The sequence below is a fragment of the Candidatus Psyllophila symbiotica genome, from assembly GCF_029910555.1.
Lineage (GTDB): Bacteria > Pseudomonadota > Gammaproteobacteria > Enterobacterales > Enterobacteriaceae_A.
In genome coordinates, this window is sequence record NZ_CP092142.1 from 1 (window position 1) to 115,343 (window position 115,343).

Consider the following 115,343-nt stretch of genomic DNA (forward strand, 5'->3'; position numbering starts at 1 on the left):
ATGAAAAATCAAGTCCTTGCACGTAAATGGAGACCTAAATTTTTTAAAGATGTTATTGGACAAGAACATGTGATAATATCTTTAATAAATAGTTTTTTATTAAAACGTATACATCATGCATATATATTTTACGGAATAAGAGGTGTAGGTAAAACAACTATTGCAAGATTATTAGCAAAAAGTTTAAATTGTATAAATGGTATTTCATATAAACCATGTGGTTTTTGTAATAATTGTAAACAAATAGATAATAATAATTTTCCAGATCTTATAGAAATTGATGCTGCCTCTAAAACTAAAGTAGAAGACACAAGAGATTTATTAAGTAATATATATTATACGCCTATTCAAGGAAATTTTAAAATTTATATTATTGACGAATTTCATATGCTTTCTAGTAATAGCTTTAATGCTTTATTAAAAACTTTAGAAGAACCTCCAAAGCATATTAAATTTTTCTTAGCAACTACTAATATAAATAAAATACCTAAAACAATTTTATCACGTTGTTTTAAATTTCATCTTAAATCAATTAAAAAAAAAAAAATTTATTTTCAATTAATTAAAATTCTTGAATCTGAAAAAATAAAATTTGATTTTAATTCATTAAAAATTTTATCATACGCCGCAAACGGAAGTATGAGAGATGCACTTACTTTAAGTGATCAAGCTATTGTTATTGGAAATGGAGTAATAGAATTTAATAAAGTAAATAATATGTTGGGATATTTTGACAATAAATATTCTATACATATATTAGAATTACTTATTTATAATGATAGTAAAAAAATTATGAAAATAATTTCACAATTGTCTTTAAATAATATAAACTGGGATTATTTATTAGTAGAAATTTTAACATTATTACATAATTTATCTATTATGAAATTATTAAATAATAAAAATATTGATGATAAATATATTAATATTAAATATCGTTTATATAAATTATCTAAAATATTATCACAAAAAGATATACAAGAATATTATAAAATTTTTATAAATGGACGAAAAGAATTATTATATTCACCTAATAAAAAAATAGGTATTGAAATTACTTTACTTCGTGCATTATTAATTATTAAAAAAAATATTTCAAAACGAAAAAAAATATTGTTTTTAAATTATAAAAAAAAAAATTTTTATATAAATAATATTATTAAAATTACATGTAGAAATATTTTATATAAAATTAATTGTATTTTAAACAATAATAAAATGAAAAAATTATCTATTAATATTAAATCTTTTAATAAAAAAAATTTATTAATTAATATAATTGATTTTAATATTAAAACAATGTTATTTAATAACATAATAAATAATTATTTTAATAATAAATATTACAATAATATTTATAATAATTATAAAAAAAAAATAGATAATATTTTAATTAAAACTAAAATAAAAATAAAATTTATAGTTTTAAGTTTTAAATATATTAATGATAAAAAACTTTTAAATTATAAAAAAAATTTAAATGATGAAATAAAAGATACATTTAAAAATTTAATTAAAATTAAATTTACAAAATATAATATTAATAATAATTATATCAATTTTAAAAATAAAATATATAAAGAAAAATATTTATTATTAATTAGTAAAATCAAAAAAAATGAAAATGTTAAAAAATTAAAATTTTTATTTAATATTAAAATTTAAAATTATTTTAATTATTTAAGAAATTATTTTTTTTTTTAATTGATTTATAATTAATTTATAATTTTTTTCTTTAAATATAGCTGAACCAATTACAAAAATATTAGCACCTAAGTTTGAAATTTTTGAAATATTACTTATGTTTATACCACCATCAATAGATAAATCAATATTATAACCACTTTTATCAATTATTTTTTTAGTATCTTTAATTTTATTAAAAGTATTATTTATAAATAATTGTCCACCAAAACCAGGATTAACAGACATTAATACTATCATATCAATTTTATTTATACTATATTTTAAATAACTTAATGGAGTTGTGGGATTAAAAACTAAACCTACTTTACAACCGCAATCTTTAATTATTTGTATTGTTTTATCTATATGTTCAGAAGTTTCAGGATGAAAAGATATTATATTTGCTCCAGAATTTGCAAATTCAGGAATTATTCTATCAACTGGTTTAATCATTAAATGAACATCTATAGGAGCAGTAATACCATAATTTCTTAATGATTTGCATATTATAGGACCAAATGTTAAATTTTCAACATAATGATTATCCATAATATCAAAATGTAACATATCAGCTCCTGATTCTAAGACTGTTTTAGTATCTTCGCCCAATCTTGAAAAATCAGCCGATAAAATAGATGTTGAAATTTTTTTTTTTTTCATTTTAAATACTCCATAAATAAATAATTATAAATAATATTATATATTTAAAATAATATTAATGTAATATTTTATTATTTATTATTAATAATTTTAAATATGTTCTATTTTTAAAATTTTATATTTAATTTCTTTTAATGGTGTTTTAATAAATACTATATCATTTATTTTGCTACCAATTAAATTACTAGCTATAGGTGAATTAACAGAAATTAATTTTTTTTTAATATTAGATTCATAATCACAAACAATACGATATGTTATTTTTTTTTTTTTATTTAAATTTAAAATAGTAATTGTTGAACCAAATAAAACTGTACCGTTATTAGGTATTTTAGTTATATCTATTATTTTGGCGAATGATAATTTTAATTCAAATTGTTTTATTTTATTTTCAATAAAACTTTGTTGTTCTTTTGCTGAATGATACTCAGAATTTTCTTTTAAATCACCATGTGCTCTTGCTTCAATAATTTCTTTTATAATTTTAGGTCTTACTATATTTATTAAATAATTAAGTTTTTTTTTTAATTTTTTAAAACCTACATTTGTCATTAATATATTTTTCATATATTTAGTATAAAAAATTAATAAATTAATAAAATATTTATAATAAAATTTATTAAAAATTAAATATATTTTAAATATATATTTTATTAAAATGTTTATATATAAATTTACAGGATATAATTATATGTATAATTTTTTAATATTAATTTTTATAATAATTTCTATTATTATTAATATTTTAATTATATTTAAAAGTAAAAAAAAAAATATATATTTTAAAAAAAAAAAAATTTCTGAAAAAAGAAATATAAATAAATTAATATTATTTTTAATAGCTTTATTTTTTATAATAAATTTAATAATAATAAATATTAATATAAAAAATTTAAGAAAAAACAAATTATTTGAAAAAAATGAAAATATTATCGTAAGTAATAATATAAATAAATAAAATTAATTAACTATTTTATTATATTTAAAAAATATTTATAAATTTTAAAATATTCAAAAAAAAAAAAAAAATGATATGTTTATTAAAACAAAAGTAGAAATATTTAAAAAAAAAAATATATATTATAATAAAATTGAAAAATTTTTATATCTAATTAATAAATGTGATAAAAAAAATGTTAATAATATTAATAATAATAACAATATTATATATTTCAAAAAACATAAATTTAATACTATTATATTTGAGAATATTTCATTATTAAAATTATCAAATATAATAAATTTTAAATATGATACATTAATATATAAATTAATAAAATTAAAAGTAATAATGTTAAATGAATATTTAATTATAAAAAAAAATTTGCATTATATTTTAAAATTTTTAAGTAATAAAATAATTATATATAATAAATATTTTATTATTAAAAAAAATATTAAAAATTTTTTTAAAAAAAGATCACCAATTATTACAATAATGGGTCATGTTAATCATGGTAAAACAACATTATTAGATTATATAAGATCAACTAAATTAGTTTCTCAGGAATTAGGTAAAATTACACAACATATTGGTATATATAATATTAAAACAAAATATGGCTTTATAACTTTTTTCGACACACCAGGTCATGAAGCATTTACTTCTATGAGAAAAAGAGGAATTAAAAATAGTGATATTATAGTTTTAGTAATTGCCGCAAATGATGGGATTATGCCACAAACAATAGAAATAATAAAATATTCACAAAAATTAAATATACCTTTAATAATAGCAATAAACAAAATCGATAAAATAGATAAAATAAATATAAATATAAATATTAATAATATTAAAAATGAATTATCTCAATATAAAATTATATCAGAAGAATGGGGCGGTGAAATTCAATTTGTTAATATTTCAGCTAAAATTGGAACAGGAGTTGATAATTTAATAAATGCAATTTTACTCCAAACAGAAATATTAGAATTGAAAGAAAAAAAAAAAGCATTATCTAAAGGTATTATTATAGAATCTTATTTTGATAAAAGTAATGGTTTAGTTGTTACAATGTTATTAAAACAAGGTATTTTAAAAAAAAACGATATTATTATATATAATTCAGAATATAACAGTATAAAATCAATATTTAATATTTTTGGAAAAAAAAAAAAATTAATAAAATCATCTATACCTATTGAAATAACTGGTTTTAATAATATTCCAAAAATTGGAGATAAAGTTTTATTTTTAAATAATGATAATATATATAAAGATATATTAAATACTGAAAAACAATTAAATAATAAAAATGAAATTAAAAATATATTTAAATATAATATTAGTAATTTAAATAAAATAAATATTATATTAAAATCAGATGCTTTAGGTTATTGTGAAGTAATTAGTAATGAATTATTAAAATTATCTAATGAAAAAATAAAAATAAATATTATTAGTTTAGGTGTTGGTAATATTTCAGAAAATGATTCAATATTAGCTTTAAATAATAACGCAATTATATTAGGGTTTAACGTATATATAGAGTATTCTGTAAATAAAATGATTAATTTTGAAAATTTAGATATTCGTTATTATTCTGTAATATATAAATTAATAAATGATATTAAAAAAGAAATTAATTTATTAACATTTAAAAATAATAATAAAAAAATTGGTTTAGCTAATATATTAAATGTATTTAAATTTGAAAAACTAGGTTTAATTGCTGGTTGTTTAATAACTCAAGGATTAATTAAATATAAAAGTAAAATTAAAATTATACGTAATAATAAAATTATTTATATAGGAAAAATTGATTCATTAAAATATTTTAAAAAAAATGTTAAAGAAGTTAATAATGGTATGGAATGTGGAATTTATATTAAAAATTTTAACAATTTTAAAATTAAAGATAAAATTGAAATATTTTAATTAAATGATTTAAATATTTATATAAATATTAAAATTATTTAATATTATTTAAAATAATATTATGATTAAAAAAATACGTATTCTTAAAATTGAACAACAAATATATAAAAAAATCTCAATAATATTAAAACAAAATATTAAAAATTCAAATAAATTTATATTTACAGTAACAAATGTAATATTATCTTCTAATTTTATGTATGCTAAAATTTATATTACAATATTAAATTGTATTTTAAATAATAATATAAAATTAACAGAAAAAAAACAAATTAAAGAATTAACAAATAAATCTAAATATATACGTTATTTATTAGGAAAATTTTTAAATTTAAAATTCATACCTAATTTAATTTTTTTATATGATAATTCATATAAAAATAATATGTATATATCTTCATTAATTAAAAAATAATAAATTAAAAATATTGTTAAAATTTATTAAGATATATAATGAATATTATTAAAAAACTAAATAATACTAATTATTTAGAATATCAAATAAATATATTTAATAAAAAAATTGAAAAATTAAAAAAACATTTTATATTAAATAAAAAAGATAAACATAGTCGTATAGGTTTGTTAAAAATAATAATACAAAAAAAAAAATTATTAAAATATTTAAAATATAATAACTTTAAAAAATATAAAATAATAAATAAAAATTTAATTATTTAATAATTATAAAAAAATTATTATAATATTTATTTTATTAAATTAAATATTAATTAACATATTAATTAATAAGGATAATAATTTTTTGATTAAATTTCATACGTTAGAATTTAAATATGGTCAAAATCATATTAAATTCATAACAAATTTAGTAGCAAAACAAGCTAATGCTTCTGTTATTGTAGATATTGATGGTACTGTAGTTTTAGTTACTGTTGTAGGAAATAAAATTATTAAAAACGAACAAAATTTTTTATTATTAACAGTTAATTATCAAGAAAGATTATATGCTGCAGGTAAAATACCTGGTGGTTTTTTTAAACGCGAAGGAAGATCTAATGAAAGCGAAATTATAATTTCACGTTTAATTGATAGACCAATTAGACCTTTATTTCCTAAAAATTTTATTAATGAAATTCAAATAATAGCAACAGTTATATCATTAAATCCTCAAATTAATCCAGATATTGTTGCAATTATAGGTGCTTCAGTAACTTTAGCAATATCCGATATACCCTTTTTAGAACCAATTGGAGCAGCAAGAGTAGGTTATATTAATAATAAATATATATTAAATCCAACAATTAAACAACTAAAACAAAGTAATTTAAATTTAATAGTTTCAGGTACTGCAAAAGCAATTTTGATGGTTGAATCAGAATCTAATTTAATAAATGAAGATATATTATTAAATGCAATTATTTATGGTCACAAAAAACAACAAATTATAATTAATAATATTAATAAATTTGTTAAAATAACTGGGAAAAAAAAAATAATTTATAATTACAATAAAATCAATGAATATTTAAATAATAAAATATTAAATTTATCTAAAAAATTTTTAATTGAAGCATATAATATAATTAATAAAACAGAACGTAATTTAAAACTTAATGAAATAAAAGAAAATATTTTAAATAAATTAATTAATGAAAATGAAATAATTAAAATTAATGAAATTGAAAATATATATAAAAATATAGAAAAACAAATTTTACGTGAAAAAATAATATATACAAATAAAAGGATTGATGGTCGAAAATATGATGAAATACGTGATTTAGATATTCGAGTTAATTTTTTACCTCGTACACATGGCTCAGCTTTATTTACAAGAGGTGATACACAAGCTTTAGTAACTGTAACGTTAGGTACTACAAAAGACGCGCAAACTTTAGATGAATTAAAATATAATAAAATTGACAATTTTATATTTCATTATAATTTTCCTTCTTATTCAACAGGAGAAATAGGTATATTATTGTTACCAAAAAGAAGAGAAATAGGACATGGACGTTTAGCAAAAAAATCAATATTACCTGTAATACCTAATACTAAAACTTTTCCATATACAATACGTGTTGTTTCAGAAATTACTGAATCTAATGGTTCTTCTTCTATGGCTTCTGTATGTGGTGCTTCTTTAGCACTTATGGATGCAGGTGTACCAATTAAATTACCAATTGCCGGTATTGCTATGGGATTAATAAAAATTAAAAATAAATTTATAATTTTGACCGATATTATAGGAGAAGAAGATTATTTAGGTGATATGGATTTTAAAGTTTCAGGTAGTTATACTGGAATAACTTCTTTACAAATAGATATGAAAATAAAAGGTATTACTAAAGAAATTATAAATAAAACTTTAAATAAAGCAAAAATCGCAAGATTATATATTTTAAATAAAATGTCTAAAATAATTAATAAACCTAGAAGTGAAATTTCTAAATTTGCTCCTAAAATTAATATTATTAAAATTAAACAAAATAAAATTAAAGATATAATTGGTAAAGGTGGCTCTGTTATACGTGCTATTACTGAAGAAACTGGCGCTGTTATTGAAATAGAAGACAATGGTATAATTAAAATTTATTCTGATAGTTCAAAAAAAATAAATTTTGCAATAAATAAAATTAATAAAATAATAGCAGAAATTGAAGTAGGTCAAATTTATAAAGGTAAAGTAACACGTATTGTTAATTTTGGTGCTTTTTTATTAATTAATGATAATAAAGAAGGATTAGTTCATATTTCTCAAATTGCAAATAAAAAAATTAATAAAGTTTCTGATTATTTAAAAATATCACAGGAAATTTTTGTAAAAGTTATTGAAATAGATAATCAAGGAAGAATACGTTTAAGTATAAAAGATGCTATAATTAAAAAATAATTTTTTTATTAATATTATATAATGAATAATATTTTAAATGTATACTCATTTAAAAATTATAAATTTAATAATATTATTTTATTATATAAATTTATAATTATATTTGAATTATTTATTTATTATAAAATTTATAATTTCATTACATAAAAATTTAATATTTTTATTTTTTAAACATGAAATAGTATAATATTTATCTTCCCAATTTATTTTTTTAATAATATTATTAATAATACTATGGATTTTTTTATTTTCAACAAGATCTATTTTATTAAAAATTAACCAACAAGATTTTTTAAGTAATTCTTTATTATACAAATTTAATTCATTTATAATAATTTTAATATCCTTAATAATACCTAATTTATTAAGAAATTTAATATCTATAATTAATAATAATAATTTGCAATATTTTATATGTTTTAAAAATTTATGACCTAATCCATGTCCCTTTGATGAATTTTTAGTTATACCTGGAATATCAACAATTATAAAGGTTTTTTTTTCAATATATACTACACCTAATTGAGGAATAATTGTTGTGAATGGATATATATCTATTTTAGGTTTTGCTGATGTTATTATATTAATAAGTGTTGATTTACCTACATTAGGTAATCCTATTAAACCAACGTCAGCTATTAATAATAATTCTAAATTTATAAATTTTTTTTCACCTAATGTTCCATTTGTTTTTTTATATGGTGTTCGATTTGTTGAAGATTTAAAATGATTATTACCCCAACCTTTAATTCCACCTTTAGCTAATAAAATTGTTTGTTTATCTGTAATCATTTTACCGATAATTTTTTTATTAATTTTATTTTTAATAATTGTGCCAATAGGTACATAAATTAATAAATTTTTACCTTTTTTACCAGTACATAATTTTGATTTTCCTTGTTTACCATTTTCAGCTTGAAATATTTTTTTAAAATTTAAATGCATAAGTGTATTTAAATTTTTATCAGCACATATGTAAACATCACCACCATTACCTCCGTCACCTCCGTTAGGACCGCCATATGGAATATATTTTTCATGTCTAAAACTAATACAACCATCACCGCCTTTTCCAGCAATTACGCAAATATTTATTTCATCTATAAATTTCATAATTTCTTTAAAGTTAAAATTAAAATTAAAATAATTAATGTTTATATAAATAACTGTTAAATAATAATAAATAATTTATTAAATTAAATATTAAATAGTATTTATTTTGAAACAATAAATTGTTTTAATAATTTATTTTTATTTTTATTTAAATTTAATAAAATATTTAATTTTTTAATAATTATTATTTCAGGTGCATTATTTAAAAATTTTTTATTATTTAATTTAAATTTAATTTTTAAAATTTCGTTATTTTTTAAAATAATTTCATTTTTAATATAATTTAATTCAATAATTTTATTTATAAATTTAAAAGGAAACAAAATTTCAGTTTTATCTATTATTTTAATAAAACAATGAGGTTTTTTTTGTTTTTTAGATAATATTTTAATATTTTTAAGGTTTGCTATTTTTTTAATAATATTTTTATTTTCATTAATTCTACGTTTAATATTTTTATTAGTATTCCAAAATAATATATCTATTTTTTTTTTAATAAACATTTTTGATTTTATATTTCTTATAGATATAATAATATTTTTAATCCATTTAAAATCTTCTAGATCTTTTTTATTATAAATATTATTATTAAATTTTGGAAAAGATTCTAACATTATAGTATCATTAATATTATTAATATTATTAATTTTTTTTTTAATTTCTTTCCAAATATTTTCAGTAATAAAAGGAATTATTGGATGTGCAATTTTTAATATTTTTTCAAAAACATAAAATAAAGTGTAATAATTACTTTTTTTTTCTATTAAACTGCCGTATTTTAAAATTATTTTAGAAAATTCTATATACCAATTACAAAATTCATACCAAATAAATTTATACAAAATATTTACAGCAATATAAAAATTATAATTATTTAATGATTCACAAAAATCTTTAATCATAATATTTAATTTAATTTGAATACAACGATCTATTAAAATAAAATTATTAATATTATTATAAATATTACTAATATTAAGATTTTTATTGTATTTTTTATAATAAATCATTATAAATTTATATGCATTTACTAATTTATTATAAAAATTATGACTTTTTTCTAATTGTTTAAAATTTAAATATATAGATCTGTTAGTATTTGATATATTTGTTAAAAAAAATCTTAAAACATCTGAACCATAAGGAATAATATTATTTGGAAATTGTTTTTTAGTAAATTCAGTAATTTTATCGATTTTTTTTATATCTATAATATTTTTTAATCTTTTTTTTAAAAGTTCTTTGAAAGAAATACCTTCAATAATATCTATAGGATCAATAGTATTACACATTGATTTTGACATTTTTTTCCCCTCAATATCACATATTAATCCAGTTATATAAATAAATTTAAATGGAACTTGAGGTTTATTTAAGTTATCTTTTAAAAAAAACATTGTTAACATAATCATTCTTGCTATCCAAAAAAAAATAATATCATAACCACTAAAAATTATATTTGTTGGATGAAAATATAAAAACTCTCTTTTTTTTTTAGGCCAACCTAAAGAAACAAATGTCCATAAGCTTGATGAAAACCAAGTATCTAAAACATCATTATCTTGTTTTAATACAATATTCTTATTTATTTTATTTTTTTTACGTATTTCATTTTCATTATTTCCAACGTAAATTTTACCATTTTTGTCATACCACGCAGGTATTCGATGCCCCCACCATAATTGACGTGATATACACCAATCTTGAATATTTTTCATCCATCCTAAATACATATTTTCGTATTTTTTATTTAAAAAAACAATTTTTTTTTTTTTTATTACTGTTATAGCATTATTAGCTAAAATATTACTTTTTAAAAACCACTGATTTGTTAACATAGGTTCAATTATAACATCTTGTCTATCACTATATGGTACATTAATTTTACAATTTTCAATTTTATTTAAAAATCCTAATAATTTTAAATTTAAAATTATTAATTTTCTAGCTTTAAGTATACTTAAATTTCTAAATTTTTTAGGGATAAAATTAAAATAATTACTATTTTTTTTTTTAATTTTAATTTTTTTTAATTTTTCTTTAATTTTCCCATTAAAATTTAAAATATTTAATATGTCTAATTTATTTTTTTTTGCAATTTCATAATCATTAAAATCATGACCTGGAGTTATTTTAATACATCCAGAACCTTTTTTAATATCGACAATTTTATCAGATATAATAGGTATACAACGATTAACAAATGGTACAATAGCTTTTTTACCTATTAAATTTTTATATCTTTTATCTAATGGATTTACACCTATTCCAGTATCACCTAAAATTGTTTCAGGTCTAGTAGTTGATACAACTATATATGGATAACCATTTAAAGTTTTAAAATTATTTTGTAAAGGATATTTAAAATACCATAAATAACTTTTAGACTTTTTGTATTTTATTTCTAAATCAGATATTACTGTATTTAATTTATTATTCCAATTAACTAATTTTTTGCCTTTATAAATTATTTTTTTATTATATAAATTTATAAAAATTTTTTTAACAGCATTACTAAAAATATTATTCATAGTAAATATTTCATTACTCCAATCAACAGATATTCCTAAACGACGTATTTGATTGTTAATAATATTTACAATTTTTTTCTTCCATAACCAAGTTTTTTTAATTAAAAACTTTTTACTTTTTTTGGTTTTTATTTTTTTTAATATCATAATCTGAGTTGCAATTCCAGCGTGATCAGTACCTACTTTTAATAAAACATTTTTACCTTTCATTCTATTATATCTAGCTGTAATATCTATAATTGTTTGTTGCAATGCATGTCCTATATGTAAATTACCTGTAATATTTGGAGGAGGAATAATAATACTAAAGTTTTTTTTAAAAATATTTTTTTGAGGTTTAAAATATCCTTTTTTTTCCCAAGTCTTATAAGTTTTTTTTTCTATTTTTTTAAAATTATTTAAAATATTTGTTTTATTTTTAAACATTTTTAATATAATTTATAATTTTAAATTTATTAATTATCAATTTTATATATATTTTAAAATTTTATATTTATTATTAATTTAATATATTTAAAAATTTTTAATTAGATACTATAACCATAGCTGGTCTTAATAAACGATTATGCAAAATATAACCATTTTGCATAACATTAATAACTAAATTAGATTTAAATTTATTTGATTTAATTGAACTTATAATTTGATGTTTATTAGGATTAAAAGGAACATTAATTTTATTAATAATTTTAATACCATATTTATTAATTAAATTAATTATAGATTTTAATGTTAATTCAATACCTTGGATCATTATAGTTAATTTATTATTATCTTTATCTAATAATTGTATAGATCTTTCTAAATTATCTATAATAGGTAATAAATCTTTAGAAAAATTTTCTAAAGCAAATTTATATGTTTTTTCAATATTAATTGAAGATCTTTTTTTAATATTCTCAATTTCAGCTTTATAACGTAAAAAATTATCATATTCTTTTTTTTTAGAATTTTCAATATATAATTCTAATTCATTAATACGTTTAATATTTAAATTGTTATTTTCATTAATATTACATTGATTATTATTATTATTATTATCATTATTATTATCATTATTATTATTAACAATATTATTAGTATCGCTAATTTTTAATTCTGAAATATTTTTATTTTTTTTTTTATCAATATCATCCATTAAAACCTCCTATAATATATTTTATTAATTTAATTATTTTAAAATAAATAATTTATAAAATATTTTATAAATATTAATTATTATTTATTTTAAATTTTTAAATATATTTTTATAAAATATATTAAATAAAATTAATTATTTCAAATTAATAAAATATGCTTAAAAAAAAAATATATCCATGGCATAATTCAATTTATAAAAAAATAATTATGTATTATAAAAATAATGTAATAAATAAATCAATTTTTATATATAGTTTAAAAGGAAATGGTACTAATGTTTTATTAAAAAATGTAAGTGCATGGTTAATTTGTAAAAAAAAAAAACTTAATAATTGTGGATTATGCAATGATTGTAATTTATTTAAAACTGGTAATCATCCAGATTATTATATTATTAAAAATAATAAAAAAAATATTGATATTAATTATATAAATGAATTATTTAATTATATTTCAATAAAATCACAAGAAAATAGTTTTAAAATTATATATTTACCGAAAATCGAGTTATTTACTAAATTAGCAATTTATAAATTAATAAAATTATTAAAAACAAATAAAAAAAAAATATTTTTTATAATAAAATGCAATAAACTTACTAATTTAATTTTAAATTTAAAAAAAATTTGTTTTAATTTAAATTTAAATCCACCTAAAGAAAAAATTAGTTTAAAATGGTTAAAACAAAAAAATAATAATAATAATAATATTAATGAAATAAAAACTGCTTTATATTTAAATAATTATGCGCCATTATCAGCAAATAAAATGTTATCTTCAAATATATGGCAATTAAGAAAAAATTTATACAATTTAATATATAATGAATTAATTAATAAAAATGAATTATTTTTATTTGAAATATTAGAATTAGACAATTTAGAATTATATATATATTGGATATATACATTAATAACCGATATAATAAAATTAAAATATAATTGTAAATATTATATTATAAATAAAGATCAAGAAAAAATAATTATTAAGTTATCTAATATAATTAATTTAGATAATTTATTTTTTTTTATTAAAAAATTAAATAAATTACAATATAAAATTAAAAATATTAAAAATATTAATATAAAAATTTTATTAATAGAACAATTTATATATTTTAAAAAAATAATAAATTTTTTGAAATAAATTAAAAAAGATATTTATTAATTTATAAATATTAATATTTAAATAATAAAAATATTTAAATATAAATAAAATATTTATAAATAAATGTTATTTATTTAAAAATATATAATAAATTATTAAAATAAAAATAAATATAAAATTAATTAATATTAAAAATTAAAAATTGTAAAAATAAAAAAAATATAATAATTATAATTTTAATTTAAATATATAAAATTTTGGAAAAAATAAATTTATATAAATATTTATTAAAAAATAAAATAAACTAATTAAAATATATTATTTTAAATTTATATTATAGTTTTAAAAAAATTTTATCAAATTATAAAAAATTTAAATTTAAATTTAAAATTCTTTAATAATAGAAAAAATAATAAAATTTACTTAAATATTTATAAAAATGTAACAAAATTAAATTATAAAATTTAATAAATTTTTATAAATACAATTAATATTATTTAAAATTATTCTAAAATTTCAAATAATAAAAATTTATTAAATTTTATTAAAATAATAATAAATTTAAAATATATTAAAAAACACTTTTATTAAAATAATATATAAATTTTCAATAAATTTAATATTTAATAAATTAACAAAATATTAAAATTATTAAAATTTAGATTATATTTAATTTATTTATTACAATTAAAAATAAAAATTTAAATAAATATTATTATAAATATTTTAAAACATAATTTAAAAATCATAAAATATATACAACATTTTTAATTTTGACATAATTACTTTTAAAATATGATTATATTAATATTTTTATTCCAAAAATAAAAAATATTAAAATAAATTTAAATTTTTTAAATACATTTAAAATGATTTATATATTATTTAATAAATTTTAATTTTATAGTTTTAAAAATATTGAAAAATTAATAATTATAGAAATTTATAAATATTAAAAAATTAATTTTTAAAATCAAATAAATTTTTAATAAATATACATTTAAAATAATATTTATTAGAAAAATATCTATTAATAAATTAAATAAAATATAAAATAATTAAAAATTAATATACTAAATATATTAAAATAAAAGTATTTTTATTAAAAATAACTAAAAATTTAAATAATAATTTAAATAGTAATTTTATTAGTAATAATTTTTTAAAATATATTTTTATAATATTTATCAAATAAATAATTATAATTTCATAAAAATCAAAACATTAAAAATAAAACCAAGATATTAAAATATAATTTAATAAAAATGCAATTAAAATACTAATAGTTAAAATATTAAAAATTAATAAAAATACAATCGATAAAATAACTAAAATAAATAATTATTAAATATTTTTAGTATGTAGTATTTTAAAAAATTAAAAATAATACATAAATTATTAAATATGAAAATTAAATTCATTGACTAAACTAATAATTTAAAAATAATATATTAGTACATCTAATTTTATAAAATTAATAATATGTTTTAATTATATAAATTATCAAAAAATAATAAAGATATTTATAATCAAAAGTAAAATAATATCAAAATTTAGTTTTTTAAAAATTTAAATAACTAATTTAGAATTAATTTTAAATTATTCAAAAAAACTATTAATACTTTAAAATTATATATTTCATACAAATAATTTGGATTTTATTGATATTTTATATAATACAAATAAATGTATATATATTTTAATTCTTAAGTAAATGAAATTTTATTTTAAAATATAAATAAAATTTTAACAATAAAATTTATAATTTAAAATATAAAAGTAATTAATATAATAATTATAATAAATAAGTAATTTAATAATTTATTTTAATTATATTAATAATAATATTTTAAAATTAAATAAAATTTAATTAAATATGTTTTATTTTATAAATATATATTAACTATAGATAAATTTATATAATTTATTAATAAAATAAAAACAATACTTAATAAATATAATAATTTAATTTATTTAAATAATTATATAATAACTTTATTTATTAAAATTAAATTTATAAAAAATTATTAGTAAATATGTTATATATCAAAAAAAAATAAAAATTTAAAATAATAAATAATTTAAACAAATTATAAAAATAAAAAAAATAAATAAAAGACTTTAAAATAATTTTATTATAAAAATATAAATAATAAATTAATAATCAATTAAATTAAAAATTTTATTTATAAAATTAATTTTAATAATAAATAAAAATAAACAATTAATTTTAAAATTTAATTTTTTAAAATTTATAAATAAATAATTTTAAATTATGAAAAATTTAATAAAATAAAAAAAATAAATTTATTGTTGTAAAATAATTATTTAATAAAAACAAAAATATATTAGTTTATTTAATAAAATATATTCTTTATTTAATTTTTACTATATAATATTTAGTTTATTTATATATTATTACTAAAATTAAAAATAATATATATATTATTTTCATTAATACTAATTATTTATTTCTATAAATTTGTTTATTTATTAATTATTTAAATAATAAATTAAATTTAAATATTTATTTATCTGGTAAGACAATATAGTAATTAATAAAATATAAAAACATAATTTAATTATAAAAAATAAAATTTAAAATAATTAAATAATATAAATAATATAAATAATATAATTAAAATTATTTAAACCCTGATATTACCCAGGGTTTAAATAATTTTAATTTTAATTTTAATTATAATCAAAAAATTATTTACATCATATTACTTAAATTATTATTCATACCTGTATGAGAATTTAAATTTAATTTATCTTCTTTAGGTAATTCAGTGATCATGCATTCTGTTGTTATCATTAAACCAGCAATTGATGAAGCATATTGTAAAGCCGATCTTGTTACTTTAGTGGGATCTAATATTCCCATATTTATAAGATCTCCATATTTTTCAGAAGAAGCATTATATCCATAATTTCCTTTACCTATTTTAACATTATTAGCAATAACAGACGCTTCTTCACCAGCATTTATTACAATTTGTCTTAAAGGAGATTCCATAGCACGTATCGCAACTTTAATTCCAACATTTTGATCTTCATTATCACCTTTTAAATTAATTATTTTATTAGCTGCTCTTATTAATGCAACTCCTCCACCAGCAACAACGCCTTCTTCAACTGCAGCTCTAGTAGCATTTAAAGCATCTTCAACTCTAGCTTTTTTTTCTTTCATTTCAACTTCAGTTGCTGCTCCAACTTTAATAACTGCAACACCACCAGCTAATTTAGCTACACTTTCTTGTAATTTTTCTTTATCATAATCTGAAGAAGATTCTTTAATTTGTTTCCTTATTTGAGAAATACGTTTTTTAATCAAAATTTTATCACCAATTCCATCAATTATTATAGTATTATCTTTATTAATAATAATTCTTTTAGCTTGACCTAAATCTTGTAATTTTGTTTTTTCTAAATCCATACCAATTTCTTCAGAAATTAATGTACCAGCTGTTAAAATTGCTATATCTTGTAACATAGCTTTACGACGATCACCAAAACCAGGGGCTTTTACTGCAGCAACTTTAACAATACCACGTATTGTATTTACTACTAAAGTCGCTAAAGCTTCACCTTCAATGTCTTCAGCAATAATTAATAAAGATTTTCCAGATTTAGCAACAGCTTCTAAAATAGGTAAAATTTCACGAATATTTGATATTTTTTTATCAACTAATAATATAAATGGATTACTTAATTCTACAGAACCATTTTCTTGTTTATTAATAAAATAAGGAGAAAGATAACCTCTATCAAATTGCATACCTTCCACTACATCTAATTCATCTTTTAATCCTGTACCTTCTTCAACTGTTATTACACCTTCTTTACCTACTCTTTCCATTGCTTCTGCTATAAGTTTACCTACTTTTTCATCTGAATTTGCAGATATAGTACCTACTTGAGCTATTGATTTAAAATCAGAACAAGACACAGATAATTCTTTTAACGCATCAACAGCAAATGAAACAGCTTTATCAATACCTCTTTTTAAATCCATAGGATTCATACCTGCTGCAACAGCTTTTAAACCTTCATTTATAATAGATTGTGCTATTACTGTTGCAGTTGTTGTACCATCACCTGCTGCATCATTTGCTTTTGAAGCAACTTCTTTTACCATCTGAGCACCCATATTTTCAAATTTATCTTTTAATTCAATTTCTTTAGCTACAGATACACCATCTTTAGTAATAGAAGGAGCCCCAAAAAGTTTATCTAATATTACATTACGACCTTTAGGTCCCAATGTTACTTTAACAGCATCTGCTAATAAATTTACCCCATTTTGCATTTTTAAACGAGCATCATTTCCAAATTTTATTTCTTTAGCTGACATAAAAACTCCTTAATATTTTATATAATTTAAATTTATTTTAATTTTCAATAACTGCTAAAATATCATTTTCAGACATAATCAATACTTCTTCGTTATTTATTTTTTCAGATTTTATATTATATCCATCATTAAATATAATAATATCACCTATTTTAACATCTAATGGTCTAATTATACCATTACTCAAAATTTTTCCTTTACCTACAGCTAATACTTCACCTCTTGTTGATTTACCTATTGTTGAACTAGTAAGAACAATACCACCAGCAGATTTCATTTCTAATTCTTTGCGTTTAACTATAATACGATCATACAAAGGTCTAATTTTCATAAATTACTCCTACAATTAAATATAAAAATATAGTAAATTTTTATTAAATTAATATATACTTATAAAATAATATATTAATTTAACTATAATATAATTCTATAATAATAATTTTATTTGTCAAATAATTATAAAAATATTTTAAATAAATATATAGTTTTAAAAATAAGTTAATTAAAATTAAATTTTTTAAGCCAAATTAATATAATAGAAATTGCAACTGGTGTTATACCTGAAATATTAATTGCTTCTTTTATAGTTTTAGGTTGATATCTATTTAATTTTAAAATTACTTCATTTGATAAATTTTTAATTTTATTATAATTAAATTTTAAAGGTAAAAAAGTTTCGTTTTTTTTTTTTTGATTTTTAATATATTTTTTTTGTTGAATAATATATCCTTCATATTTTATATATATTTCAATTTGTTTATAAATTTGTTTATATAAAAAAGAAGGTGAAAATTTTTTGATAGAAGTTAATTTATTATATGTTATTTTAGGAATACGTAATAAATTATAGCCATTTTTTTTAAAATATTTTAATTTATTATTTATTTTATTAATATTTATGTATATATATTGTAATCTTTTTTTTTCTTTTTCTATAATATTAATTTTTTTACAAAAAATTTTCCATCTAATATCATTAATTAAACCAATTTCTCTACCTTTAGGGGTTAAACGTAAATCAGCATTATCCTCTTGTAATTGTAAACGATATTCAGCTCTTGAAGTAAAAATTCTATAAGGTTCATTTGTGCCTAAATTAATTAAATCATCAATTAAAACACCAATATAAGCTTCATTTCTTTTTAAAATAAATTTATTTTTACCAAATATATATAAACCAGAATTTATACCAGCTATTAAACCTTGAGCAGCAGCTTCTTCATAACCAGTTGTCCCATTTATTTGACCAGCAAAAAATAATCCATTAATATATTTACTTTCTAATGTTTTTTTTAAATCTTTAGGATCTAAAAAATCATATTCTACAGCATAGCCTGGTTTAGTAATTACTGATTTTTCTAAGCCTTTTATTGTACGTAGAATTTTTAATTGAATATTAAAAGGTAAATTCGTTGATATTCCATTAGGATAAAATTCTGTACTCAAAATTCCTTCAGGTTCTAAAAAAATTTGATGAGATATTTTTTTATTAAATCTCATAACTTTATCTTCTATTGAAGGGCAATAACGAGGACCAGAACCATTTATAATTCCATTATAAGATGGACTATATTTAATATATTTTCTAATTATATCATGAGTTTTTTTATTAGTATAAGTAATATAACAATTAATTTGTTTAGGTAAATATTTAATATTATCTAAAAAAGAAAATTTAGGTACAGGAATATCACCGTATTGTTTTTTAAGAATTTTAAAATTAATAGTATTATAATTAATACGAGGTGGCGTTCCAGTTTTTAAACGTTTAATTTTTACAGGTAATTCATTTAAAAATAATGATAAGGGATTTGAAGAAAAATTACCAATACGTCCACCTTTGTAATTATTTAAACCAATATACATTTTACCATTTAAAAAAGTACCTGTACATATAATAACTGATTTAGAATAAAATTTTAAATTCATTTTTGTAATAACACCAACAACATATTTATTTTTAATAATTATTTTTTTAACTGAACTTTGAAAAATTTTAATATTACTTTCATTATTTAATGCATTAAAAATTGATTTTTTATATAAAATTCTATCTATTTGAGCGCGAGTAGAACGTACTGCATATCCTTTACTTGAATTTAATATTTTAAATTGAATACCAGAGAGATCTGCAGTTTTTGCCATTAAACCCCCGAGAGCATCAATTTCTTTAACTAAATGACTTTTACCAATACCACCAATAGATGGATTACATGATAATTCTCCTAAAGTATTTATATCATGTGTTATTAATAAAATTTTACAACCCATACGAGCAGAAGCCATTGAAGCTTCAATACCAGCATGTCCTCCTCCAATAATAATAATATCAAAATATTTAGAATAAATCATTTTATTAACAATTAAAATATTAAATAAATTAGTATTAAATTTATAAAATTAATATATAAAATAAAATAAGTATTAAATTTTAATAGATTATCAATATTAGATAATATATATATTGATTTTTATTATTTAAAATATAAAATTAACATAATGGAGCGGTAGTTCAGCTGGTTAGAATATCTGCTTGTCACGTAGAAGGTCGCGGGTTCAAATCCCGTCCGTTCCGTTTAATTTTAAATAAAAATAATTTATAATATGAACAAAAATATTAAATTAAACAAAATTCAACTTAAAATTGATAAATTATATATAAATCGTGCTTTTCAATTATCATATTTAGGAAATTTTTCTAGCATGCCAAACCCAAGTGTTGGATGTATAATTGTTAAAAAAAACAAAATAATTGGCGAAGGTATTCATATGTTTTCAGGTGGTCCGCATGCTGAAATTAATGCATTAAGAGATACAATTAAAAAAGTTATAAATTCAACAATTTATGTAACACTTGAACCTTGTATTTATTATGGATTAACACCACCATGTGTTAAAGCTATAATTTATTCAGGTATAAAACGTGTTGTAATTGCTGTAAAAGACCCTAACCCTAAAATTTTAGGTAATAGTTTTAAAATTTTAAAAAACGCTGGATTACAAGTTTCTTATATATCAATAAATTTTAAAAATAAAAATAATATAGGGTTTTTTAAAAGAATGATAACTGGTTTACCGTATATTAAATTAAAATACGGTATTTCATTGGATGGCAGAACTGCTTTATTATCTGGTGTAAGTAAATGGATAACATCTATTGATTCAAGGATTAATGTTCAAAAATTAAGAAGTCAATGCTCTGCTATACTTAGTACTAGTAATACAATATTATTTGATAATCCATCGTTTAAAATACATTTAAAATATATAAATAAATTATTTAATAATTTATATCCATTTAAAAATTTAAGACAACCATTAATTATTATAATAGATAGTAAAAATAAAATAAAACCTAAACACAAAATAATTAAAGAAAAAAGAGAAGTTTTGTTAATACGGTTTAAAAAAGATAAAAAAAAATGGCCAAATAATGTACATCAAATAATTTTTAAAAAAAAAAAAAAAATAAATTTAAAATTTTTAATGTCATATTTAGGAAAAATAAAAATAAATAATATTTTAGTAGAAGCAGGTTCTAAATTATCAGGTTTATTATTAAAATTAAAATTAATTGATGAATTAATTTTATATATTTCTCCTAAAATTTTAGGAAATAAAAGCTTAGGTTTATTTAATTTACCTAATTTTAAAAAAATATTAAATAAAAATGATTTTATTTTCAAAAATATTAAAAAAATAAATAATGATTTAAAAATAATATTAAAAAAAAATTTTTAAATTTATTAATTTAAATAATAAATAGGTATAAAAATATATGAAAATTATTAATAGTACATTTAATACTTCTAATAGTACTATTGCAATTGTAATATCTCGTTTTAACGAATTTATAAATAAATCTTTGTTAAAAGGTTCTATAGATATTTTAAAAAGAATAGGTAAAATTTCTGATAATAATATTACTATTGTTTGGGTTCCAGGGGCTTATGAAATACCTTTAATTACTCAATTATTAGCTAATTCAAAAAAATATAAAGCAATTATAACTTTAGGAACAATTATTAAAGGAGAGACTAAACATTTTGAATATATTTCAAATTCAATTATTTCAAATATTAGCAATATAATATTAAAAACTGAAATACCAATTATTTTAGGAATATTAACAACTAATAATATTGAACAAGCTATAAATAGATCTGGTTGTAAATCAGGTAACAAAGGTATAGATGCGGCACTTAATGCTTTAGAAATGATAAATATTATAAATAATATTAAAAATAAAAATATATAATTTATTAATTTTATAAAATAATATTTAAATTAAAAATATTATTATAATTTAATATGTATTTTATAAATTTTATATTTGATTATATTTATAATATATTAATTAATATAATATTTTAATAATAATTTAAATTAAATTTAAATAGCGAGAGACGGGGATCGAACCCGTGACCTCAACCTTGGCAAGGTTGCATTCTACCACTAAACTACTCCCGCGAAAATTTAAAATATATTTAAATATAATATAAATATTATAAATTTCGAATTTAAAAATTTAATTGAATTGTTATTTAATAATTTAAAATATATAGGACTATTAAAGTCCTACATTTATAATTATAATTTATCTAAATGTTCATTTAAATATTTAATAACTCCATTAGTAGAAGGTACAATACTAGGTTTACCTTTTATCCATTGTGCTGGACAAACATCTCCATATTTTTCATGAAATTGTAAAGCATCAATAGTTCTTATAATTTCATCTACATTTCTACCTATAGGTAAATCGTTAACAATTTGAGTTCTTATAATTCTATTTTTATCAATTAAAAATGATGCTCTTAAGGCAAAACCAAATTCTGGATGTTCAATACCATATGATTTTTGAATTTCTCTCTTTACATCAGCTATCATAATATATTTAACTTTACTTATTCCTCCTTTATTAATTGGAGTATTTCTCCAAGCTTTATGTACATATTCAGAATCAAAAGATACTCCGATTAATTCAACATTTCTTTTTTGAAATTCATAAAAACGTTTATTAAATGCTATTAATTCAGAAGGGCAAACAAAAGTAAAATCCATAGGCCAGAAAAATAATAAAATATATTTATTATTAATATAATTTTTAAAATTGAAATTTTTGATAATTTTACCATTACTTAAAACAGCAGATGCTGTAAAATCAGGTGCTTTACAAGTAACTAATGTCATTTTTATTTCCTTTTAAAATAATTTATTAATTTAAAATATAATATATTATTAAATTTATTATAAAATTTTTTTACCTTTATAAAATTTTTTATATGTAATATGATGTCTAATATGTAATTCACCTGTTATTATATCAGTAGATAAAATTTTATAATTTATTTTTTTGTGTGATCTTCTTTTTCCTCTTTTAGAACGTGATATTTTATGTTTTGGAACAGCCATCTTAATTTCCTTTATAAATTTTAAAAATAAAATATTAAATATTAATTTAATTTAATTTAATTCATTAATTAAATTATATACATAAAATTTAAATTTTTTTTTTTTTATTTATTTATTTTTTTTTAAATAATAACACAAATCATAATCAATATTAGAAAATACTTTAATTTTTTTTTTAATATAAGGATGTTTAAAACAAATATTTATAGAATGAAGAAAAAGTCTATTTAATTTGGAATTCAAAATTTTATTATCTAATTTTTTAATACCATATATTTTATCAAATATAATAGGATTATTAATATATAATAAATGTAACCTAATTTGGTGTGTTCTACCAGTAATTGGGTAAATTTTAATTAAAGAATTAAAATTATAATTTTTAATAAATTCAAAAAAAGAAATAGAAAATTTACCATAATTATTAATTGTTGATATTATTTTATTATTTATAGTTAATGTTTTTTTAATATTTAATTTAATATTTTTAATTTTTTTATTCCATTTTCCATGAACTAATGCTAAATATACTTTTTTAATATTTTTAGACTTTAATTCTTTATTTAAAAAAATTAAAGATTTTTTAGATTTAGCTAATAATAAAATTCCAGAAGTTTCTTTGTCTAATCTATGTACAAGTTCTATAAAATTTTTTTCACCTCTTAAAATTCTTATACTTTCAATTAAACCACATTTTATTCCACTTCCACCATGAACAGATATACCAGATGGTTTTTTAATTACTAAAATATAATTATCTTCATATATTATATTTTTTTCTAAATTATTTAAATAAAATAATGTTTTTTTAATATTTTTTTTTTCTTTTATACGTATTATATCATTTAATTTTAATCTATAAGAAAAATTAACACGTTTTTTATTTATTCTTATACTACCTTTTCTTATAATTTTATATATATCATTTTTAGATATATTTTTAAATTTATTTATTAAATAATTATCTATTCTTTGATTAATTTTTTCGTTTATTTTAATAAATTTTATTTCTTCTTTATTCAATATAATTCCAAAAATAAATATTTAAATAAATTAAAATTTATTAAATATAATTTTAAATAATATTTTATTATAATAAATATTTATTAATAAATTATATTAATAAATATTAAAATTAACTATATAATTTATTATTTATTGAGTTTTAAATGTCTAGAGTATGTCAAATAACTAAAAAAAAACCTATGACAGGAAATAATAGATCTCATTCAATGAACGCAACGAAAAAAAAATTTTACTTAAATTTACATAATCATAAATTTTGGGATAATATAAAAAAAAAATATTTAATTTTAAAAATATCTAAAAAGGGGTTAAAAATGATTAATAAAAAAGGGTTAAATTTTTTTATAAAATAAAAAATAAAAAATAAAAAATAAAAATAAAAAATATTAGGAATAATATATGGCTAAAAGTATTAGAGAGAAAATAAAATTATTATCCTCTTATGGAACAGGTCATTTTTATACTATTACTAAAAATAAAAAAAAAAAAAAAAAAAAATATAAAAAATATGATCCTATAATTAGAAAACATATTTTATATAAAGAATATAAAATATAATTTAAAATAAAGCCCGTAATAACGGGCTTTATTTAAAATTATATTTTATAATGTTGTAACGTTAATTGCAGAAGGGCCTTTTTGTCCTTCTTGAATTTCAAATTCAATATTTTGTCCTTCAGCAAGTGTTTTAAAGCCACTACCTTGTATAGCAGAAAAATGAACAAAAACATCTTTACTTCCATCAGAAGGTGTAATAAATCCAAAACCTTTTGATTCATTAAACCACTTTACTTGACCTCTCATTTTTGCCATTTAAAAATATTTCCTTAATCACTTAAAATAAATTATTTTAAAGTTAAATTTATAAAAACAAATTATTAATTAAAATTTAATAATTTTATAATTTATAAATATAAATATAAATATAAATATAAATATAAATATAAATATAAATATAAATATAAATATAAATATAAATATAAATATTGAGTGATGAAGGAATCGAACCTTCGACCATCTCCGTGTAAAGGAGAAGCTCTACCATCTGAGCTAATCACCCATTTTAAATATTATAAATATATATTTTAAAAAGTCAACTATTTAAAATAATTATTATTTAATTATTTTTATTGATTATTTAATATTAATTAAATATAAAAATAAAATAAATTTAGTAAATATATTAATTTGTATTATAATAAAATTAAATAAAATATTTTAATTTAATAAATTATTTTAAAATATTTATTTTAACAATTTTTTAAATTTATAAAATTAATAATATGATAATAAAACCTAGATTTAGAAAATCTTTTTGTATTACTTCACATCCAATAGGATGTGAATACAATGTATATAACCAAATTTATTATGTTAAAAAAAGAAATCTCTTTTTAAAAGAAGGACCTAAAAAAGTATTAATAATAGGATCGTCTTCTGGTTTTGGATTAGCATCAAATATAGTAACTACTTTTGGTTTTGAAGCAAAAACTATAGGAGTATTTCATGGTGAAAAAAATTATTTTCAAAATTATTCAAATGAAGGTTGGTATAATATTGCAGCTTTAAATAAATTTTCAAAAATTTTAGGTTTATATTCTAAAAATATAAATTGCGACGCTTTTTCTAATGAATGTAAAAATAAAGTAATTAAATTAATTAAAAAAGAATTAGGTAAAATCGATCTAGTAATTTATTCTATATATTCAAAATCATGTAAATCAATTAATAACAAAACAATTAACGCTGTAATAAAACCAATCGATAAAAAATATAAAAATAAAAGCATTAATGTAAATAAAAATAAAATAATAAAATCTACAATAAAACCTGCTAGTAAAAAAGAAATAATAGATACATTATCAGTTATGGGTGGTTTAGATTGGGAATTATGGATGACAGCATTAAAAGAATCAAATGTTTTAGAAAATGGTGTTTTAACAATAGCGTATTCTTATATTAGTAGTGATATAATATCACCAATATATAGAGATGGAACAATAGGTTTAGCTAAATATGATTTTGATCGTTCAGCTAAAAATATCCATAAAAATTTAAGAAAATTAAACGGTAATGTTAATGTTGTAATTTTAAAACCAACAATTACTAAAAGTACTTATTTAAATCCATATATGAATTTATATATTTCAATTCTCTATAAAATAATGAAAAAAAAAAATTTACATGAAGATTGTATAAGTCAAATTTTTCGTTTAATGTCAACATGTTTATATAATAAATATTATGAAACCGATAAATATAATAGAATACGTATGGATACATGGGAAAAAAGAACAGATATACAAAAAGAATGCAAAAAAATATGGAGAAATGTTAATACATATAATTTAAAACAAAAAACAGATTATTTTAATTGTAAAAGAGATTTTTTACGTTTATTTGGGTTTTATTTTTCAGAAGTAAATTATAAAATTAATATTAATACTGATATTGATATTGATATAATATAAATAAAAATTAATAATTAAGTATATTTTATAAACATATAGAATTATGTTAAAAGAATATTAATATAAAATATTGTAGAGTTTTAAAATTACTATATTTTATTTTTTTTTTTAAAAAAAATATCTATGGTGAGATAGCCAAGAGGTTGAAGGCGCTCCTCTGCTAAGGGAGTATACATTATAAAAGTATCCGGGGTTCGAATCCCCGTCTCACCGTAGTTGCATCTGTAGCTCAGTTGGATAGAGTACTTGGCTACGAACCGAGCGGTCGGAGGTTCAAATCCTTCCAGATGCAAATTTAATAAGTTTTTAAAAATATTAATATTTTAATAATTTTTATTTAATAATACAATATTAACAATTTCAATAAAAATAATAAAATGAATAAATTTTTAAATTTTAAAATAAATAAAACTGCTATTAATAAAATAAATTCTATAATTACAAAACATAAAAAAAAATTAAGAATTTTTATAAAAGGAGGAGGATGTGGGGGAATAAAATACAATTTTATTTTAACAAATATTAAAAAAAAAAATGATATATGTATTATTAAAAAAAACATTACAATAGTTATTGATCCAATAAGTTTTCAATATTTAAATGGAAGTTATTTATTTTATTATTATTATTTAGAAGAAGCAAAATTTATTATCAAAAATTCAAATATAAAAACAACATGTAATTGTGGTTCTTCTATTAATTTTAAGAATTTTTAAATAAAACAATTAATAAAATTTATTTATTTTATTTTATTTTAATTTTTGGACGAATAAATTTATTAATTATATTAACTATTAAAAATAAAAATGTTTTATTATATCCTTGTATTTTAATTTGATGCATTTTATATAATGTAATATATAAAAAACGAGCTAATTTACCTTTAATTATTATTTTTTTATTTATTATATTTAAAACTAAATATCCTATTGTATTAAATTCTGACAATGATATTAAAGTTCCATAATCAATATACTTAAAAACACTCATTGATGTTTTATTTAAAATAGATATAATATTTTTACAACATATTTTAACCATTTGATGCGCAGATTGAGCACATGCTGGAATAAATTTATTATTTATTTTTAAAGATGAACAATCTCCTATAGCAAAAATATTATTATCTAAAGTAGTTTGTAAAGTAGATTTTATTATTAATTGATTAATACTATTAATTTCTAATCCTTTTATATGTTTAATAAAATCAGGTACTTTTATTCCAGCAGTCCAAATTATTAAATCAGCATTAATATAAAAATTTGTTTTAGTTTTTAATCCATGTTCATATATATTTGTAACTAAAGTATTAACTAAGATATTAATATTTATTTTTTTTAATATATTATATACATAAATAGAAATTTTATTAGGTAATAATGATAAAATTTTAGATCCAGCTTCAATAATTGTAATGTTTATTTTTTTATTATCAAAATAATTATAACCATATTTTTTAAGTTCTTTAATTAAATTTACTATTTCAGCAGATAATTCTATACCTGTAGCACCACCACCTATAATAACTATATTTATTTTAATTAAATTTTTAATATCATAGATTTTATCATTATTAAAAGTTAATAAAATATTAAATAATTTTTTATGTAATAACATTGCGTGTTTAATATTATCTAAAAAAAAACATTTTTTTTTAATTCCTGGTATATTAAAATCATTAGATATACTTCCTATAGCAATAATAAGAATATTATAATTTAATTTCTTAATTTTTTTTTTTTTATTTTCTAAATTATTTAAATATTCATATGTTATAAATTTTTTATATCTATTAATATTTATTAAAGTTCCTAGTTTAAAATTATAATTATTATCTTTAGCATGATCTAAAAAATTTATTGTATTTATATTTGCGTCTAAATAACCTGATGCAATTTCATGTAATATAGGTTTCCAAACATGAAATAAATTTTTATCTATAAGTGTTATATTTTTATATCCTATTTTTTTTCCTAAAAGCTTAATTAACTCTAAACCACTAATACCGCCACCTATTATCACTATTTTTTTATTTTTGTTCATTTTAAAATCCTTTTTATATAATATATTTTAATTAATATTTAAAATATAATTTATTTAATATTTTTAAAAACTAATTTTAAATATTAATATTAATATTAATATTAATACAATATATATTATTTTAATATTATTTTAAAAAATAATTTACTTTTAAAAATAAATAATGAAATATACCTTTCAACCATCTATTATAAAAAGAAACAGAAAACATGGATTTAGAATAAAAATGTCAAAAAAGAATGGACGTAAAATTTTATTAAGAAGACGTAATAAAGGTAGAAAAAAATTAATTTCTTTTAAATAATTTAAAATGATAAATTTTTATAATATAAAAAAAATAAAATTATTAAATATAAATAATTTAATATTTAATTTTAAAAAGTCAATAAAATATAATAATAAATATTTTACAGTTATTAAAAATACTAATAATTTAGAATATGCTAGATTAGGTTTAATTATTAGCAAAAAACATATTAAGTATTCTCATGATAGAAATAGATTTAAACGTATTGCAAAAGAAAGTTTTCGTTATAATCAATATTTATTACCATTATTAGATTATATTATTATTTCTAAAAATAAATTACATGAATTAAATAATTATAAATTTACTATTAATTTAGAAAAAATTTGGAATTTTAAATATTATTAAATTTATTAAAATTAGATTTATTTATAAAAATTTAAATTTATAATATTTTAATATTACAAAATTTTAAATATATATTGAGAAATTAATTTTGAATATAAAACGTAAATTTTTTTTAATAATTTTATTTTTAAGTTTTTTATTTACATTTATATTATTTAAAAGTAATAAAAATTCAAAACATTATTTTAATAAAAATCAAAATATTAATAATAAAAGTAATACTATTAATTTAAACTATAACGAAATTATTAAAAACAAAACCAAAAAGTATAAAAAAATAAAAATTAAAACTGATTTACTATATTTAATTATTAATACTAATGGCGGTATTATAGAAGAAGCTAAATTACTCAAATATAAAAATAATTTAAGTTCACTTAAACCAATTGAACTTTTAAAAACAACAAATTCTTTTATTTATCAAATAAATAATAATTTAATTAAAAAAGAGTATTTATTTAATAATACAAATAAAATAATATTACCTAAATTTAGAGTAGAAAAAAATTATTATTCAATAAATAATAATAAAAATTATATTTCAATACCTATGTATTACAAAGATGATAATAATAATATTTTTATTAAAACTTTAATATTAAAAAATAAAAGTTATGTAATTAAAATAATTAATACTTTTATTAATAATAATATAACACCAATTAAATTAAGTTCATTCGGGCAAATTAAACAAACAATAAATCTACCTATAAATAATAAAAAAAATAATGATATTAACAAAAATTTTAGAGGTATAGCATATTCATCAAATATTGAAAAATATAAAAAAATATCTTTTAAAGATAATATTAATTTAAATATAACTACTAAAAGTGGTTGGATTGCAATGTTACAAAAATATTTTACAACAGCAATAATTCCAATTAGTAAAACAAATAACATTTTTTATTCAGAAAAAACCAATAACAATATTTGTACAATTGGATTTCAATCAAATCCAATAATTATCAAACCATTTCAAAGTCATAATTTTAAAATATCTTTATGGATTGGCCCTAAATTACAAAGTGATATGGAAAAATTATCACCATATTTAAGTTCAACAATAGATTATGGATTTTTATGGTTCATATCAAAACCCTTATTTAAAATACTAAAATTTATACATTTTTTCTTTGGAAATTGGGGATTTTCAATAATATTAATAACATTGTTTTTACGTTTTATTATGTATCCAATATCAAAATTTCAATATATTTATTTAAAAAAAATAATTTTATTACAACCTAAAATTAAAAAAATAAAAGAAATTAATAAACATAATAAAGAAAAATTAAATGAAGAAATATTAAAATTATATAAAATTGAAAAAGTTAATCCTTTATTAGGTTTAATACCTATTTTAATACAAACTCCGATATTTTTATCATTATACAATATATTAATAGAATCTATTGAATTAAGACATTCAAAATTTATTTTTTGGATACATGATCTTTCTGATAAAGATCCTTATTATATTTTACCAATATTATTAAGTATAACAATATATTATATACAAAAAATATCACCCATAAATATAAATAATACACCAAATATAAAAATTATAAATTTTATACCTATTATTTACAGCATTTTTTTCTTTTGGTTCCCTTCTGGTTTAATTATTTATTATATAGTAAATAATATTTTTATTATTTTTCAACAAAAAAAAATTTATAAAATTTAAATATTTATAAATTAATTTTAAAATTAAAATATGAATAATAAAGACACAATTATAGCTCAGGCAACTCCAATAGGAAGAGGTGGTATTGGGATTATTAGAATTTCAGGGTTAAACGCTAAAAAAGTAGCTTATTCTGTTTTAAAAAAAATACCAAAACCACGTTATGCTAATTATTTACCATTTTATGATTATAATAATAATATATTAGATAAAGGAATTGCTTTATGGTTTCCTAAACCTAATTCTTTTACCGGAGAAGATGTTTTAGAATTACATGGTCATGGAGGGTTTATTAATATTAATTTATTAATTGAAAATATTTTAAAAAAAAATAAAATAAGAATAGCAAAACCTGGAGAATTTTTAAAACGTGCGTTTATAAACAATAAAATTGATTTAATACAAGCCGAAGCTATTTCAGATTTAATTAATGCTAATTCTATATTATCAACAAAATTGGCAATATCTTCATTTAAAGGAAATTTTTCAATAAAAATTAATAATCTTATTAAATTAATTAATAATTTAAGAATAAATTTAGAAATGCAAATAAATTTTTCAGAAAATAATAATAATAATAATAATAATAATAATATATTTAAAAAAGAGAAAATTAAAAAATATTTAAATAATATTATTAATATTATTAATAGTATTTTAAACAAAACAAATACAAGTAATACTATTAAAGAAGCTATAAATGTAATAATATTAGGTTTACCTAACGTAGGAAAATCAAGTTTAATTAATATTTTAAGTAATGAAGAAATTTCTATAATTAATAAATTATCAGGTACTACTAGAGATATATTAAGTAAATATATTCAATTTGATAATATTCAATTAAACATTATTGACACTGCAGGATTACGTAAAACTAAAAATAAAATAGAAAAAATTGGAATTAAAAAAACAATAAATGAAATAAAAAAAGCAAATCATTTACTATTTTTAACAAATTCAAAAAAAAAAAAATCTTTTTTAAATTTAAAATATAACTTTATTAAAAAAATTCCACATAATTTATTAATTACAGTTATAAGAAATAAAATTGATTTAACCAAAGAATTACCTGGAATATTTTTTTTAAAAAATTATACATTAATTTGTTTATCTTTACTTAAATTAAATGGTATTGATTTGTTAAAAAAATATTTAAAAAAAAAAATAAGTTTAAATAATAATTTTACAGAAGGAATATTTTTATCTCGTTTAAGACATTTAGAATTATTAAAAAAAGCAAAATATTATTTATTAAAATCCAAAATAAAATTAAAAAATGTTTTTTACAAAGAATTACTAGCAGAAGATTTAAAATTAGCAAATAATGAATTAAATAAAATAACTGGTAAAAAATTTAAAAAAAATATTATAAATGAAATTTTTTCAAAATTTTGTATAGGAAAATAATAAATTTATTAAACAATATTTATAAATAATTTTTAAAATTATAATTTTATCTTTATTTAATTTATATATATATAATAATATATACAATTTATTAAATAATTTAAAATCTATATTAATTTTAAAATATAATATATTTATTTAATATATTTTAAATAACATAATGAGGTGTTATTATTAAAAAAATATTAATAAAATTTGGATCACCGATTGAACGCGTTAAAAATGCTATAAAAGCATTAAAAAGAAAAAGGGGTGTAATATTATTAGATGATAAAAACAGAGAAAACGAAGGCGATATTATTTTTAGTGCTGAAAATATTACTACTGAACAAATGGCTTTAACAATAAATTATGGTAGTGGTATTGTATGTGTTTGTATTACTGAAAAATTTAGAAAATATTTATCATTACCATTAATGGTTAATAATAATTCAAGTAAATTTCAAACACCATTTACTATAAGTGTAGAATCAAAAAAAAATGTAACTACAGGTGTTTCAGCAAACGATCGTGTTAAAACAATACATACTATTGCTTCTAATAACATCAAAAATATTGATTTAAATAAACCAGGTCATGTATTCCCATTATGCGCTCAACCTGGAGGATTATTAATACGTAAAGGACATACAGAAGCTGCAATTGATTTATTATCTCTTGCAAATTTTAAAAAAATTGGAGTGATTTGTGAATTAACTAATAAAAACGGAAGTATGTCTAAAATAATTGAAATAATAAATTTTGCTAAAAAATATAATATGACTGTATTAACTATAGAAGATATTATTATTTATATGTATTATCAAAATAATAAAATAAAATTTTAAATTAATAATTTAAAATTTATTAAATATAATAAATATTTATTAAAAATTTAAAGTTAATTTTAAAAATGTTATTATTAAAACTAATTTATTATCCTAATAAATTATTAAGAAAAAAATCAACTCAAATAAATAAAATAAATTTTAAAATTAAAAATATTATATATAATATGTTTAAAATCATGTATAAAAAAAATGGTATAGGTTTAGCAGCAAATCAAATTGGTATAAATAAAAGAATATTTATAATTGATATATCTAAAAAAAAAAATAAAAAATTAATATTTATTAATCCTAAAATTTTAAATAAAGAGGGGGAAATTTTCATAAAAGAAGGGTGTTTATCTATTCCTGGTATATTTAAAATTTTAAAACGTTATTCTTATATTAAAATTTCAGCTTTAAATACAAATGGAAATTATTTTGTATTTAAAACCAGAAATATTAAATCAGTATGTATTCAACATGAAATAGATCATTTAAATGGAAAATTATTTATTGATTAATTATAAATTAAATAATATAAAATTAATTTATTAAATATAAAGTAATTTTATAAATATATTAATAATTTCTAAATAATTAAAATTCTATAATATTTGAAGATCTAGGATAAGGTATAACATCACGAATATTTTTTAATCCAGTTATATAATTTAAAATACGTTCAAAACCCAATCCAAAACCAGAATGAGGAATAGTACCATATTTACGAATATCTCTATACCACCAATATTTTTTTTTATTTAATTTAACTTCATTTATTCTTTTATCTAAAATACTTAATATATCTTCTCTTTGAGAACCACCAATTATTTCACCAACACCTGGAACTATTATATCCATATTAGATACAGTTTTATAATTTTTATTTATTTTCATATAAAATGGTTTAATATTTTTAGGATATTTTTTAATAACAACAGGTCCTTTAAAATAATTTTCACACAAATAATGTTCATGCTCAGAAGATATATCTGAACCCCATTTTACTGGAATTTTAAATTCTTTATTTGATTTAAGTAAAATTTTAATTGCTTCAGTATAACTAATTTGTTCAAATTTATAATACAAAAATTTAATTAAATAATTTATATTTTTTTTTTTATTTATAAAAAATAAATCATCTAATCTTTTATTTAAAACTATTTTAAATATATATTTTAACATATTTTCTGAAAGATTAATTATATCTTCTAATGTACCAAAAGCAATTTCAGGTTCAATCATCCAAAATTCTGATAAATGTCTACTTGTATTAGAATTTTCTGCTCTAAATATTGGACCAAAAGTATAAATTTTAGATAAAGAACATGCATAAGCCTCACCTGTTAATTGCCCGGAAACTGTTAAAAATGTTTCTTTACCAAAAAAATCTTTCTTAAAATTAATATTATTAATATTATATGGAATTTTTTTAAAATTAAAAGTTGAAACTTTAAACATTTTACTAAACCCTTCAGAGTCAACACATGTAATTAAAGGAGTTGAAATCCAAAAAAACCCATTCATATTTAAAAATTTATGAATAGCTTGTGCTACTGTATGTCTTATTCTTGTAACTGCACTAATTAAATTAGTTCTAGGACGTAAATGTGGTATTTCTCTTAAATATTCTTTACTATGATATTTTGATGATATAGGGTATATATCTGGTCTTTTAACCCATCCAATAATATTTACTTCAACAGCTTTAATTTCATAATTTTGCTTTTTTCCTAAAGAAAACACTAATAACCCAATAATTTCAACAGAACATCCAGTTGTTAAATTTAAAATTTCATTATAATTTTTAAGTGTTTTATATATAACTATTTGACATGTTTTTAAACATGAACCGTCATATATTGAAATAAATAATAAACCATTTTTAGATTTTCTTTTAGTTTTTACCCAACCATTTATTAATATTTTTTTTTTAATATTTAAAAAACCATTTATTACTAAATAATTATATATTTTCATAAACTATTTATATTTTATTATAATAATATTCAAAATTATATTTTGAAATATTTATTTTTATAAAAATTATTAATTGTAATTAAATTAGACATTATACAAAATTCAGATAATAAAATATTTTCAGCTCTATAATTAGGATTTATTTGAATTAATTCTAATTGTTTTATTGTAAATATATTTTTTAAATTATTTTTAATTTTTTTTCTACATTGTTTAAAAGATTCTTTTACTATTAATTTTAAATTATTAATATTATTAACAAAATATTTTTTTTTACATGGTTTTAAAATCAAAAAAATAGATTCTATTTTTGGTTTAGGGATAAAAGCGTTTTTAGATATTTTAAATAAAGGTTGAATATTTAAATAATATTTAATAATAATATTTAAACGTCCTTTTTTTTTTTTATTAACAATATATATAATTTTATTAGAAAATTCTTCTTGTAATACTATATATATATATTTTATATAATATAAATATTTTATAATATAAAAAATTAAATCTGTTGATATATTATATGGTATGTTGCCAAAAAAAATTAATAGTTTTTTTTCTTTTTTAGCAATATTTGATAAATTAATTTTTAAAATATTTTTTTTATAAATTAAAATTTTTTTTTTTTTAAATTGTAAAAAATTTTTTAAAAAAAAAATTAATTCTATATCAATTTCTATTAAAATAATTTTATATACATTTAAAATTATTAATTTAGTAATTATACCAAATCCAGAACCAATTTCTACTAATATATCATTATTTTTAATTTTAATTAATTTTATTATTTTTTGAATAATATATAAATTATTTAAAAAATTTTGACCTTTTTTTTTTTTAATAATAAATTTTTTATTTTTTTTAATAAACATTTTAATTTATTAAATTTAATTATAATTATTTATAAAATATTAATTTTAACTAAATTTTTAAAAAAATATTTTTATAAATTTTAATATTTTAATAAATAAATTTTTAAAAAAATATATTTATTAATGCGTCTGGATGGAATTGAACCACCGGCTTTCATTGTGTCAAAATGATACTCTAACCAACTGAGTTACAGACGCATAAATATTTATTAAATTATTTATTTTAAAATAATATATTTATTTTTAAAAAAATAAAATATAATACATAAATATAAAATATTATTTATTTAGATTTATATATAATAAAAATATTTAAATTTAATCAAATTAAAATATTAATTATATAAATTTTACTTAATAATAATATTAAATATATTATAAAAATATAAATATTTATTTTTATTTAAATACAATAATATTTAAAATTTATTTAATTTAATTATATTTAAAATATTAAAAATATTAAAAATATAAATGCAATAAAACTTAACTTTAAAATAAACAAAACTAAATTAATAAAAATAATCAAATATAAATAAAATAATTCAATATAAAAAATTAAAATATTTAAAATATATTATTTATAAAAATATTACTACTTAATTTTAAAAAATAAAATTTAAAATTACAAAAAATATTATAAAATATTATATTTTAAATTAGAATCAGTAAAATATTTTACTGATCCTAACGAAATTTATTTTTAAATATTTAATATATTTATTTTTAACAAATATTTTTCCTACACATTATTTTTTTAATTTGTTTATAATTTAATGTTTCATATTTAATTAAAGATTCTTTCATAGAATATAAAATATCTATATTTTTAATTAATAAATTTTTAGTTTTAATATAATTACTTTCTATTATCATTTTAATTTCTTGATCAATCATATATAATGTAGCATCTGAAATATAATTTATTTTATTTTTATTTTCTATAAAAATTTTATTATTATTATATAAAATAGGACCTAATTTATTTGAAAAACCCCATTTAATAACCATATCACGCGCAATTAAAGTTGCATTTTTAATATCATTATATGATCCAGTTGATATATTATGTTTACCATATATTATTTCTTCAGCAATACGACCACCATATAAAGTAGAAATTTTATTTTCTAATCTTTTTAAATTTTCATTTAAAATATCAGTTTTGGGTAAAAAATAAGTAATGCCTAAAGCATAACCTCTTGGAATAATACTAACTTTATATATAGGATCATGATTTGACATTAAACTACCTATAATAGTATGACCAGATTCGTGAAATGCTATTAATTCTTTTTGTTTATTTGATAATATTAAAGATTTTTTTTCAACACCTAATATAATTTTATCTCTTGCTTTTTCTAGCTCAAACATTGTTACTTTTTTTTTATTAATTCGAACAGCTAATAATGAAGCTTCATTTATTAAATTTGATAAATCAGCTCCCGAAAATCCTGGTGTTCCTCTAGCTATTAAAGATAAATTAATATCTTTTGATATTATATTTTTAATATGAACTTTTAAAATTTCTTCTCGTTCTTTTATATTAGGTAATCCAAAATACACTTTTCTGTCAAATCTACCTGGTCTTAATAAAGCTTTATCTAATATATCAGGTCTATTTGTTGCGGCTATTATAATAATACCAGGATTTTCTTCAAAACCATCCATTTCAACTAAAATTTGATTTAAAGTTTGTTCTCTTTCATCGTTATTTCCATTAACACCATACCCTCTTTGTCTACCAACAGCATCAAGTTCATCAATAAAAATAATGCAAGGTGTAATTTTTTTAGCTTGAATAAACATGTTTCTAACACGAGAAGCACCTACACCAACAAACATTTCAACAAAATCTGATCCTGAAACAGAAAAAAACGATACTTTTGATTCACCAGCGATAGCTTTGGCGAATAATGTTTTACCAGTACCAGGAGGACCAATCATTAATACCCCTTTTGGTATTTTACTACCTATTTTTTTAAAATCTTCTGGATTTTTAAAATAATCAACAATTTCTCTTAATTCTTCTTTTACTTCTTCATAACCTGCAACATCTTTAAAAGTTATTTTAATTTGATTGGGTTTTAATAATTTAGCTTTATTTTTAATAAAAGATATTAAATTTTTACCACTATTTTGAATTTGTTTTACAAAAAATAACCAAATTCCAATTAATAATAATACAGGCACCCAAGATATAAAAATAGTCAAAAGTACATTGTGAGTATTACTTTCATTTCCTATAATTTTAACATTTTTAATTAATAATGTATCTAATAATTTAGGATCATTTATAGGAATATAAGTATTATATGTATCATCATTTTTTTTAATAACATTAATTTTTTTGTCGCTAATTTTAACTTCTTTTATTTTATTTTTTGTTAAATCTGAAATAAATTTAGAATATTCAATAGAATTATTATTATATGTTTTATAAATAGAATTTTGTAAAAAAAAAAAAACAGAAAAAAACATTAATAAATACAAAATTATTTTTTTAATTATTTTATTCATTTTAATCCTTTTATTTTAAAATTTTTTTTAAAAATTTAAAAGCTATTATATATACTTCTTTAGAATTTGAATATGAAGAATTAGGTTTAAAAATTTTAACTTTATTAAATATTAAAGAAATATATTTAATATAATAATTATAATCACTATTATAAAATATTTTCATAATACATATTCCTTTAAATTTTAATATATTTTCACAAATTTTAATAACTAATTTAAATAATTTTGTTGCTTTAGGCATATCAATAATTGAAATTCCACTTATATTTGGAGAAAGATCTGACATAATAACATCAACTTTATTATAACCAATATAATCAGTTATTTTTCTAATAAAATTTTTATTTAAAACATTTTCTTTAAAAAATTTAACATTTTCAATAGGATTTATTTTTTTAATATCATAAGCAATAACAATACCATTTTTACCTATTTTACTTTTAGCATATTTTGACCAACTACCAGGAGCAGCTCCTAAATCTACAACAATAGTATTTTTTTTAAATATTTTATAATTTTTTTGTATTTCATCAAGTTTAAACCATGCACGAGATCTTAATTTTTTTTTTTAGCATAATAAACATATTTATCTTTAAAATTTCTATTTAACCATTTATTTTTTTTTTTCATATAACTTTAAAATATAAATTAAGTAATTTTAAATATAATTATTAAATTAAATTATTTTAAAATATATGTCAAGTGATTTTAAATTAAATTATTAAAATAAATTACTTTAAATATATTTAAAGGGAAAATTAAAAAATAATGGACAAAAACATATTTAAAAAAAATTTTATAATTAATATTATTAAAAAAGATTTATTTTATAAAAAATATAAAAAAATTAAAACAAGATTTCCTCCAGAACCTAATGGTTATTTACATATAGGACATGTTAAATCTTTATTTTTAAATTATTATATATCTAAACATTATAATGGTATATTTAATTTACGTTTTGATGATACTAACCCAGTTTATGAAAATATTAAATATATTAAATCTATTAAACAAAACATAAAATGGTTAGGAATAAATGTAAATAATATTTATTATACTTCAAACTATTTTAATCAAATTTATGATTATGCAATTGAACTAATTATTAAAAAGTTAGCTTATGTTGAAAAATTATCTAAAAAAAAAATAAAAAAATATAAAGGAAATTTAACTAATCTAGGAAAAAACAGTCCTTATAGAAATAAAAGTGTTATTAAAAATTTAAATATATTTAAAAAAATGAAAAAAGGGTATTTTTCAGAAGGAACTATGTGTTTACGTGCTAAAATTAATATGTATTCACCTAATATCATAATGAGAGATCCAATTTTATATAGAATTAAATATATTTCACATTATCGAACAATTAAAAAATGGTGTATTTATCCAACTTATGATTTTTCACATTGTATATCTGATGCAATAGAAAAAATATCACATTCATTATGTACATTAGAATTTACAAAAAATCGAATTTTATATAACTGGATATTAAAAAATTTAACGATATCATTTAATCCTTGTCAATATGAATTTTCAAAATTAAATTTAACATTTTCAATATTATCTAAAAAAAAATTAAATTTTTTAGTTAATAACAAAATTGTAAATGGATGGAATGACCCAAGAATGCCAACATTATCAGCATATAAAAAAAAGGGGTATACCGCCAAATCAATTTTATCTTTTTGCAAAAATATAGGAATAAGTAAAAAAGAAAACATAATTGATATTATGATGTTAGAATCTTATGTGCGTAATGATTTAAATATAAATGCTTTACGAGTTATGGGAGTATTAAATCCATTAACAATTATTATTAAAAATATGGGTATACAAACTGAAATGATATTAATACAACTTCATCCTAAAAAAAAAAAACTAGGTTTTCGTATTGTTCCATTTAGTCGTAAAATTTATATTGACAAATATGATTTTAAAGAAAAATTCGACAAAAAATATAAACGTTTAATTTTAGGAAAAAAAATAAAATTAAGAAATTCTTATATAATTAAAGCTAAAAAAATAAATAAAAATATTTGTGGTATTATAAAAACAATATATTGTAATTATTATTTAAATATTACAAATCAAAAAAAAAATAATTATAAATTAAAAAATATTATTCATTGGGTTTCAAAAAAACATTCTATATTAGTATTTATATATTTATATAATAATTTATTTAAAACTCCAAATCCTTTAAAATATAAAAATTTAATTACAATAATAAATCCGTTTTCTTTAATTATTAAAAATAGCTATATTGAACCTAGTTTATTTTATTCTCAAAATAAAAAAACATATCAATTTGAACGTATTGGATATTTCTATTTAAATAATTATAATTATAAAAACAATTTAATTTTTAATAGAATAATTACATTAAAACAAAATAAATTTAAAAAAAATAATTAAAATTTATAAATAAATATAATAATTTAAAATTATTTTATATATAATTATATATAATTGTTATTATATTATATTTATATTTTATTAAATAAATATTTTAAAATATATATTTTAAATTTATTAAAAAACATATTATAAAATTATGAAAAAACAAAGACAAATAGTTTTTGATACTGAAACAACTGGTTTAAATAAATTTGGTTTGCCATATATAGGACATCGAATTATAGAAATTGGAGCTATAGAATTAATAAATCGTAAATTTACAGGAAAAATTTTTCATACATACCTTAATCCAAATAGATTAATTGATACTGAAGCATTTAAAATACATGGAATTAATAACGAATTTTTAAAAAATAAAAAAAATTTTAAAGAAATTTCAAATGATTTTTTAAAATTAATTAAAGATGCCGATTTAATAGCACATAATGCAATGTTTGATGTAAATTTTATAAATTATGAATTTTCTTTAATTAATAAAAACTTTCCAAAAATTGAAAATTTATGTAATATAATTGATACTTTATCTATAGCTCGAAAACTTTTTCCTAGGAAAAAAAATAGTTTAAATTCATTATGCAAACGTTTTGAAATTAATAAAAGTAAACGTGTTTTACATAGTGCTTTAGTTGATGCTAAATTATTAACAAAAGTATATTTATTTATGACTGGAGGTCAACAAATTTTAAAACCAAAAAAAGAAACAAAATTTAATGAAGAAAAATATAAAAATAAAAAAATATTAAATTTAACCAACACAATATATGCCAATAAAAAAGAAATCTTAAATCATAATTTGTTTTTTAAAACTAATCAAAATATTTAAAATTAAATAATATATTAATTAAATTATTTATACGATATAAAGTTTTTTTTTTTTTTATTATATAAATAATATTATTTATATTTGGAGTATTTTTTTTACCTGTAATAATAATACGTAAAGGCATACATACATTATACATATTTAAATTAAATTCATTCTTAATTTCAAAAATTATATTATTAATATTTTTATATGTCCAAAATTTAATTTTATTAAATTTATTATAAATAATTATTAATATTTTAAAAATATTTTTAAATTTTAAAATATATTTAATAACTTTATAATTTATTATAATATCTATATTATATATATATTTAAAAAATTTAGACATTTCAACTAAATTTTTGCAACGTTTATTAAATAATTTAATAACATTTTCAATTTTAGGTTTTTTACTAATATTTAATTTATTTTCTTTAATATACGGTAAAATATTAGATTTTATTTTTTTAATAGACATATTGTTAAGATAATATTGATTAATCCAATTTAATTTTTTAATATCAAAAATACTAGAAGATTTAACAAAATTTTTAAAATTAAAATATTTTTTCATTTCTGAAATTGTAAATATTTCTTTATTTTTATAAGACCAACCTAATTTTAATATATAATTAATTAAAGCTTCAGGTATATATCCTTTATATTTATAATCATTAATATTATTAGAAAAATATCTTTTAGAAAGTTTTTTGCCATCATCTCCTAAAATTATAGAAACATGAGCATATTTAGGTATTTTACAACCTAAACTTTTAAAAATATTAATTTGTTTAGGGGTATTATTAATATGTTCTGAACCTCTAATAATATGTGTAATATTCATATCTAAATCATCTATAACTGAACTAAAATTATAAGTAGGTATACCATTTTCTCTACAAATTATGAAATCATCTAACTCATTGTTATTTGTTTTAATTAATCCTCTTATTTTATCATTAAAAATAACATAACCATTTTCAGGATTTAAAAACCGTATTACATATTTTTTATTTTCATTTTTGTTTTTAAAATTAATACAAAATTTATCATAACGAGGTTTTATGTTATTTTTAATTTGATAATTACGCAATAAATTTAAGCGATTTTTTGAACAATAACATTTATATGCATTACCATTATTTAACATTAAATTTATAATTTTATTATATCTATAAAGATTATTAGTTTGAAAAAAGGGTCCTTTATCCCAATTAATCTTTAACCACTTTAACCCTTCTATAATAGAATTAACTGATTTAATATTAGAACGATTAATATCAGTATCTTCTATTCTTAATATAAAAATTCCTTTATTACTACGACTAAAAAGCCACGAATATAATGCTGTACGAGCTCCTCCAATATGTAAATATCCTGTTGGACTTGGTGCAAATCTAGTTATTATTTTCATAATTATCTTATTTATAAATTATTTTATAAAAACATAATATTATTAATTAAATAAAAAATATTACTAAAAATAAACATTTTAAATTAATTTTAAAATATCATTATATATAAATTTATTATTTTTAATACCAACACATACGTTTTTATGTCCTTTTATTAACAAATTAATTGCATATGTTCCCATACGATAACCTAAAATACGATCATATGATATAGGCTTGCCTCCTCTTTGAACATGACCTAAAATTATAGTTCGTATTTCTTTATTAATTTTTTTTTTAATATATTCAGAAAATTTTTTAATATTACAAATATTTTCAGTGATAATTATAATCGCATTATTTATACCTTTAGAGATTTTGTTTTTTATTTCATTTATTAAATTATCAATATTAAATTTTATTCCGGGTATAATTAAAAATTCACATTTTCCAGCAATAGCACTAGCAATAGTTAAATCTCCGCATTTTCTACCCATTACTTCAATTATGAATATACTTTGATGTGAAAATGCAGTATCTCGAATACGATCTATTGATTCAACTATTGTTTCTAAAGCAGTAAAATAACCAATGCTATAATCAGTACATACTACATCATTATCAATTGTACCTGGTAAATTTATACAAGAAATACCTTCTTGCACTAAATATTTAGAGCCAATATAAGAACCATTACCACCTATAATTATTAATGAATTAATATTATTCTTTTTAAGATTATTAATTGCTTTAAGTCTTATGGTTTTTTTTTTAAATTTTTCAAATCTTGAAGAACCTAAATATGTACCACCTAAGTTATTAAAATTAAATAAATTATTATTAAATATTTTTTTAATATTATTTTCGAATAAACCTTTATAACCATTATAAATTCCATAAACAACAAAGTTATTTAAATAAGCAACATTTAATATACCATTAATAGCAGAATTCATACCAGGTGAATCACCACCACTAGTTAATATACCAATATTTTTCATATTTTAATTCCTTTTAAAATAATTACAATTATTATATTTTTTAAATATAAATTAAATAATTATATTCTTTTATTTAAATAAATTAAAAATATTTTAAATAAAATATTAATTAAAAACAAGTATTAATAATTATTTTAAATAAATTATATTTAACATAATATTTTATAAAATATTAATTTTAAAACTATATGAATAAAAATAATTTATTAAATTATAAAATTCAAAAAATTTTAAAAAATTTTATTTATATTAAAAAAAAAATAAATTATAAAAAGAAAAAAAAAAAAATTATAAATATAAATAATAAATTTAAAAATTCTATATTATTAAATAATTATAATTTATTATTAAAATTTAAAGAAAAAGATTATTTAATTAAAAAAAATTTAAGGAAAATATTTTTTTTTCAAAAAAATATATATGATAATATTGAATTATTAGAAATATTTAAACAAACTAAAGATAAAGAAACATTAAATTATATTATAAAAAATTTAAAAAAATTAAAAAAAATAATTAAATATTTAGAAGACAAATATATATTTTCAGAAAAAAAAGATAAATTAAATTGCTATTTAAATATTAAATCAGGTTCAGGAGGAATAGAATCGCAAAATTGGTGTAGTATTTTACTCAAAATGTATTTAAAATGGGCTGAAAAAAAAAATTTTAAAATCCAATTCATAGAAAAAAAAAAAAGTAATATTGGTATTAAATCAATTACTATTAAAATTATTGGTAATTATGCTTATGGTTGGTTAAAAACTGAAACAGGAATTCATAGATTAGTTAGAAAAAATTTTTTAAAAAATAAAACAAAAAGACATACATCATTTAGTTCCATATTTGTATATCCTGATAGTAGTAGTAGTAGTAGTAGTAGTAGTAGTAGTAGTAGTAGTAGTAGTAGTAGTAGTAGTAGTAGTAGTAGTAGTATTAAAACTTCTGATTTACGTATAGATTTATATAAAGCTTCAGGTTCAGGGGGGCAACACATAAATAAAACTGAATCTGCAGTAAGAATTACACATTTACCAACTAATATTACTGTGAAATGTCAAAATAATCGTTCACAATATATTAATAAATTATCTGCAATTAAACAATTAAATATAAAATTATTAAATATAGAAAATATTAAAAAAAAAAAAAAAAAAAAAAAATTAATGATAATAAATCAAATATTTCTTGGAGTAATCAAGTAAGATCATATATTTTAGATAACTCTATTATTAAAGATATTAGAACAAATTTAAAAATAAATGATATAAAATATATATTAAACGGTAATTTAGATTTACTTATTAAAAATAACTTAAAAACTAAAATAAATAATGATTAATAAAAAAAATTATTTAAATATTAATTATAAAATTAAAAAATTTTATATTAAAAAAAAACAAATAAACAAAAAAAAAGAATTTTTTTTTAAAAGAATTAATATATCTAATCAAATTCATAATAATTATAACATTATTAAAAAAAAAAAAAAAAATGTAAGTGTAGCAGGAAGAATGATAAACAAAAGAATAATTGGATCAATTGCATTCGTAAAATTAAAAGATATGGGAGGTTATATTCAATTATATATAACTAAAAATAAATTATCAAATTCAATATATGAAAAAAAATTTAAAAAATGGAATTTAGGGGATATTTTAGGTGCAAAAGGATTATTATTTAAAACAAAAACCGGTGAAGTTTCTATTTTATGTTCCGAATTATATATTTTAAAAAAAACAAAAAAAGTTTTACCAGAAAAATTTAATAAAATTTTAGATTACGAAATAAGATATCGTCAACGTTACTTAGATTTAATAATTAATAATAAATCAAATAATATTTTTAAAATTCGATCTAAAATTATATTTTATATACGTAATTATATGAATATAAATAAATTTATAGAAGTTGAGACTCCAATGATACAAACTATTCCAGGAGGAGCTTCAGCTAAACCATTTATAACTTATCATAATTCTTTAAATATTAAAATGTATTTACGTATTTCACCAGAGTTATATCTTAAAAGATTAGTAATAGGAGGTTTTGAAAGAGTTTATGAAATAAATAAAAATTTTAGAAATGAAGGAATATCTTCTAGACATAATCCCGAATTTACAATGATGGAAGTTTATATGGCATATTCAAACTATAAAATTTTAATTAAATTTATTGAATCTTTAATTAAAAATATAATTAAAAATGTTATATATAAAAAAAAAATTTTATATAAAAATTATTTATTCAATTTTAACAAACCTTTTAAAAAAATAACAATGTATAATTCAATTAAAAAATATTATTATTATATTAATATAAAATATATTTATAATATTTTTTATTTAAAAAAATTTTTGAAATCTATTAATATAAAAACAAAAAAATATTATAAAATTGGCAATTTTATTAATAAGATATTTGAAATAATAATTATTCCTAAATTAATACAACCCACATTTATTACTGAATATCCTATTGAAGTTTCTCCTTTATCTAAAAGAAATTCTAAAAATCCAAGTTTAGCTGATAGATTTGAATTATTTATTGGAGGATTAGAAATTTGCAATGGATTTTCAGAATTAAATAATGTAAATGATCAAAATAAAAGATTTAAAGAACAAATGAAAAATTTAAATAATAGTAATTCAATAATATTTAGTGATAAAGATTATATTAAAGCACTAGAGTATGGTTTGCCACCAACTGCTGGTTTGGGGTTAGGTATAGATCGTATAATAATGATATTAACTAATAGTAATACAATTAAAGATGTAATACTATTTCCAGTAATGAAAAAAAAAAAAAAAATTTAAAATTATATTATAAAAATATTTTATATTTTAAATACAAATGATATTGTAAATAATATATAATAAATTACAATAAAATATTAGCGGGATAGAGCAGTTGGCAGCTCGTCGGGCTCATAACCCGAAGGACGTTGGTTCAATTCCAGCTCCCGCTAAATTTTAAAAAATATTTAATTTATTTATTTATTTTATTTAACATAAAATAAATTTAAATAAATATTAATTATTATAAGAATAATAAAATGTTAAATAATTATAATTATACAAATATTAAAATTTTAAAAGGATTAGAAGTAGTACGTAAATGTCCAGGTATGTATATAGGAGAAGTTGAAAATGGTAATGGATTACACCATATGGTTTTTGAAATTATAGATAATTCCGTAGACGAAATTATTATAAATAAATGTGATAAAATTATAGTTACTATACATAATGATAATTCTATTTCAATACAAGATAACGGAAAAGGCATACCAACAAATATTCATAAAAAAAAAAAAATTTCGATTGCTGAAATATTAATGACTATTTTACATACTGGTAGTAAATTTAATAATAAAAAAAAAACTGGAGGATTAAATGGAGTGGGTATTTCAGTTGTTAATGCATTATCTGAAAAATTAAAATTAAAAATTTATAGAAATAAAAAAATTTATAAACAAATTTATAAAAATGGAAAACCAAAACATAAATTAAAAATAATTAAAAAAACAAAAAAAAATGGAACAATTATACGTTTTTGGCCCAGTTTATATACATTTATTAATGTTACTAAATTTAATTATTATATTTTATTAAAACGTTTACATGAATTAACATTTTTAAATCCAAAAAATTCTTTTTATATAAGAGATTTATATAATAATAAAAATGATTTTTTAAAACATTGTGGAAAATTAAAATCTTTTATTAAATTTTTAAACAAAAAAAAAAAACCAATACATAAAAAAATTTTTGAAATTTCAGTAATTAAAAATAATGTTAATATTGATCTTGCAATGCAGTGGAATGAAGAAATAAGTGAAAATATATATTGTTTCACTAATAATATACAACAAATTGACGGAGGGAGTCATCTTTCAGGATTAAAATATGCTATAACAAAATCTTTAAATATTTTAATTCATAAAAAAAAAAAAAAAAAACTTATAAGTGATGATAATAGAATAGGATTAGTTTGCGTTATTTCAATAAAATTATGTAATCCTAAATTTTCTTCTCAAATTAAAAACAAATTAATTGATTTAAATACTAAAAAAATCATAAAATTAGTAGTAACTAAAAAATTTAAAAAATATTTAAAAAAAAACAAAAATGATAAAAAAAAAATTGTTAAAAAAATAATAAATTTTTATAAAATAAAAGAAACTTCGAATAAATTAAATGAAATATCAAAAAAAAAAACAACTATTAATTTTAATTTAATTAAAAAATTAGCTAATTGTCAAGAAAATAATCCCCTTTTTTCTGAATTATATTTAGTAGAAGGAGATTCAGCAGGAGGTTCAGCTAAGCAAGGTAGAGATAGAAAAACACAAGCGATTTTACCATTAAAAGGAAAAATTTTAAATGTAGAAAAAGCAAATTTTAATAAAATAATAAATTCAAAAGAAATATCATCATTAATTTCAGCAATTGGATGTGGAATTAGCGATGGAATTAATAAAAAATATTATAACCCTAATAAAATTAAATATAACAAAATCATTATAATGACAGATGCAGATATTGATGGTTCACATATTCGAACTTTATTATTAACATTTTTTTATAGAAAAATGCCAGAAATTATAAAAAGAGGACATATATACATAGCGCAACCGCCACTTTATAAACTAAAAATAAAAAAAAAAAAATATTATATTAAAAATGAAAAAAATATGAACAAATATAAAATTGAAATTGCATTAGAAAATACTAAATTATTTAATAAAAAAATAAATTTAAAAAAAAAAACTTTTAAAAAATTAATATATGAATATTTTAATATTAAAAAAGAAATTAATAATATTATTAAAAAATATCCATATGATTTACTTATTAATTTAATTAATCAACCATTTTTTGTAAGTTTTAATGACTCTAATAAATATAAAATTATAAAAAATTGGTTAAATATTTTAATTAATAAAATAAATAAAATATCTAAAAAAAATTCTATTCATTATACAACTAAAATTATTAAAAATATTAATAAAAAAATATATGAACCATTATTTTGTAAAAATATGTATGGTAATAATATTTATTATAAAATAAATTCAAAATTTTTAAAAAGTAATCAATATAAAAAAATTTTTAATTTAAGTAATAAATTATATTTAATTTTTAATAAAAATGCTAAAATAATAAGAAAAAAAAAAAAAAAAAAAGTATATTCATTTGAAGAAACATTAAATTGGCTTTTTATAGAAATTAAAAATGATTTTAATATTAAAAGATATAAAGGTCTAGGTGAAATGAATCCTAATCAACTTTGGGAAAGCACTATGAATCCTAATAATAGAAATATGTTACAAGTTTTTATAAAAGACAGTGTATACGCTGATAAATTATTTAATATTTTAATGGGAGATAAAGTTAAACCTAGACGTAATTTTATAGAAAATAACGCTTTAAATGCATTAAATATAGATATGTAAAATTTAAAAATAAAAGTTAATTAATAAGCTGGATTCTGTCATGAGCAGTAATTTATCTAGACTAATAATTACTTATTAGTTCAAGCGGTTAACCCAGGTTTAATATGAGCAATAAAACCTTTATTTAACTTTGCTCCGAGTGGAGTTTTCATATCATTAATTGTTACCAATAATGATGTGTAATTTTAGTACACTATTTCACCCACTTATAATATTTTATAAGAGGTTTATTTTCTGTTGAACTTTTCGTAATTTAACCCCAGGTATTACCTGGCACTCTGCTCTTTGGAGTCCAGACTTTCCTCCTTTATTTTAAAGGTAACTGCTAAATTAACTTATAAATTATTGTAATTATTTAAAATATTATTGCAATATTTATATTAAATTAATATATTATATTAAAATAAAAAATTTTAAATATCATATATTTATTTTAAAAATTTACATAAACATTTAATATAGTTAAAACACTTGACAATTTTTAAAAAATAATTATAATACTAAAATATAGTTATATATAATTTAAAACATTTGACAATTTTAAAAATTTAATTATAATATTATATAAAATTAATTGTAATTAGAATTAAATAATTACTAAAATTAATTTAATTATTAAAATAATATTTTATTATTACTAAAAAAATTATTTATTATAAAATAAATAAAAATTTATTATCATAATAATTAATAACTATTATTAGTTATTATATTATTCTTTAAAAGGATATATAATTGAGTTTACCAAAAATAAAAAGAATAATGTTTCCTGTTAGCTTAGTTTTATTCGAGTTAATAGTATATGTAACTAACGATATGATGCAACCAGCTATGCTAGAGGTTGTAAAATATTTTCACGTTAGTGTCGATTGGATACCAACATCTTTAACAGCATATTTATCTGGAGGAATGTGTTTACAATGGTTTTTTGGACCCTTATCAGATAAATACGGAAGGAGACCAATTATGTTTTTTGGAGTTTGTTTTTTTATTTTTAGTTGTTTATTAATAACTTTTACTAATAGTATTAAACAATTTATGTTTGTTAGATTTATGCAAGGTATGGGGTTATGTTTTATTGGTACAGTAGGATATACAACTATTCAAGAAACGTATGAAGAAAAAAAATGCATTAAACTAATTGCTTTAATGGCAAATATAGCTTTAGCTGCACCATTATTAGGACCATTAGGCGGAACAATTATAATCAAAATGTTTCCGTGGCAAAAAATGTTTGTGGGTTTTTCTTTAATAGCTTGTTTGGCGTTATTAGGATTATTTTGTTTTATGCCAGAACCTAAAAAAACTCAAAACAATAATATTTCTTTTTTAAATTTATTTAAAAATTATAAATTTATATTAAAAGATTTAAAATTTTTATGTGGAGCACTTTCAATAGGTTTTGCTAATGTACCTTTAATATCATGGATTGCTCTTTCACCAATAATTTTAGTAAGTAAATGTAAATTAACAATGATTTCGTACGCTATTTTACAAATACCTGTTTTTTTAGGATTAATTTTAGGAAATGTTACTTTAGGATATTTAAGTAAAAAAAAAGATTTATACAATTTAATAGAATTTGCAGGAAAACCATTAGTAATTGGTTTAATACTTGCTGTATTTTCAATTTTTATAAAAACATATTCATCATTATGGCTTACAGTTAGTTTAGGAATTTATGCGTTTGGTTTAGGAATAGCTAACCCTTGTTTAACAAGAGTAACATTGTTTTCAAGTAAATTTAGAAAAGGAAGTGTATCTGCTGTAATTGGAATGATAACTATTATGATATTAATCTCAAATATTGAACTAGCTAAAACAGTTTTTCTATGGAAAAACGTAATAGCATTCAATATTTTAAATATGTTTAATGGTTTTTCATGGTTATTTTTTATTATAAATTTCTTTATTAAAGAAAATAAAAAAATAAAATTATTAAAATCTATTAAGCTATAAATAATTAATTTTTAAATTTATGTCTATTAAGTTTTATTATATATTATATTATATGTAATAAAACTTAATAGAATATTTGAAAATTATTTACATATCAATATTAATAAATTTTTAATTTCATTCCAAAATAATATATTATTATTAGTTTTTATTAAATTTTCAATTTTAACTAAAACTAAAAAAAAATTATTAAAATCATTATATGATAATCTATTTATAACTTTATTATATAATAATATTTTATAATTAAATATATTTTTAGTATTCAAATCTTTACATAAATTTTTATTATTTTTATTAAATTTAATTTTCATAAGAATAATTAATTCATTTTTAAATATATGTAATAATAATACAGGTTCAATTTTTTCTTTACGAATTTTTTTTAAAATATTTAAAGAATTATTAATATTACCAATAAGAAAATTTTTAATAAAATTAGAAAAGGTAAATAAAGAAGTATTATAAATTATTTTTTTAATATTAATAATATTAATATTACCATCTGGATATATTAAAAGCAATAATTCTAAAAACTGATATAATTCTAAAAAATTTCCATCAAAACAATTAAATAATAAATTTAAAGAATTCAATTCTAATTTAAATTTAAATTTTTTAGTATAAAAAATCAAAAAATTTTTAAAAGTATGTATTTTACAATTAATATTAACTATAGAATTATATACATTATTATTAATTAAAATATTTTTTAATAAATTTGTTAAATATAATCCAATTAATACAATTATAATATTAAAATAAAATATTTTAAATAAATTAAATATTTTTTTAAATACTTTATTAATTACTATATTATTTTCAAATTTAAAAAATAATATTTTTTTTCTCATATAAAGATTGTTATTTCTACAAACTAAAAAAATATCATCCCAATTTATATTATTATTAATTTTAATATTTATATATTCATAATTATAAAAAAATTTTTTAATTAATTTTTTATTTTCATTAATTAAAAAAATATCATTACCGTTTAAAAAAAAAATTTTATTTTTTTTATTATTAAATTTTTTGATAATCTGCTTAATATCTGAAAAATACATAAATTATTTTAAAAAATAATAATATTTTATTTATTTATTAATTTTTTAAAATTATATTAAATAATTTTTTTTTAACATATATTATTTTATAAATATTATTTAAAATATTTTTTTTAAAAAAAAATTTATTTTTTATAATATTTAATATAAACTCTTTATTATAGTTAGACTTAATCATTAATTTGTTATAAAATTTACTATTTATTTGAATTGTTATTATTAATTTTTTAATTAAAAATTTTTTATTTGAAATAGGCCATGAAATAAAATCAATATTTGTTTTTTCACCTAATAATTTCCAAATTTTAAAACAAATATGAGGAACAAAAGGATAAAGAAGACGAATTAAAATTAACAAATACTCATGTAAAATAAATTTATTAAATTTATTTTTATCTAAATAATTTAATTTATTTATAAATTTCATTATTTTGGAAATAGCAGTATTAAAAGATTGACGATACTTAATATCATAATTTACTTCATAAATTAATTTATGTATTATTAAAAAATTTTTTTTTTGATTAAAAGTTAATTTTTTGATTTTTAAAGGTCTAATTTTTCCACTCATAACATGATTAAAAATTATTTTCCAAAAACGTTTTAAAAATCTATAAATTCCTATTAATTGAAATTCTTTCCATTCTAATTCAGTTTCTATAGGTGACGCAAAAATGATAAAAAGACGAATAGTATCTGAACCATATTTTTTAATTATTTGTTTAAGTTCAACACCATTATTCTTAGACTTAGACATTTTAATCATACCAGCGTATTCTATTTTTTTTTTTTTAATATTTTTAAATTCTATTTTTTTTTTTTTAAAATCAAAATCTATATTAATTTGATTTTTTGAAATCCAAATTTTTTCGTGTTTTTTATTTAAATAATAAAATGTATGAGATAATACCATACCTTGACAAATTAATTTTTTTACTGGTTCATTATAATTAACTAATCCAAAATCTCTAAATATTTTATGAAAAAATCTAAAATATAATAAATGCATAATAGCATGTTCAATACCACCTATATATTGATCAACAGGTAACCAATAATTTATAGAATTTAATTTTACAATATTTTTATTATATTTTGGACAAGAATATCTTAAATAATACCATGATGATTCTATAAATGTATCAAAAGTATCAATTTCAAACTTAAATAATTGATTATTAATTAAAAATTTAAATAAATTTAAATTATTTTTAATAAAATTTATTGTATTATTCTTAAAAATATTTTCAGGTAAAACAATAGGTAAATTATTTTCAGATATTGGAATAATATTGTTATTTATATTAATTATTGGAATAGGTGTACCCCAATAACGTTGACGAGAAATATTCCAATCTAATAATTTATAAAACATTTTTATTTTACAAAGGTTAATTTTAATTAGTTCATTTAAAATAATTTTTCTTTTTTTTTTAATATTTAACAAATTAAATTTATATAAATTTAAAAAAAACTTCTTTTTATTTTTAAATACTGAAATATATTTATTTGAAATTAATATATTAATGTTAATATTATATTTTTTAGCAAAAAAAAAATCATATTTATTATATTTAGGAATAGCTGCATTTGATTTATTTATATTATCTGATAAAACAAAATTAACAATCCATAATGGTAATTTTTCTTTAGAAATAGGATGAATAACAAACAAATTAGAAAATATACCTACTTTTTTAAAATTATTTAATTTCTTATTATTATATTTTAAAATAAATTTATTAATATTATTATTTTTTTTTGATTCTTCTATTGCAATGGAATTATTTAAAGAAATTACAACATATGTAACATTTATTAAAATATCTAAATGATCTATACAAATAATAATTTTTTTATCACTATTAAAAATATTAAAAAAAACTAAAATTTTTTTAGTTTTACCTATCCAATTTTTTTGCATACTTATAACTTTTATTGGCCAATATTTTAAATATTTTAAATCATTTAATAATTGTTCAGCATAAATACTAATTTTTAAAAACCATTGATATAATTTTTTTTTTTTAATTTTATTATCACATCTCCAACAATTACCATTTACTACTTGTTCGTTAGCAAGAACAGTTTTATCATATTTACACCAATTTACAAAAGATTTTTTTTTATATATTAATTTTTTTTCATATAATTTAATAAAAAACCATTGTTCCCATTTATAATACTCAGGTTTACAAGTTATTATTTCTCTATTCCAATCATAAGAAAAACCTAAAGATTTCAATTGATTTTTCATATTTTTAATATTTTTATAAGTCCAAATTGAAGGTAAAATATTATTTTTAATTGCTGATATTTCAGCTGGCAAACCAAAAGCATCCCACCCCATTGGTTGCATAACATTTTTACCATTCATTCTTTGATATCTAGAAATAATATCACCTATAGTATAATTTCTAACATGACCCATATGTAAATTTCCAGAAGGATATGGTATCATACATAAAACATAATATTTTTTAACATTAATATTTTTAATGACTTTAAAAACTTTTTTAGAATACCAATATTTTTGGACATTTTTTTCTATATTCTTAAATAAATAATATTCATTCATGAATAAACCTTAAATATACAAAAATTTAAATATAATATATTTAAATATAAATAATAATACTTAAAATAGTAAAATTACATAATTAAATTACGTATATCTGATAATATAAAATTAATTTTTTTAATAAAACGAGCAGCATCCGCCCCATCAATTACTCTATGATCAAAAGAAAATGATATTGGTAATATTAATTTAGGTATAAATTTTATTCCATTCCAAATAGATTTTATAAATACCCTTGAAATACCCAATATAGCAACTTCAGGAAAATTAATAATAGGTGTAAAATTTTTAGTACCTATATGACCTAAACTAGATATCGTAAAACTACCATTACTAATATCATTTTTATTTAAAACTCCATTACGAGCTTTTTGAGAAATTTCAATTAATAATTTTGAAATTTCTGTAATAGTTTTATATTTAACATCTTTAATATTAGGAACTAATAAACCCTTTTTTGTTTCTACGGCAATACCTATATTAATATATTTTTTAATATTTAAATATCTTCCATCCTCAGATAATGAACTATTAAATTTAGGCATATAATTTAAAACTATTGCAACTGCTTTAATAATAAAAACTAATAGTGTAAATTTTAATTTTTTATTAAAATAAATTTTATTTTGTTTTTTTCTAAAAATTTCTAAATCAGTAATATCAATATTATCAAAAATTGTAACATGAGGAATAGTAACCCAACTTTTTAATAAATTTTTACCTGATGTTATCTGTAAATTGTTTATTTTAATTTTTTCTATATTATATTCATTAAATTCTGAACTTTTAAGAATGCTATTATTATTTTTATATAAATTACTAATATTTATATTTTCAATATATTTTTGAACATCTTCTTTAATAATTCTACCTTTTAAACCTGAACCTTTTATTTTTTCTAAATCAATATTAAATTTTCTAGATAAATTTCTAATTAAAGGACTTGCATGTATTTCACTAATAGAATTTTTATCTTTTGTTAACAAATTTATATATTTTTTATTTTTAATATTTTTAATATTTTCTTTAATATTTTTAATATCAATAAAACCAATTAAAGAATTAGTTTTAACTTTATCACCAATATTTATTTTTATTTCTTTTATTATCCCAGAAATAATAGAAGGAATTTCAACAGAAGTTTTATCACCTTCAATTGCAATAAGAGGTTGATTTTTTTTAATTATATCACCAACTTTAATAAAAATTTCTGTTACTTCAAACTCATCTGTACCAATATCAGGAATTTTTATTTCATTTATCATTATGACCCCTTATAATATTCTAGGGTTGTTTTTATTTATATTAATATTAAATTTTAAAAAAGCATCATATAATGTAGATTTATTAATTTTATTATTTTTATATAATAAATTTAAAGAAGCAATTAATATATAAAATGAATCAATTTCAAAATAATAACGTAAATTCATTCTACTATCAGACCTACCAAAACCATCAGTCCCTAAAACACTATAATAATTATTAGGTAAAAATTTAGCTATTTGCTCTGAAAATAATTTTATGTAATCAGAAGAAGCAATTGTAGGAAAATTATTTAAAATTTTATTAACGTATGGAATTTTAGGGGTTTTATTAGGATGAAGCATATTCCAACGTTCACAATCTTGACCATCTCTTGTTAATTCAGTAAAAGAAGTAACACTAAAAATATCAGACGATATATTATATTCGCTTAATAATATATATGAAGCTTTTCTAACATTACGCAAAATAGCACCTGAACCTAAAAGTTGAATCTTATTTTTGCCACCTTTTAAACTTTCCAATTTATAAATACCTTTTAAAATTCCATTTTTAATATTATTAAGGATTTTTGGCATATTATAATTTTCATTAGTTACAGTAATATAATAATAAATATTTTCTTTATTTTTACCATACATACGTTTTATACCATTTTGTATAATTATAGATAATTCATAAGCATAAGTCGGATCATATGAAATACAATTAGGAATTGTTAAAGAATAAATATGACTATGTCCATCTTCATGTTGCAAACCTTCACCGTTTAAAGTAGTTCTACCTGAAGTAGCGCCAATTAAAAACCCCTTAGCTTGCTGATCACCAGCAGCCCATAATAAATCTCCTATACGTTGAAATCCAAATATAGAATAAAAAATATAAAATGGAATCATTTGTAAATTATTTACACTATAAGAAGTAGCCGCAGCTAACCATGATGAAATTGCTCCAGATTCATTAATACCTTCTTGTAATATTTGACCTGCTTTATCTTCTTTATAATATGAAAACTGATTTATATCTTGAGGTATATATTTTTGACCATTAGAATTATAAATACCAATTTGTTGAAATAAATCTTCCATTCCAAATGTTCTAGCTTCATCTGAAATAATAGGTACTAAATATTTTTTAATAGAAATATTTTTAAGTAATAATTTTAAAATTTTAATAAAAACTGTTGTTGTTGATATTTTTTTATTTTGTTTTTTAAATAAAAATTCAAAACTTTTAATTTTAGGAATATTAAATTTATTTTTAATATAAATATTTCTACATGGAATAAATCCATTTAATAATTTACGATGTTTTTGAATATATTTATATTCTACTGAATTCTCTTTAAAACTAATATATTCTAAATTTTTTATTTTTTTATCTGAAATATTTAAGTTTAAATTTTCTTTAAAATAATATAATTCTTTAATATTCATTTTTTTAACTTGATGAGCTATATTTTGACTTTCAAAATTTTTACCCATTCCATAACCTTTAACAGTATGTACTAAAATAACAGTTGGTTTATTACTTTGATTCGCTTTCTTAAGAACTGCAAAAATTTTAATAAAATCATGGCCGCCTCTATTTAATTTTAAAATTTCAATATCACTTAAATTTTCAACTAACTTATAAGTTTCTTTATATTTACCAAAAAAATTCTTACGTATATAAGCGCCATCTTTTGTTAAAAAATTCTGATAATCACCGTCATTAGTTTCATTTAATAATTTAATTAATTTACCAGAATTATCTTTTTTAAATAATTTATCCCAATTACTACCCCAAATTAATTTTAAAACTTTCCAACCAACACCTAAAAATATTCCTTCTAATTCATTTATAATTTTACCATTACCATTAACAGGACCATCTAAACGTTGCAAATTGCAATTTATAATAAATATTAAATTATTTAGTTTTTCTCTAACAGCAATTGTTATTGCTCCTTTAGATTCAGGTTCATCCATTTCACCATCGCCAAGAAAAACATATACTTTTTGATTTTTAGTATCTTTTAAAGATCTATTTTTAAGATATTTTAAAAATTTAGCTTGATAAATAGCATTAATTGCACCTAAACCCATTGATACAGTCGGAAACTCCCAAAAATTTGGCATTAATTTAGGATGGGGATAAGAACATAAACCTTTATTAAAAATTTCTTGTCGAAAATTATCTAAATAATTTTTATTTAATCTACCTTCGAGAAAAGCACGTGAATAAATTCCAGGAGAAGTATGACCTTGAAAAAAAACAATATCTCCTTCATCTATTTTATTTGATGCTTTAAAAAAATGATTAAAACAAACTTCATAAAACATTGCTATTGACTGAAAAGAAGATATATGTCCACCTAAATCTAATTTTTTGTTAGATGCTTTTAATACAATAATCATTGCATTCCAACGAATTGCAGAACAAATATTATTTTCTATATATAAATCACCAGGATATTTAGGTTCATCTATATAATTTATTGAATTAACATAATTAAATTTAACAATTTTATTAATATCAAAATTAATTTTATATATATGATTTACAATTTTATTAATTAAAAAATTGAAACGTTTGTATCCTTCTTTAGAAATTAACGAATTAGTTGACTGTAACCATTCATTTGTTTCTAAAGGATCTATATCATATTTTATATTTTCATTCATAAATAATCTTAATTAAATTAAACCAAATTAAACCAAACCAAACCAAACCAAACTAAACTAAACTAAACTAAACTAAACTAAACTAAACTAAATACAATTAATCTAATCTAATTCAATCTAATCTAAACAAATCAAATCAAATCAAATCAAATCAAATCAAATCAAATTAATAAAAATCAATAAAAATCAATAAAAATCAAAATTTATTAATACTAAAATTAAAATAAAAATTTAATATTTAATATATACAAACATATAAAATATAAATATATAAATATATAAATATATAAATATATAAATATATAAATATATAAATATATAAACAATAAATAATTTTATATAAATTCAAAATAAAAAAATTAAAAAATAAAAATAAAAATAAAAATAAAAATAAAAATAAAAATAAAAATAAATTGACTTTTTATATAGGTATAATTATAATTAATAAATACGCCCGGATAGCTCAGTTGGCAGAGCAGAGGATTGAAGATCCTCGTGTCCTTGGTTCGATTCCAAGTTCGGGTAATTTTATATATATATTAAAATTATTAAATTTAAAGAAGACTAAAATTTATATATTTCCATAATTCATTTTTATTATTTTTATTTAAATAAGGAATTTCACCTAAAAAATTTATACACAAATTATTTTTTAAAGTATTAATATATTCATTATGCCAAATGGTTTTAATATTAATATTATTAGCGATCCATCCTTTTAAAACTAAACCAGTTTTTTTAATAACTTCAACTGTTAATAACGCATGATTTATACAACCTAATTTTATACCTACAACTAAAATAATTGGTATATTTTCTTTTAAAACCCAATCAGAAATTCTTTTAATTTTAGAAATAGGAGTAAACCAACCTCCAGCACCTTCAATAATAATCCAATTTGTTTTTCTAGATATATATTTTAATTTAGATGACATTTTATAAAATGAAATAGGTTTTTTAATTCTTTTACTAATTATATTTGGTGCAGTATTATCTAAAAAATTATACGGATTTATTATATTATAATTTAATTTAATTTGACTATTTATTTTTAATAATAAAGCATCATCATTACGTAAACCATATTTTGTAATTTTACATCCAGATGCAACAGGTTTATATCCTATACTATTAAAACCTATTTTATTTGCAATTTGTAATAATGCAATACTTGAAATAGTTTTACCTACTTTAGTATCAGTACCAGTGATAAATAAACGTTTTATCAATAATTCTCCAAAATACTATTTAATTATTAGTAGCATCATAAAATTTAGTATAATTTTTATTATTAAATTTATTTTTAATTTTATTTTCTTTTATATTTTTTGATTCAATTTCAATACCTAATTTATTTAATAATTTTAAATCTTTATCTTCTTTAGGATTAGGAGTAGTTAACAATTTACAACCATAAAATATTGAATTAGCACCAGCCATAAAACACATAGCTTGAGTTTGTTCATTCATATTTTCTCTGCCCGCAGAAAGACGAATATAAGAATTTGGCATCATTACTCTAGCAATAGCTACTATTCTAATAAAATCAAATGGATTTATATCTTTATTATTTTCTAATGGAGTACCACTTACTTTAACCAACATATTAATAGGCACACTTTCTGGGGGAGTTTTCATATTTGCCAATTGCATCAATAAACCTATTCTATCATTAATACTTTCACCTAACCCTATTATTCCACCAGAACAAACTTTAATACCAGCAGTTCTAACATTTTGAATTGTATTAAGTCTTTCTTGATAACTACGAGTTGTAATAATTTTTTTATAATATTCAGGTGAAGTATCTATATTATGATTATAATAATCTAATCCAGCATCATATAAAATTTTAGCTTGATTTTTATTTAAAGATCCTAAAGTCATACATGTTTCAAGACCCATATTTTTAATTTTTTTAACAATTTCTTTTAAATAAGGCATATCTTTATCTTTTGGATTTCTCCAAGCAGCACCCATACAAAATCTTGATGATCCATTTTTTTTAGCTTTATTTGCAGCTTCTAAAATTTTGTTAATTTTAATTAAACGCTCTGTTTCAATTCCAGTTTTATATCTAGAACTTTGAGGGCAATATTTACAATCTTCAGGACAAGAACCGGTTTTTATAGATAAAAGAGTACTTATTTGAACTTTATTGGGTTTAAAATTTTTTCTATGTACATTATGTGCTAAAAATATTAATTCTAATAACGGTTTATCAAAAAGTTCTTGAGTTTTATCTATCGTCCAATAAATTTTCTTATTCATTATCAATACCTTTAAAAATTTACATTAAATTAAATGTATAATATATACATATAATATATATATAATGTCAATAATACTAATTTAATTATATAGTATATTTATGTTTATTAAAATAACAAAAAAACAATTTAATAAAAAAAATGTTTGGCATCCATATACTTCTATGATTAAACCATTAAAATGTTATTCTATAAAAAAAGCAAAAGGTGTTGTATTAAAATTATTTAATAATATTAATTTAATAGACGGTATGTCTTCATGGTGGTCATGCATACATGGTTATAATAATTCAATATTAAATAAAGCTATAAAAACTCAAATCAAAAAAATGTCACATATTATGTTTGGAGGTTTTTATCACAAAGAAGCTCTTAAATTATGTAATAACTTAATCAATATTACTCCTAAAGAATTAAAATGTGTATTTTTAGCAGACTCTGGTTCTGTTGCAATTGAAATAGCTATAAAAATGTCATTGCAATATTGGCAATCAAAAGGAGAGTATCGAGAAAAAATTTTAACAATTAAAAATGGTTATCATGGAGATACATTTGGAGCTATGTCAGTATGTGACCCAAAAAACTCAATGCATAATATATACAAAAAATATTTAACAAAACATATTTTCGCTGAATCTCCAAAATGTAAGTTTAATGAAAATTGGGACGAAAACGATATTAATTCTTTTAAATATTTAATTAAAAAATATTCAAAAAAAATAGCATGTGTTATATTAGAACCTATCGTACAAGGAGCTGGTGGTATGAAAATTTATAACCCAATGTATCTAAAAAGAGTAAGTGAATTATGTAAAAAATATGAAATTTTATTAATATTAGATGAAATAGCAACAGGATTTGGACGTACTGGAAAATTATTTGCATATGAACATTCAGGAATTGTACCTGATATATTATGTTTAGGTAAATCATTGACAGGAGGTTATATGACTTTATCAGCTACTATTACTACTAAAAAAATTTCATATATTATAAGTAATAGTAAATCAGGGTGTTTTATGCATGGTCCCACTTTTATGGGTAATCCATTGGCATGTTCAATTGCTAATGCAAATTTAGAAATTTTAAATACAAATAAATGGATTAAAAAAGTTAAGTATATAGAAAATTATTTTAAAAAAACACTATTACCATTAATAAAATCTAATAAAATATTAGATATTAGAATATTAGGAGCAATAAGTATAATAGAAACAATTAATTATATTGATATAAATAAAATACAAAGATTTTTCATTAATAATGGTGTTTGGATAAGACCATTTGGAAAATTAATATATTTAATGCCACCTTATATAATTAAAAAAACTGAATTAAATATTTTAATCAATTCATTAATATCTTTATTTAAATAAAATTAACAATACTTAATCATACATTAACTTTTAATATATTTATTATAAGTTATAAAATTATTTAAATTTAATCAAATTTAAATTATTTCAAATATTTACAGGAAAATAATGATTAAAAGCACTTATGATATTCGTAAAATATTTCTAGATTTTTTTAAATCTAAAAAACATAAAATTTTAAAAAGTAGCAAGCTTATACCTAAAAATGATAAAACTTTACTTTTTACAAATTCAGGTATGAATCAATTTAAAAATATTTTTTTAGGTTTAGAAAACAGCAATTATTCACGTATTGCAACTTCACAACGTTGTATAAGAGCAGGAGGTAAACATAATGATTTAAAAAATGTCGGATATACTACATATCACCATACTTTTTTTGAAATGTTAGGAAATTTTAGTTTTAATGATTATTTTAAATTAGATGCTATTAATTACGCATGGGAATTACTAACTAGCGAAAAATGGTTTAATTTACCTAAAAAAAAGTTATTAGTTACAGTATATGCTTCAGATAACGAAACATTTAATATATGGAAAAATAACATTAAATTAAATAAAAATCAAATAATTCGTATTGGAGATAATAAAAATATACCATTTGAATCTGATAATTTTTGGAAAATGGGAATAAATTATCCATGCGGACCTTGTACAGAGATTTTTTACGATAGAGGTAATAATTATAAAGGAAATTTACCTGGAAATATAAAAAAAAATGAAAGATATGTTGAAATTTGGAATATTGTATTTATACAATTTGTATATGAATATAACAAAATTATGAAACCATTATCTAAAATATCAATAGATACTGGTATGGGATTAGAAAGAATATCCTCAATAATACAAAAAGTAAATTCTAATTACGAAATTGATTTATTTAAAAAAATAATTAAAGAAATAAAAAAAATATCTAATAATAATAATAATAATAAAATATCAACATATATTATAGCAGATCATATTCGTTCTACCGCATTTTTAATTTTAGATGGTATAACTCCATCAAATGAAGGTAGAGGATATGTATTACGTAAAATAATAAGAAGAGCAATTTTACATGGAAATAAATTAGGTATTAAAAATATTTTTTTTTATAAATTAATAGATAATTTAACTAATATTACAGAGTATAAAATATATAACTTAAAAAAAAATAGAGATAAAATTAAAAAAATAATTAAAATAGAAGAAAAAAAATTTTTACGTACTTTAAAAACAGGATTAAATTTACTAAATTTAAATATATCAAAATTAAGTAAAAATAATTGTAATAATAAATTAAGTGGAAAAGTAATATTTTATTTATATGATACTTATGGTTTTCCTTTTGATTTAATTAAAGAAATTTGTAACAAAAAAAAAATTAAAATAGATGAAATTAATTTTAATATTTTAATGAATAAACAACGTTTAAAATCATTAAATTCTAATAAATTCTTTAAAAAAAAAAATTATAATTATATTAATATTTTAAATAAATATAAAAAAACAAAACAAAAAATAAAAATTATTGCTATTTTAAAAAATTCTTATTTAGTAAATGAAATATTTTATAATGAAGAAGCTATTATAATATTAAATAATACTCCATTTTATAGTGAAACAAAAGAACAAATTGGCGATCAAGGGATATTAATAAATTCAAATGTTATATTTTTAATATATAATACAAAAAAACAAGGTAAAACAATTTTACATATAGGTAAAATAATTAAAGGAAATTTAAAAATTAATCAATTTATTAAACCTATTATTAATAAAAAATATCATATTAATACTTCAAAAAACCATTCTGCTTGTCATTTATTAAATAAAACTTTAAATATTTTAATAAATAAAAATATTAAAAAAAAAAAATCTTTTGTAAATAGAAAATATTTAAAATTAGATTTTTTAAATAATTTAAAAATTAAAACAAAAGAAATTAATTATATAGAAAAATTTGTAAACAAAAAAATAATGCTAAATTTATTAATAAAAATAAAAAAAACAAAAAAAAATGAAAATGTAATAAATATAAGTAATTTTTCAAAAGAAATATGTACAGGTACTCATGTAAAATATACAGGTGAAATAGGTATATTTTTAATTAAATCACATTATTATATATCAAATGGTATTTTTAGAATTATTGCAGTAACAGGAAAATATGCTTTAAAAATTATACAATTTAAAAATAATTTAATTAAAGAAATGTCAAAACTACTTAATACTGATATAAATAATATTAATAATACATTAATTAATATTTATAATAATAAAAAAAAAAATAAAATTAAAAAAAAAATATATAACAATTATATATTAAAAAATACATACTATTTTATATTTAAAAAAATAAATTTATTCTATGGAATTAAATTAATAATAATTAATATAAACATAATAAATTCAAAATTATTAAATAATTGCATAAATAATATTAAAAAAAAGATAGGAACATCATTTATTATTTTAATATTTAAAGAAAAAGAAAAAAAAAAAATATTAATTCATATAACTTCAGATCTTACAAAATTTATTAAAATTAATTTAATAACCATAAAAATAATTAAAAATTTAGGAGGTAAAGGAAAAAAAAATAAAAATTCATCAGAAATAAAAACCAATAGTATTATAATAATACAAAAAATTTTAAAATATATTAATTTATAAATAAAATTTATATAATACCCGGAGCGGGAATTGAACCCGCATAACATTTAAAGTTGAGGGATTTTAAGTCCCTTGTGTATACCAATTTCACCACCCGGGCTATAAAATTTAAATAAGCGCGTTCCGGAATCGAACCGGATTATACGGATTTGCAGTCCGCTACATAACCAATTTGTTAACGCGCTATTATATAAACATTTATTTATATTATAATATTATTTAAATATAGTCAATATATTTTAAGTTTATTAAATATAATAATTTTATATGATTTAAATAAATAATAATTTTATATAATATTTATTAATTTATTAAAATATTAACAATAATATATTTAATAAAAACAATAAATTATTATAAAAGTGTTAAAATATTGAGTAATTTAAATGAAAACTTTTGTTGTTAAAAAAAAAGATCTTAAAAATAATTGGTATATTATTAATGCTGAAAACAAAATATTAGGTCGTTTAGCTACAGAATTAGCTAAACGTTTAATCGGAAAACATAAAATAAAATATACTACACATTTGGATAATGGTGATTATATTATTGTTTTAAACGCTAAAAAAATCATAATTTCTGGAAATAAAAAAAATAATAAAATATATTATAGACACACTGGATATATTGGAGGTATTAAAAAAAAAACATTTAAAGAAATGATTTTGCATTATCCAGAAAAAATAATTAAAAATGCAGTTAAAGGTATGTTACCTAAAGGTCCGTTAGGGCGAATAATGTTCAAAAAATTAAAAGTATTTCCAGATAACAATCATAATCATTACGCTCAAAAACCTAAAATAATTAATATTTAACATTTAAGATCATATTAATGAATAATAAACAATATTATGGTACAGGTAGACGTAAAACTTCTACTGCACGTGTTTTTATGAAATCTGGTAATGGTAATTTTATTATAAATAATAATAATATAAATAAATATTTTACCAATAAAAACCAGCAATTAAAAATTTGCCAACCATTAAATTTAGTAAAAATAATAAATATTGTAAATTTATATATTACAGTAAAAGGTGGAGGAATTTCAAGTCAAGCTGAAGCTATAAGACATGGTATAAGTAGAGCAATTTTAAATTATAACAATAATTTGCGTTATATTCTTAAAAAAGAAGGATATATTAGTAGAGATTCCAGAAAAGTAGAAAGAAAAAAACCAGGTTTTAAAAAATCAAGAAAAAAACCACAATTCTCAAAACGTTAAATTAAAAAATTTAACCCGGTAAATTACCGGGTTATAAAAATATTTATTAATTTTAAAATTATTAAATAAATTAAAAAATTAATATAAAATTAAATTAATTTTAAATTTATAATATAGGATTAAATAAAAAAAAAAAATATTCAATAACCATACACAAAAAAGATCTATTTTTCCATTTTATAAAATTAACAAATTTTGATTTTTTAATATATTTTTTTTGAATTTGAGATATAATACTACTAAAATTATTATCTTCAATTACTAATATAATTTCCGAATTCAGACAAAAACTTCTAATATCAAAATTAACAGTCCCTAATATACTAACTTTATCATCAATTAATAAACTTTTAGTATGTAATAAAAATTTTTTAAATTCATAAATTTTAACACCAGATTTTAATAAATTATTATAAAAATATTTACTAGCCCATAATACCATTAATGAATCATTATATTTAGATAATACAATAATAACCTCAACTCCTTTTAATGATACATCGCAAATTGCTTTAATTAAATTATTAGTTGGAACAAAATATGGAGTAGTAATAACTAATTTTTTTTTAGCAGAATATATAGCTGTTAAGAATACATCATGTATTAATTTTTTAGAAATAATTAATTCAGATGAAATAATATGAAAATTTTGATTTTTTTTATGATATAAAGATTCTTTTATATTTTTATATTGTTTTTTAGATATTATTCTTTTACCAGTTTCCATTTCCCAATCAAAACCATAAACAATACTCATTATGTTAGAAATTTTACCTTCAAAACGTATCATTATATCTATAAATTTATTAATTTTATTTTTATAATAATTATTATCAATCATATTCATACTTCCAATATATGATATATTATTATCAATTAAAATTAATTTTTTATGCTGACGAATATCAATGCGTCTTAAAAAAACCCCAAACACATTTATTTTAAATGCTTCAACAATTTCAATGCCAGCCTTTCTCATTATTTTAGGATATTTACTATATAAAAAACTAAAGCAACCAATTGAATCTAAAATAATTCTACAACATAAACCTCTTTTAGATGCATTAATTAAAGCTTTCATAACTTTATCTACCATACCACCTTGTTTCCATATGTAAAAAATCATTTCAATTTTATATTTTGCATATTTAATATCATAAATTATTTTTTTAAATATTTTTTTAGTATTTGAAAAAACTTTAAATTCTTTTTTTTTAAAAAAAATATTAATTTCATTAATCCCATTTTTTTTAATTAATAAATTAAATAAAGGAATAGCAACTGTATATTTTTGATTATAAGATTTTTTTTGTTTTTTTTTAATTTCATTTATTATATTATTTATTAAAGATTTTAAAATTTTTATTTTTTTATTTTTAAGTTTTTTAAAAAATAATTTAGTTAAAAATATATATACAAAAATTACTAATATAGGAAAAATATATATTAAAAATAATATTATTATAATATATGTTTTCGAATTATATTTTAATAAAATATATTCTATCAATATTAATGTTATTAAAAATAAAAATATAATTATTAAATTTAAAAAAAAAAATTTAAACATTTTAAAATCCTTATAAATTTATTTAAAATAAAAATTAAAATTTTATTATTTATTTATTTAAATATTTATATATTAAATTAAAAATTTATTTTAAAGGAATTATATGCGAACTGAATATTGTGGAAATTTAAACATATCACATATTAACAAAAAAGTAACTTTATGTGGATGGGTAAATAAAATAAGAAATTTTGGTAATTTAATATTTGTTGATATGAGAGATTATAAAGGTATAGTTCAAATTGTATTTAATTCTATTAACAAAATTACTTTTGAAAAAGCTTTAAAGTTACGTAATGAATTTTGTATCCAAATTAATGGTATAGTAAATAAACGCCCAGATAAACAAAAAAATATTAAAAAAAAAACAGGAGAAATAGAAATTTTTTGTAATTATTTAAATATAATTAATATTTCTAAAAAAATACCATTAGATGTTAATAAAAAAAATTCAGAAAAAACAAGTTTAAAATATAGATATCTTGATTTACGTAAACCAGAAATGATTAAACGTTTTAAAATAAGATCAAAAATATGTAATTATATTCGTAATTTTTTAAATAAAAATAATTTTATTGAAATTGAAACTCCAATATTAACAAAATCCACACCAGAAGGTGCTAGAGATTTTTTAGTACCTAGTAGAATAAATAAAGGCAAATTTTATGCATTACCACAATCACCTCAAATATTTAAACAATTATTAATGATATCTGGATTTGATCGTTATTATCAAATAGCTAAATGTTTTAGAGATGAAGATTTAAGGTCAAATAGACAACCTGAATTTACTCAAATTGATATAGAAACTTCTTTTATAAAACCCAAAAAATTAATTAAAAAAATGGAAAAAATGATAAACAATTTATTTTTAAAAATAAAAAAAAAAAATATTGGTAAATTTAAAATAATTACTTACTCTGAATCATTACGTCGTTATGGAACAGATAAACCTGATTTACGAAATACAATAGAATTAATAGAATTAAAAGATATATTTTTAAAAACAAATACATTAAATATTTTACCTAAAAAAATTTTAAATAATAACAACAATAATATTATTGGTATTAAAATAACTAATAATACAACAATAAATATTAAAACAATTTTAAATTATAACAAAACTATAAATAATAATAATTTATTATGGATAAAAATATATAATATATCAAAAAATTTAAATGGTATAAAAAGCAATGTAATTAATTTTTTAAACATAAAAACATTAAAATTAATTTTAAAAAGAACAAAGGCTAAAAATAACGATACGATATTAATAGGAATCAATAATTATGAAAATATTTATAATATAATGGGTAATTTAAGAAAAAAAATAGGAAAAATATTAAATTTAATAAATTTAAATACTTGGTCAGCAGTATGGATTATAAATTATCCTTTATTTAAAAAAGATATAAAAAACAAAATAAATTCAACACACCATCCTTTTACAAATCCATATATAAATAACATTAATAACTTAATTAATAATCCGATATCTTTATTTACTAATTCTTATGATATAATATTAAACGGTTGTGAAATAGGAGGGGGATCAGTAAGAATTAATAATATAAAAATACAAAAAATTATTTTAAATATTTTAAATATTAAAAAACACAATTTTAAAAATTTAAATTTTTTTTTAGAAGCTTTTAAATATGGCACACCATATCACGCAGGTATAGCATTTGGTTTGGATAGATTAGTTATGTTATTAACAAACACAAAAAATATTCGAGATGTTATTATTTTTCCTAAAACAACATCAGCTAAATGTTTAATGACAAACGCTCCAAACGAAATAGATTCAGATACTTTAAAAGAAATATTATAATTTAATAAATACAAAAAATAAATATTGAATTAAAAATTGACATTTTAATATTTTATAATTAAAATTTAAATAATTATTACTTAAATAATCAAAAGAAAAATTACAAAACATAATTAATAAATTTAAATAAAAGGAATTTTATGGATATTAAAATAGGAATAAATGGTTTCGGAAGAATAGGTCGAATGGTTTTTCGATTAGCACAAAAAAGACAAAATATTAAAATTATAGCAATAAATGATTTATTAAGTGCAAAATATATTGCCTATATGATAAAATATGATTCGACACACGGGAAATTTAATAAAACAATAGAAATTATAGAAAATAAAATATTTATAAATAAACAAAAAATAAATATTTTCTCAGAAAAAGATCCAATAAATATACCTTGGAAAAAAATTGGTGTAGATATTGTAATAGAATCATCTGGTATATTTTTAGATTCAAATACTTTAAACAAACATATTATAGCTGGAGCTAAAAAAGTAATATTAACAACACCACCAAAAGATCAAATTCCAATGTTTGTATGTGGGGTTAACCTTAATAAATATATCGGACAAAAAATTATTTCAAATGCATCATGTACTACAAATTGTTTAGCACCTTTAGCAAAAATAATAAATGATAATTTTGAAATAATTGAAGGTTTAATGACAACAGTTCATTCAACAACAGCAATACAAAAAACAGTTGATGGAATTTCAAATAAAGACTGGAGAGCTGGTCGCAGTGCATTACAAAATATAATACCTGCATCTACAGGAGCTGCAAATGCTGTAGGTATTGTTATACCAGAACTATTAGGTAAATTAACAGGCATGGCTTTTAGAGTTCCAACACCAAATGTATCAGTTGTTGATTTAACAGTTAAAATAAAAAAATCAGTAAATTATGAAAATATTAAAAAAATTATCAAAAAAGCGGCAAATAATGAAATGAAGGGAATTTTAGGTTATATTGAAGATGATGTAGTTTCAAGTGATTTTAACGGTGAAATTTTAACTTCTATATTTGATGCTAAAGCAGGTATTGCATTAAATAATAATTTTGTAAAACTTATTTCATGGTATGATAATGAAAGCGGATATTCTAGTAAAGTTTTAGATTTAGCAGAATACATAACAAATTACTAATATTTAATAAATAATATAATATAAATAATTTATTAATTAAAAAAAGGATACACATGAAAAAAATAATTAAAGTAAATAAAGAAAATTTTGATATTAATATTTCAAAATCAAAAATTCCTGTTTTAGTAGATTTTTGGGCGGAATGGTGTGGTCCATGTAAAATAATTTCTAATAATTTAAATGAATTAATTGAAGAATTTTCAAAAAAAATAATAATCGCTAAAATTGATATAGAAAAAAACCCTGAATTTTTACAAAAATATAATATTAGAAGCATTCCAACGTTAATTCTATTTAAACAAAACATAGTTATAGGTAAAATAATCGGAGTTATGTCTAAAACAAAAATAAGAGAATTTATATTTAAAAATTTATAAAATTAAATAAAATCAAATAAATTTTATATATTTTAAAATATTCTAAATTATATAAATTATTAAATCACCTTATTAATTTTTAAATATTTTTTTATAAACATATTAAATAATATAAATATTTTTATTTTTATTTGATTACATTTTAAAAACATATTAAATAATTTTAAATAATACACTATAGCATAGGAATATAATGTTTAAAAAAAAATTTTTTTTACCTATTTTTAAAAATTATAAAAAAAATATTTATAAACATGGTGTTTTAGAAGTATTTAAAAAAGGTTATGGTTTTTTAAGATCCATAGATAATTCTTATGTATCTAGTAATAATGATATTTATGTATCACCTAATAAAATTAAACAATTTAAATTACGTACAGGTGATTCAATTACTGGAAAAATTAATTTTTCTGTAAAAAAAAATTTTTTCCCGGCATTATTTAAAATAAAAGAAATAAATGGTGAAAAACCATCAAATATAAAAAAAAAAATTTATTTCGAAAATTTAACACCATTACATACAAATAAAAAACTTAATATGGAACAAGGTAATGGTTTAATTTCAGATTTAACTTCTCGTATTTTAGATTTAGCTTCACCAATAGGAAGAGGACAAAGAGGTTTAATTGTTGCACCCCCCAAAGCTGGGAAAACAATGTTAATACAAAATATAGCACAAAGTATTGTACATAATCATCCAGATTGTTTTTTAATTGTTTTATTAATTGATGAACGTCCAGAAGAAGTAACAGAAATGTTACGTTTAATTAAAGGCGAAGTTATAGCATCAACTTTTGATGAACCAGCAGCTAGACATATTTATATTTCAGAAATGGTATTAGAAAAAGCTAAAAGATTAGTTGAACATAAAAATGATGTTATTATTTTATTAGATTCTATTACACGATTAGCTAGAGCATATAATTCAATAGCTCCTTTATCTGGTAAAATATTAACTGGAGGTATTGATTCAAAAGCTTTGCATCGTCCTAAAAAATTTTTTGGAACAGCTAGAAATGTTGAAGAAGGTGGTAGCTTAACTATTATAGCTACCGCTTTAATCAATACTGGTTCAAAAATGGATGAGGTAATTTATGAAGAATTTAAAGGAACAGGAAATATGGAATTACATTTATCGCGTAGAATATCAGACAAAAGAATTTATCCTGCTATTAATTATAATAGATCCGGTACGCGAAAAGAAGAATTATTAACAACAATTGAGGAACTAAAAAAAATGTGGATTTTACGTAAAATAGTAAATATGATGGATGAAACAGATGCAATTGAATTTTTATCTAAAAGATTATCTATGACTAAAACTAATAAAGAATTTTTTGAAATAATGAAAAAATAAAATTATTATAAAATATTAAAACTTATACATTTTATAACTATTGTATTAAATAAAAGTTAATATTTATTATCTATAAACCAACTTTTTAAAATTAATTTAGAAGATATAGAATCTATATAAATATCTTTAATTTTATATTTTTTTTTATAAATTAAAAAAAATTTTTTAGCTTCTATTGTACTCAAATATTCATTGTGAAAAAAAATATAAACATTAAATTTTTTATAAAATACTATAGAAAATTTTAAAATTAAAAAAATTAATAATAAACTTTTATTATTATTTATTGGTAAACCAATAACAACTGAAATAGGGTTCCAAAATTTAAGTAAATATTTTATTTTTAACCAATTGATTTTACCATTATTTATTTTAAAAGGTTTTAATAAAGAAACAGTTTTTGAAATTTGTTGTCCAATTGATAATCCTATTTTTTTAATACCAAAATCAAAACAAAAAAACATAATATTTAAAGTTTACAAATATTTAAATTATTTTAAAATTTTATTACATATTTATTTAAATTATTATATTAAAGATAAAATTAGTATTCTTTTACTTCTAATTTTAATAAAATTTAATTTTATTAATTTTTTTATTTTAAATTTAATAAAATTAATACTATTTAAATTATTATTTAAATATCCTATTAATTTATTTCCTAAATTTATTTTAATTTTTTTTTTACTTATTGATAAACATTTACAATATATAAAATTATTTTTTTTATATATAGTTAAAAATTTATTAAAATTATCTATATTAAGTTGTTTAATTCCAAGAGAAATACGTTCACGTTTAACATCAACTTGAAGAATAATACTTCTAATTAAATCTCCTTTTTTATATTTAATTGTACTTTTCTTATTTAATAAATTCCATGAAATATCAGATAAATGTATCAATCCATCAATACCATTGAACAAACCAACAAAAATACCAAAATCAGTAATAGATTTAACAACTACTTTAATACAACATTTTATTTTTTTAATATTTAAAAAATTTTTCCAAGGATTAATTTTACATTGTTTAATACCTAATGATATTCTACGTTTTTTCATATCAATATTTAAAATCATAACATCGATTTGTTTATTAATTTTAATAAATTTAAATAATTTTTTTTTTTTTTTTTTCCATTCCATTTCTGATATATGAACTAAACCTTCAATACCTTCTTCTATTTCAACAAAACATCCATAATTAGTTAAATTACTAACTCTACCCTTTGTTACAAAACCTTTAGGATAACGTATCATAATATTATTCCATGGATCTATAAATCTTTGTTTTAATCCTAATGAAATACGTTTATTTAAATTATCAAATTTAATTATTTTAAGAACAATTTCATCGCCAATATTAATAATATCACTTGGATGATTTATTCTTTTCCATGACATATCTGTTATATGTAATAAACCATCTAAACCACCTATATTAATAAAAGCACCATAATCAGTTAAATTTTTAACAACACCTTTTACAATCATACCTTTTTTAATTAATTTTATAGGTTTTTTTTTAACAATATTATATTTTAATTTAATAACAGATTTACGTGAAACTACAATATTATTTCTTTTTTTATCTAATTTAATAATTTTAAATTCTAATTTTTTTCCTTCCAGATGAGTTATATCTTTAATAGGTTTTATATCAACTAATGAACCAGGTAAAAAAGCTTTAATATTATTTAATTCAACATTATAACCACCTTTTATTTTACCGTTTATATATCCAAACATACTTATTGAATTTTTAAGAGCATTTTCTAAAAATAACCATTCTTTATCATATTTTACTTTTTCATAAGATAACATTGTCTCACCAAAACCATTATCTACACAATCTAAAATAAAATTAATTTTATCACCTATTTTAATTTTATTTTTTTTACTAAATTCTTCCGTTGAAATAACAGCTAATGATTTTAAACCTACATCTATAAAAACAAATTCTTTATTAATAGATATTATATGACCTTTTAATAAAGAACTAGGATTAATATTTATTTTTTTAAATGATTTTTTAAAAATTTCACGAAATTTTTTCAACATAATATAACTCAATAATTATTAACAAAATTAGTTTTATTTATATATTTTTAAATTATTATAATTAATTTAAATTAAAATAATAATATTAAAATAAATGAAATATAAAAATATTATTTATTATTAAATTTATAAATTATATTTAAAATATTTAAAAATAAAAAATATTATAAAAACTTTTAATTTATAAACATAATAATAATAATTTTAAAAAAAATTACAATTAATAAAATTTATTGCTTTTTAAATTTATTATTATAAAATATATCTATTTAAATTTTAATTAATTTATCAAAAAGAAATATTTATTAAATAATATAATTATATTAAATTCAAAAAAATTGCAAAATTTATAAAATATTATTATATTTAAATAATTATAATTAATATAATTAATATAATTAATATAATTAATATAATTTATTATAAATAAATTTAATAAAATTAAAAACTATTTTACACATAAAATTCTACTTGTATTAGTATTTCCAGGTTTTCCTATAATATCACCAGTAGTTATTACAACTAAATCACCGGTAAATAATATTTTTTTTTTAGACAAATATCTAATAATATTCTTAATTATTAACATAGAATTTTTAATATTTTGATTATCATAATATATAGGTGTAACACCTCTATATAATGAAGCTAATCTTAAAACATTTTTATGACATGAAATTGCAAAAATAGGTATATCAGAAATCACACGCGACATCATAAATGAAGTACGACCAGATTCAGTTAATGTTATAATAGCAGCAACACCTTTTAAATGATTAGCTATATATACAGATGAAATCGCAATTGCATCAGATATACAATTAAATTGTATATTTAAAAATTTTTTATAATCATTAAAAATTGGAATTTTTTCTGCTCCTATACATATATTAGACATAATTTTAACAGTTTCAATTGGATACTTACCTGTTGCTGTTTCAGCGGACAACATTACAGCATCAGTACCATCTAAAACTGAATTAGCAACATCCATAACTTCAGCACGAGTTGGAATTGGTGTATTAATCATTGAATTCATCATTTGAGTAGCGGTAATAACAGCTCTATTTAAAAATCTTGATCTACTTATTATTTTTTTTTGAACCCCAATTAATTCTGGATCACCAATTTCAACTCCTAAATCACCTCGTGCAACCATAACTGCATCAGAAGATAATATAATATTATCTAAAATTTTATCATTATTTACTACTTCAGCACGTTCTATTTTAGAAATTATTTTAGCTCTAGATCCTGCTTGATTAGACAAAAAACGTGCTTCTTTTATATCTAATTCACTTCTTGGAAATGAAACAGCTAAATAATCAATACCTATTTTAGAAGCCATAATAATATCACGTTTATCTTTATTAGTTAAACTCTTTGCAGAAATACCTCCTCCTAATTTATTAATACCTTTATTATTTGATAATAAACCACCTAAAATTACTTTTGTAAATATTTTTTCATTTTTAACTTTAATTACTTTAATTTTAATATGCCCATCATCTAAAACAAGAATATCTCCAGGAATAACATCATTTATTAAATTTTTATATTCAAAACCTACTTTTTCAACATTACCTTCATATACAGGTACATTATAATCTAATATAAAAATATTATTAATATTTAATTTAATAAAACCATTTTTAAAAGAAGAAATCCTAATTTTAGGCCCTTGCAAATCCACTAAAATAGCTATATATTTACCTGTTTTTCTTGATATTTCTTTTACTTTTTTAGCTCGAATTTTATGATCTTCTAAAAATCCATGTGAAAAATTTAGCCTTACTACATTTACTCCAGCTAATATTATTTTTTCTAAATTATTATTTTTATCAGTAGTAGGACCAAGAGTTGCAATTATTTTAGTTTTTCTTAAAAATCTAGACAATTTTAAATCCTTATATTTATATAAAATTATTGCAAAAAATTTTATTTATAAAATATAAAATAATAATTAATTTATTTTAAAATAATCATTTAAAATATTAATTTTAATGATAAATTTTTAAATGTTTATTAAATATTTATTAAATAAACTATAATTTAGTATTTATATATTAATTTAGGCTTTTTAAGTTTTAAAACAACTTGACTATCTATGATTAATGAAATATTTTTATATTTTATTGTAGGTAAATCATACATAATATTTACTAATATTTCTTCAACAATAGTTCTTAATCCTCTTGCTCCTGTTTTTCTTATAATTGTTTTTTTTGCGATAGCAATTAATGCGCAATCAGTAAATATTAAATTAACATTATCCATATATAATAAAACTTGATATTGTTTAATTATTGAATTTTTAGGTTTTTTTAAAATTTCTGCTAACATTTTTTCATCTAAATCATTAAGTGTTGCAATAATAGGTATTCTTCCAATAAATTCTGGGATAAGCCCAAATTGAATTAAATCATCAGGCTCTATAATTGTAGATAATGTTTTTTTTTTAATTTCATTAATGTTTTTTTTAATACTAGCACCAAAACCAATACCTGTATTTTTATTAATACGTTGAGTTAATATTTTTTCTAAACCAGAAAAAGATCCACCACATATAAATAATATTTTTGATGTATCAATTTGAATGAATTCCTGTTGTGGGTGTTTTCGACCACCTAAAGGAGGAACAGAAGCAATTGTACCTTCAATTATTTTTAATAATGATTGCTGAACTCCTTCACCTGAAACATCTCTTGTAATTGAAGGATTATTTGATTTACGAGCTATTTTATCAATTTCATCTATATAAATTATCCCGTGTTGCGCAGCATTAACATCATAATTACAATTTATTAAAAGTTTTTGTAAAATATTTTCAACATCTTCCCCAACATATCCTGCTTCAGTTAATGTAGTTGCATCAGCAATTGCAAAAGGAACATATAAGAAATTAGCTAAAGTTTCAGCTAATAATGTTTTTCCACTACCAGTAGGGCCTATTAATAAAATATTACTTTTTTTAAGTTCCATAACATTAGGATTTGAATTATTTTTTAAACGTTTATAATGATTATAAACCGCAACAGATAAAATTTTTTTTGCTTCATTTTGACCAATAATATAGTTATTTAAATGAGAACATATTTTATTAGGAATAGGTAAATTATTACTTGTTTTTATAGAATTCATATATTCTTCAAATTCTTTAAATACCATTTCATTACAAATACTAATACATAAATCACATATATAAACAGATGGTCCATAAACTAAAATACGTAATATTGTTTGATTATCACCACAAAAAGAACAATTAGGATTAAATTCTTTTTTATTATATTTTCTTGCCATATTAAAATTCCATTTTAAAAATAAATAAAATTACTTAATAACATTTTAAATTTTTAAAATAAAAACAAAATATAATTATTTACTAATACTCTAATAAAAAAATAAATTAAATTAAATAAAAATACTTTATTAGAATGTTAATAAACAAAAATTATTTACTAACACTCTAATAAAGTATTAGCAAATAAAATTATTTCTAATATTCTAATAGAATATTAGTAACAAAATTATTTCTAATATTTAATTATTTATTCACGATGAGTAAAAATTTTATCAATTATACCATAATTTAATGCTTCTTCAGAAGTCATAAAATAATCGCGTTCTGTATCTAAATTAATTTTTTCAATAGATTGACCAGTATGTTTTGAAATTAATTGATTAAGTTTATTTTTAATTTTTAAAATTTCTTTAGCATGTATTTCAATATCACTGGCTTGACCTTGATAACCCCCTAAAGGTTGATGTATCATTATAGAAGAATTAGGTAAACAAAAACGTTTATTTTTTTTACCAGCCATTAATAAAAATGATCCCATTGAACATGCTTGGCCTATACACATTGTACTTATATCTGATTTAATAAATTGCATAGTATCATATATTGACATTCCAGAAGTTATTATTCCGCCTGGAGAATTTATGTACATATAAATATCTTTTTCTGGATTATCTGATTCAAGATATAATAATTGCGCTGTTATTAAATTTGCTACATAATCATCTATTATTCCAGTTAAAAAAATAATACGATCTTTTAATAAACGTGAGAATATATCATAAGATCTCTCACCAGTTAAAGTTTTTTCAGAAACTATAGGTACTAAAGATAAAATTTTATGAATATGTTGAAAACTATATTTATCAAAAACCATTAATATTCTCCTTTAAAATATTAAAAAAATAATTTTAATATATATATAAAATATTAAAAAATCAAGTACAATAAATAATTATTTAAAATTTAAATAAAATCTTTGACGTATAACTTCAAATAATACTATTCCAGTAGCAACCGAAACATTAAGAGATAAAATATTTCCTTTCATTGGAATACTAATTAACAAATCACAAAGTTTAGATGTTAATTTACGAATCCCTTTGTTTTCAGAACCAAATATTAAAGCCAAAGGAATATTATAATTAATATTATAAAACAAATTATTAGATTTATGCGTTGCTCCAATAATGACAATATTAATTTTTTTTAAAAAAAATAAAGTTCTAGATAAATTAACAACACTAATTATAGGTATATTATCACAAACACCGCATGAAACTTTTTTAACTAAAGAATTTATTTTAGCAGAATTTTTTTTAGGTATAATAATTATATTTACACCACTAGCATAAGCGTTTCTTATACATGCTCCCAAATTTCTAGGATCAGTAATACAATCTAGAATTAATAATAACGGTTTAATAGTATTTTTTAAAATATTATAAATATTTTTTTCAGAATATTTTTTATTTTTATATATTTCAGCAATAATACCTTGATGAATTAATCCGTTACATTTTTTATTTAAAAAAACTTTATTACAAAATTTAATTAAAATATTATTTTTATTAAGATTATTAATAATATTTTTAATCCTTAAATCGTTTCGATTTTTAAAAATAAAAACTTTAATAAATCTTTTAGGAGTAAAAAACAACAAATTTTCAATAGAATGAATACCGTATATTAATTCTTTCATTTTAAAATATAAAAATAAATAAATTATTAAAAGTAAAAATATATAACATACTAATTATAAATTATTTTAAAAATTACATTTAATTTAAAAAATAATTATTTTTAAAAATTAGTTATAATTTGAAAAAGTATTAGGCAATAAAGTAGCAAAAATACCCATTAAAGGTAAAAACGAACATATTCTATAAACATAATTAATACTAGTAGAATCAGCAATATAACCTAAAGTAGCAGCACCAAAACCACTAATAGCAAATGCACAACCAAATAAAATACCAGAAATAGTACCAAATTTACCAGGAATTAATTCTTGTGAATATATTAATATTGAAGAAAAAGCAGAAGCCATTATAAACCCAATAATCATTGTTAATATTCCTATCCAAGTTAAAGATACATAAGGTAAAATAATTGTAAATGGAGCTGCTCCAAAAATAGAAGTTAAAATAATATATTTCCTACCAAATTTATCACCTAAAGGTCCACCAACCATACTCCCTAAAGTAATAGAAAATAAAAACATAAATAAATGCATTTGAGCATTTTGAACTGAAACACCAAATTTATGTATTAAAAAAAAAGTATAATAACTACTAATACTAGTAAGATAAAAATATTTTGAAAAAAGCAATAAAAACAAAATTAAAACAGAATAAATAATTTGTTTAATTGAAAAATTAAATTTACTTTTAATTATATTTTTTTTAATAGATTTATAATGTTTTTTTTTGTACCAAATTCCTACTTTAAAAAGTATAACCATAGATATTAAAGCTATTAAAGTAAACCATAATATATTTTTAATACCATAAGGTACAATAATTACAGCAGCTAATAATGGACCAAAAGCACTACCAAAATTACCACCTACTTGTAATAAAGATTGAGCTAAACCATACCTACCACCGGATGCCATACTTGCAACTCTAGCAGACTCTGGATGAAAAATTGATGAACCAGTACCTACTAATGCTGCTGCTATTAATACTAACATAAAAATATTAGCAATTGAAAGTATTAATAAACCTAACAACATAAAACCCATACCTATTAATAAAGAATAAGGTTGAGGATATTTATCGATATAAAAACCAATAATTGGTTGTAATAAAGATGCAGTAAATTGATAAGTAAGAGTAATATAACCAATTTGTCCAAAACTGAGTCTAAAATTTTTTTGTAAAATAGGATAAATAGATAATAATAAAGATTGAATTAAATCATTAAAAAAATGAGATATAGCAATAGCACTTAATATACAAAAAACAGGTTTTATAAAAACATTTTTTTTGTTTATAAATATTTTTAAACTTTTATATTTCATAAATTTATACCTAAAAATTAAAATTAAAATTAATTATTTTAAATAAATATTATATATATTTAAAAATATTTCATATTTACTTAGCAAAAAAATATTTTAAAAATTTATTAAAATAAAACAAATTTACAATGGATTTAAATGATTAATAAAAATTTATTAAAATATAATTATTTAATACAAACAAAAAAAAAACTAAATTTTAAAAATTTTATTTTAAATATAGAATTTTTAATTTTTAAAAAAAAATATAAAAAAATATTACAATTAAAAATAGAAAAAATACGAAAAATCAAAAAACATAATAATAATATTAAAAACAAACAATATATTAAAAATTTATTTATCAAAAAAAAATTATTAAAACAAATTAAAATTAAAAAAAAATTTTTAGAAAACTGTAAAATAAATTTAACACAATATTTATCAATTATACCAAATTTACCTGATAAATCTATTTTAAAAAAAAAAAATTTAAACAACCAAATAATTAAAATATGGGGAAAAATTAGAAAAAAAAAATATCAAATATATAATCATATTAAAATAGGTGAAAAATTAAATGGTTTAGATTTTAAAACATCAATAAAATTAAGTGGTTCACGTTTTGTAATAATGAAAAATAAAATTGCACAATTACATAGAGCACTTATTCAATTTATGGTAGATTTACATACTGAAAAACACGGTTATATTGAAGTATATGTTCCATATTTAGTAAATAAAAATTCTTTATATTGTACTGGACAATTACCTAAATTTAGTAAAAATTTATTACATGTTAAATTTTATAACAAATTTAATAAAAATAACAAATATATTTTAATCCCAACCGGAGAAGTACCATTAACTAATTTATTTAATAATAAAATTTTAGAAGAAAAAAATTTACCTATAAAATTAATAACTCATACACCTTGTTTTAGAGCAGAAAATTCATCATATAGCAAAAAAAACAAAGGATTAATTAGAATGCATCAATTTGATAAAGTTGAAATAGTACAAATAACATCAAGTAAAAACTCAATAAAAATTTTAGAAAACATCACAAAACACGCAGAAACAATTTTAAAACTATTAAATTTACCATATAGAAAAATTTTGTTGTGTGCAAAAAATTTAGGTTTTAGTTCATCAAAAACTTATGATTTAGAAGTTTGGATGCCTTCACAAAAAAAATACTATGAAATTTCATCTTGTTCAAATATGACAGATTTTCAATCAAAACGTATGAATACTAAATATAAATATAAAAATAAAAAATTATATGTACACACATTAAATGGTTCTGGTTTAGCTATTAGTAGAACATTAGCAGCAATCTTAGAAAATTATCAAACAAAAGAAGGAAAAATTGAAATACCTAAAGTATTATATTCATATATGAATGGTTTAAAATATATATATTAAAATGAATAAATTTAACTTAATAATAACATCAATTTATTACCAATATCTTTCAAAAGTTATGTTTCCTTTTATATAATGTAAATGTTTCTTCATATTACGTAATTTTATTAATATTTCTTTAGTACTTTTAATCATTAAAGGATTTCCACAAATCATGACATGACTTTTTCTATAATCTAAACCTAAACCAATAGTTTTTTCCAAAATACCATTATAAATAAGATTATTAATACGTCCTTTTAAAGCTCCATAAATATTTTCCTGACTAATAATATTTAAAACTCTTAATTTACCATAATAATTGTCTCTTAAATTTTTAATTACTGAATTATAATTACAATTTTTAATAAATTTATTTGAATGAATTAAAACTAAATTTTTAAATCTTTCTAAATTTTTGTTTTCACGTAATATTGATAAATACGGTCCTACACCAGTACCCGAACTAAACATCCATAATATTTCACAATATGGTATTTCTTTTAATATAAAAAAACCAAAAGATTTTCTAGAAATTAATAATTTTGAATTTATTTTTAAATTAAATAATTCACGACTCAATTTACCATGTGATATAAATAAAATATAAAATTCCAAAATTAAATTATTTGAAGCATTAACAAATGAATAAGCACGTTGAATAATTTTTTTTTTTTTAATAATCGCAATTTTTGTAAATTGTCCAGATATAAAATTATTAATATAAGCTTTAATAAATATTTTAAATAATTTATTAGAATATTTTTCAATATTTACAACTTTACCAATAACCCAATTATCCATTTAATACCTAAATATTTTAAATTATTTAATTATATAATATTTAATAATTATAAAACTATAAAAATATATTAATTTATAATTTTAATAATAATTTATAAATATATTTCAAATAAAATAAAATATAAAATTTACAAAAACGTTTTGAATTTAATAATACCACCACCTAAACAAAATTCACCTAAATAAAATACAACAAACTGACCTTTAGTTATTGATATAATTGGTTTTTTAAAATTAATAATAACATATTTTGAATCAATAGGTATAATAACACAAATATTACTTTTTTGTTTATATCGAGTTTTAATAAAACATATTAATGGTTTTAATAAAACTTTATTTATATTCCAATAAATTTTTTTAGTAATTAAATTTTTTGAATTTAATAAATAATGTTTTTTATTTTGAACAATAATTATATTATTTTGAATTTTTTCAATAACATACCATGGATTTTTATTTTTATTAATACTCCCAATATTTAAACCTTTTCTTTGTCCTATAGTATAATTTATAATACCTTTATGAATACCTACAATTTGACTATTTTTAGTAATTATAAAACCAGGTTTTATATATATAAAAGAATTTATAAAAACATTAAAATTTTTTTTCCCTATAAAACAAATTCCTGTTGAATCTTTTTTTTTATAATTAATTAATTTAAGTTTTCTTGCAATATAACGTAATTCTATTTTTTTTAAAAAACAAACAGGAAATAAAATTTGGTTTAAATTAGTATTTACATTATGTAAAAAATAACTTTGATCTTTATTTTTGTCAAAAGAACATAACATATAAAAATGATTTTTAATTTTTTTAATATATGAATAATGCCCAGTAGATATATAATCAGCTTTAAGATTATTAATAGCAAAATTTAAAAATATTTTAAATTTAATTTCTTTATTACATAAAACATCAGGATTAGGAGTATTTCCAATATTATATTCTTTTAAAAACATAACAAAAACATTTTCCCAATATTCTGAAGAAAAATTAATTTTTTTAAAAATAACATTAAATTTAAAACATACATTTTTTGAATCATATAAATCTTTATAAAAATTACATTTTTTACTATTTTCTTCCCAATTTTTCATATAAATTGCTAATACTTTATAACCCATTTTTAATAAAACATAAATAGTAACAGAAGAATCAACACCACCTGATATACCAACAATTACTTTTTTTTTTCTTAAAACCATAAATATCTTAAAATTAAAAAATTATTTATATATTAATAATATTTTAATAATTATTAAATAAATTATTTATAATTTAATAATTAATTGTATAAAACAATTTCAATAAAATTTTATTTATATTTATAAAAATAATACATAAAATAATTTATAAATATTAAAAAATTATTTTATCATTTTAAAAATAATATCACAAAAACATAAGTTATAAATTAATTATAGAAAAAACGGAAAATATGAAAATCAAAAAAGTAGCCGAAACCAAACTCCCAACCCCTTGGGGGGAATTTATAATGATAGGGTTTGAAGAATTAAAAAATGGTAAAGATCATTTAGCTTTAATATTAGGAAATATCAAAAAAAACAATTCTGTATTATCTAGAATACATTCTGAATGTTTAACTGGAGATGCATTATTTAGTTTAAGATGTGATTGTGGATTTCAATTAAAATATGCACTTAAAAAAATTAAAAAAGAAGGTAATGGAATTTTATTATATCATAGACAAGAAGGTAGAAATATTGGTTTATTAAATAAAATAAAAGCATATTCTCTACAAGATAAAGGTTTAGATACTGTTGAGGCTAATCATAAATTAGGTTTTGCTGATGACGAAAGAGATTTTTCGTTATGTGCTGATATGTTTAAATTAATTAATGTATTTAAAATTCGTCTTTTAACAAATAATCCTAAAAAAATAAAGATTTTAACAAAATATGGAATTACAGTTACTGAAAGATTACCTCTAATAACAGGTCTTAATTCTAAAAACAAAAAATATTTAAATATTAAAAAAAAAAAAATGGGACATTTGTTTACATAAAATTATTTAAAATAATTAAATTCAAAAAATTATATAATTAGTATTTTAAAAATTAAATATTTATACCATTTAATTTTAAATCATTTTTTAATTTAATTATCCATTTATCAATTCTAACATTAGTTAATTCTGATTGTCTATCTTCATCAATTATTAAACCTATAAATTTATTATTATTTAATAAACTTTTAGATTTATCAAAAAAATATCCTGAATTACTCCAATAACCTATTATATTAGCTCCCAATGGGCAAATAATATCATAAATATATTTCATAGCATCACAAAAATATTCAGAATAATCTTCTTGATCACCACAACCAAATAAAGCTACATATTTTTTAAAAAAATTAATTTTTTTAAGGATAGGAAAAAAATTTAACCAATCTGTTTGAGGTTCTCCATAATACCAAGTAGGTATTCCAAATAACAATATATCATAAAATTCTAAAATTTTTTTGCTGCCATTAGATATATTATAAATTTTAGAATTTTTATTAATTTTTTTGTGTATAATTTCAGCAACTTTTTTTGTATTTCCTGTATCACTACCATAAAAAATACCTATATTATTCATTAATATTCCTTACAAATTATTTAATTAATAAATTTAATTATATTCTAAAATATATCAAAATAAAAATTATAAACTTGATTATTAATAATTATTATAATATAATAATTTTAAAAATATTTCATAGCTACGTAGCTCAGGGGTTAGAGCACATTACTCATAATGATGGGGTCACAGGTTCAAATCCTGTCGTAGCTATTTAAATGCGGGAGTGGCGAAAATTGGTAGACGCACCAGATTTAGGATCTGACACTATATTTAGTATACGAGTTCAAATCTCGTCTCCCGTATACAATGAGGTATAGCCAAGTGGTTAAGGCACCGGTTTTTGATACCGGCATCCCTGGTTCAAATCCAGGTACCTCAGAAAATATTTAAAACAATTTTAAAAAAATTAAATTTATAATTTATTTCAAATATGGATTATTATTTTCTTTAAATTTTAAAAAAATTTGAGTACCTAAAATATTAAAAGATTTTTTAAAATAATTAATTAAATATTTTTTATATAAATTTGAAATATTTTTAACTTTATTACCGTGTATAATAATGGTAAATGGATCATGACCACCTAGATGTGCATATTTTAATTTTATAAATCGCCCTTTAAATAACGGAGGTTGATGTTTAATAATTGCATCATTCATAATTTTATTTAACAAAGATGTACTTATTTTTTTTTTAGAAGAGTAATAAGTATATTCTATTGATTTAAATAAATTATTTATCCCTATACCATGCAAACCAGAAATAAATTTTATAAAAATATTTTTAATAAATTTTAAACGATTTTTAATAACATTTTTAATTTTAATATAATTAAATTTACTAATTTTATCTAATTTATTAAATACTATAACCAAAGAACGACTATTTTTAATTATAAAATTTATTAATAATAGATCTTGGTTAGATATACTATAATTAATATCAATTAAAAATAATATTATATCAGATTTTTTAATTATTTTTAAAATTTTAGTTAAATTGTAAATATCATTTTTAATATTTAAAATACCAGGAGTATCTATAATAATATATTTAATATTTTTATAAATAATTGGAATATAAATAAAATCAACTGTTGTACCAGGTAAATTATGAACAATCATTCTTTCTTCATTTAATATATAATTTATTAAAGTAGATTTTCCAACATTAGATTTACCTATAATAGCAATTTTTATAGGATATTTATTTTTAATATTTATATTATTTAAAAACACTTTTTTTTTTTGTGTTTCTAAAAAATGACAAATTTTTTCAAAGAGAAAATTAACTCCATATCCATTATAAGCAGAAATAGGATATATTTCTTTAGTCAACCCAAGAGAATAAAAATCCAAATTTATTACTTCATAATTTAATTTATCTATTTTATTGGCAACTAAAAATATTTTATATTTATATTCATAAATATATTTATTAAATACTTTATCATTATGTAATAATCCATCATAAGCATTTACTAAAAATAATATAACATGACTATTTTTAATAGATAAAAACGTTTGTGCGGCTACTTTAATTTGAATTTCATTTTTAAAATCATCAATACCACCAGTATCAATAATTAAAAATTTTTTATTTTTAATTTTAATATATCCGTAATTACGATCTCTTGTTAAATTTTCAGAATTATTTACTAAAGATTTTTTTTTACATAATAAATAATTAAATAAAGTAGATTTACCTACGTTTGATCTCCCAATAATTGTTATAATAAATGTCATATAACTCCAATTATTTAAAAATTACATATTTATTTAAATAAAAAAATATTTTTATTAACTAAATGTGAATAAATATTAATAATTTTAAATTAATTTGAACAAATTTTAAAAAATAATATTTTAAAATATATAACAATTTCATTTTTAGGTAATATTATTTGTATTTTATTATTTATATTTTTAATAATTAATGACTGATTATATATTTCATTTTTTCCTATTATTAAAGCAATATTTGAAAAAATTTTATGTGAGTTAATTAATTGTTTTTTTATATTAGAATTATTATAATTTGTAAATATTCTTAATTTTGGTAATTTATCATGAATATATTCAACTAATTTAATTATATTAAATTTAATATTAAAAATATTAAATGAAATTATATTAATATCTATTGATAAATTATATTTTAAAATATTTTTAGTACTTTTAATTAATAATATTAATCTATCAAGACCAATAGCGCAGCCTATAGCTGGAGTTTTATTTCCCCCTAAATTTTTAACTAATTTATCATATCTTCCACCACCACAAATTGTACTTTTAAAATTTATATTTTTTGTAACCCATTCAAAAACTGTATAATTATAATAATCTAAACCTCTAACAATTTTTTTATTTATATTATATTTAATACCTATATTTTTTAATATTTTACATAATTTATAAAAATGAATTTTACATTTTTTACTTAAATACTTATAAATACAAGGAGCTTTTTTTATTAATTTCTGTATTTTAATATTTTTAGAATCTAATATACGTATTGGATTATTATTTATTTTTTTAATACTTTCAAAATCTAATAAATTAATATTTTTTTTAAAAAAAAGAGTTAAATCGTTATTATATTTAATTCTAGTTTTAATAGATCCTATTGTATTTATTTCTAATGAAAAATAATTTAATAAATCTAATTTTTTCCATATTCTTGACATTATTAATATTAATTCAGCATCTATTTGAGGGCCAATTAAACCAAAAACTTCAATTCCAAATTGATAAAATTGACGATATCTTCCTTTCTGAGGTCTTTCATAACGAAACATAGGACCAATATACCATAAACGTTGTTCTTTTTGATATAAAAAACCATGTTCTATACCTGATCTAACACAACTAACTGTTGCTTCAGGTCTTAAAGTTATATTTTCATTATTACGATCATTAAAATTAAACATTTCTTTTTTAATAACATCAGTTTCTTTACCTATTGCATATTTAAATAAATTAGTTTTTTCAATAATTGGTAATCTAATTTCACTATATCCATAAGAATTAATTATTTTTTTAATTGAATTTTCAATTTTTTGCCATAAATAAGTATCAATAGGTAAAAAATCATTCATACCACGAATAGATTTTAATTTTTTATTCATATAATTTTAAAACACCATAAAATTTAAAAATAAATTAATTGTTTTATTTTATATAAAATAATTTACATAAATAATTTTAAATTAATTTAAAATAAAATATTACATAATAAAACTAAATTAAATTAAATTAAATTAATATCAATATAATTTAATTTAATTTAATTTAATTTAATTTAATTTAAAATTAGTGATTTTTATAATAAAAAATTAGTATTATTAAATATCTCACCTGACAATTGCCCACAAGCAGCATTAATATCAATACCTCGATTTTTTCTAATTGTAACAATAAAACCAAATTTTAATAATATTTTAGAAAAATTATTTATTCTTTTAATAGAACTACATTTATATTTTGATTTTAAAAATTTATTCCATGGTATTAAATTTATTTTACATGATATATTTTTTAAAAGAAAAGCTAACTGGTATGCATATTTATATTTATCATTAATTCCATCTAACATAACATATTCAATAGTAACACCATTTTTATTAGCTTTTGAATTTTTAATATATTTTTTAGCTGATTTTAGAATACTTTTAATATTATATTTTTTATTAAATGGTATTATAATATTACGTATTTTATCATTAGATGCGTGTAAAGATAAAGCTAATTTAATATCAACAAAATTTTTTAACTTATCCAAAGCTGGAACTATACCTACAGTAGATAAAGTTATAACACGTTTCGAAAAATTAAAACAATATTTATCTCTCATAATTAATATAGAAGATACAATATTACTAAAGTTTAATAAAGGTTCACCCATACCCATTATAACAATATTGGTTATAAAATTAATTTTTTTTTTAATAATAAATTTAAAAACATTCCAAATTTGACTAATAATTTCTGATGTATATAAATTTCTATTAAAACCTTGTTTACTAGTAAAACAAAAATCACACCCAACAAAACAACCAATTTGCGATGATATACATAAAGTAAATCTTTTTTTTTCAGGTATATAAATAGTCTCAATTTTTTTTTTATTTATTTCCATAATAAATTTAATTGTTCCATCATATGAGTATTGTATTTTATATATATTTAAAGTACGTATAAATATAATTTTTTGGAATTTTTTAAATGTTTTTATATTAATATTTTTAATCAAATTTAAATTATCACTATAAAAACTATATACATATTTTATAATTTGTTTTGCTCTAAAAGATTTTTCGCCTAATAAAATAGAAAGAAAAAAAATTTTTTGATAATTAATACTTAATAAATTAATTTTTTTAATAATAATATTAAAACCTATTTTAAATAAAATATTCAAATTTAAAATTATTTAAAAATTAAAAAATTAAAAACAAATTAAAATTGATTAATAATTAATTTTAAAAATATTTATTTAACGGAGTCTATTTATGTTCAAACAACAAGTAGGTATTATAGGAATGGCTGTAATGGGTAAAAATTTAGCTTTAAATATTGAAAGTAAAGGTTACACAATTTCAATATTTAATCGTTCCCCAAAAAGTACTAATGAAGTTATTTTAAATAATCCAAATAAAAATATAAAACCATACTATACTTTAAAAAATTTTGTAAAATCAATAGTTAAACCTAGAAGAATTTTTATTATGGTTAAATCCGGAGAAGCCACAAACGAAGTAATTAAATATTTAATAAAATTTATAGACAAAAAAGATATAATTATAGATTGTGGAAATACTTACTACAAAGAAAGTATTAAAAAAAATAAACAACTAAATAAAAAAGGTATTTATTATATAGGTACTGGTATTTCAGGAGGAGAAAAAGGAGCATTGAAAGGACCAGCTATAATGCCAGGAGGAAACAAAAAAGCATATAAATTAATTTCACCAATTTTAAAAAAAATAGCAGCAATTTATAAAAATGAACCATGTGTAAGTTATATAGGAGAAAATGGTTCCGGACATTATGTTAAAATGATACATAATGGTATAGAATATAGTGATATGCAATTAATATCAGAAGCATATTTTATATTAAAAACAGGTTTAAATTTAAATAATAAAGAAATAAGTGAAATTTTTAATAATTGGAATAATGGAGAATTAAATAGTTATTTAATTGAAATAACAAAAAATATTTTAATTAAAAAAGATAAATCTAAAAAATATTTAATCGATAATATATTAGACAAAGCAGATAATAAAGGAACAGGTAAATGGATGAGCAAAAATGCATTAGATTTAGAAGAACCATCATGTTTAACAACACAATCTGTATTTACAAGATATTTATCATATATGAAATCACAAAGAGTTAAAGCTTCTAAAATTTTATTAGGACCCAAAAAAAATACTTATAAAATAAAAAACAAAACCAAATTTATTGAAAAAATAAGAAAATCACTTTATTTTAGTAAAATAATATCATACGCACAAGGATTTTCTCAATTAAAAAAAGCTTCAGAAAAATATAATTGGAATCTAAATTACATTAAAATAGCTAAAATTTTTAGATCTGGTTGTATTATAAAAGCCAAAATTTTAAAAAAAATAATAAAAGTTTATTTTGAAAATCCAAATATTTCAAATATTTTAACAACAAATTATTTTAAAGAAATTACAAATAATTACCAAAATTCATTACGCGATATAATTTCTTATTCAACACAAATAGGTATCCCTATACCTACTTTTAGCGTAGCCATTTCATATTATGATAGTTATAGATGTGCAAAATTACCAACAAATCTAATTCAAGCTCAACGTGATTATTTTGGAGCGCATACGTATAAACGTTATGATAAAAGTGGTAATTTTCATACTGAATGGTTAAAATAATTTAAAATAAATATTAATTTAGCAATTTATGTAAATTCACGAACATTTTAAAACCTAAACAAATTAATAATTTTAAAACAATTTAATAATCTTTAAAAATAATTATTTTAATAATAAAATTAATAAATTATTTAATTTATTAATTTAAATTTTTAAAAAATTTCTCAACATTTTTATTAAAAATATTTATTTTTGGAGTATTTTTATATAAATAATTATTATCAAAACTTTTATTAAAATTATTAAGAATATATTTTTGTTTTTCATTTAAATTAACTGGAGTTTCTATAATAACTTTACATAATAAATCACCTTTAAATTTATTATTTAAAGATTTTATTCCTTTACCTCTAATTCGAAAAACTTTACCAGTTTGAGTTTCAGAAGGTATTTTTAATTTTACGAAACCATCTAAAGTAGGTACATCTATTTCTCCTCCTAAAACTGCTGTTGAAAAACAAATAGGTATTTCACAATATAAATTATTATTTTCTCTTTTAAAAATATAATGATCTTTTATTTTTATTTGAATATATAAATCACCTGATAAACCACCTCTTTTACCTGCTTCACCTTCACCTGAAACACGTATGCTGTCACCAGTATTTAAATTTTTTGGAATTTTAATTGACAGATTTTTATTTTTTTTAATTCTTCCATTACCATTGCAATTATTGCATACATTTTTAATAATTTTACCTAAACCATTACATTTAGGACATGTTTGTTGTAATGTAAAAAACCCTCTTTTAATTTGAATTTGTCCATTTCCATTACATGTTAAACAATTTATTGGTAAACTTCCTTTTCTTGTACCATGACCTTTACAAAAATTACATTTTATTAAAGTTTGAATATTAATTCTTTTATTAACTCCTGTAATTATTTCTTCTAAACTTAATTCCATATTATATTTTAAGTCAGAACCTTTATTAACATTTTGATTATTATTATTACCGAATATATCACCAAAAACATCACCAAAAATATCGCTAAAACTGGTTTCAGAATTAAAATTATTATTATTAGTATAAGATTGATCAAACGCATCATGTCCAAATTGATCGTATGCCGATCTTTTTTTTTCATCACTTAATATTTCATAAGCTTCTTTTATTTCTTTAAATTTTTTTTCAGCATTTTTTTGTTTATTTCTATCTGGATGGTATTTTATAGCTAAGCGTTTATATGCTTTTTTTATTTCCTGAATAGTTGAAGTTTTAGATATCCCAAGTAACTCGTAAAAATCTTTTTTAGACATTTTTTTAACCTATAAAAATAACGGGTATAGATTTTACTATACCCTTTATTTTATAAAAAATTATAAATTTTAAAATTATTAAATTTTATTTTTTATCTTTATTATTTACTTCTTCATATTCAGCATCAACAATATTTTCTTCTTTTTTGTTTGTATTATTATTTACATTTAAATCAGATTGTTTATCTTGAGACATAGAAGATAATTTATCAGACACTTTTATTAATGATTCAATCTTACTTTCAATAATTGATTTATTTTCTTCTTTCATTACTTTTTCTAATTCTTTAATTGAATTTTCAATATTATTAATTTCTTCTTTTGTTAATTTATTCTTAACTGAAGATAATTGTTTTTTTGTGCTATGAATAATATGATCAGCTTGATTTCTAGTTTGAACAAGTTCTTCAAATTTACGATCAGATTCAGCGTTTATTTCTGCATCATTTACCATTTTTTTAATTTCTGATTCTTTTAAACCAGAAGAAGCTTTAATTGTAATTTTTTGTTCTCTTGATGTATTTTTATCTTTAGCTGAAACATGAAGTATACCATCAGCATCAATATCAAATGTTACTTCAATTTGTGGTATACCACGAGGAGCTGATTTAATACCATCAAGATTAAATTGCCCTAAAGATTTATTATTATTTGATCTTTTTCTTTCACCTTGTAAAACATGAATTGTAACTTCAGACTGATTATCTTCAGCAGTTGAAAATATTTGACTATGTTTTGTAGGAATAGTTGTATTTTTATTTATTAAAGTAGTCATTATACCACCCATTGTCTCAATTCCTAAAGATAATGGAGTAACATCTAATAATAAAACATCTTTTACATCACCAGATAAAACCCCACCTTGTATAGCAGCACCAATAGCAACAGCTTCATCTGGATTAATATCCTTTTTAGGTTCTTTTTTAAAAAAATCAGATACTTTTTTTTGAACCATCGGCATTCTTGTCTGACCACCAACTAATAAAACATCTTGAATATTATCTATAGATAATTTTGCATCTTTTAAAGCAATTTCTAAAGGATTAATTGAACGATTTACTAAATCTTCAACTAATGATTCAAGTTTAGCACGAGTTATTTTAATATTCATATGCTTTGGACCGCTTGAATTTGCAGTTATATAAGGTAAATTAACTTCAGTTTGTTGTGATGATGATAATTCAATTTTTGCTTTTTCAGCAGATTCTTTTAAACGTTGCATTGATAAAGGATCATTATTTAAATCTATTCCATGTTCTTTTTTAAATTCTTCAACTAAATAATTAATTATTCTATTATCAAAATCTTCACCACCTAAATGTGTATCACCATTAGTAGAAAGAACTTCAAAAGTTTTTTCACCATCAACTTCATCTATTTCTATAATGGAAATATCAAAAGTTCCACCTCCTAAATCATAAACTGCAATTGTTTTATTTCCAACTTCTTTATCTAAACCATATGCTAAAGCAGCAGCAGTAGGTTCATTAATAATACGTTTAACTTTTAACCCAGCAATTCTACCAGCATCTTTTGTTGCTTGTCTTTGAGAATCATTAAAATACGCTGGAACAGTAATAACAGCTTCATTAATTATTTCACCTAAATAATCTTCAGCGGTTTTTTTCATTTTTTTAAGTATTTCAGCAGAAATTTGAGGTGGTGCTATTTTTTTATTATTTATATCTATCCAAGCATCACCATTCTCAGAAGCAACTATATTATACGGCATAATATTTTGATCACGTTTAATTTCTTTATCATTAAAACGACGCCCAATAAGACGTTTAATAGCAAATAAAGTATTTTTAGGATTTGTTATAGATTGTCGTTTAGCTGGTTGACCAACTAAAATTTCACCATCTTGAGTATAAGCTATAACAGATGGTGTAGTACGATCACCTTCTGAATTTTCAATAACACGAGCTTTATTATTTTCCATTACTGCTACACACGAATTAGTAGTTCCTAAATCAATACCTATAATTCTTCCCATTTTTATTTCCTTATTAGAATTAATCATTATAAATATTTTGTAAATTATTAAATTTAATTATAATAAATATTTTCAATTTAATAAATAAATTTATTTTGTCTATATAATAAGTTAATTTTAAATTAACATAAATATAATTTATAATAATATTATAAAATAATTTAAAATTATTTTGTATTTAAAAATTTAAAAACAAAAAATAGATTTTAAAAATAATACTAATTATAAAAACTTCATTTAAAATATTTATAAATTTAATTAATTATACAATTATAATAAATAAAAATAAACATATGAATAAAAAACATTTATTATATTTTAATAAGTTATTAATAACATGGTATAATAAAATAATGAATAAAAAAAGAGAAAATTTAAATAATAATTATTTTAAAAATATCAATTTACCTGATTTAATTGATAAAGCCTCACAAACAGAAGAATTTAATTTAAAATTAATTAATACTGATAGAGAAAATAAATTAATTAAAAAAATAGAAAACACAATAAAAAAAATTAAAGATGGAAAATTTGGATATTGTGAATATTGTTATAATAAAATAAACATTAAACGTTTAAAAATACAACCTATTGCAAAATTATGTATTGATTGTAAAAAAATATCAGAAAATTTAATAAATTAATTAATAAATTACTATACTATTTAAAAAATTATTATATTTTAAGTAAAATAATTTTACTTAAATAGTTTTAACAAATACTTATTAAATATAATATATTATAAAATAATTAAATTTAAAATATTAAATAATCAAACATAATATTATTGTAAAAATTTATTAATCTTTAATAATATATTTATATAAATAATTAATAAAAAATTATAATTGAATTAATGAATAGTAAATATTTAATTAAAAAAATTAAAAGACTTATAAAAGACAATAAAAAGTATTTAGTTGCATATAGCGGTGGTTTAGATTCAAGTGCACTTTTGCAAATATTATTTGATTTAAATAAAACATTATTTAAAAATATATCATTAAGAGCAATACATGTAAACCATAATTTAAACATGAATTCTAATATTTGGGTAAAACATTGTTATTTATTTTGTAAAAAAAAAAAAATAAATTTAATTATTAAAAATATAAATATTATTAAAAAAAAAAATATAGAAGAAGAAGCAAGAAAATTAAGATATAAAATTTTTAAAAAAATAATTTTAAATAATGAAATTTTATTACTAGGTCATCATTTACAAGATCAATGTGAAACATTTTTATTATCTTTAAAAAGAGGTAGCGGTCCATCTGGATTATCATGTATGCCATTTAAAAAAAAAATAGGAAATAACTATTTAATAAGACCTTTTTTAAATATTAAAAAAAAATATTTAACTCAATATATTTTAAAAAAAAAAATTAAATATATTATAGATAATAGTAATTATAATACAAAATTTGATCGTAATTTTTTGAGATTAAAAATTTTACCTATAATAAATAAAAGATGGCCTAAATTTTATATATCAATTTTTAAAAGCTCTATTTTATGCGCTAATCAAGAAAATATAATTTATGATATTTTAAAAAAAAAAATATTTAAAATTCAAAATAAAAAAAAAGCATTATTAATTGATTATTTAAAACAAATTAAATTAATTAAATGTTATTTAATAATTAAGAAATGGATTAATCAATTTAATGTTAAAATCCCGTCTTTTAAAAAAATTAAAAAAATATGGACTGAAATAGCTTTATCAAATATAAATTCACAACCAAAATTAAATGTAAAATTATATCAAATTAATAGATATTCAAAATATTTGTATTTATTACCTAATATATGTAATATTACAAATATTAATATAATTTGGGAAAACCAAAAATCATTAATTTTACCAAATAATATTGGAAAATTAATAATTAATAAAAACGAAGGTTATATATTACGAGCGCCACAAAAAAATGAAAAGATAATTATTAAATTTTTAGTTAAAGGAAAATATAATATTATTGGTAAAATACATTCATTAAATATTAAAAAAATTTGGAAAGAATTAGGAATTCATCCATGGTTACGTAATAAAATTCCATTAATTTATTATGATAATAAATTAATATCAGCTGTTGGAGTTTTCATTACTAAATATGGAAATATTTTTAAAAATAAAAAAAAAATAAAAATAAAATTTATAAAAAATTTAAAAATATAAAAATATAAAAATATAAAAATATTTATACAAAAAAATATAATTAATTATATTTTAAAAACATATTTATTTATATATTTATGAAATAAGAATATTAATTATTATTATTTAAAAATATAAATAATAAAAATATTTTAATACTCTTAAAATACTACAAAATTTTATTAATTATTTATATAAAGGAAAAATGTCAAAAATAAAAAATATAGAAATGAAAGGAAAAGTAATAGAAACATTACCAAATGCCATGTTTAAAGTAAAATTAGAAAATAAAAGCATAATAATAGCATATATATCAGGTAAAATTAGAAAAAATCATATTCGTATTTTAACAGGTGATAAAGTAACTATAGAATTAACAAAATATAATTTAAGTAAAGGTAGAATTATTTTTAGAGGAAGTTAATTACTAAAACTTAAAACTTTTAAAATTATGCAATTAATATATTTAAAAAAAATTAAAAATTTATGCCGAAATTATAAAAAAATAAAAAAAATATTAAATAACATAATAATAATAAATAATCAAATAATATTTAAAATTTTTAAAAAAGAATATAAACAATTAAATAATATTAATTATTTATTAACAGAATGGTTAAATATTAAAAAAACTATCTTTAAAAAAAAATTTTTTTTAAATAATATTAATAAAAATAATATAAAATTTAAAAAAATAGAAAAAAAATTTTTAATAAATTTCTTACCCAATACAAATATTAATAAAAGTAATAATTGTTTTTTAGAAATTTATTCTGGTACAGGAGGAAGTGAAGCTTCTTTATTTTCAAAAAAATTATTTCAAATGTATTATAAATATTCTGAAAAAAAAAAATGGTTAATTAAAATAATTAATATTAATGAATGCGTATATGGAGGATATAAAGAAATAATTTTTAAAATTTCAGGAAATAAAGTATATGATCAATTAAAATTTGAATCTGGAGGGCATAGAGTACAAAGAATTCCAGAAACTGAATCACAAGGACGTATTCATACATCTACATGTATAATAGCAATTTTACCAGAAGTTAAAAAAAATGAAATCAAAAATATAAATTTAAATAATATTAAAGTAGATACATTTAAATCTTCAGGATCTGGTGGTCAACATGTAAATACTACAGATTCTGCAGTTAGAATTACACATATACCAACCAATATTGTTGTAGAATGTCAAAATGAAAGATCACAACACAAAAATAAATCTAAAGCTTTAGAAGTATTAATAGCACGTATTAAAAATTTAGAATTTTCAAAACAAAAAAAAAAAAAGTCCATTAAAAGAAAAAATTTATTAGGTAGTGGTGATAGATCAGATAAAAAAAGAACTTACAATTTTCAAAAAGATAGAGTTACTGATCATAGAATTAATTTAACATTATACTGTTTAGAAGAAATAATAAACGGAAATCTTGATATATTAATTAAACCTATTATAAAAGAATATAAAATAAAAAAAATATATAATTTTTTAAATAATATAAATTTTTAAAAAATTATCATTATTTTAAATAATATTAATAAAATTATATTTTATAAAATATTTATTAAATTATAAATTTAATAAATAAAATATAATGTTAAATAAAAAAAAAAAATATATTATATATAATAAAAAAATAAAATTTTTATATTTTATAGAAAAAAAAATAGAAGTAGGAATATCATTATTAGGATGGGAAGTAAAATCAATAAAATTAGGTAAATTAAATATTGAAAATAGTTATATAAAATTTAAAAATTTAAATGCTTATTTATTAAATTTTATAATTATACCAATTAATAATTTTAATAAAAATACAAAAGAAGAAAAAAGATCAATTAGATTATTACTTAAAAAAAAAGAGTTATTATTTTTATTTAATAAAACAAAAAAATATGGTTATACTATAATACCATTATGTATGTATTGGAAAAATAATTGGATTAAATTAATTATATGTTTATCAAAAGGTAAAAAACAATATGATAAAAAAAAAGATATTAAAGAAAAAGAGTGGAAAAAAATACGCAATCGTATTTTAAAAACTTCTTGATAAAATAAATTTTAAATATTATAATTAAATAAATGGGGCTGATTTTGGATTCGACGTAATTTATAAAAAATTTTGAAGCATGCCGGGGAAAGGTTGGCCTCGTTAAAAAACCTAATAAATAATTGCAGAAAAAAAAATAAATTATTCTTTAGCAGCGTAAATAAATAAATAAATAAATATAAGTTAAATAACTGTAAAATAATAAATATTAAATATTAAATATTAATAAATCAATAATTATTTTAATCTTGTTTAATTATAATAAAATTAAACTAAGCATGTAGTATCAAAAATATAAAAAAATTACGGACGCGGGTTCAAATCCCGCCAGCTCCAAAAAATTAAATTTTAATATATTTATTAAATTATAAATTATTTTATAAAAATTATAAATTTTTAAAAATATTAAATCATAATATTTTTTAAATAATTTTATTTATTAAAAATACATTTTTCTATTTTTTTTAAAGTAATTTGTTTTAATACTAAATTTGATATTTTTGTAGCATTTTTAAATTTATTTTTTCTAATAATATTTTTAATGTATGGTATATAACTTGAATTCATACTAAATTCATCTAAACCCATACCTAATAATAATAAAGTAACTTTTTCATAACTTGCTAATTCACCGCATATACTTACATATTTATTTTGTTTATGAGCTTCATAAATAATTTTTTTAATTGATTTTATAACTGATGGTAATAATGGGTTATAAAGATGCGAAACCAATTTATTACCTCTATCTACTGCTAATATATATTGTGTTAAATCATTAGTACCAATACTTAAAAAATCAATTTCTTTAATAATATCTTTAATAATTAAAGATGCTGATGGCGTTTCAATCATAATGCCAATTTTAATTTTTTTATCAATTTTTTTTTTTTTAATTATTAAAATTTTTATAATATTATTCAATTCATATTTAAGATATTTAATTTCTTCAATAAAAGTTATCATTGGAAACATAATTCTTATATTTTTAAAATCTGATGATAATAAAATAGCTTTTAATTGAGTATATAAAATTTTTTTAAAATCCATTAATATACGAATTGCACGCCAACCTAAAAATGGATTTTCTTCTTTAGGTATATTTAAATAAGATATATTTTTATCACCACCAATATCCATTATACGTATAGTAATTTTTTTTTTAGGTATTTTTTTTGAAATATATTTATATGTTTTATATTGTTCTTTTACATTAGGTAAATTATTACGATTCATAAATAAAAATTCAGTACGATACAATCCTATACCTTCTGAACCATATTTACTAATATTATTTATATCTTTTGTATTACAAATATTAGAAAATAAAGAAACTTTATACCCATCTATTGTTATAGCAGGATATTTTTTTATTTTTTTTAACTCTTGAATTTTTTTAATATAAATATTTTTTTTTTTTTTAATTAAATTAATAATATTTTTATCAGGATTAATATATATATTATTATTAATAGCATCTAAAATTATAAAATCATTATTTTTAATCTTATTAGTTATATTATATATATTAACTATAGCTGGTAATTCAAGCGATCTAGCCATAATCGAAGTATGAGATGTTACACTTCCAAATTCAGTTATAAACCCTAAAACATTTTTTAAATTTAACTGCGCAGTTTCTGACGGTGTTAATTCTTTAGATACAATAATAACTTTATCATTAATATAACTTAAATCAATAATATTTATTTTAAGAATATTTTTTAATAAACGATCACCTATATCAATTATATCATTTATTCTTTCTTTTAAATAATCATTTTTAATTTTTTTCAATATTTTAATTTGTTTTTTAATTATTTTACTAGTAGCATAATCTGCTGATATTAATTGATTTTTGATAAGATATATGATTTCTTTTTCAAACTCACAATCTTCTAATATCATAATATGACTATTAAAAATGTTTTCTTTATTTTGATTTAATTTATTTTTATTTATATTTATAATTTTTTTAATTTGACTAATTGATTTATCACGATTAACTAAAAAAATTTTAATTTCTTTATTTATATCATTAATTGATATATTTTTTTTATTAATTATTATTTTTTCATTTTTTAATATCAATGCTTTTCCAAAAGAAATACCCTTTGAAACTGAAACACCAGAAATCATAATATTACCTTTTAATATAAAATAAATATTTATTCAAGATTTTTAATTATATTTAATAAATGATCAAATGCTTTTTGTTCATCATTACCTTTAATTAATATATTTATTTTATCACCTTGTAAAACTCCTAAAGTTTGAATTTTAAAAAGACTTTTAGCATTTACTTTTTTATTATTATATTCTATAATAATTTCAGAATTAAACTTTTTAGCTTCTTTTACTAATTTTGCAGCAGGACGTATATGTAAACCATTTTTGGCGTTTATAAAAATCTCTTTTTTTAACATTTATTTTTCCTTTTAAATAATTTTAATAAAAATTAATATTAATAATATAATTTTATAAATAAATTAAAAATAATATAAATCCATATTTTAAAAAACAAAATATTAAATTTTATAATTTAAAAGCTGCGCATAAACGCAGCTTTATAATTATTAATTTTAAGTATTATAAATTTATAATAATTATTATTAATTTTTATTTTAATAATATCTTTGTTGATTACTTTAATTGGTTTAATAATACTAATATTATTTTTATTAATTTTAATATTATAATTTTTAATAATATTAATTATTTTTTTACAATTAATTGTACTAAATAAATTACCGTTATTATTATAATTAATATAAAAATTTATAAATAACTTTTTTTTAATTTTATTTTCTTTTATTTTAACATCAAATATATTTTTATTAACTTTTTTTACAATATAATTAGAAGTATTTATATTATATAAAGATTTGCCTTTTGGTATTAATTGATTGCGAGCATAACCTAATTTAACAGTTGTTTTAAATCCTACATTTCCTAATTTTAAAATTTTATCAATTAAAATTATTTTCATATTAAACTCTAAAAATTTTATTTATATTAATATTATTTATGATTATCAATATATGGAAATAAAGATAAATAACGTGCAAGTTTAATAGCATGAGTTAATTTACGTTGATATTTTGCACTTGTTCCAGTAATTCTACTAGGTATAATTTTACCACTTTCATTAATATAATTTTTAAGTAAATTTATATCTTTATAATCTATATATTTAATATTATTTTTAATAAAAAAACAATTTTTTTTATGTTTAAAATAATTCATTTTATAATCCTAATTATTAATATTTATAATTAAATATTATTTATTAAATAATATTATATTATTTTTTTTTTTAACTCTAAATATAGGAGAATTATCAGTAATTGCTTTTTTAGTACGTATAATTAATTTTCTTATAATAAAATTATTAAATTTTAATTCTTTTTCTAATTCTTTAATTTTTTCCTTAGAAATTTCAATATTTAAAAGAATATAATGAGCTTTATTATTTTTTTTAATTTTATAAGAAAGTTTACGTTTTCCCCAATCTTCTATTCTATAAATTTTACCATTTTTTTTTTTAATATATTCACTATAATATTTAATTATCTCTAATATTTTGTTATTTTTATTTAAATTAAACATAATAACAATTTCATAATGTCTCATAAAAATACCTTTTTTTATATTTTAATAAATAAATATTTAATTTAAACATTTTAATAATTTTGGTAAACCTGAAATTTTATGAATTTTATATATTGGATTTTTATTAAATAATTTATATATATATATACTATTACCTTTTTTATTTCCATATTTATAATATATAATTTTAATTATAATTTTAATTGAAGGAGAATAATTAAATACATTATAAAATTTACGTATTAAATAAATAATTTCCCAATGTTTTTTAGTTAAAAAAATACCTTCATTTTTTGCTAAAAATAATGCAATAATTTCATTCCATTTTTTAAAAATTAATTTTGTCATATATTATTTATTAAAATTTAAATTTTAAATTTAAAATAATTATTTTAATATTATGTTAAAATAATAATATTTAAATATTAAAAAACACTTGTGTTTTTTTAAAAAAAAATTACTTTGTTATAATATAATTAAATTAAAAATAAAGAAAAAAATTTTATTTTAATATATTAGGAGGAGTGGTTGAGTGGTTTAAAGCAGCGGTCTTGAAAACCGTCAAAGGTTAATATCCTTTCGTGGGTTCGAATCCCACCTCCTCTTAAATAGTTTATTAGTTTAAAATTATTAATTACATATTGAAGTAATTTAAATTATATAAATATATTTTATTATTTATTAAATTATTTAAAAGGAATAATAATTATGAAAAATTATAAAAATACTTTAAATTTACCAAAAACTAAATTTACTATTAAAAATAATTTTAATAATAATGAATCAAATATAATTTCATACTGGAATTTTAAAAATTTATATAAAAAAATTAGAAAATCAAAAAAAAAAAACCCTCTTTTTATATTACATGATGGTCCTTTATATGCAAATGGTAATATACATATAGGACATGCAGTTAATAAAATAATCAAAGATATAATAATTAAATCTAAAAACATGAGTGGTTTTAATGCACCATATATACCAGGTTGGGATTGTCATGGTTTACCAATAGAATTAAAAGTAGAAAATAATAATAAAAACTATAAAAAATTATCAAAATCTAATTTTAGAGAAAAATGTAGAAATTATGCTAATAAACAAGTTATAATTCAAAAAAAAATATTAATAAATTTAGGAATTATAGCAGATTGGAAAAATTCATATTTAACAATGGATTATAAAATACAAGCAAATATTATAAAAGCATTTAAAAAAATAATAAATTCTGGATATTTAATAAATGGTGAAAAACCTATCCATTGGTGTATAAATTGTCAATCTTCGTTATCAGAAGCTGAAATCGATTATTATAATATAAAATCATTTGGAATATATATATTATTTAATTCAATAGAAAATGAAAAAATTTTAAAAAAATTTAAAATTAATTATTATATTAAAAATATTGATTTAGTAATTTGGACAACAACACCTTGGACTTTATTTTCAAATAAAGCTATTGCTATTAATCCTAAATTAACGTATCAACTTATTAAATTTTCAAATAAATATATAATTTTATCAAAATATTCAGTTATTAAGATTATGAAATTATTATACATTAAAAATTGGAAAATAATAAGTAATTGTAAAGGTTTAGATTTAGAATTATTATATTTTAAACATCCTATTATAAATTCTAATATTCCAATTATATTAAGTAATCATGTTATTTTAGATACTGGAAGTGGTGCAGTACATATTGCTCCAGGACATGGAATAGACGATTTTATAATTAGTAAAAAATATTTATTAAATACATTAACCCAAATAAATGAAAATGGTTGTTATAATTTAGGTACTCATATATTATTAGATAAAAAATTAATTTTTAATGTTGATAATATAATAATTAAATTATTAAAACAAAATAAAAATTTATTATATAAAAACAAAATTATACATAAATATCCACATTGTTGGAGACATAAAACAAAAGTTTTTTTAAGAATAACACCACAATGGTTTATTAATTTAGATAAAAAAAATTTACGTGAAAAATTAATTAAAAATATTAAAGAAACAAATTGGATTCCTAAATGGGGCAAAACTCATATGGAAAATATGATTAAAAAAAGACCAAATTGGTGTATTTCAAGACAAAGAATATGGGGAGTTCCTATAACATTATTTGTAAATAAAAAAACTTTAAAAATTCATCCTTATACTAATAAAATAATAGATAAAATAATAAAAATTATTAAAAAAAAGGGTATACAAATATGGTGGGATTTAAATAAAAAAAAAATTTTAGGAATTAATAGTGATGATTATTTTAAAGTAAAAGATATATTAGATGTATGGTTTGACTCTGGTACAACACATTATTCTATAATTAAAAAAAAAAAAGAATATAATAATAAAATATCAGATTTATATATAGAAGGTACAGATCAATATCGTGGATGGTTTATGTCTTCTTTAATAACTTCAAATATTATTAATGGAATTGCACCATATAAAAATGTTATAGCGCACGGTTTTACAATAGATAAAAAAAAAAAAAAAATGTCAAAATCTATTGGTAATATAATAAATCCTATAAATTTAATCAAAAAATTTAGTTGTGATATTTTAAGATTATGGGTAGCGTATACTGATTATACTAAAGAAATAGTAGTTTCTAATAAATCATTAAACAATTCAAAAGAAATTTACAAAAGAATAAGAAATACAATTCGTTTTTTATTATCAAATTTAAATGATTTTAATCCTAATAAAAAAAAAATAAATTTTAAAAAATTAATTATTTTAGATTTATGGGCATTAAATTATACTTTTAAAATTCAAAACAAAATTATAAATTCATATAATAAATATAATTTTAAAAAAGTAATAAAATATTTAATAAAATTTTGTTCTATTAAAATGGGTTCATTTTATTTTGATATTATTAAAGATCGTCAATATACTAATAAAAAAAAAAGTATTAATAGAAAAAGTTGTCAAATAACAATGTTTTATATTTTAGAAGCATTAGTTCGTTGGATATCACCTATTTTATCATTTACTGCAAATGAAGCATGGAATTATTTACCTGGTAAAAGATCAAAATTTATTTTTACTGAAGAATGGTATAATATTTTATTTATAGATTGTAAATCTATACTTATAAACAATATATTTTGGAAAGAATTAATTAAAATAAAAAAAGAAATTAATAAAAAAATCGAAATTTTAAGATTTAAAAAAAAAATAGGTAGTTCATTACAAGCTAATATTATAATTTATGCAAATAAAAAATTAGTAAATTATTTAAAAAAATTTAAAAATGAACTAAAATTTTTTTTTCTTATATCTAATATAAAATTAATTATTTTAAATAAATTAAATAATAAAACAAACTATTTTAAAATAAATATTAATGTATCAAAAGAAAAAAAATGTAATAGATGTTGGAATTATGATAATAATATTTGTAATATATCAAAATATATAGGAATTTGTAATAGATGTATAATTAATATTTTTGGAAAAGGTGAAAAACGTAAATTTATATAATTAATATTTAATAAAATTAATTTATAATAAATTTATATGAATATTTAAGTATTTTTAAAATTTTTAATAATATTTTATAATATAATTATTACTAAAATTATATAATTATTTGGCCCTTTAGCTCAGTTGGTTAGAGCACACGACTCATAATCGTTTGGTCACTGGTTCAATTCCAGTAAGGGCCAAAATTTATATTTTATAATATTTATATAATTAAATATTTACTTTATATAATAATAATTATTTATTTTAAATTAATTAAAAAATTTAAATTATATGAAAAATCAAATAAAAAAAATTAGAAATTTTTCAATAATTGCGCATATAAATCATGGTAAAACAACTTTATCTGATCGTATAATACAAATTTGTGGTGGATTAAATCCAAGAGAAATGACTAATCAAGTTTTAGATACGATGGATTTAGAAAAAGAAAGAGGTATTACAATAAAGGCGCAAAATGTAAGTTTAAAATATAAATCTAAAAACGGTGAAATATATAAAATTAATTTAATTGATACTCCAGGACATATAGATTTTTCTTATGAAGTATATAAATCATTAATAGCATGTGAAGGAGTAATATTATTAATTGATTCAACACAAGGTATAGAAGCACAAACAATTTCAAATTATTATAAAGCAGTTAAAATGAATTTAGATATAATAATAGTTTTAAATAAAATTGATTTATTAACATCTAATATTAAACATGTTTCAAAAGAAATTAAAAATGTTATAGGTTATAAAAAAAAAATAATAAATTGTTCTTCTAAAACCGGTGAAGGTATAATAAATTTATTGGAAAATATTATATCTAATATTTCATATCCCAAAGGAAAAATTGAAAATCCTTTACAAGCTATTATTATTGATTCTTGGTTTGATAATTATCGTGGAATTATTTCAATTATTTGTATTAAAAATGGAATTATAAAAATAGGAGATAAAATAATAATAGTAAATAAAAAAAACATATATAATGTAGAAGATTTAGGGATATTTACACCTAAAAAAAAAAAAAAAAATTTTTTAATTTGCGGTGAAGTTGGTTGGTTAATATATTCAATTAAAAATATAAATGATGCTAAAGTTGGTAATATTATTACTTCATTTTTAAATCCAACTAAAAAAAATTTATATAAATTTAAAGAAATAAAACCTCAAATTTATGCTGCATTATTTCCAACAAATACAATACAATATAAATTATTTAGTAATTCTATTAAAAAATTAAAATTAAATGATAATTCATTTTTTTATGAACCTATAACATCTTCATCATTAGGTTTAGGATTTAGATGTGGTTTTTTAGGTTTATTACATTTAGATATTATTAAAGAACGTTTAGAACGTGAATATAATTTAAATTTAATTATAACTACTCCAAATGTAATTTATGAAATTTATACAAATAATAAAAAAATAATTTATATTGATAATCCTAATAAATTAACTTTTAATGATAAAATTAAAGAATTAAGAGAACCAATTGCAAAATGTAATATATTAACACCAAAAAAATATTTAGGAAAAATAATAAAATTATGTATTCAAAAAAGAGGTATTTTTAAAAAAATAATTTATTATAATAATCAAATTTATTTAATATATGAAATTCCAATGTCAGAAATTATTATTGATTTTTTAAATAAATTAAAATCTATAACTAATGGTTATGCATCTTTAAATTATAATTTTAAATATTATAAAAAATCTGATTTAGTTAAAATTAATATATTAATTAATAAAAAAAAAATTGATGCTATATCTTGGATAATTCATAAAAAAAATTCTTATAATTTTTGTATAAAAATAGTAGAAAAATTTAAAAAAAAAATTCCAAGACAACAATTTGATATATTTATTCAAGCATCTATTAATTCTAATATTATTTATAGTTCCAAAATTAAACAATTTAGAAAAAATGTAATTACTAAATGTTATGGAGGAGATATAAGTAGAAAAAAAAAATTATTAAAAAAACAAAAAATTGGAAAAAAAAAAATGAAAAAATTTAATAATATTACATTAACTAAAGAAATGTTTTTAATATTTTATAAAATTAATAATAAATAATTATAATAATATTATTATTATTTATAAATTTTAATAATTATAAAAATAAAAATTATTTGATTAAATATGAAAAAAATAATATTAAATAAAATACAAAAAAAAATAGGTTATTTTTTTAAAAAAGAAACAATTTTATTACAAGCATTAACTTATAGTAATAAAAATAATAATATTAATAATGAACGATTTGAATTTTTAGGTGATTCAATTCTTAATTTTATAATTTCAAATATTTTATATAAAAAATTTCCATTAATAAATGAGGGTGAAATGAGTAGAATTAGATCAAATTTAATAAATCATAAAATTTTATTTACATTAGCGGTTAAATTTAATTTAATAAAATATATAAAATTAAATTATAAAAAATTAAATAACTTTAATAAAACTTATATATTAACAAATATACTTGAATCATTAATAGGAGGTATTTTTTTAGATAGTAATATTAATACAACTGAACAATTAGTATTAAAATGGTATAATAAAAAAATAAAACTATTAATTAAAAATAAAGACTATAAAACTATTTTACAAGAATTTTTACAAAAAAATCATATTAAATTACCTTATTATTCAATAATTAAAAAAAAAAAAAAAAAATATTTTATTATTAATTGTAAAATTAATTGTTTTAAAAAAAATTTTATTAGTATAGGTAAAACTAAAAGTAATACTGAACAGTATATTGCTAAAAAAATAATTAAAATATTGGAAATTTAATGTTTTTAAAAGAAAAAATTTATGGTTTTGTATCAATAATTGGTAGAACAAATTCTGGTAAATCTACATTATTTAATAAATTGATAGGTAAAAAAATATCAATAACATCAAAAAAAAAAAACACAACAATTAATAATATTTTAGGTATTTATAAAAAAAATTTACATAAAATTATTTATATTGATAATCCTGGATTTATTATAAATAAAAATAATAAAAATATAATAAATTATAATATTAATAATATTAAATATAATATAGATATAATAATTTATATAATCGAAGGAACTATTTTAAAAAACTATGATTTAAAAATTATAAATAATTTTAAAAAAATAAAATGTCCAATTATTGTTATTATAAATAAAATAGATATTATTAAAAAAAAAATTTATTTATTACCATATATAAAATTTTTAAGTAAAAATATAAATTTTAATGAAATTATACCAATTTCAGCAAAATTTAATATTAATATTAACATAATTAAAAAAAAAATTTTTACAATATTATATAAAAAAAATAATTTAAATTATTATTTTTATAATAAATATTCTGAAAATTTTATAATATCAGAAATAATTCGTGAAAAATTAATAAGATTTTTAGGACAAGAATTACCTTATTCTACTAATGTTAAAATTGAAAAAAAATATATTAATAATAATTATTATAATATATTTGTATTAATATTAGTTAAAAAAAAAAGTCAAAAAAAAATAATAATAGGTAAAAACGGTAATAAAATTAAAATAATTAGTATTTATTCAAAAAAAGAAATAGAAAGAAAACTTAAAAAAAAAATAAATTTATTTTTAAAAATAATTATTATATAATTAAAAATTTAAACATTTTAAAATTAAATTTAATTAAGTGTATATTTTGAATAAATTATCTTTTAATATTAATGTTAATGAAAATTTAATAAATAAAAAAAATTTATTTTTAGATTTATTAAGAATAATTTTTATAGTTAAAAAAACAAATGTAAATAGTATAACATTATATATTAAAAAAAACCATATATTTGAAATTGATATAAATATTTTTAAAAAAATAATTAAAAATTATATAAATTTAAAAATAGAAATTTTTGATGAAATGTTAGATATAATTTTGAAAATAAAACCAAAAATTTGTTGTTTTATTTTAAAAAAAAAAAAAAATAATTATAAAAAAAGTTTAAATATTATTAAAAATTTTAATAAAATTTCTATAGCTGTTAATTTATTAAATTATAATAAAATACAAACTTCTTTATTTATAAATCCTGATTTATATCAAATAGATGCAGCGATTAATACAGGAGTAAAATATATAGAATTAAATACAATTATGTATTCAAAATCTAAAAATAATTTAGAAAAAAAATTTCAATTAAATAAAATTAAAAAATCTGTAATTTATGCTAAAAAAAAGGGGTTAATTGTAAACGTTGGAAATAATTTAAATTATGATAATATTAAAAAATTATCAAAAATAAATCAAATTAATGAATTTAATATTGGTAATTCAATTATTAAAGAAGGAATTTATCAAGGTTTAAATAAAGCTATTAAAAAAATGTTATTATTAATAAATACAAAATAATTTTAAAATATACATAAATTATTTAAAAAATACGATTATTTTTAGTTTTAATATTACGTAAATAATATAATTTTGATCTTTTAGAACGATTATTATTTATAATTTTAATTTTATTAATTATATGTGAATGCATTTGAAATACACGCTCAATTCCTTCATTATTAGTAATTTTACGTACTGTAAAAGAACTATTTAAACCCTTATTTTTAATTGATATTATTGTTCCTTTAAATTTTTGGATTCTTTTTTTTTTACCTTCTGTTATCCATATTTTTATTTCTACATAATATCCAGTATTAATTTTAGGTATATTTTTTTTCATTTGTGATTTTTCATATTCTTTAATAATATTTTTCATTTTTATATTTAAGTTATTTATAAATTAAAAATCCATTTAATTTTAATTATTTTTAATTTAATATCAATTTTTTTAATTATTTTATTAATAATAAATGGTATTAATATTTCTTCTTTCTTTTTTTTTATAATTATTATATTATTTAATTTAGTTTCCATAATTTTTTTTATTTTACCTAATTTATAATTATCAAAATTTATTACTATGCATTCTATAATATCTTTATAATAATAATTTATATTTTTAATAATTTTTAGTTTTTTAAAATCAAAATATATATTTTCATTATTAAACAATTTTGTTTGATTTTTTTTTATATTTTTAATTTTAATAATAAAAAAATTTTTTTTTTTAATATAATTTTTAAATGAGATAATTTTCCAATTTTTATTTTTAATATATAAAGGTTTATATTTAAAAATATTTTTTTTTTTTTTTGTAAATGAAAATAATTTAAATAATTTATTATATTTATAATTTTTACATATTTTACCTATTATAATTGGATTTTTAGGTATTTTTTCCATTATTTATTAATATTATTTTTATAAAGTTTAATAATTTTTTTAATACGATATGAAATATTTGCTCCTAAATTTTTCCAATATTTAATACGTTCTTCAGATAAATTTATATTTTTACAATTACAATTTTTAATTGGATTAAAATAACCTATATTTTCTATAAATTTTCCATTATTTGATTTACGTTTATCTATTACTATTATTTGAAAAAATGGTTTATTTTTATTACCAACTCTTTTTAAACAAATTTTTACCATTTATTCCTTTTTAAAAAAATTTATTTTATTTAATAAAAAATTAATAATATATTCTATTTTAATAATTTTTTTATTTTTATTTTTTCTATTTTTATATTCTATAAAACCATTTTTACAATTTATATTATTTATTATTATTAAGTGAGGTATACCAATAAGATCGATATCATTAAATAATTTACCAATATGTTTATTACGATCATCTAAAAGAATATCAATATTTTTTTTTTTAAATTTATTATATATATAAATAGATTTATTTTTAACAAGTTTAAAATTATTAAAATTTATTGGTAAAATTGAAATTTTAAATGGCGCAATATTATCTGGCCAAATAATTCCTTTTTTATCATAATTTTGTTCTATAATTGCTGCTACTAAACGAGTTATTCCTATTCCATATGATCCCATATTTATTTTTTTTTTAAAATTATTAGAATTAATAATTTTTGAATATTTAGTTCCTATTTGAAATATATGTCCAATTTCTATATTTTTTGAAATTAATAAATTATTTTTAATTTTAAAATTTATAATATTTTTAGTAAAATTATTTAAATTAGCTATATATGGTGATATTAAATTTATGTTCCAATTTAATCCTATTAAAATTTTTTTATTTTTTTTAAATTTAATTATAAAATTTTTTATTTTTATAATATTATAATCTGCAATAATAATTATATTTAAAAAAAATTTTTTAATTGAATATAAACTTTTTTTAAATATATTATTAATTTTTTTTTTACATATATAATTTAATGGTTTATAAATATTTTTTAATTTATAAATTTTAAATGCATTTAAAATTTTATTTTTATTAAATAATAAAGCTATTATTTTATTATTATTTGATTTTATAAATTTTATTTTAACTATATTTTTGTTAAATATATTAAAAATTTTATTTATATTAATAAAATTAATAAATTTTATTATTCTTAATTTTTCAATATTATATTTATTATTATTAATAATTAATTTAATTACTTTAATATTTTTAATATTATTAAAATTATTTATAAAAAATTTTTTATTTTTAAAATTTTTAAATAAACTATAAAATTCATGTGATATATTACCACCAATTGTTCCTGAATTTGCTTTTATAATATAAAAAAATAAATTTAATTTTTTAAAAATTTTAATATAAGTTTTGTATATAATATTATATGTTTTTTTTAAACATTTATTACTATTATGAAAGGAATATGCATCTTTCATAATAAATTCGATTGATCTTATTACTCCATAATTAGGTCTAATTTCATCTCTAAATTTAGTTTTAATTTGATAAAATTTAATTGGTAATTGTTTATAAGAAATAATTTCATTATTTATTATTTTATTAATTATTTCTTCATTAGTTGGACTTAAAATAAATAATTTTTTTTTCCTGTTATAAAATTTTATTAATTCTAATCCATATTTTTGAAAACGTTTACTTTTTTTCCATAAATTTGCTGATTGTATTATAGGTATATTTATTTCAAAAAAATTAATTTTATTTATTTCTTTATATATTATTTTTTTAATATTTTTTAAAATTTTTAAACCTATAGGAAGCCAAACATAAATTCCAGAATTTATTTTACGAATCATTCCGGATTTTAACATTAATTTATAACTTATTAATTCATTATTAATATTATTATTTTTATTAGTATAAAGTAAATATTTACTAGTACGCATAATAACCTTTTTATTTAAAAATATATATTTAATAAATAATTTAATATTAATTAAAATATTTTATTTATAATTATTTATTTATAATTATTTTTGGAATATTTTCATTTTTACGTATAGTCATTATTTCACATCCATTAGATGTTACTAATATTGTATGTTCATATTGTGCTGATAAACTTTTATCTTTTGTTTTAACAGTCCAACCATCTTTTAAAATAAATACTTTATTTTTTCCTAAATTTATTATAGGTTCAATTGTAAAAATCATACCCTTTTTTAAAATAATATTATTATTATTTTTAAAATGTAAAATATTAGGTAATTCATGAAATTTTTTTCCAATTCCATGACCGCAATATTTTTTAACAATAGAATAATTATTTTTAAATTTTATAAATTTTTCAATATTATTACCTATTGTATTTAATTTTATTCCTGGTTTAATTTTATATATAGATAAATATAAACTTTGTTGTGTTATATTACATAATAATTTATTAGAATTTTTAACTTTACCTACTAAAAACATTTTTGAAGTATCACCAAAAAATCCATTTTTTAAAATAGTAACATCGATATTAACTATATCACCATTTTTAAGTTTTTTATTTTTAGGTATTCCATGACATACTGTATCATTTACTGAAATACAAACTGATTTAGGAAAACCTTTATATCCTAAACATGCAGGTATAGCTTTTTGATTATTAATAATATATAAATTACATATTTTATCTAATTTTTTTGTTGTTATACCTGGTATAATATATTTTTTAATCATTT

Annotated in this window: 96 protein-coding genes, 15 tRNA genes, 2 other RNA genes and 2 pseudogenes (1 of these 115 running past the window's edge); 57 read left to right on the forward strand and 58 right to left on the reverse strand. The window is 17.5% G+C overall.

What is annotated here, in order from left to right; genetic code table 11:
- The gene (dnaX, locus tag MEJ61_RS00005; protein ID WP_459563407.1) at positions 1–1,665 is read left to right on the forward strand and encodes a DNA polymerase III subunit gamma/tau; all 1,665 of its coding nucleotides are present in this window, start codon (positions 1–3) and stop codon (positions 1,663–1,665) included.
- Between the two features lie 15 nt (positions 1,666–1,680).
- On the opposite strand, the gene rpe is transcribed toward dnaX, so the two are convergent.
- Positions 1,681–2,346 carry a ribulose-phosphate 3-epimerase gene (gene rpe / locus MEJ61_RS00010; protein ID WP_459563264.1) on the reverse strand — a complete coding sequence of 222 codons (666 nt, stop codon included), beginning with the start codon at positions 2,344–2,346 and terminating at the stop codon, positions 1,681–1,683.
- A gap of 90 nt (positions 2,347–2,436) precedes the next feature.
- Positions 2,437–2,913, reverse strand: a complete 477-nt coding sequence (greA, locus tag MEJ61_RS00015) for a transcription elongation factor GreA (RefSeq protein ID WP_459563265.1) — start codon at positions 2,911–2,913, stop codon at positions 2,437–2,439.
- Between the two features lie 124 nt (positions 2,914–3,037).
- On the opposite strand from greA, the gene MEJ61_RS00020 reads away from it, so the two are divergent.
- From MEJ61_RS00020 to pnp, 5 genes are all read left to right on the forward strand, one after another.
- A complete protein-coding gene (locus MEJ61_RS00020) occupies positions 3,038–3,304 on the forward strand; it encodes a hypothetical protein (RefSeq protein WP_459563408.1) in 267 nt (88 codons plus the stop codon).
- A 75-nt stretch (positions 3,305–3,379) separates the two neighbouring features.
- The gene (gene infB, locus MEJ61_RS00025) at positions 3,380–5,224 is read left to right on the forward strand and encodes a translation initiation factor IF-2 (protein ID WP_459563409.1); all 1,845 of its coding nucleotides are present in this window, start codon (positions 3,380–3,382) and stop codon (positions 5,222–5,224) included.
- Between the two features lie 61 nt (positions 5,225–5,285).
- Entirely contained in the window at positions 5,286–5,639 is a 354-nt protein-coding gene (rbfA, locus tag MEJ61_RS00030; protein WP_459563267.1) for a 30S ribosome-binding factor RbfA, read from the forward strand.
- A 38-nt stretch (positions 5,640–5,677) separates the two neighbouring features.
- Positions 5,678–5,905, forward strand: a complete 228-nt coding sequence (locus MEJ61_RS00035; RefSeq protein ID WP_459563268.1) for a 30S ribosomal protein S15 — start codon at positions 5,678–5,680, stop codon at positions 5,903–5,905.
- An 82-nt stretch (positions 5,906–5,987) separates the two neighbouring features.
- Complete coding sequence (gene pnp / locus MEJ61_RS00040) at positions 5,988–8,078, forward strand: polyribonucleotide nucleotidyltransferase (protein WP_459563410.1); 2,091 nt, start codon at positions 5,988–5,990, stop codon at positions 8,076–8,078.
- Between the two features lie 108 nt (positions 8,079–8,186).
- On the opposite strand, the gene cgtA is transcribed toward pnp, so the two are convergent.
- The 3 genes from cgtA to grpE all read right to left on the reverse strand — a co-directional run bounded on the left by cgtA (position 8,187) and on the right by grpE (position 12,860).
- Positions 8,187–9,191 (reverse strand): Obg family GTPase CgtA, encoded by a 1,005-nt coding sequence (gene cgtA / locus MEJ61_RS00045; RefSeq protein ID WP_459563411.1) that lies wholly within the window; start codon positions 9,189–9,191, stop codon positions 8,187–8,189.
- Positions 9,192–9,292: 101 nt separating this feature from the next.
- Positions 9,293–12,148: a valine--tRNA ligase gene (locus tag MEJ61_RS00050; protein WP_459563412.1), complete on the reverse strand. Its 2,856-nt coding sequence runs from the start codon at positions 12,146–12,148 to the stop codon at positions 9,293–9,295.
- 97 nt (positions 12,149–12,245) lie between these two features.
- Entirely contained in the window at positions 12,246–12,860 is a 615-nt protein-coding gene (grpE, locus tag MEJ61_RS00055; protein WP_459563413.1) for a nucleotide exchange factor GrpE, read from the reverse strand.
- Between the two features lie 155 nt (positions 12,861–13,015).
- Between grpE and MEJ61_RS00060 the strand changes: the two genes are divergently transcribed.
- On the forward strand, positions 13,016–14,008 hold the full coding sequence (locus MEJ61_RS00060) for a DNA polymerase III subunit delta' C-terminal domain-containing protein (protein WP_459563414.1): 993 nt from the start codon (positions 13,016–13,018) through the stop codon (positions 14,006–14,008).
- 2,677 nt (positions 14,009–16,685) lie between these two features.
- Here MEJ61_RS00060 and groL read toward each other — a convergent pair.
- The 3 genes from groL to mnmG all read right to left on the reverse strand — a co-directional run bounded on the left by groL (position 16,686) and on the right by mnmG (position 20,678).
- Positions 16,686–18,326 (reverse strand): chaperonin GroEL, encoded by a 1,641-nt coding sequence (gene groL, locus MEJ61_RS00065; RefSeq protein ID WP_459563274.1) that lies wholly within the window; start codon positions 18,324–18,326, stop codon positions 16,686–16,688.
- 37 nt (positions 18,327–18,363) lie between these two features.
- Positions 18,364–18,657 (reverse strand): co-chaperone GroES, encoded by a 294-nt coding sequence (locus MEJ61_RS00070; RefSeq protein WP_459563275.1) that lies wholly within the window; start codon positions 18,655–18,657, stop codon positions 18,364–18,366.
- Positions 18,658–18,824: 167 nt separating this feature from the next.
- Positions 18,825–20,678, reverse strand: coding sequence for a tRNA uridine-5-carboxymethylaminomethyl(34) synthesis enzyme MnmG (mnmG, locus tag MEJ61_RS00075; RefSeq protein WP_459563415.1), 1,854 nt, complete (start codon positions 20,676–20,678; stop codon positions 18,825–18,827).
- 149 nt (positions 20,679–20,827) lie between these two features.
- On the opposite strand from mnmG, the gene MEJ61_RS00080 reads away from it, so the two are divergent.
- From MEJ61_RS00080 to ribH, 3 genes are all read left to right on the forward strand, one after another.
- Positions 20,828–20,901 (forward strand) — tRNA-Asp (locus MEJ61_RS00080).
- 29 nt (positions 20,902–20,930) lie between these two features.
- Positions 20,931–22,067: a bifunctional diaminohydroxyphosphoribosylaminopyrimidine deaminase/5-amino-6-(5-phosphoribosylamino)uracil reductase RibD gene (gene ribD / locus MEJ61_RS00085; protein WP_459563277.1), complete on the forward strand. Its 1,137-nt coding sequence runs from the start codon at positions 20,931–20,933 to the stop codon at positions 22,065–22,067.
- Between the two features lie 37 nt (positions 22,068–22,104).
- Entirely contained in the window at positions 22,105–22,584 is a 480-nt protein-coding gene (gene ribH, locus MEJ61_RS00090; RefSeq protein ID WP_459563278.1) for a 6,7-dimethyl-8-ribityllumazine synthase, read from the forward strand.
- Positions 22,585–22,724: 140 nt separating this feature from the next.
- On the opposite strand, the gene MEJ61_RS00095 is transcribed toward ribH, so the two are convergent.
- The 4 genes from MEJ61_RS00095 to MEJ61_RS00110 form a co-directional block, all read right to left on the reverse strand.
- Positions 22,725–22,796 (reverse strand) — tRNA-Gly (locus MEJ61_RS00095).
- Positions 22,797–22,916: 120 nt separating this feature from the next.
- Positions 22,917–23,519 (reverse strand): peroxiredoxin C, encoded by a 603-nt coding sequence (locus MEJ61_RS00100; RefSeq protein ID WP_459563279.1) that lies wholly within the window; start codon positions 23,517–23,519, stop codon positions 22,917–22,919.
- A gap of 57 nt (positions 23,520–23,576) precedes the next feature.
- Positions 23,577–23,741: a 50S ribosomal protein L32 gene (rpmF, locus tag MEJ61_RS00105; RefSeq protein ID WP_459563280.1), complete on the reverse strand. Its 165-nt coding sequence runs from the start codon at positions 23,739–23,741 to the stop codon at positions 23,577–23,579.
- Between the two features lie 108 nt (positions 23,742–23,849).
- Positions 23,850–24,764: an RluA family pseudouridine synthase gene (locus MEJ61_RS00110; RefSeq protein WP_459563281.1), complete on the reverse strand. Its 915-nt coding sequence runs from the start codon at positions 24,762–24,764 to the stop codon at positions 23,850–23,852.
- A gap of 146 nt (positions 24,765–24,910) precedes the next feature.
- Here MEJ61_RS00110 and rpmB point away from each other — a divergent pair, with 146 nt between their 5' ends.
- Both rpmB and rpmG read left to right on the forward strand, forming a co-directional pair.
- On the forward strand, positions 24,911–25,120 hold the full coding sequence (gene rpmB / locus MEJ61_RS00115) for a 50S ribosomal protein L28 (protein ID WP_459563282.1): 210 nt from the start codon (positions 24,911–24,913) through the stop codon (positions 25,118–25,120).
- A 46-nt stretch (positions 25,121–25,166) separates the two neighbouring features.
- A complete protein-coding gene (gene rpmG, locus MEJ61_RS00120) occupies positions 25,167–25,325 on the forward strand; it encodes a 50S ribosomal protein L33 (protein ID WP_459563416.1) in 159 nt (52 codons plus the stop codon).
- Positions 25,326–25,370: 45 nt separating this feature from the next.
- Here rpmG and cspE read toward each other — a convergent pair whose 3' ends face one another.
- Positions 25,371–25,580: a transcription antiterminator/RNA stability regulator CspE gene (cspE, locus tag MEJ61_RS00125; RefSeq protein WP_459563284.1), complete on the reverse strand. Its 210-nt coding sequence runs from the start codon at positions 25,578–25,580 to the stop codon at positions 25,371–25,373.
- 174 nt (positions 25,581–25,754) lie between these two features.
- Positions 25,755–25,827 (reverse strand) — tRNA-Val (locus MEJ61_RS00130).
- Positions 25,828–26,050: 223 nt separating this feature from the next.
- Here MEJ61_RS00130 and fabV point away from each other — a divergent pair.
- The 4 genes from fabV to MEJ61_RS00150 all read left to right on the forward strand — a co-directional run bounded on the left by fabV (position 26,051) and on the right by MEJ61_RS00150 (position 27,954).
- Positions 26,051–27,238 (forward strand): enoyl-ACP reductase FabV, encoded by a 1,188-nt coding sequence (fabV, locus tag MEJ61_RS00135; protein ID WP_459563285.1) that lies wholly within the window; start codon positions 26,051–26,053, stop codon positions 27,236–27,238.
- Positions 27,239–27,363: 125 nt separating this feature from the next.
- Positions 27,364–27,451, forward strand: a tRNA-Ser gene (locus tag MEJ61_RS00140).
- A 5-nt stretch (positions 27,452–27,456) separates the two neighbouring features.
- Positions 27,457–27,530: transfer RNA gene (locus MEJ61_RS00145), tRNA-Arg, on the forward strand.
- 85 nt (positions 27,531–27,615) lie between these two features.
- On the forward strand, positions 27,616–27,954 hold the full coding sequence (locus MEJ61_RS00150) for an iron-sulfur cluster assembly accessory protein (protein ID WP_459563286.1): 339 nt from the start codon (positions 27,616–27,618) through the stop codon (positions 27,952–27,954).
- Positions 27,955–27,982: 28 nt separating this feature from the next.
- Here MEJ61_RS00150 and MEJ61_RS00155 read toward each other — a convergent pair whose 3' ends face one another.
- On the reverse strand, positions 27,983–29,281 hold the full coding sequence (locus MEJ61_RS00155; RefSeq protein WP_459563417.1) for an NAD(P)/FAD-dependent oxidoreductase: 1,299 nt from the start codon (positions 29,279–29,281) through the stop codon (positions 27,983–27,985).
- Positions 29,282–29,444: 163 nt separating this feature from the next.
- Between MEJ61_RS00155 and rpmH the strand changes: the two genes are divergently transcribed.
- The 6 genes from rpmH to def all read left to right on the forward strand — a co-directional run bounded on the left by rpmH (position 29,445) and on the right by def (position 34,366).
- The gene (gene rpmH, locus MEJ61_RS00160) at positions 29,445–29,585 is read left to right on the forward strand and encodes a 50S ribosomal protein L34 (RefSeq protein WP_459563288.1); all 141 of its coding nucleotides are present in this window, start codon (positions 29,445–29,447) and stop codon (positions 29,583–29,585) included.
- A gap of 6 nt (positions 29,586–29,591) precedes the next feature.
- On the forward strand, positions 29,592–29,936 hold the full coding sequence (rnpA, locus tag MEJ61_RS00165; protein WP_459563289.1) for a ribonuclease P protein component: 345 nt from the start codon (positions 29,592–29,594) through the stop codon (positions 29,934–29,936).
- 88 nt (positions 29,937–30,024) lie between these two features.
- Entirely contained in the window at positions 30,025–31,626 is a 1,602-nt protein-coding gene (gene yidC / locus MEJ61_RS00170; protein ID WP_459563418.1) for a membrane protein insertase YidC, read from the forward strand.
- A 30-nt stretch (positions 31,627–31,656) separates the two neighbouring features.
- Positions 31,657–33,036, forward strand: coding sequence for a tRNA uridine-5-carboxymethylaminomethyl(34) synthesis GTPase MnmE (gene mnmE / locus MEJ61_RS00175; protein WP_459563291.1), 1,380 nt, complete (start codon positions 31,657–31,659; stop codon positions 33,034–33,036).
- Positions 33,037–33,206: 170 nt separating this feature from the next.
- Positions 33,207–33,863 (forward strand): 3,4-dihydroxy-2-butanone-4-phosphate synthase, encoded by a 657-nt coding sequence (gene ribB / locus MEJ61_RS00180; RefSeq protein WP_459563370.1) that lies wholly within the window; start codon positions 33,207–33,209, stop codon positions 33,861–33,863.
- Between the two features lie 65 nt (positions 33,864–33,928).
- Positions 33,929–34,366, forward strand: coding sequence for a peptide deformylase (gene def, locus MEJ61_RS00185; protein ID WP_459563292.1), 438 nt, complete (start codon positions 33,929–33,931; stop codon positions 34,364–34,366).
- A gap of 76 nt (positions 34,367–34,442) precedes the next feature.
- On the opposite strand, the gene asnS is transcribed toward def, so the two are convergent.
- The 5 genes and pseudogenes from asnS to MEJ61_RS00210 form a co-directional block, all read right to left on the reverse strand.
- On the reverse strand, positions 34,443–35,825 hold the full coding sequence (gene asnS, locus MEJ61_RS00190) for an asparagine--tRNA ligase (protein ID WP_459563293.1): 1,383 nt from the start codon (positions 35,823–35,825) through the stop codon (positions 34,443–34,445).
- A gap of 35 nt (positions 35,826–35,860) precedes the next feature.
- Positions 35,861–36,694: a 16S rRNA (adenine(1518)-N(6)/adenine(1519)-N(6))-dimethyltransferase RsmA gene (gene rsmA / locus MEJ61_RS00195; RefSeq protein WP_459563419.1), complete on the reverse strand. Its 834-nt coding sequence runs from the start codon at positions 36,692–36,694 to the stop codon at positions 35,861–35,863.
- Between the two features lie 124 nt (positions 36,695–36,818).
- Positions 36,819–36,892: transfer RNA gene (locus MEJ61_RS00200), tRNA-Val, on the reverse strand.
- A gap of 528 nt (positions 36,893–37,420) precedes the next feature.
- Positions 37,421–39,214 (reverse strand): ATP-dependent zinc metalloprotease FtsH, encoded by a 1,794-nt coding sequence (gene ftsH / locus MEJ61_RS00205; RefSeq protein ID WP_459563296.1) that lies wholly within the window; start codon positions 39,212–39,214, stop codon positions 37,421–37,423.
- Between the two features lie 10 nt (positions 39,215–39,224).
- A pseudogene (locus MEJ61_RS00210) lies at positions 39,225–39,761 on the reverse strand (SAM-dependent methyltransferase); the annotation flags it as partial.
- A gap of 224 nt (positions 39,762–39,985) precedes the next feature.
- Between MEJ61_RS00210 and glnS the strand changes: the two are divergent.
- Both glnS and dnaQ read left to right on the forward strand, forming a co-directional pair.
- Entirely contained in the window at positions 39,986–41,638 is a 1,653-nt protein-coding gene (gene glnS, locus MEJ61_RS00215; RefSeq protein WP_459563420.1) for a glutamine--tRNA ligase, read from the forward strand.
- Between the two features lie 139 nt (positions 41,639–41,777).
- Complete coding sequence (dnaQ, locus tag MEJ61_RS00220; RefSeq protein WP_459563297.1) at positions 41,778–42,464, forward strand: DNA polymerase III subunit epsilon; 687 nt, start codon at positions 41,778–41,780, stop codon at positions 42,462–42,464.
- On the opposite strand, the gene gltX is transcribed toward dnaQ, so the two are convergent.
- A complete protein-coding gene (gene gltX / locus MEJ61_RS00225; protein ID WP_459563298.1) occupies positions 42,448–43,863 on the reverse strand; it encodes a glutamate--tRNA ligase in 1,416 nt (471 codons plus the stop codon). The genes dnaQ and gltX overlap by 17 nt on opposite strands.
- A 78-nt stretch (positions 43,864–43,941) precedes the next feature.
- Positions 43,942–44,844 carry an ATP-dependent 6-phosphofructokinase gene (locus MEJ61_RS00230; RefSeq protein ID WP_459563299.1) on the reverse strand — a complete coding sequence of 301 codons (903 nt, stop codon included), beginning with the start codon at positions 44,842–44,844 and terminating at the stop codon, positions 43,942–43,944.
- A 188-nt stretch (positions 44,845–45,032) separates the two neighbouring features.
- On the opposite strand from MEJ61_RS00230, the gene MEJ61_RS00235 reads away from it, so the two are divergent.
- The 4 genes from MEJ61_RS00235 (at position 45,033) to MEJ61_RS00250 (ending at position 50,302) form a co-directional block, all read left to right on the forward strand.
- Positions 45,033–46,186, forward strand: a protein-coding gene (locus MEJ61_RS00235) for a PCRF domain-containing protein (RefSeq protein ID WP_459563421.1) whose coding sequence is annotated in 2 segments (ribosomal slippage) — positions 45,033–45,993 and positions 45,993–46,186 — 1,155 coding nt in all. Because the reading frame shifts where the segments join, the coding sequence is not laid out codon by codon here.
- Positions 46,179–47,660, forward strand: coding sequence for a lysine--tRNA ligase (lysS, locus tag MEJ61_RS00240; protein ID WP_459563301.1), 1,482 nt, complete (start codon positions 46,179–46,181; stop codon positions 47,658–47,660). The genes MEJ61_RS00235 and lysS overlap by 8 nt, the downstream gene beginning before the upstream one ends.
- A 79-nt stretch (positions 47,661–47,739) precedes the next feature.
- Positions 47,740–47,812: transfer RNA gene (locus MEJ61_RS00245), tRNA-Met, on the forward strand.
- 87 nt (positions 47,813–47,899) lie between these two features.
- Positions 47,900–50,302, forward strand: a complete 2,403-nt coding sequence (locus tag MEJ61_RS00250; protein ID WP_459563422.1) for a DNA gyrase subunit B — start codon at positions 47,900–47,902, stop codon at positions 50,300–50,302.
- A gap of 8 nt (positions 50,303–50,310) precedes the next feature.
- Here MEJ61_RS00250 and rnpB read toward each other — a convergent pair.
- Positions 50,311–50,640: RNase P RNA component class A (gene rnpB / locus MEJ61_RS00255), an RNA gene on the reverse strand.
- A gap of 397 nt (positions 50,641–51,037) precedes the next feature.
- On the opposite strand from rnpB, the gene MEJ61_RS00260 reads away from it, so the two are divergent.
- Positions 51,038–52,261: an MdfA family multidrug efflux MFS transporter gene (locus MEJ61_RS00260; RefSeq protein ID WP_459563303.1), complete on the forward strand. Its 1,224-nt coding sequence runs from the start codon at positions 51,038–51,040 to the stop codon at positions 52,259–52,261.
- Between the two features lie 83 nt (positions 52,262–52,344).
- Here MEJ61_RS00260 and MEJ61_RS00265 read toward each other — a convergent pair whose 3' ends face one another.
- The 4 genes from MEJ61_RS00265 to aceE all read right to left on the reverse strand — a co-directional run bounded on the left by MEJ61_RS00265 (position 52,345) and on the right by aceE (position 59,841).
- Positions 52,345–53,328, reverse strand: coding sequence for a hypothetical protein (locus MEJ61_RS00265; RefSeq protein ID WP_459563304.1), 984 nt, complete (start codon positions 53,326–53,328; stop codon positions 52,345–52,347).
- Positions 53,329–53,365: 37 nt separating this feature from the next.
- Positions 53,366–55,906 (reverse strand): leucine--tRNA ligase, encoded by a 2,541-nt coding sequence (leuS, locus tag MEJ61_RS00270; protein WP_459563423.1) that lies wholly within the window; start codon positions 55,904–55,906, stop codon positions 53,366–53,368.
- Positions 55,907–55,980: 74 nt separating this feature from the next.
- The gene (locus tag MEJ61_RS00275; RefSeq protein WP_459563424.1) at positions 55,981–57,174 is read right to left on the reverse strand and encodes a 2-oxo acid dehydrogenase subunit E2; all 1,194 of its coding nucleotides are present in this window, start codon (positions 57,172–57,174) and stop codon (positions 55,981–55,983) included.
- A gap of 9 nt (positions 57,175–57,183) precedes the next feature.
- On the reverse strand, positions 57,184–59,841 hold the full coding sequence (gene aceE, locus MEJ61_RS00280) for a pyruvate dehydrogenase (acetyl-transferring), homodimeric type (protein ID WP_459563425.1): 2,658 nt from the start codon (positions 59,839–59,841) through the stop codon (positions 57,184–57,186).
- A 452-nt stretch (positions 59,842–60,293) separates the two neighbouring features.
- On the opposite strand from aceE, the gene MEJ61_RS00285 reads away from it, so the two are divergent.
- Positions 60,294–60,366 (forward strand) — tRNA-Phe (locus tag MEJ61_RS00285).
- 29 nt (positions 60,367–60,395) lie between these two features.
- On the opposite strand, the gene bioD is transcribed toward MEJ61_RS00285, so the two are convergent.
- Together bioD and bioB are read right to left on the reverse strand one after the other, a co-directional pair.
- A complete protein-coding gene (gene bioD / locus MEJ61_RS00290) occupies positions 60,396–61,070 on the reverse strand; it encodes a dethiobiotin synthase (RefSeq protein ID WP_459563308.1) in 675 nt (224 codons plus the stop codon).
- Positions 61,071–61,089: 19 nt separating this feature from the next.
- Positions 61,090–62,112 (reverse strand): biotin synthase BioB, encoded by a 1,023-nt coding sequence (gene bioB, locus MEJ61_RS00295; RefSeq protein WP_459563309.1) that lies wholly within the window; start codon positions 62,110–62,112, stop codon positions 61,090–61,092.
- A gap of 100 nt (positions 62,113–62,212) precedes the next feature.
- On the opposite strand from bioB, the gene bioA reads away from it, so the two are divergent.
- Positions 62,213–63,487 (forward strand): adenosylmethionine--8-amino-7-oxononanoate transaminase, encoded by a 1,275-nt coding sequence (gene bioA / locus MEJ61_RS00300; protein WP_459563310.1) that lies wholly within the window; start codon positions 62,213–62,215, stop codon positions 63,485–63,487.
- A 108-nt stretch (positions 63,488–63,595) separates the two neighbouring features.
- Entirely contained in the window at positions 63,596–66,148 is a 2,553-nt protein-coding gene (alaS, locus tag MEJ61_RS00305) for an alanine--tRNA ligase (RefSeq protein WP_459563426.1), read from the forward strand.
- Positions 66,149–66,163: 15 nt separating this feature from the next.
- Here alaS and MEJ61_RS00310 read toward each other — a convergent pair.
- A tRNA-Leu gene (locus tag MEJ61_RS00310) sits at positions 66,164–66,248 on the reverse strand.
- A 14-nt stretch (positions 66,249–66,262) separates the two neighbouring features.
- A tRNA-Cys gene (locus tag MEJ61_RS00315) sits at positions 66,263–66,333 on the reverse strand.
- Between the two features lie 201 nt (positions 66,334–66,534).
- On the opposite strand from MEJ61_RS00315, the gene rplM reads away from it, so the two are divergent.
- Entirely contained in the window at positions 66,535–66,963 is a 429-nt protein-coding gene (rplM, locus tag MEJ61_RS00320) for a 50S ribosomal protein L13 (RefSeq protein ID WP_459563312.1), read from the forward strand.
- A 17-nt stretch (positions 66,964–66,980) separates the two neighbouring features.
- Positions 66,981–67,373, forward strand: a complete 393-nt coding sequence (gene rpsI, locus MEJ61_RS00325) for a 30S ribosomal protein S9 (protein ID WP_459563313.1) — start codon at positions 66,981–66,983, stop codon at positions 67,371–67,373.
- A gap of 106 nt (positions 67,374–67,479) precedes the next feature.
- Here the strand turns inward: rpsI and cls are convergent, their stop codons facing one another.
- The gene (cls, locus tag MEJ61_RS00330; RefSeq protein WP_459563314.1) at positions 67,480–68,943 is read right to left on the reverse strand and encodes a cardiolipin synthase; all 1,464 of its coding nucleotides are present in this window, start codon (positions 68,941–68,943) and stop codon (positions 67,480–67,482) included.
- Between the two features lie 103 nt (positions 68,944–69,046).
- Here cls and aspS point away from each other — a divergent pair, with 103 nt between their 5' ends.
- From aspS to rho, 4 genes and pseudogenes are all read left to right on the forward strand, one after another.
- Positions 69,047–70,783 (forward strand): aspartate--tRNA ligase, encoded by a 1,737-nt coding sequence (gene aspS / locus MEJ61_RS00335; RefSeq protein WP_459563427.1) that lies wholly within the window; start codon positions 69,047–69,049, stop codon positions 70,781–70,783.
- A gap of 140 nt (positions 70,784–70,923) precedes the next feature.
- Entirely contained in the window at positions 70,924–71,922 is a 999-nt protein-coding gene (gap, locus tag MEJ61_RS00340; RefSeq protein ID WP_459563428.1) for a type I glyceraldehyde-3-phosphate dehydrogenase, read from the forward strand.
- Positions 71,923–71,975: 53 nt separating this feature from the next.
- Positions 71,976–72,299 carry a thioredoxin gene (gene trxA / locus MEJ61_RS00345; protein ID WP_459563317.1) on the forward strand — a complete coding sequence of 108 codons (324 nt, stop codon included), beginning with the start codon at positions 71,976–71,978 and terminating at the stop codon, positions 72,297–72,299.
- A gap of 193 nt (positions 72,300–72,492) precedes the next feature.
- Positions 72,493–73,656, forward strand: a pseudogene (gene rho, locus MEJ61_RS00350) (transcription termination factor Rho); the annotation flags it as partial.
- Between the two features lie 56 nt (positions 73,657–73,712).
- Here the strand turns inward: rho and ruvX are convergent.
- The 7 genes from ruvX to MEJ61_RS00385 form a co-directional block, all read right to left on the reverse strand.
- Entirely contained in the window at positions 73,713–74,120 is a 408-nt protein-coding gene (gene ruvX / locus MEJ61_RS00355; RefSeq protein ID WP_459563318.1) for a Holliday junction resolvase RuvX, read from the reverse strand.
- Between the two features lie 63 nt (positions 74,121–74,183).
- Positions 74,184–75,719 (reverse strand): 30S ribosomal protein S1, encoded by a 1,536-nt coding sequence (locus MEJ61_RS00360; RefSeq protein ID WP_459563429.1) that lies wholly within the window; start codon positions 75,717–75,719, stop codon positions 74,184–74,186.
- 448 nt (positions 75,720–76,167) lie between these two features.
- Positions 76,168–77,616 (reverse strand): pyruvate kinase, encoded by a 1,449-nt coding sequence (pyk, locus tag MEJ61_RS00365; protein WP_459563321.1) that lies wholly within the window; start codon positions 77,614–77,616, stop codon positions 76,168–76,170.
- Between the two features lie 155 nt (positions 77,617–77,771).
- The gene (gene clpX / locus MEJ61_RS00370; RefSeq protein ID WP_459563322.1) at positions 77,772–79,022 is read right to left on the reverse strand and encodes an ATP-dependent Clp protease ATP-binding subunit ClpX; all 1,251 of its coding nucleotides are present in this window, start codon (positions 79,020–79,022) and stop codon (positions 77,772–77,774) included.
- A 248-nt stretch (positions 79,023–79,270) separates the two neighbouring features.
- A complete protein-coding gene (gene clpP, locus MEJ61_RS00375) occupies positions 79,271–79,897 on the reverse strand; it encodes an ATP-dependent Clp endopeptidase proteolytic subunit ClpP (RefSeq protein WP_459563323.1) in 627 nt (208 codons plus the stop codon).
- A 78-nt stretch (positions 79,898–79,975) separates the two neighbouring features.
- Entirely contained in the window at positions 79,976–80,722 is a 747-nt protein-coding gene (gene rlmB / locus MEJ61_RS00380; RefSeq protein ID WP_459563324.1) for a 23S rRNA (guanosine(2251)-2'-O)-methyltransferase RlmB, read from the reverse strand.
- Between the two features lie 108 nt (positions 80,723–80,830).
- Positions 80,831–82,045 (reverse strand): MFS transporter, encoded by a 1,215-nt coding sequence (locus tag MEJ61_RS00385; protein ID WP_459563325.1) that lies wholly within the window; start codon positions 82,043–82,045, stop codon positions 80,831–80,833.
- Between the two features lie 138 nt (positions 82,046–82,183).
- On the opposite strand from MEJ61_RS00385, the gene serS reads away from it, so the two are divergent.
- On the forward strand, positions 82,184–83,452 hold the full coding sequence (serS, locus tag MEJ61_RS00390) for a serine--tRNA ligase (protein WP_459563430.1): 1,269 nt from the start codon (positions 82,184–82,186) through the stop codon (positions 83,450–83,452).
- Positions 83,453–83,488: 36 nt separating this feature from the next.
- Here serS and MEJ61_RS00395 read toward each other — a convergent pair whose 3' ends face one another.
- Both MEJ61_RS00395 and mnmA read right to left on the reverse strand, forming a co-directional pair.
- Complete coding sequence (locus tag MEJ61_RS00395) at positions 83,489–84,235, reverse strand: ferredoxin--NADP(+) reductase (RefSeq protein WP_459563327.1); 747 nt, start codon at positions 84,233–84,235, stop codon at positions 83,489–83,491.
- 128 nt (positions 84,236–84,363) lie between these two features.
- A complete protein-coding gene (mnmA, locus tag MEJ61_RS00400) occupies positions 84,364–85,446 on the reverse strand; it encodes a tRNA 2-thiouridine(34) synthase MnmA (protein WP_459563431.1) in 1,083 nt (360 codons plus the stop codon).
- Between the two features lie 233 nt (positions 85,447–85,679).
- Here mnmA and ribA point away from each other — a divergent pair, with 233 nt between their 5' ends.
- Complete coding sequence (gene ribA / locus MEJ61_RS00405; protein ID WP_459563329.1) at positions 85,680–86,267, forward strand: GTP cyclohydrolase II; 588 nt, start codon at positions 85,680–85,682, stop codon at positions 86,265–86,267.
- 52 nt (positions 86,268–86,319) lie between these two features.
- Here ribA and fldA read toward each other — a convergent pair whose 3' ends face one another.
- Positions 86,320–86,844, reverse strand: coding sequence for a flavodoxin FldA (fldA, locus tag MEJ61_RS00410; protein ID WP_459563432.1), 525 nt, complete (start codon positions 86,842–86,844; stop codon positions 86,320–86,322).
- A 122-nt stretch (positions 86,845–86,966) separates the two neighbouring features.
- Between fldA and MEJ61_RS00415 the strand changes: the two genes are divergently transcribed.
- From MEJ61_RS00415 to MEJ61_RS00425, 3 genes are all read left to right on the forward strand, one after another.
- Positions 86,967–87,039, forward strand: a tRNA-Met gene (locus MEJ61_RS00415).
- A gap of 7 nt (positions 87,040–87,046) precedes the next feature.
- Positions 87,047–87,131: transfer RNA gene (locus MEJ61_RS00420), tRNA-Leu, on the forward strand.
- 5 nt (positions 87,132–87,136) lie between these two features.
- Positions 87,137–87,208, forward strand: a tRNA-Gln gene (locus MEJ61_RS00425).
- Between the two features lie 40 nt (positions 87,209–87,248).
- Here MEJ61_RS00425 and der read toward each other — a convergent pair.
- The 3 genes from der to rlmN form a co-directional block, all read right to left on the reverse strand.
- Positions 87,249–88,574, reverse strand: a complete 1,326-nt coding sequence (gene der, locus MEJ61_RS00430; RefSeq protein WP_459563331.1) for a ribosome biogenesis GTPase Der — start codon at positions 88,572–88,574, stop codon at positions 87,249–87,251.
- An 89-nt stretch (positions 88,575–88,663) separates the two neighbouring features.
- Positions 88,664–89,956, reverse strand: a complete 1,293-nt coding sequence (gene hisS / locus MEJ61_RS00435) for a histidine--tRNA ligase (protein WP_459563332.1) — start codon at positions 89,954–89,956, stop codon at positions 88,664–88,666.
- A 194-nt stretch (positions 89,957–90,150) separates the two neighbouring features.
- Positions 90,151–91,242 carry a dual-specificity RNA methyltransferase RlmN gene (gene rlmN / locus MEJ61_RS00440; protein ID WP_459563359.1) on the reverse strand — a complete coding sequence of 364 codons (1,092 nt, stop codon included), beginning with the start codon at positions 91,240–91,242 and terminating at the stop codon, positions 90,151–90,153.
- A gap of 97 nt (positions 91,243–91,339) precedes the next feature.
- On the opposite strand from rlmN, the gene gndA reads away from it, so the two are divergent.
- Positions 91,340–92,749, forward strand: a complete 1,410-nt coding sequence (gndA, locus tag MEJ61_RS00445) for an NADP-dependent phosphogluconate dehydrogenase (protein WP_459563333.1) — start codon at positions 91,340–91,342, stop codon at positions 92,747–92,749.
- Between the two features lie 139 nt (positions 92,750–92,888).
- On the opposite strand, the gene dnaJ is transcribed toward gndA, so the two are convergent.
- Together dnaJ and dnaK are read right to left on the reverse strand one after the other, a co-directional pair.
- A complete protein-coding gene (dnaJ, locus tag MEJ61_RS00450; protein WP_459563334.1) occupies positions 92,889–94,010 on the reverse strand; it encodes a molecular chaperone DnaJ in 1,122 nt (373 codons plus the stop codon).
- A gap of 85 nt (positions 94,011–94,095) precedes the next feature.
- Positions 94,096–96,006: a molecular chaperone DnaK gene (dnaK, locus tag MEJ61_RS00455; RefSeq protein WP_459563335.1), complete on the reverse strand. Its 1,911-nt coding sequence runs from the start codon at positions 96,004–96,006 to the stop codon at positions 94,096–94,098.
- Positions 96,007–96,299: 293 nt separating this feature from the next.
- On the opposite strand from dnaK, the gene MEJ61_RS00460 reads away from it, so the two are divergent.
- The 6 genes from MEJ61_RS00460 (at position 96,300) to ssrA (ending at position 100,558) form a co-directional block, all read left to right on the forward strand.
- Positions 96,300–96,650: a TraR/DksA C4-type zinc finger protein gene (locus tag MEJ61_RS00460; protein WP_459563336.1), complete on the forward strand. Its 351-nt coding sequence runs from the start codon at positions 96,300–96,302 to the stop codon at positions 96,648–96,650.
- A gap of 212 nt (positions 96,651–96,862) precedes the next feature.
- Positions 96,863–98,185, forward strand: coding sequence for a tRNA lysidine(34) synthetase TilS (gene tilS, locus MEJ61_RS00465; protein ID WP_459563433.1), 1,323 nt, complete (start codon positions 96,863–96,865; stop codon positions 98,183–98,185).
- A 184-nt stretch (positions 98,186–98,369) separates the two neighbouring features.
- Positions 98,370–98,588: a translation initiation factor IF-1 gene (gene infA, locus MEJ61_RS00470; protein WP_459563338.1), complete on the forward strand. Its 219-nt coding sequence runs from the start codon at positions 98,370–98,372 to the stop codon at positions 98,586–98,588.
- A gap of 27 nt (positions 98,589–98,615) precedes the next feature.
- Positions 98,616–99,677, forward strand: coding sequence for a peptide chain release factor 1 (gene prfA / locus MEJ61_RS00475; RefSeq protein WP_459563434.1), 1,062 nt, complete (start codon positions 98,616–98,618; stop codon positions 99,675–99,677).
- An 85-nt stretch (positions 99,678–99,762) separates the two neighbouring features.
- A complete protein-coding gene (gene smpB, locus MEJ61_RS00480; RefSeq protein ID WP_459563435.1) occupies positions 99,763–100,221 on the forward strand; it encodes an SsrA-binding protein SmpB in 459 nt (152 codons plus the stop codon).
- 34 nt (positions 100,222–100,255) lie between these two features.
- Positions 100,256–100,558, forward strand: a transfer-messenger RNA (tmRNA) gene (gene ssrA / locus MEJ61_RS00485).
- Positions 100,559–100,653: 95 nt separating this feature from the next.
- On the opposite strand, the gene ptsP is transcribed toward ssrA, so the two are convergent.
- The 6 genes from ptsP to MEJ61_RS00515 all read right to left on the reverse strand — a co-directional run bounded on the left by ptsP (position 100,654) and on the right by MEJ61_RS00515 (position 104,181).
- Positions 100,654–102,360, reverse strand: a complete 1,707-nt coding sequence (ptsP, locus tag MEJ61_RS00490) for a phosphoenolpyruvate--protein phosphotransferase (protein ID WP_459563341.1) — start codon at positions 102,358–102,360, stop codon at positions 100,654–100,656.
- A gap of 29 nt (positions 102,361–102,389) precedes the next feature.
- Positions 102,390–102,647, reverse strand: a complete 258-nt coding sequence (locus MEJ61_RS00495) for an HPr family phosphocarrier protein (protein WP_459563342.1) — start codon at positions 102,645–102,647, stop codon at positions 102,390–102,392.
- A 116-nt stretch (positions 102,648–102,763) separates the two neighbouring features.
- Positions 102,764–103,210, reverse strand: a complete 447-nt coding sequence (locus MEJ61_RS00500) for a 50S ribosomal L9 C-terminal domain-containing protein (RefSeq protein WP_459563343.1) — start codon at positions 103,208–103,210, stop codon at positions 102,764–102,766.
- A 32-nt stretch (positions 103,211–103,242) separates the two neighbouring features.
- Positions 103,243–103,467 (reverse strand): 30S ribosomal protein S18, encoded by a 225-nt coding sequence (gene rpsR, locus MEJ61_RS00505; RefSeq protein WP_459563344.1) that lies wholly within the window; start codon positions 103,465–103,467, stop codon positions 103,243–103,245.
- Between the two features lie 36 nt (positions 103,468–103,503).
- Positions 103,504–103,854: a 30S ribosomal protein S6 gene (gene rpsF / locus MEJ61_RS00510; RefSeq protein WP_459563345.1), complete on the reverse strand. Its 351-nt coding sequence runs from the start codon at positions 103,852–103,854 to the stop codon at positions 103,504–103,506.
- A 36-nt stretch (positions 103,855–103,890) separates the two neighbouring features.
- The gene (locus MEJ61_RS00515) at positions 103,891–104,181 is read right to left on the reverse strand and encodes a TusE/DsrC/DsvC family sulfur relay protein (protein WP_459563346.1); all 291 of its coding nucleotides are present in this window, start codon (positions 104,179–104,181) and stop codon (positions 103,891–103,893) included.
- 170 nt (positions 104,182–104,351) lie between these two features.
- On the opposite strand from MEJ61_RS00515, the gene MEJ61_RS00520 reads away from it, so the two are divergent.
- The 7 genes from MEJ61_RS00520 (at position 104,352) to MEJ61_RS00550 (ending at position 111,729) form a co-directional block, all read left to right on the forward strand.
- Positions 104,352–104,439 (forward strand) — tRNA-Ser (locus tag MEJ61_RS00520).
- 102 nt (positions 104,440–104,541) lie between these two features.
- Positions 104,542–107,337, forward strand: coding sequence for an isoleucine--tRNA ligase (ileS, locus tag MEJ61_RS00525; RefSeq protein WP_459563347.1), 2,796 nt, complete (start codon positions 104,542–104,544; stop codon positions 107,335–107,337).
- 111 nt (positions 107,338–107,448) lie between these two features.
- A tRNA-Ile gene (locus MEJ61_RS00530) sits at positions 107,449–107,522 on the forward strand.
- 103 nt (positions 107,523–107,625) lie between these two features.
- A complete protein-coding gene (gene lepA / locus MEJ61_RS00535) occupies positions 107,626–109,416 on the forward strand; it encodes a translation elongation factor 4 (RefSeq protein WP_459563360.1) in 1,791 nt (596 codons plus the stop codon).
- Positions 109,417–109,482: 66 nt separating this feature from the next.
- Positions 109,483–110,139, forward strand: coding sequence for a ribonuclease III (rnc, locus tag MEJ61_RS00540; RefSeq protein WP_459563348.1), 657 nt, complete (start codon positions 109,483–109,485; stop codon positions 110,137–110,139).
- On the forward strand, positions 110,139–110,975 hold the full coding sequence (gene era, locus MEJ61_RS00545) for a GTPase Era (protein WP_459563349.1): 837 nt from the start codon (positions 110,139–110,141) through the stop codon (positions 110,973–110,975). Before rnc ends, era begins: the two co-directional genes overlap by 1 nt.
- A 46-nt stretch (positions 110,976–111,021) precedes the next feature.
- Positions 111,022–111,729 (forward strand): pyridoxine 5'-phosphate synthase, encoded by a 708-nt coding sequence (locus MEJ61_RS00550; RefSeq protein WP_459563350.1) that lies wholly within the window; start codon positions 111,022–111,024, stop codon positions 111,727–111,729.
- Positions 111,730–111,751: 22 nt separating this feature from the next.
- Here MEJ61_RS00550 and rplS read toward each other — a convergent pair whose 3' ends face one another.
- From rplS to map, 5 genes are all read right to left on the reverse strand, one after another.
- Entirely contained in the window at positions 111,752–112,087 is a 336-nt protein-coding gene (rplS, locus tag MEJ61_RS00555; protein ID WP_459563351.1) for a 50S ribosomal protein L19, read from the reverse strand.
- Between the two features lie 17 nt (positions 112,088–112,104).
- On the reverse strand, positions 112,105–112,614 hold the full coding sequence (gene rimM / locus MEJ61_RS00560; RefSeq protein ID WP_459563352.1) for a ribosome maturation factor RimM: 510 nt from the start codon (positions 112,612–112,614) through the stop codon (positions 112,105–112,107).
- Entirely contained in the window at positions 112,614–112,868 is a 255-nt protein-coding gene (gene rpsP / locus MEJ61_RS00565; RefSeq protein WP_459563436.1) for a 30S ribosomal protein S16, read from the reverse strand. Before rpsP ends, rimM begins: the two co-directional genes overlap by 1 nt.
- A complete protein-coding gene (proS, locus tag MEJ61_RS00570; protein WP_459563437.1) occupies positions 112,869–114,560 on the reverse strand; it encodes a proline--tRNA ligase in 1,692 nt (563 codons plus the stop codon).
- 70 nt (positions 114,561–114,630) lie between these two features.
- Positions 114,631–115,343, reverse strand: the 3' portion of a protein-coding gene (gene map / locus MEJ61_RS00575; protein WP_459563355.1) for a type I methionyl aminopeptidase. 70 nt of this gene lie beyond the right edge of the window; 713 of the gene's 783 nt are visible here — the last part of the coding sequence; its start codon lies off the right edge, out of view; the stop codon is at positions 114,631–114,633.

Bases quoted from the DNA above. Each gene is read 5' to 3' on its own strand.
- MEJ61_RS00155 (WP_459563417.1), bottom strand. From the start codon at position 29,281: ATGAACAAAAATAAAAAAATAGTGATAATAGGTGGCGGTATTAGTGGT.
- dnaK (WP_459563335.1), bottom strand. From the start codon at position 96,006: ATGGGAAGAATTATAGGTATTGATTTAGGAACTACTAATTCGTGTGTA.
- fabV (WP_459563285.1), top strand. From the start codon at position 26,051: ATGATAATAAAACCTAGATTTAGAAAATCTTTTTGTATTACTTCACAT.
- smpB (WP_459563435.1), top strand. From the start codon at position 99,763: ATGTTAAATAAAAAAAAAAAATATATTATATATAATAAAAAAATAAAA.
- serS (WP_459563430.1), top strand. From the start codon at position 82,184: ATGATTAATAAAAATTTATTAAAATATAATTATTTAATACAAACAAAA.
- bioA (WP_459563310.1), top strand. From the start codon at position 62,213: ATGTTTATTAAAATAACAAAAAAACAATTTAATAAAAAAAATGTTTGG.
- groL (WP_459563274.1), bottom strand. From the start codon at position 18,326: ATGTCAGCTAAAGAAATAAAATTTGGAAATGATGCTCGTTTAAAAATG.
- rimM (WP_459563352.1), bottom strand. From the start codon at position 112,614: ATGGAAAAAATACCTAAAAATCCAATTATAATAGGTAAAATATGTAAA.
- ileS (WP_459563347.1), top strand. From the start codon at position 104,542: ATGAAAAATTATAAAAATACTTTAAATTTACCAAAAACTAAATTTACT.
- rsmA (WP_459563419.1), bottom strand. From the start codon at position 36,694: ATGTTTATTAAAAAAAATAAAAAATTTATTATTAAAAAAAAAAAAGGT.
- lysS (WP_459563301.1), top strand. From the start codon at position 46,179: ATGATTAATAAAAAAAATTATTTAAATATTAATTATAAAATTAAAAAA.
- aceE (WP_459563425.1), bottom strand. From the start codon at position 59,841: ATGAATGAAAATATAAAATATGATATAGATCCTTTAGAAACAAATGAA.
- rpsF (WP_459563345.1), bottom strand. From the start codon at position 103,854: ATGAGACATTATGAAATTGTTATTATGTTTAATTTAAATAAAAATAAC.
- MEJ61_RS00230 (WP_459563299.1), bottom strand. From the start codon at position 44,844: ATGAAAAATATTGGTATATTAACTAGTGGTGGTGATTCACCTGGTATG.
- mnmA (WP_459563431.1), bottom strand. From the start codon at position 85,446: ATGGTTTTAAGAAAAAAAAAAGTAATTGTTGGTATATCAGGTGGTGTT.
- era (WP_459563349.1), top strand. From the start codon at position 110,139: ATGTTTTTAAAAGAAAAAATTTATGGTTTTGTATCAATAATTGGTAGA.
- greA (WP_459563265.1), bottom strand. From the start codon at position 2,913: ATGAAAAATATATTAATGACAAATGTAGGTTTTAAAAAATTAAAAAAA.
- def (WP_459563292.1), top strand. From the start codon at position 33,929: ATGTTATTATTAAAACTAATTTATTATCCTAATAAATTATTAAGAAAA.
- leuS (WP_459563423.1), bottom strand. From the start codon at position 55,906: ATGAATGAATATTATTTATTTAAGAATATAGAAAAAAATGTCCAAAAA.
- bioB (WP_459563309.1), bottom strand. From the start codon at position 62,112: ATGAATAAGAAAATTTATTGGACGATAGATAAAACTCAAGAACTTTTT.
- MEJ61_RS00250 (WP_459563422.1), top strand. From the start codon at position 47,900: ATGTTAAATAATTATAATTATACAAATATTAAAATTTTAAAAGGATTA.
- hisS (WP_459563332.1), bottom strand. From the start codon at position 89,956: ATGAATAAAAAATTAAAATCTATTCGTGGTATGAATGATTTTTTACCT.
- MEJ61_RS00275 (WP_459563424.1), bottom strand. From the start codon at position 57,174: ATGATAAATGAAATAAAAATTCCTGATATTGGTACAGATGAGTTTGAA.
- clpX (WP_459563322.1), bottom strand. From the start codon at position 79,022: ATGGCAAGAAAATATAATAAAAAAGAATTTAATCCTAATTGTTCTTTT.
- rlmB (WP_459563324.1), bottom strand. From the start codon at position 80,722: ATGAAAGAATTAATATACGGTATTCATTCTATTGAAAATTTGTTGTTT.
- MEJ61_RS00150 (WP_459563286.1), top strand. From the start codon at position 27,616: ATGAATAAATTTTTAAATTTTAAAATAAATAAAACTGCTATTAATAAA.
- gndA (WP_459563333.1), top strand. From the start codon at position 91,340: ATGTTCAAACAACAAGTAGGTATTATAGGAATGGCTGTAATGGGTAAA.
- ribD (WP_459563277.1), top strand. From the start codon at position 20,931: ATGAACAAAAATATTAAATTAAACAAAATTCAACTTAAAATTGATAAA.
- proS (WP_459563437.1), bottom strand. From the start codon at position 114,560: ATGCGTACTAGTAAATATTTACTTTATACTAATAAAAATAATAATATT.
- MEJ61_RS00395 (WP_459563327.1), bottom strand. From the start codon at position 84,235: ATGGATAATTGGGTTATTGGTAAAGTTGTAAATATTGAAAAATATTCT.
- rbfA (WP_459563267.1), top strand. From the start codon at position 5,286: ATGATTAAAAAAATACGTATTCTTAAAATTGAACAACAAATATATAAA.
- rnpA (WP_459563289.1), top strand. From the start codon at position 29,592: ATGATAAATTTTTATAATATAAAAAAAATAAAATTATTAAATATAAAT.
- MEJ61_RS00460 (WP_459563336.1), top strand. From the start codon at position 96,300: ATGAATAAAAAACATTTATTATATTTTAATAAGTTATTAATAACATGG.
- aspS (WP_459563427.1), top strand. From the start codon at position 69,047: ATGCGAACTGAATATTGTGGAAATTTAAACATATCACATATTAACAAA.
- MEJ61_RS00035 (WP_459563268.1), top strand. From the start codon at position 5,678: ATGAATATTATTAAAAAACTAAATAATACTAATTATTTAGAATATCAA.
- MEJ61_RS00070 (WP_459563275.1), bottom strand. From the start codon at position 18,657: ATGAAAATTAGACCTTTGTATGATCGTATTATAGTTAAACGCAAAGAA.
- MEJ61_RS00020 (WP_459563408.1), top strand. From the start codon at position 3,038: ATGTATAATTTTTTAATATTAATTTTTATAATAATTTCTATTATTATT.
- prfA (WP_459563434.1), top strand. From the start codon at position 98,616: ATGCAATTAATATATTTAAAAAAAATTAAAAATTTATGCCGAAATTAT.
- rpsR (WP_459563344.1), bottom strand. From the start codon at position 103,467: ATGAATTATTTTAAACATAAAAAAAATTGTTTTTTTATTAAAAATAAT.
- gap (WP_459563428.1), top strand. From the start codon at position 70,924: ATGGATATTAAAATAGGAATAAATGGTTTCGGAAGAATAGGTCGAATG.
- der (WP_459563331.1), bottom strand. From the start codon at position 88,574: ATGACATTTATTATAACAATTATTGGGAGATCAAACGTAGGTAAATCT.
- MEJ61_RS00515 (WP_459563346.1), bottom strand. From the start codon at position 104,181: ATGACAAAATTAATTTTTAAAAAATGGAATGAAATTATTGCATTATTT.
- ribH (WP_459563278.1), top strand. From the start codon at position 22,105: ATGAAAATTATTAATAGTACATTTAATACTTCTAATAGTACTATTGCA.
- glnS (WP_459563420.1), top strand. From the start codon at position 39,986: ATGGACAAAAACATATTTAAAAAAAATTTTATAATTAATATTATTAAA.
- dnaJ (WP_459563334.1), bottom strand. From the start codon at position 94,010: ATGTCTAAAAAAGATTTTTACGAGTTACTTGGGATATCTAAAACTTCA.
- clpP (WP_459563323.1), bottom strand. From the start codon at position 79,897: ATGGTTTTTGATAAATATAGTTTTCAACATATTCATAAAATTTTATCT.
- ruvX (WP_459563318.1), bottom strand. From the start codon at position 74,120: ATGTTTTTTTGTTTTGATTTTGGTATTAAAAAAATAGGATTATCAATT.
- MEJ61_RS00100 (WP_459563279.1), bottom strand. From the start codon at position 23,519: ATGACATTAGTTACTTGTAAAGCACCTGATTTTACAGCATCTGCTGTT.
- MEJ61_RS00495 (WP_459563342.1), bottom strand. From the start codon at position 102,647: ATGTTAAAAAAAGAGATTTTTATAAACGCCAAAAATGGTTTACATATA.
- ftsH (WP_459563296.1), bottom strand. From the start codon at position 39,214: ATGAATAAAATAATTAAAAAAATAATTTTGTATTTATTAATGTTTTTT.
- MEJ61_RS00360 (WP_459563429.1), bottom strand. From the start codon at position 75,719: ATGTTGAAAAAATTTCGTGAAATTTTTAAAAAATCATTTAAAAAAATA.
- cgtA (WP_459563411.1), bottom strand. From the start codon at position 9,191: ATGAAATTTATAGATGAAATAAATATTTGCGTAATTGCTGGAAAAGGC.
- cls (WP_459563314.1), bottom strand. From the start codon at position 68,943: ATGTTTAAATTTTTTTTTTTAAATTTAATAATTATATTTTTATTTTTA.
- trxA (WP_459563317.1), top strand. From the start codon at position 71,976: ATGAAAAAAATAATTAAAGTAAATAAAGAAAATTTTGATATTAATATT.
- ptsP (WP_459563341.1), bottom strand. From the start codon at position 102,360: ATGATTTCTGGTGTTTCAGTTTCAAAGGGTATTTCTTTTGGAAAAGCA.
- dnaX (WP_459563407.1), top strand. From the start codon at position 1: ATGAAAAATCAAGTCCTTGCACGTAAATGGAGACCTAAATTTTTTAAA.
- infA (WP_459563338.1), top strand. From the start codon at position 98,370: ATGTCAAAAATAAAAAATATAGAAATGAAAGGAAAAGTAATAGAAACA.
- rpmF (WP_459563280.1), bottom strand. From the start codon at position 23,741: ATGGCTGTTCCAAAACATAAAATATCACGTTCTAAAAGAGGAAAAAGA.
- MEJ61_RS00385 (WP_459563325.1), bottom strand. From the start codon at position 82,045: ATGAAATATAAAAGTTTAAAAATATTTATAAACAAAAAAAATGTTTTT.
- fldA (WP_459563432.1), bottom strand. From the start codon at position 86,844: ATGAATAATATAGGTATTTTTTATGGTAGTGATACAGGAAATACAAAA.
- MEJ61_RS00060 (WP_459563414.1), top strand. From the start codon at position 13,016: ATGCTTAAAAAAAAAATATATCCATGGCATAATTCAATTTATAAAAAA.
- rpmH (WP_459563288.1), top strand. From the start codon at position 29,445: ATGAAATATACCTTTCAACCATCTATTATAAAAAGAAACAGAAAACAT.
- asnS (WP_459563293.1), bottom strand. From the start codon at position 35,825: ATGAAAATATATAATTATTTAGTAATAAATGGTTTTTTAAATATTAAA.
- rplS (WP_459563351.1), bottom strand. From the start codon at position 112,087: ATGAAAAATATTATTAAAGAATATGAAAAATCACAAATGAAAAAAAAT.
- grpE (WP_459563413.1), bottom strand. From the start codon at position 12,860: ATGGATGATATTGATAAAAAAAAAAATAAAAATATTTCAGAATTAAAA.
- rpsI (WP_459563313.1), top strand. From the start codon at position 66,981: ATGAATAATAAACAATATTATGGTACAGGTAGACGTAAAACTTCTACT.
- rpsP (WP_459563436.1), bottom strand. From the start codon at position 112,868: ATGGTAAAAATTTGTTTAAAAAGAGTTGGTAATAAAAATAAACCATTT.
- dnaQ (WP_459563297.1), top strand. From the start codon at position 41,778: ATGAAAAAACAAAGACAAATAGTTTTTGATACTGAAACAACTGGTTTA.
- tilS (WP_459563433.1), top strand. From the start codon at position 96,863: ATGAATAGTAAATATTTAATTAAAAAAATTAAAAGACTTATAAAAGAC.
- rpmG (WP_459563416.1), top strand. From the start codon at position 25,167: ATGGCTAAAAGTATTAGAGAGAAAATAAAATTATTATCCTCTTATGGA.
- rnc (WP_459563348.1), top strand. From the start codon at position 109,483: ATGAAAAAAATAATATTAAATAAAATACAAAAAAAAATAGGTTATTTT.
- rpe (WP_459563264.1), bottom strand. From the start codon at position 2,346: ATGAAAAAAAAAAAAATTTCAACATCTATTTTATCGGCTGATTTTTCA.
- mnmE (WP_459563291.1), top strand. From the start codon at position 31,657: ATGAATAATAAAGACACAATTATAGCTCAGGCAACTCCAATAGGAAGA.
- rpmB (WP_459563282.1), top strand. From the start codon at position 24,911: ATGTCTAGAGTATGTCAAATAACTAAAAAAAAACCTATGACAGGAAAT.
- MEJ61_RS00265 (WP_459563304.1), bottom strand. From the start codon at position 53,328: ATGTATTTTTCAGATATTAAGCAGATTATCAAAAAATTTAATAATAAA.
- gltX (WP_459563298.1), bottom strand. From the start codon at position 43,863: ATGAAAATAATAACTAGATTTGCACCAAGTCCAACAGGATATTTACAT.
- ribA (WP_459563329.1), top strand. From the start codon at position 85,680: ATGAAAATCAAAAAAGTAGCCGAAACCAAACTCCCAACCCCTTGGGGG.
- alaS (WP_459563426.1), top strand. From the start codon at position 63,596: ATGATTAAAAGCACTTATGATATTCGTAAAATATTTCTAGATTTTTTT.
- MEJ61_RS00050 (WP_459563412.1), bottom strand. From the start codon at position 12,148: ATGTTTAAAAATAAAACAAATATTTTAAATAATTTTAAAAAAATAGAA.
- infB (WP_459563409.1), top strand. From the start codon at position 3,380: ATGTTTATTAAAACAAAAGTAGAAATATTTAAAAAAAAAAATATATAT.
- rplM (WP_459563312.1), top strand. From the start codon at position 66,535: ATGAAAACTTTTGTTGTTAAAAAAAAAGATCTTAAAAATAATTGGTAT.
- MEJ61_RS00500 (WP_459563343.1), bottom strand. From the start codon at position 103,210: ATGAAAATAATTTTAATTGATAAAATTTTAAAATTAGGAAATGTAGGA.
- cspE (WP_459563284.1), bottom strand. From the start codon at position 25,580: ATGGCAAAAATGAGAGGTCAAGTAAAGTGGTTTAATGAATCAAAAGGT.
- mnmG (WP_459563415.1), bottom strand. From the start codon at position 20,678: ATGATTTATTCTAAATATTTTGATATTATTATTATTGGAGGAGGACAT.